Below are 113,202 nucleotides of genomic sequence, written 5' to 3'. Positions count from 1 at the left end.
CCTCGCCTCCAGGCCGCGCGACGCCGAGAACACCGCCATCGCCCAGCTCATCGCGCAGGCGGAGCGCCTCCACGCGCGCGTGCACGTGCTGCACCTCTCGTCCAGCGACGCGCTTCCTCTGATCGCCGCCGCCAAGCAGGAGGGCGTACGGCTGACTGTCGAGTCCTGTCCGCACTACCTCACGCTCACGGCCGAGGAAGTCCCGGACGGGGCAAGCGAGTTCAAGTGCTGCCCGCCGATCCGTGAGGCGGCCAACCAGGACGCGCTGTGGCAGGGCCTGATCGACGGCACGATCGACTGCATCGTGTCCGACCACTCGCCCTCCACCGCCGACCTCAAGACCGCCGACTTCGCCACCGCCTGGGGTGGCATCTCCTCGCTCCAGCTGGGCCTCTCGGCGATCTGGACGGAGGCGCGCAGACGGGGCCGGTCCCTCGAGGACGTCGTCCGCTGGATGTCCGCGCGCCCCGCCGAGCTGGCCGGACTCTCCCAGAAGGGCGCCATCGAGGCCGGCCGCGACGCCGACTTCGCGGTTCTCGCGCCCGACGAGACCTTCACCGTCGACCCCGCCGCGCTGCACCACCGCAACCGGGTCACGGCGTACGCGGGCCGGACCCTGCACGGCGTCGTCAAGTCCACCTGGCTGCGCGGCGAACGCATCGTGGCCGACGGCGAGTTCGGTGAACCCGCGGGCCGACTTCTCGAGAGGAACAACTGATTACCGTGACGGCGCAGCATCAATCCCCTCTGGCTCGTTTCACCGGCGACGCGAGCCCGTACGGGGGCGGCGACCCGTACGCGGACTACCGCACCGCCGACTTCCCCTTCACGCGGTATGCCAACCTCGCCGACCGCCGACTCGGTGCCGGTGTCATCGCCGCCAACGACGAGTTCTTCGCCCAGCGCGAGAATCTGCTCGTGCCCGAGCGCGCCGAGTTCGACCCCGAGCGCTTCGGGCACAAGGGCAAGATCATGGATGGCTGGGAGACACGGCGCCGCCGGGGCGCCTCCGCGGACCATCCCTGGCCCACGGCCGAGGACCACGACTGGGCGCTCGTACGCCTCGGCGCCCCCGGTGTCGTACGCGGCGTCGTCGTCGACACCGCGCACTTCCGCGGCAACTACCCGCAGGAGGTGTCGGTCGAGGGCGTGTCGGTGCCGGGGGCGCCGTCGCCGGAGGAGTTGCTGTCGGACGACGTGAAGTGGACGACTCTCGTGCCCCGTACGGCCGTTGGCGGCCACGCGGCCAATGGCTTCGACGTCGCCCTGGAGCAGCGGTTCACGCATCTGCGCGTCAACCAGCATCCCGACGGGGGCATCGCCCGACTCCGCGTGTACGGCGAGGTCGTGCCGGACCCTGAGTGGCTGTCCGTGCTCGGCACCTTCGACGTCGTGGCCCTGGAGAACGGCGGCCGGGCCGAGGACGCGTCCAACCTCTTCTACTCGCCCGCCACCAACACCATCCAGCCGGGCCGTTCCCGGAAGATGGACGACGGCTGGGAGACGCGTCGGCGTCGTGACACCGGCCACGACTGGATTCGCTACCGGCTTGTCGCTCGGTCCGAGATCCGGGCGATCGAGATCGATACGGCGTATCTGAAGGGCAATTCGGCCGGGTGGGCTTCGGTGTCGGTGAGGGACACCGAGAGCGGCGACTGGGTCGAGGTCCTGCCCCGGACCCGCCTACAGCCGGATACGAACCATCGCTTCGTCCTGTCCGTACCGGTCGTGGGTACGCACGCGCGCGTGGACATCTTCCCGGATGGAGGGATCTCGCGGCTGCGGCTGTTCGGGGCGCTGACGGAGGAGGGGGTCGCGGGGTTGCGGGGGCGGCTTCGGGAGGTGGGGGGCTGAGGCGGGGGCGATGAACCCCCTGTCGGCCCGACGCCGCGCACACGAGTCCACGGACCGATGAGTTGCGGGCGCAGGAGCGGTCTGAGCTGATGGCAGAGACAGCATCTCCCTCCAAGGAAGGCAGTCATCATGGGCAAGCTCAGTCTCACCAGCTTCGTCACCCTCGACGGCGTCATGCAGGCGCCAGGCGGTCCCAACGAGGACACGCGCGACGGGTTCGAGCACGGCGGCTGGAGCGTTCCGTACGGTGATGAGGACTTCGGACGGTTCATCGACGAGGTCTTCGGCCGGGCGGGCGCGTTCCTGCTCGGGCGTCGGACGTACGAGATCTTCGCCGCGCACTGGCCCAGGGTCACCGATCCGGACGACCCGGTCGCGGGCAAGCTCAACTCCCTGCCCAAGTACGTCGCCTCGTCGACCCTGACGCAGGCCGACTGGGCCGGTACCACGGTCGTCCGCGGCGACCTCGCCAAGGAAGTCACCGCGATCAAGGAGAACACCGACGGGGAGCTCCAGACCCACGGCAGCGGCGACCTCGCCCAGTCCCTGCTCGCACTCGACCTCGTCGACACCGTGCAGCTGCTGACCTTCCCGGTCGTGCTCGGCACGGGTCGCCGTCTCTTCGCCGAAGGCGCCGTACCGACCGCGTTCACTCACACCGAGGCGCGCATCACGAGCACGGGTGTCGCCATCCACACGTATGAGCTGGCAGGGCGCCCGGAGTACGGATCGTACGAGCTGCCGGCGGAGACTGCGTAGGGCCGAGGTGCCGGCGCGCGGACAGGTTAACTCCCGGAAAAATCATGCGACTTGCCGGGCGAAATTGTCGCCGTTGACATTGACATGCCAGCGTCTACGCGCGTCATGCTAGGAGCCATGAGATTCCCCCCACGCAGCACTCGCATCGGCGCTCTGGTCGCCCTCACATCCGCCCTGCTCATCGGCGGCGCCGCCACGGTCCCCGCGAACGCGGCGCCGGCCGCCGTCGGCAACGTCTGTTACAGCGCACTGCCGTCCCAGGCGCACGACACACTCGACCTGATCGAGTCGGGCGGCCCCTTCCCCTTCCCCCAGGACGGCACCGTCTTCCAGAACCGCGAAGGCATCCTTCCTGACCAGGACACCGGCTACTACCACGAGTACACGGTGATCACGCCCGGCTCCGACGACCGCGGTGCACGCCGCATCGTCACGGGTGAGGAGCAGCAGGAGGACTACTACACGGCGGACCACTACGAGTCGTTCCGGCTGGTCAACCACAGCTGTTGACCAGCAGCCGCCCCCCGTGCGGCTGCTGGCCGGCACTGCTGATCACCGCTGCCGGTCACCCGGGTTTCCGGCTCTCGGCGACTGCGAACAGCGCGAACGACAGAACCAGTAGTGCGACGCTCGCGTAGATCTCGTAGTCGTCGAGGAAGCCGACCCGTTGTACGAGGCCGATGTCCCAGTCGGTGAACTCGTGCACCAGGCCGGCCGCGCCCTGCAGGAAAGCGATCACGCCGAGAAACTCCAGAACCTGCTTCATGCCAGGATCCTCGCCCCGCGGACCCCCCACGCTCATCGGCCGCGGGGCGAGGTATGTCCGACGGAAGTCTGGAGTCCGGGCGGAGGGCGCGTCGAAAGTCTTCGGTGGTGCGACTTTGGTCGGCGATCGTGCACAGAGGGGCGATGCGGGTGGGTGCTGATGCGTAGATTTGTCGACCGTGAGCGGTAACGAGCGTGCGTCGGGGGCGGGACCGGGACCGGGAGCGGTAGCGGTAGGGACAGGAGCGGCGGGGCTGATACCGGAGCCGGGGGCCGCCCCGGTGCCGCTGCCCGGGCGGCGCTGGCTGCCCTCGGCGGTCGCCGTCGAGATAGACCCCGACCGGGTGGCGCGTGTCGGGCGGACGGGACGGCCCCGGCGTACCGTGCGGGACTGGGCCGTGGACTTCGCCGCCTTCCTGCTGGCCGTGATTGTCGGCCTGCTCGGTGCTGACACCCTGTCCCAGGCCCCCGACCTCCCGCACGCGCTGGAGGTCGCCGACCAGTGGGTCGGTGCGTTTGCCTGTGCCGCCGTCTGGCTGCGTCGCCGCTGGCCGGTCGGCCTCGCCGTAGCCATGGTTCCCATCAGCTTCGTCTCGACCACGGCGGGCGGGGTGGGCCTGGTGGCGCTGTTCACGCTGGCCGTGCACCGGCCCTTCAAGTACGTCGCCTGGGCCGGCGGTGTCAACGCCGCGCTGCTCCCGCTCTTCTACTATGTGCGGCCCGAGCCCGATCTCGACTACGTCGCGTCGGTGCTCCTCGGGTGGGTGCTCACCGCCGCGATCTTCGGCTGGGGCATGTTCGTCCGCTCCCGCCGCCAGCTCCTGCTGAGCCTGCGGGATCGCGCCCGGCGCGCCGAGACGGAGGCCGCGCTCCGTGCCGAACAGGCGCAGCGGCTGGCACGGGAGGGGATCGCTCGCGAGATGCACGACGTACTGGCCCATCGGCTGACGTTGCTGAGCGTGCATGCGGGGGCGTTGGAGTTCCGGCCCGACGCGCCTCGGGAGGAGGTGGCTCGGGCTGCCGGGGTCATCCGGGAGAGTGCGCACGAGGCGTTGCAGGACCTGCGGGAGATCATCGGGGTGTTGCGGGCCGGGCCCGGTGGCGCGGAGTCGGGGGAGCCCGGTCGGCCCCAGCCGACGCTCGGGGCGCTGGAGGCGCTGGTCTCCGAGTCGCGTGAAGCCGGGATGAAGGTGAGCCTCGACAACCGCGTTGACGATGCCGCCGCAGTGCCCGCCTCCGTGGGGCGTACCGCGTACCGCATCGCCCAGGAGGGGCTGACCAATGCGCGCAAGCATGCGCCCGGGGCGGAGGTGACGGTGTCCATTTCGGGGGCGGCGGGTTCGGGACTCACCGTGTCCGTACGCAATCCGGCTCCGCCGGGGGATGTGCCGCTGGTGCCCGGGTCCGGGCAGGGGCTGATCGGGTTGACGGAGCGGGCGATGTTGGCGGGGGGCCGGCTTTCGCATGGGCCGGTGGGGGACGGGGGTTTCGAGGTGTCGGCCTGGTTGCCCTGGGCGTCGGGCGGCTAGGCGAACGTATTTTGCTCGCTGAACGCACCCCGACCCAACACCCCCATGGGCGCCCCCACTTCATGATTACGTGAGGTCCATGACTCCGATCCGTCTGCTCCTCGTCGACGATGACCCGCTGGTTCGCGCCGGGCTGGCCTTCATGATGGGCGGTGCCGATGATCTGGAAATCGTGGGGGAGGCCTCCGACGGGAGCGAGGTGGAGGAACTCGTCGAGCGGACCCGCCCCGACGTGGTGCTCATGGACATCCGGATGCCGACCGTGGACGGACTCGCCGCCACGGAACGGCTCAGGGGGCGTGAGGATGCGCCGCAGGTCGTCGTGCTGACGACCTTTCACGCCGACGAGCAGGTCCTGAGGGCACTGCGAGCCGGTGCCGCCGGATTCGTCCTCAAGGACACACCACCGGCGGACATCCTCGAGGCCGTACGCCGTGTCGCGGCCGGCGACCCCGTGCTTTCCCCCACGGTCACCCGCCAGTTGATGGAGCACGCCGCCGGTGGTGGCCTGGACACCCGGCGCACGACGGCCCGTACCCGCATCGCCGCACTCAACGACCGCGAACGCGAGGTGGCCGTCGCCGTCGGACAGGGGCACTCGAACGCCGAGATCGCCCGCGAGCTGTTCATGAGCGTCGCCACCGTCAAGACACACGTGTCCCGCATCCTCGCCAAGCTCGACCTCAACAACCGAGTACAAATCGCGCTGTTGACGTATGACGCGGGCCTCCTGGAGGGCGACGAGCACTGAGCGCCGGTAGCGGGCCGGCACAGCGGACTTGCCGAAGTCCCGTGCCGTACCGCGCCCCTTCAGGGGCGGTGACGTCGTTGTCCGCCAGCAGCGGAGCGGGGATGTGACATATGCGGCTTCGCCGCGCGGGCGCCCCACCACAGACGGCCCGCAGCCTGCGCACCGCCTCTCCAGCCGAGCGTTCAGTCCCGGCCGCCCGGGATCTCCGCCAAGGACACCAACCGGCGCTCGTGCCGCGAGAGTTCGCAGGCCTCCGCGATGCGCAGCGCGTGCAGCGCCTCGCGCCCGTCGCACGGGTTGGCCCGCTCCCCGCGCACGACCTCGACGAAGGCGTGCAGCTCCGCCTCGTACGCGGGCGCGAAGCGCTCCAGGAAACCGGTCCACGGCTTGGTCGCGGGCGGCGGCCCGGTCGGCTCGGTGGAGCCGATCGGCGTGCGGTCGTCCAGGCCGACGCCGATCTGGTCCAGCTCACCGGCCAGTTCCATGCGTACGTCGTATCCGGCACCGTTCATCCGGGTCGCCGTCGCCGTGGCGAGCGTGCCGTCGTCCAGGGTCAGGACGGCCGCGGCGGTATCGATGTCGTGCGCCTCGCGGAACATCGCGGGCCCGGCGTCCGAGCCCATCGCGTACACCTGGGTGATCTCATGGCCGGTGACCCAGCGCAGGATGTCGAAGTCGTGCACCAGACAGTCCCGGTACAGGCCGCCCAACAGGGGGAGATGCGCGGCCGGGGGCGGCGTCTGGTCCGACGTCATCGCCCGCACGGTGTGCAGCCGCCCGAGGCTGCCCGAGCGCACCGCCTCGCGTGCGGCCGTGTAGCCCGCGTCGAAGCGGCGCTGGAAGCCCATCTGCAGGATCGTTCCGGCCGCCTCGACCTCGGCGAGTGCGTCGAGCGTGCCCGGCAGATCGACGGCGATGGGCTTCTCGCAGAACACCGGGAGCCCCGCGCGTGCTGCCCGACCGATCAGTTCGGCGTGTGCCGACGTGGCCGTGGTGATGACGACGGCGTCCACGCCCCAGGTGAAGATCTCGTCGACGCCGGGAGCGGCCGTGGCGCCCAGGCGGTCCGCGAGCGCACGGGCCCGGGCGGTGTCCGCGTCCGTGACGATGAGAGAGCCACCGACCTCACGATGGCGACTGAGAGCCGTCGCGTGGAATGTGCCGATACGACCCGTTCCGATAAGTCCGATGCGCATGGAATCAAACTGCGGCTGGAACCAGCTCGCTGTCAAGCTTTGTCCTGACAATCGAACTTCACAACTTCCCGTCATCATTCACCAGAGCTACGCTCGCCCCGTGCCCAAACCAGAAGTGGATCCGACCGTGACGCTCCAGCTCAGCGTCGACCGGAGCAGTCCGGTGCCGCTGTACTTCCAGCTGTCCCAACAGCTCGAGGCGGCGATCGAGCACGGCGCTCTCACGCCCGGCAGCCTCCTCGGCAACGAGATCGAGCTCGCCGCGCGGCTAGGCCTGTCCCGGCCGACGGTCCGCCAGGCCATCCAGTCTCTCGTCGACAAGGGCCTCCTCGTACGCCGCCGCGGCGTCGGCACCCAGGTCGTACACAGCCAGGTCAAGCGCCCCCTGGAACTCAGCAGCCTGTACGACGACCTGGAGGCGGCCGGCCAGCGCCCCGCTACCAGGGTCCTCGTCAACGTCGTCGTCCCGGCATCGGCCGAGATCGCCGCCGCCCTCGCGGTCGCCGAGGGCAGCGACGTACACCGGGTGGAACGGCTGCGCCTGGCCCACGGTGAGCCGATGGCGTACCTCTGCAACTTCCTGCCGCCCGGCCTCCTCGACCTGGACAGCTCCCAACTGGAGGCCACCGGCCTGTACCGCCTGATGCGAGCCGCGGGCATCACCCTGCACAGCGCCCGCCAGACGGTAGGAGCCCGAGCCGCCACCATCGTGGAAGCGGACCGCCTGGGCGAACCCGAAGGCGCCCCCCTCCTCACCATGCAACGCACGACGTTCGACGACACGGGCCGGGCGGTCGAATACGGCACCCACACGTACCGGGCATCGCGCTACTCGTTCGAGTTCCAGTTGCTGGTACGCCCGTGAGTTCCCCTTTTCCCGCGGGCGGTACGGGGAGCGCCCCCTGAGGGGGTGCGGGGCTGTGTCGATTTGCGGCTCCGCCGCGGGGGCGCGACCAACCGCGACGCACCTGTGACCTGGTATTCGACCTGCAGTTTCCAGGCGGCACCGAGCGAAGCGAAGGGCCTCCCTGTGCAAGCCGGCGCCGACGTGCGGCAGAATCGGCGCGATGAGCACCTACCGCGACCTCGCCCTCGCACACCGCGGCTCCGCAAGGGCCACCGTCCTGCGGACCGTCGGCACGCGTGAGCGCCGATCGCATCTGACGGCTCCCCGCGTTCCCACCGTCGGCATCGACATCGGCGGTACGAAGGTGATGGCGGGTGTCGTCGACGCGGACGGCAACATCCTCGAGAAGGTCCGCACCGAGACCCCCGACAAGTCCAAGAGCCCCAAGGTCGTCGAGGACACCATCGTCGAGCTGGTCCTGGACCTCTCCGACCGGCACGACGTGCACGCCGTCGGCATCGGCGCGGCCGGCTGGGTCGACGCCGACCGCAACCGCGTCCTGTTCGCGCCCCATCTGTCATGGCGCAACGAGCCTCTGAGGGACCGCATCTCCGGCCGCCTCGCCGTCCCCGTCCTCGTCGACAACGACGCCAACGCCGCCGCCTGGTCCGAGTGGCGCTTCGGAGCGGGCCGCGGCGAGGACCATCTGGTCATGATCACGCTGGGTACCGGTATCGGCGGCGCGATCCTGGAGGACGGTCAGGTCAAGCGCGGAAAGTTCGGTGTGGCGGGCGAGTTCGGCCATATGCAGGTCGTACCCGGCGGCCACCGATGCCCCTGTGGCAACCGCGGCTGCTGGGAGCAGTACAGCTCCGGCAACGCGCTGGTGCGCGAGGCCCGCGAACTCGCCGCCGCCGACTCCCCGGTGGCGTACGGCATCATCGAGCACGTCAAGGGCAACATCTCCGAGATCACGGGCCCGATGATCACCGAACTGGCCCGCGAGGGCGACGCGATGTGCGTCGAGCTGCTCCAGGACATCGGCCAGTGGCTCGGCGTCGGCATCGCGAACCTGGCTGCCGCGCTCGACCCCTCCTGCTTCGTGATCGGAGGCGGTGTCTCGGCGGCCGACGACCTGCTGATCGGCCCCGCGCGGGACGCCTTCCGACGTCATCTGACCGGTCGCGGCTACCGCCCCGAGGCCCGTATCGCCCGCGCCCAACTCGGCCCCGAGGCCGGCATGGTCGGCGCCGCCGATCTCGCCCGGCTCGTCGCCCGCCGCTTCCGGCGCGCCAACCGGCGCAGGGTGGAGCGCTATGAGCGATACGAGCGGTATGTGCAGTCGCGCCGTACGACGCAGGGGTCGCTGTGACGACTACCTCGCTGCCCCACCGGACGCCATCTCCCCACGAGCCTCGCCCGCCCGAGGGCCGGGGCCACATGATCCGCCGCCGTGCGCTGACGCTACTGATCATCGTGCTGCTGATCGGCATTCCGGCCGGCTATTTGGTGATCTCCGCCAACCAGAGTCGCGACAGCGGCAGGAGCAAGGAGGAGAAGTATTCCGCAACGGGCCTCACTCATGACTGGCCTTCGCGTGTCCAGCGCCGCCTCTACCATGTGCTGATCCCGCCCCGCTCGAAGAAGGTCGCGTACTACGAGACGAACAACTGGAGGACCAGCCGGCTGTACGTCCAGTTCCTCACCAGCGACGACGGCCTCGACACGTTCCTCAAGAAAATCGGTACCAGCCGCGCCGCCCTGGAGAAGGACGACTTCCCCATCAGCGCCCGCCATCGGAAGATCGTCGACTGGGACTTCACGGGACCCGGCCCCTGGTCGGGCCTCACCCGTGCGCGGAAGAACCCGACCCCCACGCTGGACGTGGTCGTGAACTGGTCGAAGCCAGGCCGTCCCATGGTGTTCGTGGTCTCCAGAACGACGCCCTGACCTTCCTGGCCTTGTGGTTCGGCCGCCGACCCATTGTCAGACCCGGCCCGTACAGTCGAAGACGAGTGATCCGACTGGTCCGGCGACGAGTGTTCTGACCGGGCCGGGTGGTCTGACTGGGGTGAGGGAGGTGGCCGGGAGTATGAGCGTGGAAGACGTCGAGGGGCGAGTGGGCGAAGCCGCGCGGACAGCGGTGCCGGTTCGGCTCGCGGCCGTCTTTCTGCCGGCCGGACTGCCGCGGGACGGGCGGATCGCCTTCTGGGACCCGGACGGTGGGGCGCTGCCGGAGGGTGAGCGGACCGAGCTGACGGTCGTACGGCGGCACGGCGCGCAAGTCAGGCGAGGACCGGCGCCCGCACTGAGCCTCACGGTCGGCGAGGCGCTGCCCTTGCTCGTACGGGCGAGGCGGGACCCCGCGGCACATCCCGCCACGGCGTGCTGGGGCGCCGCCGCACTGCACGCGCTGCGGCTCCTCGCCCGAGGGCGACTGCTGCCCGGACTGACGCGGGACGGCCACGACGCCTGGCGCGCGGGACCGCTGGACCCGGACGACATCGCCCACTTGAGGGCGATGGCCGCGGCCCTCCCGTACGAGGGACATGCCGTCCCCCTCCCTGGCCGCAGCCCCCTCCGGCTGCCCGACCCGGAAGCGCTGATGCGCGCCTTCCTCGACGCCGTCGCCGACACCCTGCCGCGCACCGAGGCCGCGCCGTACGCCGTCGGGAAACCCTTCGCCGCGCGCGAGCCGCAGCGGCTGCCGGGCGCCCGGGACTGGGCGGCGGAGGTCGCCGCGGGCATGGACGCGGGCGTACGCATCTCGCTGCGCCTGGACCTCTCCGCGTACGACCTGTTCGACGACAGCGACACCGACGACGGCGAGGCCGCGCGGCGGGCGGGCGCGGCCGTCGTCCAGGTGCACAGCCTCGCCGACCCCACCCTCGTCGTCGACGCCGCGGCCCTGTGGGCCGGCGAGGCCGACGAGACGTTCGGGCCACGCGCGCGCGTGGACGCCGCCCTGGCCGTGCGGCGCGCGGCCCGCGTCTGGCCGCCGCTGGACCGGCTGTCGGAACAGCACGTACCGGACGTACTCGCGCTGTCCGAGGACGAGTTGTCCGATCTGCTCGGCGTCGCGGCGACCCGCCTCGGCGCGGCCGGTGTGGCCGTGCACTGGCCTCGCGACCTCGCCCAGGACCTGAGCGCGGCGGCGGTGGTGCGTCCGGCGCCGGGTTCGGCGACGGACGGCACCGGGTTCTTCGAGAGCGAGGAACTGCTCCAGTTCCGCTGGCAGTTGGCGCTCGGCGGCGATCCGCTCAGCGAGGCCGAGATGGACGCGCTGGCCGAGGCACACCGGCCCGTCGTACGGCTGCGGGACCAGTGGGTGCTCGTCGATCCGGCCCTCGTCCGCAAGGCGCGTAAACGCGAACTGGGTCTGCTCGACCCGGTGGACGCGCTCTCCGCCGCGCTCACCGGCAGCGCGGAGGTCGACGGTGAGACGGTCGAGGCGGTGCCCGTCGGCGCGCTGGCCGCGTTGCGTGACCGGCTGACGGCGGGGGTGCGGCCCGCCGAGCCGCCCGCCGGTCTGACGGCGCGGCTGCGGGACTACCAGCTGCGCGGGCTGGCCTGGCTCGATCTGATGACCTCGCTCGGCCTCGGCGGCTGCCTCGCCGACGACATGGGGCTCGGCAAGACCGTCACCGTCATCGCCCTCCACCTGAAGCGGGCGCGCCGCGAGCCGACCCTCGTGGTCTGCCCGGCCTCGCTGCTCGGCAACTGGCAGCGGGAGATCAACAGGTTCGCCCCCGGCGTCCCCGTCCGCCGCTACCACGGAGCGGGCCGCACACTGGAGGACCTGGACGGCGGATTCGTCCTCACCACGTACGGGACGATGCGGTCGGGGGCGGCCCGGCTCGCCCAGCAGCGGTGGGGCATGGTCGTCGCGGACGAGGCGCAGCACGTCAAGAACCCGTACTCGGCGACCGCGAAGGCCCTGCGGACGATCCCCGCGCCGGCCCGGGTCGCCCTGAGCGGGACCCCCGTGGAGAACAACCTCTCCGAACTCTGGGCCCTGCTCGACTGGACGACCCCCGGACTGCTCGGCCCCCTGAAGTCCTTCCGCGCCCGGCACGCGCGCGCGGTGGAGAACGGCGAGTCCGACGAGAACGGGGCAGCCGTGGGCCGCCTCGCCCGACTGATCCGCCCATTCCTCCTCCGCCGCAAGAAGTCGGACCCGGGCATCGTCCCCGAGCTGCCGCCCAAGACGGAGACGGACCACCCGGTCCCACTCACCCGTGAACAGGCTGCGCTCTATGAGGCGGTGGTGCGCGAGTCGATGCTGGCGATCGAGACGACGGAGGGCATCGCCCGCCGTGGCTTGGTACTGAAGTTGTTGGGTGCGCTGAAGCAGATCTGCGACCATCCCGCGCTGTACCTGAAGGAGGACGTCCCGCCGAAGACCGGCGACCGGCTCGCCGCCCGGTCCGGCAAACTCACCCTGCTCGACGAGCTGTTGGACACGCTGCTCGCCGAGGACGGTTCGGCGCTCGTCTTCACGCAGTACGTCGGCATGGCGCGACTGATCACCTCCCACCTCGCGGCCAGAGCGGTACCGGTCGAGCTGTTGCACGGGGGTACGCCGGTGCCCGAGCGCGAACACATGGTGGACCGCTTCCAGAGCGGGGCGACGCCTGTCCTGGTCCTGTCTCTGAAGGCGGCCGGCACGGGCCTGAACCTCACGCGCGCGGGCCATGTCGTCCACTTCGACCGCTGGTGGAACCCTGCCGTCGAGGAACAGGCCACCGACCGCGCCTACCGCATCGGCCAGACCCAGCCCGTCCAGGTCCACCGCCTCATCACCGAGGGCACGGTAGAAGACCGCATCGCCGAAATGCTCGCTTCGAAGCGGGCGCTGGCCGACGCGATCCTGGGTTCCGGCGAGGCCTCCCTCACAGAACTGACCGACCGCGAGCTGTCGGACCTGGTCTCACTCCGGAGGTCGGCGTGATGTCAGCCGAGCCCAACGCGTCGGCAGGGCGCGACAGATCCGCCGAAAGCAGCACGGCCGCCGAGCCGGGCCGGTCCGCGCAGCCGCCGCACGGAGGTGTTCGGCCGGACACGTCGAGCTCATCCGGTGAGGCCCGGCCTGCCGATGTGGCCCGCCGTGCCCTGTGGGCCGCGCGGCGTGGCGAGGCCGGGAACGCCGGGGCCGCCCCGCAGGAGGACGATTCCGCCGCGCCTCAGACGCGAACGGCGGCACGGGGTACGGAGCAGGCAGCCGCCGGGACGACTGCTGACCGGCGGCGGACGGCACCGCGTGAACCCCGTCCGGGTGACGTGGCGCGTGAGGCTTTGCGAGGCGCGACCGGTCGGGGCGCGGGCGCTGCGGCTCACACGGAAGGCGGGGCAGCGACGTCCCCGCCGACCGGCGACGAGGTGCCCGGAGCGGCGGGGGCCGAGGGCACCGTGCGCTCCCAGGAGACGGAGGGCACTGTGCGCTCCCAGGAGACGTCCGAGCCGTCGGCCGTCGGCCGTCCCGACGCCGGTCGGCCCGGCAGCGGCAGGGCGTCCGGTACACCGCGTCCCGGTGACGTGGCCCGCGAGGCGCTGCGCGCCGCGCGATCCGCAGGGAGCCGCACCGGTCGCACGGCCGCCGGGGCCAAGGGAGTTGGTGGTCCGAGCCGCCCCGTTGACGCGAGGAGGACCCCTGCCTCCGAACCGTCGCCGAGCACCGCCGGCCGTCGCGCGGCGGCTCAGGCTCCGGAAATGGCCGACCGGTTGAGCGACGCCTCCGAAGCGCCGCCGTGGCCGGCCGGACAAGCCCGGACGACGAGGCCTGACGAATCACGCAGCACCACACCCTCGGCAACGACGCCGGAGGCCGCTCCCGCGCCCACCGAGCGACACTTCCCACCCAGGGCGGCACCCGCTTCCGCTGTCGGTTCCGTGCGCCGAGGCGCCCGTACGCGTCCCACCGGGACCCAGACCGACGCGGACGCTTCGTCGTCCCCTTCCACCTCCGTGCCCGGCGGAGCCCTCCAGCCGCACACGCCCCCATCCCGCCCCATGGGCTCCCCGGCCCACGGCACCGACCTGCGTCGTACCTTCCCCGCCCTGCCGTCGCGGCCCCCGGATCGGGACAGGTTCGCCGAGACATGGTGGGGCGACGCCTGGGTGCGGGCGTTGGAGGAGGCCGCGCTGGACCCGGCGCGGCTTGCGCGCGGGCGGGTGTATGCGGGGCAGGGACACGTGGACGCCGTGACCGTCACGCCGGGGCTCGTGCTCGCGTATGTGCACGGGAGCCGGCCGCGGCCGTACCGGGTGCAGATCCGTATGCGTACGCTCGCGGACGAGGACTGGGAGCGGTTCCTGGAAGCCGCCGCCGAACGGCCGGGGCACATCGCGGCGTTGCTCGACAAGGACATGCCCCAGTCGCTCGCCGAGTGCGGGGTCGAGCTGCTGCCCGGCCCCGGAGATCTCGAACCGCACTGCAGCTGCCCCGACTACGGCCACCCCTGCAAGCACGCGGCCGCCCTCTGCTATCAGACGGCACGGCTGCTGGACGAAGACCCCTTCGTGCTGCTCCTGCTGCGCGGCCGAGGCGAGCGCGAGCTGCTGGACGCGCTGTCGCGCCGCAACGCCGCCCTGGCCGCCCGCTCGGCCCACGCAGGCAAGGAAGGCAGAGAGGGCAAAGAACCCGAACTCCCCGGCGTACGAGCCCGTGACGCCTTGGCGTCCCGCCAACTCCCGCCCCTGCCCGAGCCGTTGCTCCCGCCCGCACACCCCGGGCAGCCGCCCTCCTATCCGGCGGCCCCCGGCGGCCCGGACCCGTTCGCCCTCGACCAGCTGGCCACCGACGCGGCCACCCGAGCGCACGCGCTGCTCACGACGGGACGCGACCCGGCAGCGGAGCTGACCCTCTGGCAGGACGCCGTCCGCCTCGCCGCCGCCCGCCCCGGCTCCGGCCTCACAGCCACGACCCGCGCCCTGTACGCGTCCCTCGCCTCCGCCGCCGGCCGCACCGCCGCCGACCTGGCACGCGCGGTCGCCGCCTGGCGCCAGGGCGGACTGGAAGGGCTCGCCGTCCTCGAGGAACCCTGGGACCCGCCGGCGGGTCGATTCGACCGCGCCCGCCCCCTCCTCCTGGCTGCGGACTTCCCGGCCTTCCGCCCCTGGCACAACCACCTCACCCACCCTCGCGGCCACATACAGCTCCGCCTCGGTCACGACGGCCTCTGGTACGCGTACGAATCGGAACCGGGCCACGACGACTGGTGGCCCCGAGGCACCCCCGACCTCGACCCGGTCGGTGCCCTCACCGGCCTGGGCTCACCGACTGACCCATGACGCCACCCGACCGACCCATGACGCCACCCGGGTGTTCGTCCTCTGGCATCCCAGGGCTTCGTGCTGTCAAATTTCACCGCATCGAGAATTTGCGCGGCCTGTCCGGTCTCTGCCTGCTTCCTGGCCCGTCGTCTCCCGTTCGCTCGCCATCTGCCGGGCGCGCGGCTTCCCAGCGCATGCGGATCACCGCGTACATCTCGCCGCTACTGGGCGGCCGGATTCCAGGAGTCCAGGGGCGATGAGTCCCGCCGCGGTTGCCGGTCTGTATCTCCAACACACGATCAACCGCACTCGAGGAGAGCATCATGACCGCTACCTACACGTTCGACGTCTTTTCCAGCCTCGACGGCTTCGGCGCCGCCGGTGGCAACTGGACCGGCTACTGGGGCAAGCAAGGTCCTGAGCTGCTCGACCACCGCCTCGCCCTGTACCGCGAGGAGCAGCGGATGGTCTTCGGGGCCAACACATATCGGGCGTTCGCGCGGATGCTGGCCTCGAGCACCGAGGAGTCCGACGTGCGTGATCCATGGGTCACCCGGATGAGGAGCCTGCCGGCAACGGTGGTGTCGACCACGCTGGAAGGACCTCTCGACTGGCCGGACGCGAACGTCGTGAGCGGTGACGCCGTCGACGTCGTCGCCCGGCTCAAGGAGGAGTCCGAGGTGCCGTTGCGCTCGCACGGAAGCCTGTCGATGAACCGGGCACTGATGGCCGCCGGTCTGGTCGACCGCGTCCAGGTGACGCTCTTCCCTGTGATCACCGGTCAGACCGGGGTGGACCCGGTCTTCCAGGGCGCGGCCGACTTCGATCTTGAGCTGATCGAGAGCCGGACGCTCGACGGTCACGTCCAAGAGCTCATCTACCGGCCCACCCTGCATGTCTGAGTCCGGCCGTGCACCCCACCGCGCCAAGCAGCCGGCTCGGTGATGACGCCTGCTTCCTGAGCCGCGAGCACGACCACATCGATCCCGGTCCCGGTCCGGCTGCGCCCGGCCGGATCATCGACCACGCCGGAACCGACCACGGCGGGAAGGCCTCCGTGCAGATCGGTCTCCGTGCAGATCGGTCTCCGTACAGATCGGTCTCCGTACAGATCGGCCTCCGCATCCGCTGGAACCGCGCATTACGCGGCGGAGACGCCGGTCACCACTGGCCGATGGCTGGCGCGTCGGGTTCCTGCTGCCGCCACATCCCGGTCAGGCGCGCGAGCCGTTCCGCGGCGCCGAAGCCGTGCAGCGCCGCCACCTTGCCGTCGCTGATCTCGAACGCCGCGGCGCCCACGATCCGCTCCTCGAGTACGAGGAGCACGGCGGGCCAGCCGTTGACCTGCCCGATGTGGATCGTGGGCGAGCCGCCAACCAGGCGCCGTTTCGCGGGAGTGGGTTTGAAGGCGGTCCGCATCACGGCGGCGACGCGCTCGGGGGTCTCGTAGCGCCACAGCGTCCTGGAGAGGCCCGCGCCGTCGGAGATCGCCGTCGCGTCGTCGGTGAGGAGCGCCACCAGACGTTCGGTACGACCCGAGGACGCGGCGGCGAGGAACTCCTCGAGGACCTTGCGCGCGGACGCCGGGTCGACCTCACCGCCGCCGCGGCGCGCGGCCGCGATCCGGCGCCGGGCCCGGTGGACGTGCTGCTGGCTCGCGGACTCCGAGATGTCGAGGATCCCGGCGATCTCGGAGTGGGGGTAGGAGAACGCCTCGCGCAGGACGTAGACGGCCCGTTCGACCGGTGAGAGCCGCTCCATCAGGGTCAGGACGGCGAGCGACACCGATTCGCGCTGCTCGAAGGTGTCGGCCGGGCCGAGCATCGGGTCGCCGTCGAGAAGCGGCTCGGGCATCCAGGCGCCGGCCGCGCGCTCGCGGCGCACCGGTGCCGAGCGGAGCCGGTCCAGGCACAGGTTGGTGACGACTTTGGTCAGCCACGCCTCCGGCACCTCGATCCGCTCCCGGTCGGCGGCGTGCCAGCGCAGGTACGCATCTTGCACGATGTCCTCGGCGTCGGCTGCCGAGCCGAGCAGACGGTACGCGAGCGAGGCCAGCCGGGCCCGGCCGGCCTCGAAGCGATCAGCGACGGTGCTCTCCATGCAGACGACCTTATGCGGCAGCATTTTCGGGCGCGGCGGCAACGGCCGTGGTGTCGGCAGCCGTCGTGGTGGTGGTCAGGCGGCGCTTGCGCTTCGGCATGCCGAAGGTCGGGTGCGAGACGCTCCACAGGCTGCCCCTGAGGATGCCCGCCTTCAACCGCGCGGCCTTCCGGCCGCCCACGAACCAGGACTTCGCCCGTACGTCGCCGTCGACCATCTGAAAGATCGCGTCGTACCGCCCGAGGCTGATGTGGTTGCCGATGTAGGTCTTCTTGACGTTCGGGACCCGGCGTCCGGTCAGCCGTGCCACGATCGCGTCCGTCGCCTGCATGTTGGTATGTCCTGCAGAGGCGCAGGACATCGGCAGTGGCCGGCCGTTCTCGCCGATCGCGTACGCGCTGTCGCCAGCGGCGTAGACGTCCGGGTGTGAGACCGAGCGCATGGTGTCGTCGACGATGATCCGGCCGTCCTCGGTGACCTCGAGACCGGCGGCGGCCGCGATGGGGTCGACGGCGAACCCGGCCGTCCACACGGTCGCGTCGGCAGGGAAGGAGGTGCCGTCCGCACCGACCGCGTACGTCGCCCCGACGGCTTCGATGCCGGTGTGCTCGTGGACGGTGATGCCCAGCCGGTCGAAGGCCTCCCGCAGGTGGAGCCGGGCCGCCGGGGAGAGCCAGGCTCCCAGCTCACCACGGGCGGCGAGCGCCACGGAAAGACCGGGACGCGACTCGGCGATCTCGGCGGCGGTCTCGATGCCGGTCAGGCCCTCGCCGACGACCAGCACGGTGCCGGCTCCGCCCAGACTGTCCAGGCGTGCGCGCAGCCGAAGCGCCGACGGCCGTCCCGCGACGTCGAAGGCGTGCTCAGCCACACCAGGGACACCGTGGTCGGCGACCCGGCTGCCGAGCGTGTACAGCAGCGTGTCGTACCCGACTTCGCCGTCACCGTCCTCGCCGGTCACGGTGACGGTCCTGCGCTCCGGGTCCACCGCGGTGACGCGCGCCACGCGCAGCCGTGCCCCGGTGCCCGCGAACACGTCGGCGAGCCGCCGGGTCGCGAGTTCCCGGCCCGCCGCGAGCTGGTGCATGCGCATCCGCTCGACGAAGACCGGCTCGGCGCTGACGACGGTGATCTCGGTGTCGGCGGGCGAGAGGCGGCGGGCCAGGCTCCCGGCGGCGAAGGCCCCGGCGTAACCGGCGCCGAGGACGAGGATGCGGTGCTTCATGGTGTGCCTCCTGTCTGAATCGCTTGCCCCTTGAGCGGGACAGCGCAGCGATTCCTGACAGGAGTCGGGTGTGAGGTGGGTCACCGGACCGGTGCGGGTGGCTGTCCGCGGGCGCGCCGGAGGCGTCCGAAACAGGGGGCGGCATCAACCACACAACGTTCGGCCGGCACAGGCGAACGCAGCACCCGGCACGCGACCTCGGCTGTGTCGAGAAATGCCGACACACCGGGGGCATGATCTGCCGGACAGGCCCTGATGCGGTGGTAGGGGCACCCGGTGTCGGGTGCCCCTACCTGTGGGGGTGGGGAAGGCGTCCTTCCTCAAGGGGGAGTGGAGGTTTCGGCCTTCCCGGGAGGGAGGAGGAGTCGGTCTCCCGGTGTGGAGGAAGGAGACGCGGTCCTCCTGGGGGAGTGACCGTGGGCCGACGGGGGCGGCGGGGTCACTCCGCCCGGTGGTTCGTGTGCCTGGGTCAGTCGTTCGAGCGGTCGGCGGTGACCTTGCCCGAGTCGGGGTTCACGCGCCAGTCGCTGCCGGTGCCGTCGGCGGCGGTGGTGTCGACCTCCCAAGCCTGGTCCGTGCTCTCCTCATCGAGGTCGACGGAGGTCACCGTGCCCTTGGCGGCGGCGGCCTCGGCGGCATCCGCGGCGGTCACGGAGCTCCCCTTCAGGGCGCCACGGATCTGCGCGGTCTCGGCGGCATCGTCACCGTCGTCGTCCTTCTCGGTGTGCGAGCCGCGAACCTTGCCGTTGGCCGGGTCGATCTGGATGCCGTGCCAGGCACCGCCGTCGGTCAGCACGTCGACCTCCCACACGTGGGCCGTGCCCTCGTCGTCCAGGTCGGCCGAGACCGCCGTACCGGTCGTGTGCTTCAGCGCCGCCCTGATCGCGTCGGCGGCCGTGATCTGTCCGGCCTTCGCGTCGGCGGCGTTCTCGGCCTTGTCCTCGGCGTCCTCGTCGGTGGCGCGGGCAGACTGGTCCGCGGCCCTGTCCTGGGCCGTGTTGTCGGTGTTGTCGGTGTTGTCGGTGTTGTCGCGGTTGGTGTCGTCGTTCGACACCGTCACGGTCTTCTTCGCCACCGCCTCGTCGTCACTCGTGACCGCGATGGCGGTCGCGGTGCCGCCGCCGATCAGGGCGACGGCCGCGATGGTGGCGATGACGACGTTGCGCTTCACGGGATTCCTCCAGAATGCGACTGGTTGCAGCCGGCAACGGATGTTGTTGACGGTTGCAGTCGGCTTGTCTGCCTCATCTGCTTTCGACGGGGACCAATCTGGCCGATCGACGCTGAAGCAAACCTGAAGCCACCTGAAAGCCACTTCAGGTTCGGTTTGCCAAGCTGAACGAATGCACCCGCCCGTCTCCCACCACCGCGCTACTCGAGGCTCCACCAGAGCTGAACGCCTGTGTGCGCCGCCCTGCGCGCCGCCGGCCGCGACGTGCCGATCTATGAGGGCCGGTGAGGTCGTGTCGAAGTCCGACATCCTGGAGCACGCCTGGGACTTCGCGTACGAGGGCGCCCCGGACATCGTCGAGGTCTACATCAGCACTCTCCGCCGCAAGGTCGGCTCCGCACTCATCAAGACCGTACGCGGGGACGGATACAGACTGGAGGCCCGCCCGTGAACCGTCGTCTCGGCTCCGTGCGGGCCCGCGCCACCCTCGCCACGACCGTCGTCGTCGCCATAGCCTTGGTCGCCGCCGGCACCGCCGTACTGCTCTCGCTGCGATTCACCCTCACCGACAAGGCGGATGCCGAGGCCGACTCCGTGGCCCGCAACGCCGCCTCGGCGCTGGCGAACGGGTTCGCGTACGACGAGCTGAAGCTGCCGGACGGCGACGAGAACCCCGTCGAGGTCCTGGACCGGAACGAGAAGCCCGTCGCGGCCGGCGAGGACGTCGAGGCCATGAACGTGACCGCCGTCGCCTCGGAGCGGCTGAACTCCGAGACCAACGACGACGCCGACGACAAGGCGGAGGGTGATCGCGAGGCGGAGGACGGGGGCACTCTCTCCGCCGGGGAGATCACCGACGAGACCTGGTACGGCGAGGGCACCGCGACCGTCGAGGGGGTGACCGCGGAGTACCGGTTCGCCGCGGTCGACCTGATCACGCCGGGAGGTGTCCTGCTCACCGTCTACGCGGGCGCCCCGCTCTCCACCGAAAAGGACGCCGTCAGCACCGCGTTGACGACGATGCTCATAGGGCTGCCCCTGCTGCTGTTGACGGTCAGCGGGGTGACGTACGTGGTCACCAAGCGGGCGCTGCGCCCCGTCGAAGGCATCCGCGCCGAGATGGGGGCCATCACCGCGTCCGAGGACCTCTCCCGCCGCGTCCCCGAGCCGGACACGCACGACGAGATCGCCCGCCTGGCCCGCACGACGAACGAGACCCTCGCCGCCCTGGAGACCTCGGTCGAGCGGCAGCGCGCGTTCGTCGCCGACGCCTCGCACGAGCTGCGCAGCCCCATAGCGTCCTTGCGCACCCAGCTCGAAGTGGGAGCCGCGCACCCGGAGTTGCTGGACCTGGACGGGGCCGTCGAGGACACCGTACGACTGCAGAGCCTCGCCGCCGACCTGCTGCTGCTCGCCCGGCTGGACGCGGGGGAGCGGCCCCCGCCGGACGCGCGCTTCGACCTGGCGAAGGTCGTGGCGGAGGAGGTGTCCTCCCGTGACGGAGTGACCCTCGACAGCGTCAAGTCCGTGGAGGTGCGCGGCTCCCGCAACCAGATCTGCCGTGTCCTCGGCAACCTCCTGGACAACGCCCGCCGCCACGCCCGCGACCGCGTCGCCGTCACCCTGCGCACAGACGCCGACCAGACGGTCCTCCAGGTCGCCGACGACGGCTCGGGCGTCTCCCTCGCCGACCGCGACCGTATCTTCGAACGCTTCGTCCGCCTCGACGAATCCCGAGCCCGAGACGACGGCGGCGCCGGCCTGGGCCTCGCCATCGCCAAGGACATCGCCGTACGCCACGGAGGCACATTGACAGTCACCGACGCCCCCGGCGGAGGCGCCTTGTTCGAACTGAGGTTGCCGCTCACCTAGTGCCGCATCAGGCAACCTTCGCCCTGGCAACCACGGTTGGCACGCAGTTGCCGGCCGTCGGGGTGGCCGTTTCGCCAGATGATGCAGCGGCCGATCATGAGGAGAACGGTGCTCGGACGTCGTTGGTCACCGGGATGGCTCGCGTCGGGATGCCGGCGCCTTTTCCCTGGAGGGGACGGCAGGCGGGAGTTCGCCTGAGGGGCGCCGGCATCCCTGTCAGGTCAGCTCGTCACACGGAAGGTGGCGTCGCTGCGCCCCGTCGCGGTGGTGATGGGGTCGAGCTTCAGTTGGTACGCGTAGTGGCGGATGTACCGGTCGGGGTGGTTGTACGACTGGAACGACGACCAGTTTGCGTCGGCGAGCCCGGCTACCTGGCGGAAGGTGGCGTCTGCGGCGAACTGGGTGGTGCCGTCGTTGTAGGCCAGCTGGAAGTCGTATCCGGCGTGCCGCAGGAAGTATCCGGGGAAGTTCACCGACTCGAACGAGACGGTGCCGGAGCCTGCCAGGCCGGTCCTCAGCCGGAACTGGGAGTCCTGGGCGGGGCTGACGTTGGGGTCGATGCGCACGTCGAAGTTGGCGTGCCGCACGTACCGGTCCTGGAAGTTGAACGACTGCAGCCGCTTGGCCGTCGTGTTGGGCCAGCGCGCCTGTACACGGCTCTCCTCGGCCGCCGTCAGGTTAAGGATCGAGCCGTGACGCTTCTTGGTCCCGCCCAGGTTGTAGGTTCCCGACGCCGGTAGCCGGTAGGTGCCCGAGGCGGACGGGTTGGTCGTCAGAACCGGCATGTAGCCGCGTCCCGAGGCGTACTGGTCGAGGTACAGGGTCCACTCGTTGCGGTCGCGGAACTTCATCCACATCGGGCCTTCGACCTGCGAGCCGGTCAGGCCGATGCCGGAGAGGTTGCCGAGGCTGGTCCACGTTCCCAGGATCGAGTTGCTGCCCTCGAGCGTGATCTGGCCGTCACCGGAGGCCCGTACGTAGCGGAAGTCGCCGACACCTGACGGCACCTCGACGATCTGGGTGTCGATGATGCCCTGCGTTCCGGGGCGGTCGATGTAGATCTGCGGAGTGGTGATGGTGCGGAAGTCCGTGGTCCGGGCGTAGTAGATGCGGTGCTTCAGCACGCCGTTGAGGGTCGCGTTGGTCGCCCAGTACAGGACGTAGTCGTTGGTGGCCGGGTTCCAGATCGCCTCCGGCGCCCACGCGTTGCGCCCGTCGGGGATCGCGCCGGCGACGTCGAGCAGCCGCGGCGCGGACCAGGTGACCAGGTCCGTCGACTCCCACACCACGAGGTTGCGGCTGCCGTTGGAGGTGGAGTCCCCCCAGGACTGTCCGCAGCCGATGCACAGGTCGGTCGCGATGATCCAGTACCGGCTGCCGTCCGGTGACCGCACGAGTGCGGGGTCGCGCACCCCGCGCGTGCCGACGGTGGACCGCAGGGCCATCCCGCCGCCGTTGAGGTCGGTCCAGTTCAGGCCGTCCGTGCTGTGCGAGAAGTAGATCTGCTGACCGGTCGCCCCCTCCCCGATGAAGTGCGTCATCAGGTAGCCCGGGTCCGCGGCGGCGGCCCGCTGAGGCGTGGTCACGACTTGGGCTGTGAAGAGCAGGCAGGCGGCGACCAACATCGCCGTCAGCCGAGCGAGAACCGCGGACATGCGCATTCCTGTCTTTCTGCAAGTGTCATGATCAGGTCATAGCCAGGGCCGAGTGGTGAGACTCGGCCTCCGTGCCGTTGGGGCAAGACCGCTCCCTCGTGACGTCGGACGTCGCGTAATGCCGGTCGGTGGCCGAGGAGCCGCGGTTCCCGCCTGAGCGTGGCAGCGACCGGAGGCTCCGCAGTGGCGGGCCGGGTGCCGAAGGCGGCGGAGGGGGCTAACAGAGCTGTCTCAGGAATGAGCCAGTGACGGGTGCGGAACACGGGCTGTCCCCTTTGACGGCCATGGTTCGAAAAGTCGAACGTTGTTCGCAACTTCGAGCAGAAAGTAGATGTCAGCCAAGAGCATGTCAATGGAACTTGCCAGTTTGATCGCCGATTTCGGCGCACCAAGCACTACAGCCCCGGGGAGGGAGGGGGCGGAAGCCTCGCAACACCAAGCAATTCCGTCGGCGGACCTACCGGATCATGGTGCTCCTGAAGCTTCGCCGGGTACGTCTGTGCGATGCACGCGCATCGTGTCTCACGTATCTGACCAACTATGAGGTGCCGGACCACATCCTCGCTCGGTGGGCGGACACACCCACGTGGCGACCACCAAGCGGTGCTATGTGAAGCCCGATCGGGTCGGAACAGGCGCCAGTCCTGATCTTGGGCCCCTCGCTCGGTACAACATGGCACAGGTCGTAAAGACCGTCCAGGGGCGTCCAGCCGATCGAGGGTAGGCCCACAATGCCAGGTCAGGTCCTTATTGTCCGAGGGAGTCCACGCAGTTGGTGAGAGCTGTGTGAGAGGGCGTGACACGCAGAAGCCCCGCCGGTATCCCGGCCGGGCTTCTGCGTGGGGAGGGCTACGACAGGCCGCTTCGAGCACCCGGAGCAAGGATGCAGTTCCGGGGTCGTAGCCCTTCGCCCGCGAGAACCCCAACGCCCGGGAGGCGTCCTCGACGCTCCCCGTGCCGTCCCAGGTGGCGCGGATGCCGTGGCGGCCTGCCTACCTCAGAACGGTCATCGGCGCGGACCCTTCGGAGCTGCCGTCCGGGCGAGTTCGCCCAAGGACCTTTGCCCGACGCCGCTGGATGGGACGAGCGCGGTCAGGCTCACTGTAGGACCGTCGCCGCCATCGTCCCGATGACCGCGTTGCCGGTCACGCGGACCAGTCAGGAGATCAGGATGCCGTCGTTGCGCAGGCGCTCACGCTCCGCCCCCGGGCACCGGCCGCACGGCAGGGCGGGTACGGCCCGAACCACGGCGAGCTCCACTGCCGGGATCTTCGTGGGGGGCGGGCTGCTCCCTCATGACGGATCGGTCGGCACGGTGCGCGGCTTGATGGTGGGTGGGCCGAAGGGTGATCGTCGCGGATCGGGACCCGATAGCGTCGGCACGCCAGGGAGCCGGGGCAGGCGGGGAAATGGGTGGAGGCCGCGAGCGGGCACGGGGCGGCCACCTTGTCGGTGCGGCGGCCGAGCGTCGTTGGCCGCCGCATCCGCCGGACCGTGCTCGGTGCCCGCATCGGGCCTGTCACGCATGCCGTGCTGCGTCACGCGGCGGCGCCGGCCGCGGTGATTCCGCACAACTGACTGAGGGGCGCGGGCGGCCGCCGAGTGGTGAAGGGGACGGTCGGCCCCGGAAGCAGCCCAGTCGGCCCTGGGCCGGCATGGCGCTCGTGCGCAGGCTGGGGATGTGCCGTCCGCAGCGGGCGGATGGCTTGCCTCTCCTCAGGCCACGCCATGGTTACCGTTGCCGTTCTGCTCCAACTGCTCATTCTCGTAGGCGCGTTGTACGACACTGCCCGTCTGCTGACGCCCACCGAAGGCCGCCGCCTGTCGAGAGTTCGGATCCGGCGGCGCCGTGCCGCGCTGGAGACGGCCGAACGGCGGGTCGTGGCACGGCGGTTGTACGGCCGGATCGACGCGGCCACCTACCGGGCGCGGATGCACGCTCTCGCCGACGGGCGGCGCACACCGCGACCGGGACGCCGTGCCTGACTGCGGCGAAAGGCGGTCGGCTGCCCATGCAGGAAGGGGCGCCCGTGTCGAGGCGGATCGAGGATTCGTCTCCGCGTACCGAGATGCGATCCTGCCGATCGGAGGTCACGCCCCGGGGCTCGTGGTCAGCCGGTGGCGCAGGGCCAGGGACGCCAGGGTGACCAGAGTGATGGCGAAGGCGGCGAGGACCGTCAGGTCGCGCAGGATCGCGGACAGGTCCCCGTTCCGGGACAGCAGCGTGGTCCACGCGTCGACGGCCCAGGCCTGCGGCACCGCGTGGCCCGCGGTGCGCAGCCAGTCTGGCACGAGAGCCAGCGGCCACATACAGCCGCCCAGCATGCCGAGGCCGATGCCGAGCGCCGGGCCGACCGCGTGCACCTGCTCCGGCGTACGGAACAGGGCCCCGGCCAGCACACCGGCTCCGGTGCCGACCAGCGCCCAGACGGTGACGAGGACGCCCGCGCCGAGCGGATCGCCCCAGGCGACGTCGAAGGCCAGCGCGCCGATGCCGACGATGAGCAGGGACTGCAGCAGGGCCAGCAGGAGGTAGGCGATGGTCTCGCCGAGTACCACGGTGCGGGCGGAGACGGGCGCCGCGAGGGCGCGGGCGTACACGCCCGTCCTGCGGGTCTCGACGATGGCCGCGCCGCCCGCCAGGGCGTTGATGAACACGAACAGCACCAGCATGGTGGGTGTGCTGTAGCTGTAGCCGAGCGGCAGGAAGTCGCTCTCGCCGTTGACGGTCACGGTGCGTACGGCGATGGGAGCCGCGGCCTGTTCGGTGCCGCGGGCGAGCGCGAGGTTGGCGTCGAAGTCGCCGCCGGCCTGGTCACCGGCGAAGCGGGCGGCCTGCAGGCGTGCCGCGTGCTCGGCCACGACGGCCGACACCGAGGTCACGGCCGAGTGCCCGGCGCTGCCCGAAGGCTCCACCAGGACCCCTACGGTGACGGAACGCCCCGCCCGTACGTCCGCGTCGAGACCGGACGGCACCAGCACCACCGCGTCCAGCTCCGCGCGGCGCAGTGCGGTCTGCGCGTCCGCCGCGGTGTCGTACGTGCGGGTACGCAGCCCGGGTGCGTCCTTGAGGTCCGAGGTCAACTCCCGTGCCACGGGGCCCGCCTGGGCCGCAGGGACGAGTCCGATCCGGAACTGGTCGAAGCCGCTGACGGTCACGCCGATGACGACGATGATGGCGACAGGGAGCAACACCATGAAGAACAGCGCCGTGCGGTCGCGCAGCACGCGTGTGAGGGTGGCCCGGGTCACGGCGAGCGCGGTCATGACGTCCTCCTCAGTCGAAGGAGCAGTGCCGTCACCGCGACGACGACGGCCGAGAACGCGGCGATGCCGAGCAGTGGAGCACCTACGGCGTCCCAGCCGCGCACCCCGGTGCCCAGATCGGTGAAGCCGCGCAGGGCCCAGCCGTTGGGCGTGAACAGGGCGAGGCTGCGGATCGCCGGTGTGGTGCCGGAGGCGAAGACGAAGTTGCCGCCGAGCAGGACGAGCGCGAAGACGAGGATCGAGGCGAGTCCCTGGGCCTGCTGTTCGGTCCGTACGAGCGCGATGACCAGCGCGGTCAAGCACACCACGCACACAGCCATGGCCACGCTGAGGGCCGCGACCCCGAGCGGGTCCGCCCAGCTGGCGTCGAAGGCCAGCCACGACACCAGGGTCACAGTCGCCAGCCCGGCCAGGCTGTACACGAACGTCGACACCGACTTGCCGATCAGCAGAGCACTGCGCCCGACCGGTGCTGCCGCGATCCGGTCGAGGGTGCCCTGTTGCTGTTCGATGAAGTAGCCGCGCGCCCCGAAGCCGACGGTGAACAGCACGAAGAACATGCCCATGCTGGGTCCGAAATAGCTGATCACCTTCAGCGGGTCGTCGGGCAGCCCCTCCGCCCGGACCTGCTCGGGCAGGCGCAACAGGGCTGCCTTGGCGGCGAGTTCGGGGATGTCCGTCTGCGAGGCGCCCGCCGCGACGGCCGTGGCGACCGACAGCCGGCCGGCGTTCACCTGGGCCACGTACGACTCGGTGACGGCCCGCGCGAGCTGCGCCTGCAGGCCGTAGTCGACGCTGTCCAGGACCAGAACAGGCGTCGCCGTGCCGCCCCGCAGCGACTCGGTGAACCCGTCGGGTACGACGATCGCGGCATGCACGCCGCCCGCGTCCACGGCCCGCCGAGCGGCACTCGCGTCGTCGTACGACCGCACGTGCACTGTGTCCTCGAGCTCTGGGCTCTTCAACACCTGGGTGAGGCCGGCGGCGGCCGGACCCTCGTCGAGGTCCACGACGCCGATGTTCGCGCGGAAGTCGGAGTTGTTGTTGAACGCCATGGCCATCAACGCGGAGATGAGCACCGGCGCCAGGAACACGATCACCCAGGCAGAACGGTCGCGCAGCCGCTGGCGCAGATCCTTGGCCGCGATGGCGAGTACGACACCCACGACGGCTCACTCCCTCAGCGCCGTGCCGGTCAGGTGGAGGAAGACGGCCTCCAGGTCGGGTTCGTCGATCTCCACGCTGCTGATGTCGACGTCCTGTTCGTGGGCGAGGTCGAGCAGGTCCGGCAGCAGGCTGCGCGCGTCCTTGACGACCAGCTCGACCACGTCGCCGTTCCCGGTGGCCCGCGCCGCGCCTTCGACCCGGGCGAGGCGGCTGCAGGCGTCCGCGTACGCGACCAGGTTGCCGACGGCGGTCAGCCGCACACGGTCCCGCTCGGCCACCAGCGCCACCAGCTCGCGCTGGGTGCCCTCGGCGACCAGGCGGCCCCGGTCGATGATGCCGACGCGGTCGCAGAGCCGTTCGGCCTCCTCCATGTAGTGCGTGGTGTAGAGGACGGCCATGCCCTCCTCGCCGAACCGGGTGACGCTCTCGAGGATCGCGTGGCGGCTCTGCGGATCGACGCCGACCGTCGGCTCGTCCAGCACCAGCAGAGTCGGTGAATGCACGAGCCCGGCACCGATGTTGAGGCGTCGGCGCATGCCGCCCGACAGGGAGTCGACGCGGTCGCGGGCCCGCGCGCCGAGATCGATGAGGTCCAGCACCTCGTCGACGCGGCGCTCCAACTGACGGCGCGGCAGCCGGTAGAGGCGGCCGAAGAAGCGCAGGTTCTCGCGGACAGTGAGGTCCGGATAGAGGGCCACGTCCTGCGGGACGAAGCCGATGAGCTGCTTGGCCGGCCCGGCATTGGTGCTCACCGGGCGGCCGGCCACGTGCACGGTGCCGGAGTCGGGGTGCAGCAGGCCGCAGACCATCCGGATCGTCGTCGTCTTGCCCGCACCGTTCGGCCCGAGCAGGCCGTACGTCTCACCCGGTGCGATGCTCAGACTCACGTCGTCTACGGCGGTGCGCTCGCCGAACCGCCGGACGAGGTGCGCGCATGCGAGCACCGGTGCGGCATCGGGGTTCCCCGTGGGGTCGTTCATGGCGTCACCTCATGGCGCTAGGGAGAAGTAGTTCTCTTCTTCTTGCGTGAAGTGCAGGCGCAGCACGGTGTGCAGCCCGTACAGGCAGCCGCGCAGGTCGTCGATCTGCTCGGGGGCCAGAACCCCGTCGGGGCCCGCCAGCGTGAGGTGGGTGGCGATGCGGCGGGCGAGCCGGTCGATCTCGGCATGGGCGCGGCTCATCGTGGCCGTGGCCTCCGGGCCACCGAGCGTGGGCGCGAGCGCCGGGTAGAGTTCGTGCTCCTCGGCGTGCTCGTGCGGCAGCAGGCGCTCGGTGAGCAGCCGGTGGACGTAGGCCACCGCCGCCAGGGGTTCCGCTCCGGTGCCGTCCGAAAGCCGGTCGGCGGCTCCGCGTACCGCCTCCACCACGTCCTGCAGATCGTCGTGCTCCGCCGCGAAGCGGTGAATGAGCGCCTCCGTGGACGGCTGGAGCGGCGGACGCGCCGTCCGGTCGCCGCCCAGCGCGCGCAGGGCGTTGAGGATCACGGCGACGTCGATGCCCTCCTGGAGCAGGGCGCCGACGGCGGGTGGGAGCAGCCCGAAGGCGGCCGCGGCCATCGCGGCGAGCGACATCACCATGCCGCCGAGCGCGCTCTGCACGGCGATGCGCCGGGACCGTACGGCGATGGCGACGGCGTCGGCCAGCCGGTCCACCCGGTCGGTGGTCAGGACGATGTCGGCGGCCTCCGAGGACGCCGTGGAGCCGCGGGCGCCCATCGCCACGCCGATGTCCGCGGCGGCCAGCGCGGGGGCGTCGTTCACGCCGTCGCCGACCATCACGGTGACCGCGCGGTCGCGTTCGACGCGCACCGCGGCAACCTTGTCGATGGGAGCGAGTTCCGCTCGTACGTCGTCCAGGCCGAGTACGGCGCCGACCTCGCGGGCGGGTTCGGCGCGGTCGCCGGTGAGCATCACGAGCCGCTCGATGCCCGCCACCCGCAGTCGGCGCAGGGTGCGTGGCGCGTCGTGGCGCAGCGGGTCACGCAGCAGCACGGCACCGACGGGGTGCCCGTCGACGCTGAGCCAGACGACGCTCGCGCCGTCCAGAAGGGCCCGGTTGTCCACCGCGCGGGCCCAGGCGGGCTTCTCGGTCCGGGCGTCGAGGCGGCCGACGCCCATCCGACGTCCGGCGACGGAGCCGACGGCACCTCGGCCGGGTTCCTCGGACACGTCTGAGGGCACCGACAGACGCAGCCCCCGCTCGCGGGCCGCGTCTACGAGGGCCCGCGCGAGCACGTGCGGCGAATACTGGTCGAGCGAGGCGGCCACCCGCAGCACCTGCGACGGCTGCCAGTCAGGGGAGGCGATCACGTCGAGCACGCGGGGCCGGCCGCCGGTGAGGGTGCCGGTCTTGTCCAGCAGCAGCGTGCGGGCCCGGCCCAGGTTCTCCAGCGCACCGCCGTCCCGGATCACCACGCCGAGCCGCGAGGCCCGCGACAGCCCGGAGACCACCGCGACCGGCGCCGCCAGCAGCAGCGGACACGGCGTGGCGACCACCAACACCGCCACTGCCCGCACCGCGGAACCGCTGACCAGCCAGGCCAGCCCGGCAGCCGCCGCGGACAGAGGCAGGAACCAGGCCGCGTACCGGTCGGCCAGCCTGACCACGGGTGCGGACTCGGCACCGGCCTGCCGCGCCAGCCGTACGATCTCGGCGTACGTGCTGTCCTGCTCGGTCGCCGTTGCACGCAGCTCGAAGGCGCCACCCGCGTTCACCACGCCGCTGCGCACCGGCTCGCCCGCCGGCCGTCGCACGTTCAGGGGCTCGCCGGTGAGGACCGATTCATCGAGTTCGGCCGTGCCGTCGACGACGCGGCCGTCGACCGGGACGACCTCGCCGGGACCCACGACGAGCAGGTCGTCGACGGCGACCTCGCCCAGTGGCACCGTCCGCACCTCGGTGCCGGCGCGCCGCCGGGCGGTGCGGGGCGCGTGTTCCAGCAGGGCGCGCAGGTCGCGGGAGGCCCGTTGCTGTGCCGCGGCCTCCAGGGTGCGGCCGGTGGCGAGCATCAAAGCGATCAGGGCGCCGGCGAGGTACTCGCCCACGGCCAGCGTGCCGCCGAGCGCCAGTACGGCTATCAGGTCCACGCCCGCGTGACCGCGCCGGAGCGCACCCAGCACCCAGCCCACGGCCGGGGCGACGGCCACGACGGTGCCCAGGGCCCAGAACAGGTCGGCGCGGTCGGTGGCGCCCGCCAGCCAGAAGACGCCACCGACCGTGAGGGCGAGGGCGGTGGCGGCCAGCAGGAGCGATTCGAGCGTCGGCATGCGGGACAGAACCGCCGGCAGCCGGTGCGGCGGCCTCGTCGGAAGTCTGCTGTCCATGACGGTTCTCGCTCCGGTGCACGGCTCAGTCGTGCGGGACGACGGTGACGGGGCACGGCACGTGGTGCAGGGCCGCGTGCGCGACCGGCCCGAACTTCCACGTGAGGTGCGACGGATGGCGCCCGCGTCCCACCACGGTGAGGCAGGCGCGTACGAAGGCGGACAGCAGCGCCTGCGCGGCGGGGCCCGTGGCCACGTGCGCGGCGACGGCGACGGCGGGGAACTTCTCCCGCCACGGGGCGAGGGCGGCGGTCAGCCGTGTCCGCTGGTCGGCTTCGAGGCCCTCTCCGGGCAGAGTGCCGAGCGAGGACGGCGGCAGCGCTCGTACCGCCCGCACCCGCGCTGCCCTGGACTGCGCGGTGGCGAAGGCGAACTCCAGCAGCGGGTCCGAGGCCGGGCCGGGCTCCTGCACGCCCACCACGATCTCGTCCCGGGCGGCTGCCGCCGGGTGCCCCCAGCCGCCCTCGACGGCCGGGTCGTGGGCCCGGACGGTGACGGCGGGACGTTGCGTGAGGCCAAGGACGTGCAGGCTGATGGAACGGAGCAGGAAAGTCGCCACCGACCCGTGTCCGCGCGAGCCGAGCACGAGCAGGGCCGCGCTGTCGCTCAGGTCCACGAGCGCCTGCGAGGCGGGAGCCGAAACCAGTTCCGTGGTCAGGGACAGGTCTGGGTGCCGATGCAGCAGCTCGGACTCCATCCCATGCAGCACCTGGTCTCCGTACCGCTGCTTGCTGAGGGCTTCCTGGGGGATCGGCACGTTGAGCGGCTGGCTGGTCCAGGAATGGACCTGCAGGACGGGTAGGCGGATGCTCACAGCTTCGCGGGCAGCCCACCACGCGGCCGTCACGCTCGCGGCGGAGCCGTCGAGTCCGACAACGACAGGGCCGGTCATGTCTCACCTCCGAGGTCGGCGCGACAGACGAGGCCGGCCGCGCAAGCGCCTCCGACTCCAGGGTGGCCGCGCCCGGGCCCATCGGGGAGGGCCGGACGGTGCGCCGTTGGGGCCCGTATGGCCCAGTGCTGGTCGATCTCGGTGGGCCGACGCCGAGAGCCGTGGAAGCGAGGCGGGCCCGCCCGCCCGACGGCGCCGGACACGGCCCGGCCGCGTTGTGCTGCCGTCGTCTCGCCGGGAACGGGTGGTGGAGGCGGACGGCCTCGTCCCCGGGACGTCGTCCTGCTGGAGGCCGACGACCGTGTACCGGCCGACGGGCGGCTGACCGTCGCGGAGTCGGTGGAGGTCGCAGAGGCCGCCCTCACCGGCGAGTCCCAGCCGGTTGCCAAGCGCCCTGTCCGGTGCCGTGAACATCCTGCTCGACCACATCCGTCGTGCCCTGCCTTGTCCGTCGCCGTCACCGGCCGCCGCATCACCGCGTGACAGAGCTGTTGTCCGGCACAGCCGGGACTCATGGCCCATCGTGCGCAGCCCCGCCCGGCGAAGGATGGACGCAGAGCACATGTCGCTGCATCAGGCGAAAGACGGACTGTCTCATGTACCGCAACGACGGGTTCCGCGAACTCGACCGGCAGGAATGCCGTCTGCGTCTGCCGGCGAAGGCGCGTCCGTCGGCCGCATCGACCACACACGCCAGGCCCTGCCCGCCGTACTGCCGGTGAACTTCCGCCTGGACGCCGACGGCGCGGTGCCTGGTCGTGGTGGGGCTGCCCGCCGACAACGCGGCGATCAACCCACCGATCTTCGAGACCGTGCTCGGCGGCTCTCCGTCATCGGCTCCATTCGTCGGCCCCCGCCAGGATCTGTCCCGGGTGTTCACGCTGCACGCCGCAGGACGTACCCACGTCATCGCCGAACCGGCGCCTGGACCAGGCCGACGACTCCTTCGACGAGGGGTCGGCGGACGGGCCGAGGCGGGAGTCCGTCGCCACCCCCGTGCCCGGTTCGCTACTCCTCCGGCACCATGTCGATCGCCCCGGACGGGCACTCGGCGGCGCACAGCCCGCACCCCTTGCAGTAGTCCAGGTCGATCGCGAAGCCCTTGCCGGGGCCCAGCTTGGTGATCGCGTTGTCCGGGCAGACGCCGTAGCAGTTGTCGCACTCGAAGCAGTTGCCGCACGACATGCAGCGCCGGGCCTCGAACAGTGCCGTGGACTCGTCGAGGCCCTGCACCACCTCGTCGAACGTCGAGACCCGCCGGGCCATTTCGAGCCGTGGCTGTACGGAGGCGGGCGCGTCCGCGTAGTACCAGGTGTTGAGCCGGTCGAAGTCCGCGGGGGCGTGCTTGGCACCGGGGTCGTAGGAGGCCCCGCGCACATACGCGTCGATGTGCCGGGCTGCCTTCTTGCCGTGCCCGACGGCCACGGTGACCGTGCGGTCGGCGGGCACCATGTCGCCGCCGGCGAAGATGCCCTGATGGCCCGTCATCAGCCCGTCCGCGACCTGGACCATGCCGTGGTCCAGTGACAGATCGGGGACGTCTTTCAGCAGGGACAGGTCGGATTCCTGGCCGAGGGCGAGGACCACGGTGTCGGCCTGCAGTTCCTCGAACTCGCCGGTGGGCTGCGGGAATCCGCTCTCGTCGAGCCGCATCCGCTCGATGGTCAGATGGCCTTCGTCGGCGTGCTTGATGGTGGAGAGCCACTTCATCCGCACACCCTCCTCCAGCGCCTCCTCGACCTCGATGTCGTGTGCGGGCATACGATCGCGCGTACGCCGGTAGACCACCACGGCGTCCGTCGCGCCCAGCCTGCGGGCGGTCCGGGCCGCGTCCATGGCGGTGTTGCCGCCGCCGTAGACCGCGACCCGCCGGCCCAGCATGGGCGGGTCCTCGCCCTCCATGCCGGCCAGCAGGGCCACCGCGTCCAGGATGCGGGCGCTGTCCCCCGCCGGGATGTAGGTGCGCCGGCCGACGCCCGCGCCCACGGCCAGGAACACGGCGTCGAAGGCGCCGTCCCGCTGCGAGGCGAGCACGTCGTCGACCCGGGTGTTCAGCTCCAGTGTGACGCCCATCGCGACGATGCGGTCGATCTCCGCGTCCAGCACCTCGCGGGGCAGCCGGTAACGGGGGATGCCGTAACGCATCATCCCGCCGGGCTGTTCCTGTGCCTCACGCAGCGTCACCTCGTGGCCGAGCAGCCGCAGATGGTAAGCGGCCGACAGCCCTGCCGGACCGGAGCCGACGACCAGGACACGCTTGCCGGACGTCACCGAAGGGCCCGCAACGGTCCAGCCGCGCTTGATCGCCTCGTCGCCGAGGAACCGCTCGATGGAGTTGATTCCGACGGCGTTGTCGACCTGGGCGCGGTTGCAGGCCGTCTCGCAGGGGTGGTAGCAGACCCGGCCCATCACGGCGGGCAGCGGGTTGTCCCGCATCAACTGCCGCCAGGCGGACTCGTAGTCGCCGCTCTCCGCGTGGAACAGCCACTGCTGGATGTTCTCGCCGGCCGGGCACGCCTGGTTGCACGGCGGCATCCGGTCGACGTACTGGGGACGTTCGGTCCGCCAGGCGCCGGTGTGGTTGGCCAGGCTGGAGCCGACGTCCAGGGTGATCGCGAACGGTTTCTCCTTCACGGTACGGCCTCCTGGGCGAGCAGCCCGAAGCGGGCGATGTTGCGGTCGGCGGTCCGCTGCAGGCGGGCGATGACGTCCGTGCGGAGCTCCGGCTGGAAGAGGTGCGCGTACCGCTTCTGCGGGCGCAGATACTCCTCGACCGGCACCCTCCGCCGGATCGACGTGACGTCGGTGACCTCGCCGTCCACCGCCTCGAACACCGGGAAAAGGCCACTCTGTTCGGCGAGCCGCGCGATGTGCACCGTGTCGTGGGACACCGTGCCCCAGCCCAGCGGGCAGGGCACCAGCACATGCAGATAGCGGGCGCCGCGCATCCCCATCGCCCGGTGCACCTTGGCCTCCAGGTCGCGCAGTCCGGCCACGGTCGCGGTGGCGACGTACGGGATCTCGTGCGCCATCGCGATCAGCGGCAGATTCTTGCCCTGCCCGAAGGGGGCGCCCGGCTCCTCGCCCACCGCCTGTGTGGTCGCCGTGCGCGCGGTCGGGGGAGTGGCGCCGGAGCGCTGCACGCCGGTGTTCATGTACGCCTCGTTGTCGTAACAGACATACAGGACGTCGTCGTTGCGCTCGAACATGCCCGACAGACAGCCGAGCCCGATGTCGACCGTGCCGCCGTCGCCGCCCTGCCCGACCACACGGATGTCCGTGCGGCCCTTGGCGCGCAGTGCGGCGGCGACCCCGGCGGCGACGGCGGGCGCGTTCCCGAACAGGGAGTGCAGCCACGGCAGTTGCCACGACGTCTCCGGGTACGGCGTGGAGAACACCTCCAGGCAGCCCGTCGCGTTGACCGCGATCACCCTGCCGCAGGCCACGCGTTGCGCCGCGTCCAGGATGTAACGGGCGCCGAGTGCCTCGCCGCAGCCCTGGCAGGCGCGGTGGCCGCAGGTCAGCGCGTTGGCGCGGGCCGGGTCGGCCTGGTCGGACTGGAGTTCGGGCCCCAGCAGCCGGTTCCCGGCGGCGAAGCTGCCGACCTGGTAGAACTTCACCTGCTGCGCGGCACTCATCGGTTGCTCCCCACATCGCGCAGAATGTTCTCCGCCGACGGCCCCGACCTCCGGGTCCGTGCCATCCGCGCCAACTCCCGCTCCACCAGTTCGGTGTTGAGGTCGAGGAAGGTCAACTCCTCCAGCCGTCCAGCGATCGCGTCGTCGAACAGCCGGTGCAGCGACACCTTCGTGATCGGCCGCCCGCCGAGCCCGGCGATGACGGTGTGGCCGTCGAGCTGGATCCCGGACAGTGCGGTGCGCACGTTCGCCGACACGATCCCGCCGATACCGACCGCCAACGCCCGCTCCAGCACCACCACTTGACGGGCCCCGCCGAGCACGGCCCGCACCGCGTCCAGCGGGAACGGCCGGAACGACGTGATCGCCAGCGCCCCGATCCGCACCCCGCGCTCACGCATCTCGTCCATGACGTCGCAGACCGTGCCGAACACCGAGCCCAGCGCCACGACGATTGTCTCGGCGTCCTCGCAGCGGTACGGATGGATCAGCCCGCCGGAGGAGCGGCCGAAGACCCGCCGGAACTCCCCGGCGACCCGTGGGATCGCCTCCAGCGCCTGCATCTGCTTGGCGTGTGCCAGATAGCGCACCTCGGTGAAGGCCTCCGGGCCGACCATCGCGCCGATCGACACCGGCTCGTCCGGGTCCAGGACCTGACGCGGCTCGTACGGCGGCAGGAACGCGTCGACCTGTGCCTGCTCGGGCACGTCGATGCGCTCCCAGGCATGCGTGAGCACAAAGCCGTCCATGCACACCATCACGGGCAGCGACAGCTCCTCGGCCAGCCGGAAGGCCTGCGGATGCAGGTCGGCGGCCTCCTGGTTGTCGCGCGCGTACAGCTGGATCCAGCCGCAGTCGCGCTGCGACATGCTGTCGCTGTGGTCGTTCCAGATGTTGATCGGCGCGCCGATCGCCCGGTTGGCGACCGTCATCACGATGGGCAGGCCGAGACCGGAGGCGTTATAGAGGGCCTCCACCATGTACAGCAGGCCCTGGCTGGCGGTCGCCGTGTAGGCGCGGGCGCCCGCCGCCGAGGCCCCGATGCACATGGACATCGCGGCGAACTCCGACTCGACGTTGACGTACTCGCACGGCTTCAGCGCACCGGACTTCACCAGGCGGCTGAGCTCCTCGACGATGTGCGTCTGCGGCGAGATCGGGTAGGCCGCGATCACCTCGGGACGGCAGTGCGCGACGGTCGCGGCGACCCCGCGCGAGCCCTCAGTCTGTTTGAGCATGGGCGTGTTCCTCCCGCTGGGCGCGCTGGGTGCGGACGTGGTCGTACGCCTCCCGGGCCGCGGCCGCGTTGGCGGCCCCCAGCTCGCCGGGGAAACGTTCCCGGACGGCGGCGGCGAGCGAGTCGATCGCCACGCAGCCGGTGAGGGCGGCGAGGCCGCCGAGCAGGACGATGTTCGGGACCGGACGGCCGAAGTGACGCAGGGCAAGCGCGGTGGCCGGGACCGTGAGGGCACGGTTGGCGAGATCCCCGAGGCCCAGTTCGGCGACGGGGCGCGGCGAGTTGATCAGCACGGCACCGCCGGGACGCAGCCCTTCGAAGACATTCACCTGGTGCAGCAGTGTGGCGTCCTGGATCACCAGCGCTTCGGGCTGGGTGACCGGCTCTCGGACCCGGATCGGCCGGTCGTCGATCCGGCAGAACGCCATCACCGGCGCCCCCGTCCGCTCCGAGCCGAAGCTCGGGAACGCCTGTGCGTGCCGGCCCTCCAGAAAAGCCGCCACCGACAACAACTCCGCGGCCGTGACGGCGCCCTGGCCACCACGGCCGTGGAGACGAACCTGGAACACGGCACCCTCCTCCCTACGGGACCCTGATGCAGTCGTACCGCGTGCGACGCCGGACTCCTCAGGGGCCGAACGTCCCGTGTGAAGGGCCGAGGGGACCCGGCCCCTGCCAGACGGACCGGGAGGCACGACTTGTTCCGCAGGGCTCACTCGTGCGGCACGATCGCGATCGGGCAACGCGCGTGGTGCATCACCGCGTGCGCGATCGGCCCGGTGTGCATGCCGAGCCTGGCCGGACGGATCCTGCGGCCGACGGCCAGCAGACCGGCGTCCTGCGTGGCGTGCAGCAGCTGCTGCGCCGGACGCCCCTCCTGGACCAGCTCGATGACCTCCACCGTGGGGTACTTGTCCCGCCACGGCCCGAGCACGGCCGCCAGCGCCTTCTCGGCACGTGCGTGGACAGCCTTGCGTGCCTTGGCCTCCGCGGCACTCTGGACGTACGGCAGCTGCCATGCGTACACGACCCGCAGTGGCGCGGAACGCAGCGCCGCGTTCTCGAAGGCGAACGCGAGGAGTTCCTCGCACGGATGCGCCGGGTCCACGCCGACCACGACATCGCGGTACGGGGTGTGCGCCGAGGGGCGGCCGTCCGCGTCCGGCACGTGCTCGTCCTTGAGGGTCAGGTCGGCACGGACGAGGACGACGGGCCGCGTCACATGGGCCACCGTCGCCAGCGCCACCGAACCGGCCATGAACCCGCCGAAGCCGCTGAAGGCCCGGCTGCCCAGGACCAGCAGCTCGGCCTCGGCGCCCGCCGAGATGAGGGCGTCGGCCGCGGGCCGGGAGATCTGATCGGCGCTCAAGTACACCTGCGGATAGCGTTCGTTGAGCCGGTCCATGGCGCTGCGCAGGATCCGCCGCGCCCAGTAGCGCGGCGCCTTCAGCTCGGGCAGCTCCGACTCGTCGGGTGGCATACCGGCCTCCCAGGCGTGCACCAGGCGCAGCGGCAGGCCGCGCCGCAGGGCTTCTCGGGCCGCCCAGTCGGCGGCGGCGAGGCTCTCACGTGAACCGTCCAGGCCTACGACAATGGGGCGAAGCATGGCCAACACCTCCCCGGATCGATGCCCGCGCACCTCTTCTTCTGCGGACCCCTGCACTACTAGCGTCCTCGTGAAAGCCCAGGCTCGGGCAGGGGCTGCCCGGCCTCGACCCCGGGCCGAACGGCCCTTTGTCCCTGCTCAAGCCCCAGGCGGGGAAGGGGGAAGTGGGGAGCCGGGGCCGTCGGCGGTGCGGCGCGGGTGCGGGCCGGTCGGACGCTCGGCTGCCGGACGGCGCCTGCCAGGCTCTCCGACAGCAGGAGAATCCCCTTCGTCCGTGGCCGTGGCGCAGTCCCAGAAACCGAGCGCCTGGTGGAGGAAGGCGCGCGCCCTCGGGCACGGACTACGGCGCGGCGGGGATGCCTTTGGCGAGGACGCCAGTTGGTGAGGCTGGGAGCTGGGCGGCAGCAGGTGACGTCTTGGTTGTGGCTGCCTGCGCCGGGCAGCGGGCTCGCCGGGCCCTCGACGTCGCGGGCGGACGTCTCGATCGGGCCGTTGGTGGAGAGGAGGGGGGTGCCCGGATGGATGGCTGCGCGGTGCTGCTGACAAAGGGCGCTTCGCGGTGACTCAGGGCATCCCAGTGCACGCGCGTCTGTCACCCCATGTCGCTTACTGTCCGTCCCTGCCCGAACCTGGCCGTCTTCGACCTCCGGAGGCGCGCGACTCCCGTCCGGGCCCGGAGCCGTGGGCCGTTCGGTGTCTTGTCCGCACGTCCAGCGAGAGCCCATCGGAACCCGGCACGGGGCCACTCGGCCCATGTCGCCGCCGGGTGCATGCCCGACGCTGAAGGTGTCGCCCGTTACGAGCACAGGGAGGACGCCATGCAGCACGGCACTCCGCACATCGTGAGCGATGTGATGACCCGCACCGTCGTCGCCCTCGGGCGCGGGGCGACGTTCAAGGACATCGTGGAGACCATGCAGCAGTGGCAGGTAAGCGCCATGCCCGTGGTGGAGGGCGAGAACCGGGTCGTCGGCGTCGTCTCCGAGGCCGATCTGCTGCACAAGGAGGAGTTCCGCGACGGCGATCCGGACCGGTACACCCAGCTGCGGCGCCTGTCCGACATGGTCAAGGCCGGTGCGCTGACCGCCGAGGAACTCATGACCGCTCCGCCCATCACGATCCCGGCGTACGCCTCCCTCGCGCAGGCCGCGCGGATCATGGCTCGCCGCAAGGTGAAGCGGCTGCCCGTGGTCGACGACGAGGGCGTGCTGCAGGGCATCGTGAGCCGTTCCGACCTGCTCAAGGTCTTCCTGCGGGGCGATGAGGACATCGCCGGGGAGGTGCGGCGCGAGGTCGTCGCCCATCTGTTCCCCGAATCGCCTGAACCGATCCGCGTGGAGGTGCGCGACGGAGTCGTGAAGCTCACCGGGCGGATCGACGACACGATGCTCGTGCCGATCGCGGCGCGTCTGGTACGGGCCGTCGAGGGCGTTGTGGACGTCGAATGCGCGCTCACGGGGCCGCGCCGCCACCCGGACCTCGACCCGGATCTCCCGGACGACGTGGCGGTCAACCCGCCGTCCGGAGCCGGCGGCGTCGCATGAGGCGGCGCCGCCACCGGTGAGTACGGGCAGACCGTACGGCCGCCAGGGCCCCGCCGGTCCTGGCACGGTGCCGGTCGGCCCACGCGCGGCCTTGCCACCGGCGCGGACCGGGGGACATCCCAGGCCGTGCGCCACACGCGTGAGCGGCGACCAGGATGCGCTGACCGAGCTCCCAGACCCTGACGTGACCGCTCAACCAGAGCCGCGGGCGCGTTCACGGCTGTCCTCCGCTGCCGTACGGGCCGTACAGGTCCAGCAGCCGGGTACGGGCCGCGCGCAGCCGGTGGGCCACGACCTCGCCCACCCAATGGGCGACGGCCTGGCCGAACGCCGGGTCCTCCTGGCCCATCGAGCGGACGGCCGTGGCGTCGAACTCGTACGCCCGCAGCGGGGTCACCGCCTCGGCGCCCAGGTGCCAGGTGTGCGGGGTGAACAGCCAGGACCAGCCGAGGAGTTCGTTGTGCCCGAGCGACTCGATGACGGCCGCCCGGCGGCCGGGGACGCGCATGTCGAGGTCGACCGTGCCGGTGCGGATGATCCAGAACCGGTCGGCGCGGCCGCCTTCCTCGAAGAGCCTGGTGCCCTGGGGGTACGACACCTCCCGGGCGGCCCGCATCAGCCGCCGGCGGTGCTCGGCGGACAGCGCCCGCGGCAAGCTCGTCGTTGCGGGAGCGTTCATGGCGTGCCTCCCAGAAAGGCGTACGGACCTGGCACTGCCAGCGTGTGTGCGTGCCGGGTGACGGGCCATGGGCCACTCGGCCTCACAAACGGGCCGTCCGGCAGCCACCTCCAGCCCTGCGGCACCCTGTGCCACCCCGCGGACCGCAGTTCGATGGTGGTGAGAGAGCCATTCGGCAGAGCGGAAAGGAGTGGAACACCATGGGTACGAGCCTGACTCCGGAATTCTGGCGGCAGTTCGCCGTCCTCCTGGTGATCGCGATGGCCGTCACCTTCGTACTCAGCGCCGCGGTCGACGCGCTGTACCTGCGGTCGCGGCAGCGCCGCGCCGCGCGGCGGGCGTCGGCCACCGGCACGTCCGGGATGGCCGGGACGGCGCGTCGGCCCGAGATGCCTGTCGTGCGCACGCCCGTGAAGCGCTGAGAAGCGCTAACCCGTCGTCGACCACGTGCGCGGTCCTGCCGGGCGTCGGCACACGGCCGACGCCGCCCGCACATGACCGCCGCCCGCACCCGCCACCACGCCTGGATCGCGAGCACGGCATCGATCGGCTGGAGGCGGACCTGGACCGGTCGAAGCCCGGCACCCAGAGAGGGCCGACCGGCCCACGTTCTGCCCCGGACAGCCCATGGGAGCGCCGCCCGATCCGTTGGACGCTCGAAGTGTCAGGACATCAGGAGGAGAGCCGCGATGACGAATGACGCGCACCGCCAACCCACGGTTCACGCCTTGCTCTCGGACGGCACCACCGTGTGCATCCGGCCGGTGGTGCGGGCCGATCACGAGCAGCTGGAGGGGTTCTACGAGGAGATGTCCCCGGAGAACCTGAGGCTGCGGTTCTTCGCCGCGAGCCGCCGGTCGGCGGGCCTGGCCGCCGACCGGGCCTGTGCCCCGGTACATCCGGGCCACCGGGCCCTGCTGGCCGAGACCGCGGGCCGGGTCATCGGCCTCGCCGAGTACGACAGCGGCGGCACCGGGGATACGGCCGACATGTCCATCGCGGTCGCTGACGGACTGCACCACCGGGGCGTCGGCACCCTGCTCGTCGAGCACCTCGTGTCGGCCGCCCGGGCGGAGGGCATCACGACCTTCACGGCCGACGCGCTCAGCGAGAACCACGAGGTACTGAAGCTCTTCGCCGACCTCGGCCTGCGCACGGCCCGCCACTTCGAGGGCCCGGAGGTGCGCTGCACCATCGAACTCGACCAGAGCGACACCTACCTCACGGCCGTGGAGGAACGTGGCCGTGCCGCCGACGTCGCCAGCCTGGAGCCGCTGCTGCGGCCAAAGGTGGTCGCCGTCGTCGGTGCCGGGCGCAAGCCGGGCTCGGTGGGTCGGGCGGTCTTGCACCAGCTGCACGCGGGCGGCTACACCGGGCGCCTGTTCGCGGTGAACCCCGCCGCGCACTCGATCCTCGGCGTGCCGTGCCACCCGTCCGTCAGCGCCCTGCCCAAGACCCCCGACCTCGCGGTGCTCGCCGTGCCCGCCGCCGCGGTGCCGGAGACCGCCGAGGAATGCGGCAAGGCGGGCGTCCGCGCCCTGCTCGTCGTCACTGCCGGACTGGACGTCGACCAGGCACACGACCTGCTGGCCACCTGCCGCGCGTACGGCATGCGGCTGGTCGGCCCCAACTGCCTCGGCATCTCCAACACCGACCCGCGACTGCGCCTGGACGCCACCTTCGCCGCCGGCCATCCGCGCCCCGGCACAGCAGGCGTGGCGGTGCAGTCAGGGGGAGTCGGCATCGCCCTGCTCGACGGGCTGTCCCGGCTGGGCATCGGCATCTCCTCCTTCGCCTCCCTCGGCGACAAGTACGACGTCAGCGGCAACGACATGCTCCAGTGGTGGGAGAGCGACGGGCGCACCGAGCTGGCCCTGCTGCACCTGGAGTCCTTCGGCAGCCCGCGGGCGTTCTCCCACACCGCCCGTCGCGTCACCCGGCGGATGCCGGTGCTGACCGTCGACGCCGGCCGCACCGAAGCCGGCCGGCGCGCCGCTTCCTCGCACACCGCGGCCGCCGCCACCCGCACCATGACCCGCGGCGCCCTGTTCACCCAGGCCGGCATCACCGCCACCCGCTCGGTCGGCGAACTCCTGGAAGCCGCCGCCCTGATGCACTCCCAGCCGCTGCCCGCCGGGCTCCGCGTCGCGATCGTCACCAACGCGGGCGGAGCCGGTGTGCTCGCGGCCGACGCCTGTGCCGAGGCCGGGCTCCAGCTCCCGGCGCCCACCCCGGAGCTGATCGACGACCTGCTCGCCGTTCTGCCCGACGGCGCCGCAGTAGGCAACCCGGTTGACGCCACCGCCGCCGTCACGGAGGAGCAGCTGGCGAACTGTGTGGAGCGGATCATGCGGCACGGCGGTGTCGACGCCGTCCTCGTGGCCCTCGTCCCCACGGCGGTCGCCGCGGCGACCGGCGACGACCTCGTCCGGGCCCTCACCCGCGCCCCCGGACGGGGGCCCAAGCCGATCGCCGCGGTACGACTCGAACAGGCCCTGCCCGTCGAGCTGTTGCCCGCCGCCGACGGTGGCACCGTCCCCGCCTACGCCGAACCCCAGGCCGCGGCAAGGGCGTTGGCCCACGCGGCTCACCGCGCGGCCTGGCTCGCCCGGCCCGCCGGTACCGTTCCCGACCTCGACGGTGTCGAGACGGCACGCGCCCACGCGGTCGTCGAGGCGTACCTCGACGCGCACCCGGACGGCGGCTGGCTTGAGCCGCGCGAATGCGCCGAGCTCCTCGACTGCTATGGCATTCCGCAACTGCCGTGGGCCTGGGCCGAGACCGAGGACGGCGCCGTCCTGGCCGCCGACCGGCTGCGCGGCGCTGACGGCCGGGTGGTCATGAAGGGCCACTGGCCGGGCCTGCTGCACAAGACCGTCGAGCACGCCGTCCACCTCGACCTCCGCGGCGACTCCCAAGTCCGTGCCGCCTTCCGGGACCTGGAGACCCGGTTCGCGGGCCTGCTGACGGGCGTGGTGATCCAGCCGCTCGCCGACCGTGGCACCGAGTTGTTCGCGGGCGTGGTCCAGGACCAGGTCTTCGGCCCGCTCGTCCTGTTCGGACTCGGCGGCACCGCCACCGAGGTACTGGCCGACCACGCAGCCCGCCTCGCTCCGCTCACCGACCACGACGTGCACGACCTGATCACGGCCCCGCGCTGCGCCCCGCTCCTGTTCGGCGCGAACGGCGCGAAGCCCGTGGACCTCGAGGGCCTCGAACAGCTCCTGCTGCGGCTGTCCCGCTTGGCGAGCGACCTGCCGCAGCTGGCCGAGGCCGACTTCAACCCCGTTCTCGCGACCCCGGGCGCAGTCACCGTGCTCGACGCGCGCATACGCCTGCTGCCCCGCAGGCCCCACGACCCGTATCTGCGCCGACTCCGCTGAAGAGGAATGAGCCATGAAGCACAACAAGGTCGGCTCCGTGATGACCACAGAGGTCGTCCGCGCCGAGTACGGCACCCCGTTCAAGGAAGTCGCCCGGCTGCTCGGCCAGCACCGCATCAGCGGGCTGCCGGTGGTCGACGACGACGAGAAGGTCATCGGCGTCATCTCCGAGACGGACCTGATGGTTCACCAGGCGGAGAGCCCCGACCCCTACGAGCCGAAGAAGCGCTTCCGGTTCGCCGGGCTGACGCCCGCCGCCAAGAGGCGCGCCGCGAAGGCCCGGGCGCGCACCGCCGGCCAGCTGATGACCGAGCCGCCCGTCACGGTCCACGCCGACAACACCATCGTCGAGGCCGCCCGGGCCATGGCGCGGCACCACATCGAACGGCTGCCCGTCCTGGACGAGGAGCAACGGCTCGTCGGCATCGTCACCCGCCGCGACCTGCTCCAGGTCTTCCTTCGGCCCGACGCCGAGATCCGCACCGAGGTCATCGACGAGGTGCTGGTGCGCGCGCTGTGGCTGGCGCCCCACAGCGTCGACGTCTCCGTGGTGGAGGGCGTGGTCACGCTCTCCGGCCACATGGAGCGCAAGAGCGAGTCGGAGATCGCCGTCTCCATGACCCGTCAGATCGACGGCGTGGTCGCCGTCGTCGACGAACTCACCTACCGGCTGGACGACTCCCACATCCAGCCCGACGAGCAGGCACTCCACGGCGTCGCCGACGACTGGCTGCGCAAGCTGTGAATTGAGAGTGAGAGGAGGCGGACCGTCATGACCGGCAACTTGCTGGTCGCCTACAGGACGACACCAGCGGATCGACCGCGCAGATCGCCGAGGCCGTGGCCGACATCCTGCGCAAGGAAGGGTTCACAGCCGTGACGTCGCCGGCCGCATCGGTGGCGGACGTGACTCCGTACGACGCCGTCGTGGTCGGCGGCGGACTGTACGCCGGACGCTGGCACAAGGACGCCCGCCGCTTCGTGCGCCGCAACCGCCGCGCCCTGGCAGAACGCCCACTGTGGCTGTTCAGCGGTCCGGCGCCCCAGACACTGCGCGACCGCGAGCGTCACCTGATGTCGCTGGTGCCGGTGGTCTCGGTCAGGCCGGCCCGTCCGGCTCCAGGCGGGCGGCCGGGATGCGGAACGGTGAGCAGGAGACGTAGTCCAGGCCGGCCCGGTGGAAGCAGTGGATGGACTCCGGATCACCACCGTGCTCGCCGCACACTCCGGTCTGCAGCCGGGGATTGACGACACGGCCGGCCTCGACGGCCGTCTCCACGAGCTGGCCGACGCCCTCCTGGTCGATGGTCTCGAACGGCGACACGGCGACACGGCGAAGATCCCCTTCTCCATGTACAGGGGGAAAAGGACGCTTCCGCGTCGTCGCGGGACAGTCCCCAGCTGGTCTGGGTCAGGTCGTCTCCTGGGAGATGCTCGTCCTGGGCATCCTCTCCCGCCCGGACGAGGACGACGGGACGGGTCGCCTTGGCGACCACGCCCAGGGCGACCGACCCCACCACGAAGCCGGTGAAGCCGCTCACCCCGGCGAAGAAGCAGAGCCCAGTCGCGACGTCCCCACCCGACGCCGGCCCATCATGATCACAGCCCGCCTCTGAGTGGCTCCGCTCCCCTCGGCCACCGTCCTGAACTCACGGTCGCGACCATGCGTGGCGTCGGCTGTCGAGTCCAAGTGGCCTCCGCATCATTGCCGTTCGACCCTTCCGGTAGGACCTGACGGCCCATGCACGGAGATCGTCACCCGGGACAGCATGGACCTGTGGCTCCGGCCGACCCGGCCGACCCGGCCGGACGCCGGTCGGCGGGCCTGGGAGGGCGCTGCCTTTCTTCTCGTCTGCTTTTCAAACAGCGATCGATATATCGAACACAGGAAGGGTGGCCGGTTCATGAACGCCGAGCACGGTGAGCGGAAGGACCTCGATCCCTGCGTCGTGGGAGTCGACTTCGGCACGCTGTCCGGGCGGGCTGTGGTGGTCCGGGTCCGTGATGGTGCGGAGTTGGGGAGTGCGGAGCACGGGTACGCGCACGCCGTCCTCGACCGGCAGTTGCCCGACGGCACCCTGCTGCCGCCCGACTGGGCCTTGCAGCTGCCCGCCGACTACATCGACGTCCTGCGCCACGCCGTGCCCGAGGCGTTGGCGGGGGCCGGCGTGCGGGCGGAGCAGGTGATCGGTATCGGTACGGACTTCACCGCCTGTACGGTCCTGCCGGTGCTCGCCGACGGCACGCCCCTGTGCGAACTGCCCGAGTACACCGCCCGTCCGCACGCCTACGTCAAGCTGTGGAAGCACCATGCCGCCCAGGCCCAGGCCGACCGGATCACGGCGCTGGCCGCCGAGCGCAAGGAGCAGTGGCTGGAGCGGTATGGCGGGAAGATCTCCTCGGAGTGGGAGTTCGCCAAGGCGCTCCAGGTCCTGGAGGAGGACCCGGAGATCTACCACCGCACCGAGCGGTGGCTGGAGGCGGCCGACTGGATCGTGTGGCGGCTGTGCGGGACGTACGTCCGCAATGCCTGCACCGCCGGGTACAAGGGCCAGTACCAGGATGGCGCCTACCCCTCCCGCGACTATCTCGCCGCCCTGCACCCGGACCTCGCCGACTTCGTCACCGAAAAGCTGGATCAGCCGATCGGTCAACTGGGTGACTCCGCCGGGCGGTTGACGGCCGAGGCGGCAGCTTGGACCGGGCTGCCCGAGGGCATCACGGTCTGTGTCGGCAACGTCGACGCCCACGTCACCGCCCCGGCGGCAGCGGCCGTGGAGCCCGGCCAGATGGTCGCCATCATGGGCACCTCCACCTGTCACGTCATGAGCTCCGACAAGCACGGCACCGTGCCCGGCATGTGCGGCGTCGTCGACGGCGGCATCCTGCCGGGGCTGTGGGGCTATGAGGCCGGTCAGAGTGGCGTCGGCGACATCTTCGCCTGGTTCGTACGGACGGGCCTGCCCGCCGATTACGCGCAGCGGGCCGCGGCGGCGGGCCAGACCCCGCACGAGTACCTGACGGCCCTCGCGGCCGCACAGAGGGTCGGCGAACACGGTCTCCTCGCCCTCGACTGGCACAGCGGCAACCGCTCGGTACTGGTCGACCACGATCTCAGCGGCCTGCTGATCGGCCAGACGCTCTCCACCCGTCCCGAGGACATCTACCGCGCGCTGCTCGAGGCCACCGCCTTCGGCACCCGCACCATCATCGACGCCTTCGAGTCCGCCGCCGTACCGGTACGGGAACTGATCATCGCGGGCGGCCTGACGAAGAACGCCCTTCTCATGCAGATCTACGCCGACGTCACCCGCCGCCCGCTGGGCGTCATCGGCTCCGCCCAGGGGCCGGCCCTCGGCGCCGCGATGCACGCCGCCGTCGCCGCGGGTGCGTACCCCGACATCCGTGCCGCGGCCCACGCCATGGGCAACGTCCACCGGGGCGTCTATCTGCCCGACCCGGAGCGGGCCGCATCCTACGACCGCCTGTACGCCGAATACCGGCTGCTGCACGACTACTTCGGCCGCGGAGGCAACGAGGTCATGCACCGCCTGCGCCGGATCCGGGCCGAGGCGTCCGCCTGAACCAGATCTCACCAGATCTCATACGAAAGGTATGGAACCGCCATGACCGCACCGAACGAGACCTACCAGGCACAGGAGATCTGGTTCCTCACCGGCAGCCAGGGCCTGTACGGCGAGGACACCCTGCGCCAGGTCGCCGAGCAGTCCCGCCACATCGCCGACATCCTCGGCTCCCACGCGGAGATCCGCGCGCGGATCGTGTGGAAGCCGGTCCTCACCGACGCCGAGTCGATCCGGCGGTTGTGCCTGGAGGCCAACGCCTCCGACACCTGCACCGGTCTGATCGTGTGGATGCACACCTTCTCCCCGGCCAAGATGTGGATCGCCGGGCTCAGCGCCCTGGACCGGCCCGTGCTGCATCTGCACACCCAGTTCAACCTGTCGCTGCCCTGGCCGAGCATCGACATGGACTTCATGAACCTCAACCAGGCGGCCCACGGCGACCGTGAGTTCGCCCACATCGAGGCCAGGCTCGGTGTGACCCGCAAGATCGTCGCCGGTCACGCCACCGACCCCAGGGTCGTCAAGCGCATCGCGGCCTGGTCGCGTGCCGCGGCGGGCCGGCAGGCCTCGCGCAACCTGCGCCTCGCGCGGTTCGGCGACAACATGCGTGATGTCGCGGTGACCGAGGGGGACAAGGTCGAGGCGGAGCTGCGTTTCGGGTTCTCGGTGAACACCTACCCGGTCAATGACCTGGTCGCCGTCGTGGACAGCGTCGCGGACAAGGAGGCCGCCGAACTCGCCGCCGAATACGAGGAGTTGTACGACGTCGTACCCATTCTGCGTGCGGGCGGCCCCCGCCATGACTCGCTGCTGTACGCGGCGCGGCTCGAACTCGGGCTGCGTGCCTTCCTCATGGACGGCAGTTTCACGTCCTTCACCACCAACTTCGAGGACCTGGGCGGCCTGCGGCAGCTGCCGGGAATCGCCGTGCAGCGGCTGATGGCCGACGGCTACGGGTTCGGCGCCGAGGGCGACTGGAAGACTTCCGCGCTGCTGCGCGCGATGAAGGTCATGGGCCTCGGGCAGAACGGCGGCACCACCTTCATGGAGGACTACACCTACCACCTCGGCCCCGGCATCCCCCGCATCCTGGGAGCGCACATGCTGGAGGTCTGCCCCTCCGTCGCCGCGCAACGCCCCCGCTGCGAGATCCACCCGCTGTCGATCGGCGGACGGGAGGACCCCGTCCGGCTGGTCTTCGACGCGGCACCCGCCCCCGCCATGGTCGTAGGCCTCTGTGACCTGGGCGACCGGTTCCGGCTGACCGCCAACGCCGTCGACGTCATCCCCAGCGAACCGCTGCCCAACCTTCCCGTGGCCAGGGCCGTATGGAAGCCGCGTCCCTCGCTGGCCGAATCGGCCGAGAGCTGGCTGCTGGCCGGCGCCCCCCACCACACGGTGCTCAGCTCGGCAGTCGACCTGGAGACCCTGAGCGACTACGCCGCCATGACCGACGTCGAACTGCTCACCATCGACGACAACACATCGGTGGAGAAACTCGCCAAGGAAATCAGGTGGAACGCCGCCTACTACCGCCTCGCCCAGGCCCTGTGACACACGAGAAGCGCACGAGAAGAGGAGACACCCGATGACCGCACGTGTCCGGGACGCCCTGCGGCAGGAGGTGCTGGAGGCGAACCTGGCCATCCCCCGGGCCGGCCTCGCCACCCTCACCTGGGGCAATGTGAGCGGGGTCGACCGGGAGGAAGGCGTCTTCGTCATCAAGCCCTCCGGAGTCCCGTACGAGGACCTGAAGGCGGACGACCTGGTGACGGTGCGCCTGGCAGACGGAGCCGTCGTCGACGGCGACCTGAGGCCCTCCACCGACACCGAGACCCACCGCTGCCTGTATCTGGCGTTCGCGTCCATCGGCGGCGTGACCCACACCCACTCCACCCACGCGGTGGCCTTCGCCCAGGCACGCCGGGAGATTCCGGTGCTGGGCACCACGCACGCGGACACCTTCAATGGGCCCATCCCGTGCACCCCCGACCTCACCGCGGACCAGTGCGCGAAGGACTACGAGTACAACACCGGCCGGGTCATAGTCGACATGCTCGACGGCGACGACGACCAAGCGGCCGGGGTGCCCGGCGCGCTGGTGGCCAACCACGGGCCCTTCACCTGGGGTGCCACCGCCCGCAAGTCCCTGGAACACGCCATCATCTGCGAAGCCGTCGCCGACATGGCGATCCACACCCTGGCGCTGGCCTCCACCGTCCCGCCCCCTCGCCACCTCCTGTATCGGCACTACACCCGCAAACACGGCCCCGACGCCTACTACGGCAACCCGGAGGTGACGAGCCGCTGATCACGGGGCCCCTGCTCCGGACGTACGAGGGCGGCTCGCGCGAAGGGAGCGCGGGTTGCCCAGGACGTGTGCCGTGCGTCAGCAGCCGAACGAGTGGATCGCCGTCCGGCTGTCTGCCGCGGCCGCAGCACCGTCGACGGGAACGACGGGTGGTTCGGCGAGGGACTGCACTGGTCGGGCGGCGCTCGGGCCGCACCGCGCTCGCCCTCCTGCACGCATGGTGCCCCGTCGCCGTTGTGCCCTCGTAGCCCCGGCCGGGCGGGTCGGCCCGGGCGGATGGGCCGTTCGGCCCCTGCGGGACCGGGCAGCGGCAGTGCATCGTAAGAGGCATGAGGACGCGTGCGCGGATCGCCGTCATCGGTGTCGGGAACGAGTTCCGGCGCGACGACGGCGTGGGCTGGGCCGTGGTCGCCCGGCTGCGGGAGCGGGCCGCGGACCGGCCGCTGCCGCCGGGCACCGTGCTCGCCCTCTGCGACGGCGACCCCGCCCGGCTGATCGGTCTGTGGGAGGGCGCCCACCTCGCGGTGGTCGTGGACGCGGCCCACGCGCACCCCGGCAGCCCCGGCCGCGTGCACCGCCTCGAAATCGACGGCGGACACCTCGCGCAGACGTCGACCACCAGCTCGCACGGGCTGGGCCTCGGCGAGGCCGTCGAACTCGCCCGGGTCCTGGGCCTGCTGCCGGACCACCTGGTCGTGTACGCCGTGGAGGGCGCCGACGGTGAGCTCGGCACCGGTCTCTCGCCCGCCGTAGAGGCCTCCGTGGATCCGCTCGTGGACGCGGTCGAGAACGAGGTCGCCCGTTACCGGGATGCGGTGGCCAGGGGGCAGACATGACCGTGCGCCGCTTCCACGTGGAGGGCATCGTCCAGGGCGTCGGCTTCCGGCCGTTCGTGTACCGCACGGCCGCCGCCCTCGGTTTGGACGGCTGGGTGGCCAACGTGAACGGTCACGTCGAGGGCGAGGTCGCCGGGCCGCCACGCGCCATCGAGGAGTTCGCGGCCCGCCTGCGTACCGGCGCCCCCGCCCTCGCCCGGGTACGCCGAGTCCAACTGACCGGGGGCGTCCAGCAGTCGGCGTACGGACATGGCTTCCAGGTACGGCTCAGCGGACCCGGGCGCGCCGGAACGGCATCGCGCGAGATCCCGCCCGACGCGGCGATCTGCGACGCCTGCCTGCGCGAACTCCGGGATCCTCGCGACCGGCGGCACCGCTATCCGTTCATCAACTGCACGGACTGCGGTCCGCGTGCCACGATCATCGAGGACCTGCCCTACGACCGGGTCCGCACCACCATGCGCCGCTTCCCGCTGTGTCGGCAGTGCGCGGCCGAGTACGCCGCCCCGGCCAACCGGCGCTTCCATGCCGAACCCGTCGCCTGTCCCGCCTGCGGACCACAACTGACCTGGCAGGAGCTGCGCGGCGAGGAGGCGCTGCGGGCGGCCGTGAAGACCGTCGAGGCGGGCGGGATCGTCGCGCTGAAGGGCATGGGCGGTTACCAACTGGTGTGCGACGCGGGGGACCCGCAGGCCGTGGCGGAGCTGCGGCGCCGAAAGGGGCGCCCGGCCAAACCGTTCGCCGTGATGGTCCGCGACACCGGGACGGCGGCCCGGCTGGCGCGGATCAGCGCCGGCGAGCGCCAGGCTCTGACGTCTCCGGAGCGGCCCGTCGTCCTGCTCGCCCGCCGCCGGTGGCACGGTCCGGCCCCGCTCGCGCGCGAGGTGCATCCCGGCCTGACCCATGTCGGCCTGTTCCTGCCCACCACGGGCCTGCACCACCTGCTCATCGACGAGTTGGCACGGCCGCTCGTGGTCACCAGCGGCAACCTCAGCGACGAGCCCATCGCCGTCGACGACGCCGAGGCCCGGCGCACTCTGGCCGGTGTCGCGGACGGCTTCCTCACTCATGACCGGCCGATCCGGTCCCGCTACGACGACTCCGTGGTGCAGTTCACCGGGCGGACCCGGATCACCGTCCGCCGGGCCCGCGGACTGGCCCCCGCCCCGCTGCCGCTCGCCGTACGGGAACCCGTCGCGGGGGTCGGCGCCCAGCTCAAGCACACGTTCACCCTGGCCGCCGACGGCCGGGCGCACATCGGCCCCCACACCGGCGACCTGGCCGACCTGGCGACCCACGACGCGTTCGTGGCGTCGTACGACCATCTCAAGCAGCTCACCGCCATCGAGCCGAAGGTTCTCGCCCATGATCTGCACCCCGGGTACCTGTCCACGCAGTGGGCCGAGGTGCAGGCGCTGCGCCGGATCCCGGTGCAGCACCACCACGCGCACGTGGCGGCCTGCGCGGCCGAGCACGGGGTGCGGGGCCGGTTCGTCGGCGTGGCCTACGACGGGCTGGGCCTCGGCGACGACGGCACGCTGTGGGGCGGCGAGATCCTCGTCGCCGATCTGAGCGGCTACCGCCGCGTGGGCAGGTTCGCGACCGCGCCCCTGCCCGGCGGAGACGCGGCGGTACGCCATCCCTCCCGCACCGCCCTCGGCCAGCTGCTCGGCGGCGAGATGCTGGGTTCCCCACGGCCGTACCCGTGGCTCAGTCAGCACTTCACCGAACGGCTCGATCCGGCCGAGACCGCCGCGGTACGCGCCATGGTCACCCGGGACGTGAACTGCCCGCGCGCGTCGAGCGCCGGGCGGCTGTTCGACACGGTTGCCGCCCTGCTCGGCCTCGCCGACCGGGTCAGTTACGAGGGCGAGGCGGCCGTCCTGCTCGAGGCAGCGGCAGGTGGCGAGCACGCCGTGCCGCTCCCTCACCGGATCGTGCGGGTGCACGGCCTGTGGGTGTACGACCCCGCACCGACACTGGTCGGCCTGCTGGAACGGCAGCTGGGCGGGGAGCCGGTGGCCCGGCTGGCGGCGGCGTTCCATCTGACGCTCGCGATCGTCACCGCGGACCTCGTCTCCAGGGCCGTGGCCGAGGGCGCGCCACGGACGGTGTGTCTCGGCGGCGGCTGCTTCGTCAACCGCCGGCTGCTCACCGAGGTGAAGCGCCGGCTGCACGCGCAGGGGATGCGGGTGCTGGTCGGCGGTCACGTCCCGGTCGGGGACGGCGGCATCAGCTACGGCCAGGCGGCGGTCGCCGCCGCACGGCTGGCCGGGGAGGAGTGAACGCGTATGTGCCTGGGCATCCCGGGCCGGGTCGTGGAGATCCATGACGACGCCGGACTGCGCATGGCCACCGTCGACTTCGGCGGGATCCGGCGCGAGGCGTGCCTGAGCTGCACACCCGAGGCGGACGTCGGGTCGTACGTCATCGTGCATGTCGGCTTCGCGATCAGCCAGGTCGACGAGGCGGAGGCGCATCGCACGCTCGACGTGCTGCGGGCGATGGCGGACGCGGTCGAGGGCGAGCTGGGTGAGCCGCTGCCGTAGCGCTCCGCCGGGAGTGCCGTTCAAAGGCCGTCCGGACGGTGCAGGTCGCCGGTGGCTGGTCGCGCCCACGCGGCGGAGCCGCATATCGACACAGCCCCGCGCCCCTACGGGGCGCGGCTGATCCGGTCGGCCCGTCAAGAGGGCCGGTCGGCCCCTGCCGCTGGCACCCTCCGGGCGCGAACCTGACTGTGGAGAAGCACGGAGCCGCCCCTGACAAGGAGGACCGTCATGACCGCCACCGCAGCCCCGGACGTACTCGACCGAGAGGGTCTGAACGCGCTGGTCGCGGCTCTGGTGGCGCAGGGACGGACGGTCGTCGGGCCGACCGTCCGTGATGGCGCGATCGTGCTGGCGGAGCTGACCTCGGCGGACGCGCTCCCCTACGGCTGGGGCGTCGAGCTGGAAGCCGGACGCTACCGGCTCGTCCGCCGCGAGGACGGGGCCGCCTTCGCGCACAGCGCGGGCCCGCAGTCCTGGAAGAACTTCCTGCACCCCGCACGGGAGCGGCTGTGGAGCGCCGACCGGACACCCGAGGGTGACGTGTCCTTCACCCCGGACGAGCCAGAGGCGCCGTCGTACGCCTTCCTCGGCGTCCGCCCCTGTGACCTGCGGGCCATCGCGATCCAGGACCGCGTCCTGACCGGCGGAGGGTACGCGGACACCGGCTACGGGAAGCGCCGGTCCGGGGCGCTGCTGATCGCCGCCGAATGCACCGAGCCGGGTGCGACCTGCTTCTGTATCTCCACGGGCGGCGGGCCCGCGGCCGATCCGGGGTACGACCTGGCGCTCACCGAGGTGGTGGACGGCGACGGGCACCGTTTCCTCGTGCGCGTCGGCAGCGAAGAGGGCGCCGAGCTGCTGGACCAGGTGCCGCACCGAACCGCCGACACGGGCACCGAGGGCATCGCCCGCGCCGCCGTGGAGGGAGCCCGCGACCGAATGGGGCGTGCGCTGCCTCCGGTCGACCTCCGTGACCTCATGGGTGCGAGCCTGCATGCCGAGCGCTGGGACGACGTCGCCGCCCGCTGTCTGACGTGCGGCAACTGCACGATGGTCTGCCCGACCTGCTTCTGCACCACCACGGAGGAGGTCACCGACCTGACCGGTGACCATACCGAGCGCTGGCGGCGCTGGGATTCCTGCTTCGACCTGGACTTCTCGTATCTGCACGGCGGCCCGGTCCGCTCCTCGCCGCGTGGCCGTTACCGGCAGTGGCTCACCCACAAGCTCTCCACCTGGCACGACCAGTTCGACACCTCCGGCTGTGTGGGCTGCGGACGCTGCATCACCTGGTGCCCGGCTGCCATCGACATCACCGAGGAGGTCGCCGCCCTGGACGCCGAACGCGCCGAACGCGCCGAACGCGCCGAACACGCGGCCCACGGAACGGAGACGGACTGATGCCTCCCTCGATCGCCCTGCGCATGAACCACGCCCTGCCCCCCGAGCACCGCGAGCGGCTGCTGCGCGTCGGCCGTGAGGTCACGTTCCCGCAGGGCGCCCGCCTCTTCGAAGAGGGCGGACATGCCAACCGCTTCTGGATCATCCGGGACGGCACGGCCGCCCTCGACATGCACATCCCCGGCAGCCGGCCCCCGGTCATCGAGACCCTGGGCGTCGGTGACCTCGTCGGCTGGTCCTGGCTGTACGAGCCCTACGTGTGGCAGCTGGGCGCCGAGGCCGTGACCGCTCTGCGGGCCTACGAGTTCGACGCCGTCGCCGTCCGTCTGATGAGCCTGGACGATCCCGAGTTCGGCCGCGCCGTCGAGCACTGGGTCGGCAGGGTGCTGGCCCACCGCCTGAACGCCGCCCGCGCCCGGCTGGTCGACCTGTACGGGACCTACGAGACGAAGGAACCGCGATGACCGCCGTACCGGTCCCCCATCGCGTGGTCGCCCGCCGGCCGGAGACCGCGGACACCGTCACGCTGCGACTCGAACCGGTCGGCGCGGCGCTGCCCGCCTTCCTGCCGGGCCAGTTCGCGATGGTGCACTGCTTCGGCCGCGGCGAGATCCCCGTCTCGGTGAGCTCCGTGCAGGCCACGGGCGGTCTCGCGCACACGATTCGCTCGGTGGGCGCGGTGTCCGACGGGCTTTGCGCGGCCCAGGCCGGCGACGTCGTCGGCCTTCGCGGGCCGTACGGCACGAGCTGGGAGCTGGAACGGGCCCGTGGCCGCGACGTGCTGATCGTGGCCGGCGGTATCGGTCTCGCCCCGCTGCGGCCGCTGATCCTGAGCGCGCTGGCCGAGCCGGAGGCGTATCGCCGCGTCAACGTCCTGGTCGGGGCGCGCACCCCGGGCGACGTCATCGCCCGGAAAGAGGCGGAGAGCTGGGCCACGGCGTACACCGGAGTGATCGTCGACATGCCCGACGCGGGCTGGCACGGGGACGTCGGCGTGGTCACCCAGCTGCTGGGGCGGGCGCACTTCGATCCGGACGGCACCTGCGCGTTCGTCTGCGGGCCCGAGCCGATGATCCGTGCCACCAGCCGCGAACTCGCCCACCGCGGTGTGCCCCGCGACCGCATCCGGGTCTCGCTGGAACGGAACATGCGCTGCGCGACAGGGCACTGCGGGCACTGCCAGCTCGGCCCTCTGCTGGTGTGCCGGGACGGGCCCGTCGTCGACTGGAAGCAGGCCGAACCCCTGCTGTCGGTAAGGGAGTTGTGAGATGGCGGCCGCTGAGACAACACCCACGAAGACGGCGCCCAGGCTCGCGGTGTTCAAGCTGGCCTCCTGCGACGGCTGCCAGCTCACCCTCCTGGACTGCGAGGACGAACTCCTGGCTCTGGCGGGCGAGGTGGAGATCGCCCACTTCCTGGAGGCGTCCAGCGCGGTGGCGCCCGGACCGTACGACCTGTCCCTCGTCGAGGGCTCGATCACCACGGCCGAGGACGCTGAGCGCATCCGCGCGATCCGCGCCGCCTCCCGCCACCTGGTGACCATCGGGGCCTGCGCGACCGCCGGAGGCATCCAGGCGCTGCGCAACTTCGCGGACGTCGACGAGTACCGGCGCGTGGTCTACGCCCACCCCGAGTACATCTCCACGCTCGCCACCTCCACGCCCGTGTCAGCCCATGTCGACGTCGACTTCGAGCTGCGCGGCTGCCCGATCGACAAGCGACAGCTCATCGAGGTCATCACCGCGTTCCTGGCCGACCGCAAGCCTGACGTGCCGGACCACAGCGTGTGCTTCGAGTGCAAGCGGCGCGGCACGGTCTGCGTCACCGTCGCCCACGGGACCCCCTGCCTCGGCCCGGTCACGCACGCCGGATGCGGGGCGCTGTGCCCGGCGTACCACCGGGGCTGCTTCGGCTGCTTCGGCCCGTCCGGGTCGGTGAACCTGCCCGCGTTGATCCCGTTGCTGCGTCGCGACGGTCTAGACGAGGACGCCGTGGACAGGTTCCTGCACACCTTCAACACCGCCGCATTCGACAAGGAGTTGTCGCCGTGACGCACCGCGGATCCCGTCTGCTGCACGTCGGCTCGCTGTCCCGGGTCGAGGGCGAGGGCGCGCTGCGCCTGCATGTGCACGACGGTACGGTCACCGAGGCGCGGCTGGAGATCTATGAACCGCCGCGGTTCTTCGAGGCGTTCCTGCGCGGTCGCTCGTACACCGAGCCGCCGGACATCACGGCCCGGGTGTGCGGAATCTGCCCAGTCGCCTACCAGATGAGCGCGTGCTTGGCGATCGAGGACGCATGCGGGGTGACGGTCGACCCGGCCGTCCGAGATCTGCGTCGGCTGCTGTACTGCGGCGAGTGGATCGAGAGCCAGGCCCTGCACATCTACCTGCTGCACGCCCCGGACTTCCTGGGCCGCACGAGCGCGATCGAGCTGGCGCGCACGCACCGGACGGAGGTTGAGCGGGGGCTGAGGCTGAAGAAGGCGGGCAACTCCCTGATGGAACTGCTCGGCGGGCGGGCCGTGCACCCCGTGAACGTCCGCCTCGGCGGTTTCCACCGGGCGCCGACCCGCGCCGAACTGCGGCCGGTCGAGGAGGAGTTGAAGCGAGGACTCGACGACGCTTGGGACACCGTACGTTGGGTCGCAGGCTTCGACTTCCCGGACGGGCACACCGACGCCGACCTGCTCGCGCTGGCCGCCTCGGACACGTACGCCATCGAGGGCGGGACGCCGACCGTGCTGCGGGCCGACGGCACCACCTTTTCCTTCCCGGTCCGGGACTTCACCCAGCACGTCGCCGAAACGCACCTTGCGCACTCCACCGCGCTGCACTCCCGTCTCGATGGGCGGCTGCATCTCACCGGCTCGCTCGCCCGGTTCGCGATCGGCGGCGCACGGCTGTCGCCGGTGGCGCTGGAGGCCGCCGTGGAGGCGGGGCTCGGGGATCCGCGCGAAGGCGCCGTGTGCCGCAATCCGTTCCGGTCGATCCTGGTGCGGGCGGTGGAGACGGTGTACGCCGTCGCCGAGGCGTTGCGGATCATCGAGGCGTACGAGCCTCCCGCGCGCCCGTACACCGAGGTGCCGCCGGTCGCCGGCACCGGGCACGGTGCCACCGAGGCGCCGCGCGGGGTGCTGTACCACCGTTACGAGATCGACGCCGACGGGATTGTCACGAGCGCGCTGCTGGTGCCGCCCACTGCTCAGAACCAGGGTGCGATCGAGGACGACCTGCGTCGGCTGGCCCAGGAGGCGATCGGCGAACACGACCCCGACGACGCCGAGTTGACGGCCCTGTGCGAGCGAGCGATCCGCAACCACGACCCGTGCATCTCGTGCTCCACCCACTTCCTCGACCTGACGGTCGTCCGCACCCAAGGGGATACACCGGGAGGCTGCGATGCCTGAATCTCCGTACACCGTGAGCGATGTGATGACGCACACCGTCATCGCCGTCGGGCGCGACGCGCCCTTCAAGGAGATCGTCGGCCTGATCGACCAGTGGAAGGTGAGCGCCCTGCCGGTCCTGGAGGGCGAGGGGCGGGTCATCGGCGTGGTCTCCGAGGCCGATCTGCTGCCCAAGGAGGAGTTCCGCGACCGCGAGGGCGGCGAGGACGAGCAGGCCGACCGCTCGGAGCGGCGGAAAGCGGCGGCGCTGACCGCGGGTGAGCTGATGAGCAGCCCTGCCGTGACCGTGCACGCGGTCGCCCCGGTCACCGAAGCCGCGCGCATCATGGCCCGACGACATGTCAAGCGGCTGCCCGTGGTGGACGCGGTCGGCATGCTGCAGGGCGTGGTCAGCCGCAGTGATCTGCTCAAGGGCTTCCTCCGCGACGACGAGGAGATCGCCGAGGAGATCCGGCACAGCATCCTGGGCCACCTCCCCGTCACCACTCCCCTCACCATCAGCGTGACCGACGGCGTGGTCACCCTGGGCGGATCCATGCCAGACCGCACGCTCGTCCCGATGGTGGCCCGGGCGGTCCGGGCCGTGGAGGGGGTCGTGGACATCCGGCTCGACCTCACGCACCGATGAAGTACTTGGACGAATACCGTGATCCCGTCCTCGCCCGGCGGCTGCTGGACGAGCTGCGGCAGACCGCCACGCACCCCTGGCGGATCATGGAGGTGTGCGGCGGCCAGACCCACACCCTGGTCCGCCAGGGCATCGACGAGCTGCTGCCCGCCGGCATGCGGATGATCCACGGGCCGGGCTGCCCGGTCTGCGTCACCCCCCTGGAGACCCTGGACCGGGCCATGGCCGTCGCCACCCGGCCCGGCGTGATCCTCACCAGCTTCGGCGACATGCTGCGCGTACCCGGCACCGACACCGACCTGCTGTCGCTGCGGGCCCGGGGCGCGGACGTACGGGTGGTCTACGCCCCGATGGACGCCGTACGCCTGGCCGCCGAACGCCCTGACCGGCAGGTCGTCTTCCTCGCTGTCGGCTTCGAGACGACGGCGCCCGCCAACGCGATGGCCGTACTGCACGCGGCCCGCCTCGGGCTGACGAACTTCTCGATGCTGGTCAGCCACGTCCTGGTGCCGCCCGCCATGACCGCGCTGCTGGACGACCCGGACTGCGAGGTGCAGGCCTTCCTGGCGGCGGGGCATGTGTGCGCGGTGATGGGCTGGCGCGAGTACGAGCCGATCGCCGCCCGCTACCGGGTGCCGATCGTGGTCACGGGTTTCGAGCCGCTGGACCTGCTGGAGGGCATCCTCATGGCGCTACGGCAGCTGGAGTCGGGACGGTACGAGGTGGAGAACCAGTACGTACGGGCAGTGCGCCGCTCGGGCAACACCGACGCGCAGGACGCGGTCCGCACGGTGTTCCGGGTCACCGACCGGGCCTGGCGCGGCATCGGGTCGCTGCCCGACAGCGGGCTCGAACTCGCTGAGGAATACCGGGAGTTCGACGCAACCCGCCGGTTCGACGTGGGGGGCCTCAGCCCCGTCGAGGACGCCGAGTGCATCGCCGGCGCCATCCTGACCGGGGCCAAGCTGCCCACCGACTGCGCCGCGTACGGCGCCCGCTGCACACCCCGCCATCCCCTCGGCGCGCCGATGGTGTCGTCCGAAGGCACCTGCGCCGCCTTCCACGCGGCCGGACGTACTTCTGCGAGGAGCACGGCATGACCATCGACTGCCCCACCCCGAAGCATGAAGAAGAGGTCGTGCTGCTGGGCCACGGTGCCGGCGGACGCCTCACCGCGGAACTCCTCGACCGGCTGATCCTGCCCGCCCTGGACGGCTCACCCGGCCCGCTGGAGGACGCGGCGCTGCTGCCGGGCTACCGGGAACTCGTGATCAGCACCGACAGCTTCGTGGTGAGCCCGCTGTTCTTCCCCGGCGGGGACATCGGCTCCCTCGCCGTGCACGGCACCGTCAACGACCTCGCCATGCGGGGCGCGTGGCCGCTCGCCCTGTCCGTCTCGCTGATCGTCGAGGAGGGGCTGCCGCTGTCCGAACTCCGTGCCGTCATGGCCTCGTTGGGCAAGGCGGCGCAGGACGTCGGCGTGCCCGTGGTCACCGGGGACACCAAGGTCGTGGGCCGCGGCGCCGCCGACAAACTGTTCATCAACACCACCGGCATCGGGCAACGGCACGGCTCACTGCACCCCTCCGCCGGGCTGGCCCGCCCCGGGGACGCGGTCCTGCTGTCCGGGCCGATCGGACTGCACGGCACGACCGTCCTCAGCACCCGTGAGGGCCTAGGCTTCGAGAGCGACATCGTCTCCGACAGCCGACCGTTGCACCGGCTGGTGCGCAACCTGGGCCCGCTCGGGCCCGCCGTCCACGTGCTGCGCGACCCGACCCGGGGCGGGCTCGCCGCCGCCCTGAACGAGATCGCCCACGACTCGTCCGTCGCCGTCGAGATCGAGGAGAGCGCCGTCCCCGTGCCCGAGCCGGTGGCTTCCGCCTGCGACCTGCTCGGCCTGGACCCGCTGATCGTCGCCAACGAGGGCTGTCTGGTCGCCTTCGTCGCCGATGACGCGGCCGAGGAGACGCTGGCCGCGATGCGGTCGGTGCCCGAGGGTGGGCAGGCAGTGCGGATCGGCGAGGTGCTACCGGACGGACCGCAGGGGCGCGTCACCCTGCGGACCCTGGTGGGCGCCCGGCGCATCGTGGACATGCCGCTCGGGGAGCAACTGCCCCGTATCTGCTGAGCGTCGGCACGCGGCAGCGTCCGGGCACCGAGCCTCCCAGGGTTCCCGGACGCGTCACGTCGGCGGATCGTGCCGAGCGGTCAGCCGGCCTTGCGGCCCCACTCCCGCCACTGCACCGGCCCGGATCAGCGGCCCGACCAGCTGTCCGCCGGCGTGCGCATGGGGCTGCGGGAAGCGGCCCGCGACCGGGTGCTGTGGGCGCTGCTCATCGCCGTACCCGTCGTCTTCGTCCTCCTCGCGGTGGCCACCACCCCAGAGGAGTCCACCGCGCTGACCGTGCGCGAAAGCGGCCGCACCCTCTCCCAGCAGGCATGGCCGCCCGACATCACGGCGGCACCATGGCCCCGATCGCCATCGCGTCCCTGGCCACACTGGCCGGGCTGTTCACCGTCCTGGACGCCCGCTCCGGCGACCGGCGCCTGGCCCTCGCAGGCTTCCGCCCCCCCGACACTGCTCGCCTCCCGCCTGGCCGTCATCGCCCTCGGCGCGCTGCTGGCAACCGCCGCGTCCCTCGCCGTCGCCGCCACCGTCGTCGCAGCCGAGTGCACGGCCGAGCCCCGACCCACGGCTACTGCCCCGTCCCAGGAGGCCGAGGACCACGGCGAAACAGGACACAGCCACTGAAGGGCGGCGCTCACGGGCGGGGACGTGCCGGGAGCCGAGGGCGTCGGTCCCTCTGCGGCGACGCCGTACCAAAGCACCGCTACGGCACGATGTCGAGCACGTCTTCCACTGGACGACGTGGCGTCCCCGGACCCTGCTTGCCGTATCCCAGGCGCAGCACCATCTGCACGAACCCCATCGCCGACCCAGGGTCGCGGACGGCCCAGCGGAGTTCCGGCCATTCGAGGGCGTGGGACGTGAGCGAGGTTGCCAGCCCGTCCAGGGTCGCTTCGAGCAGGACGCGCTCCATTGCCTGCCCCGCTTTGAGCCAGTCCCCGGGCCGGTCGCCGGTCGTGCCCAGCAAGGCAAGGTGTGGCTTCCTCTCGAATGTGGCCACCTCGCGGCCGGGCACGGCGCGTCGGCCCGCGAAGTCGCGTACCGGCGCCTCTCCGTCTCGCTTGCGTGGGCCGAAGGCGTAGTCGGGGATGCCGTCGGCCGACGTGGCGGTGTCGGGGCCGATATGGGTCCAGCGGACGAGGTCCTCGAGCTGGCTGGGGTCCAGCGAGTCGCGTCCCTCGGCATCGTGGACCAGGTCCAGCACGGATTCCGCGTGCCATTCGGAGGGAAAGAGCAGCCGCGCTCCTTCCCGCAGGGCAGCTCCACAGAGGGCGTCCTGTAGGGCCGGGGGGATGTCCTCGTCCGAGAACGGATAGCGGCTGGTGTGCCGGCGGCGGATGGCGGGGTACAGCACGGCGAGGTCGGTCTCCGGGCGTACGGGACCGGCCAGCTCCACGAGCGCGAGCAGTTCCGGGTCCGCCGGGTCGGGCAGCAGTCGGGTGGCCGGCTCCCAACCCGCGTGAGCGGCGCTGACGCGCAGGTTGAACAGGGCCGCGCCGCATCCGATGTGAAGGGCGCGGTGGGTGGGGTCGGCATTGGGCATGGCCCGCTCGGGGTCCGAGCGGACGTGGAAGGTGCGGGCCCCACGCAGGTAGCGGAACTTCCACGGCTGAGCGTTGTGCATGGACGGTGCGGCCGCGGCGTCGCTGACGAGAGCAGCCACGGCTTCGACGTCGAACGGTTGTGCTGACACCGGGGGCCTCCCTCCGGGAGTCGGCTGGCCCTGGCGCAACGGTGGCCCGCCTCTCCTCACGCTCTCCTCACGGTAGTCGCGGCGCGCCCGCGCAGCTGTGCAGAACCCTGGCGATAAGGTCACCACTGATCCCTTTCCGGATCAAATTGCCAATTTTCTATCAGCGTCGAAACGGAGAGGCACACCGACGGCAGTGTCGGCTCCGAGGGCGAACGGGAGACGGGCTGTGAACTTCACCGAGCGCGAGTGGTGGACCCTCATCCACGGCATGATCCTCGGAGCCGCCTTCCTGCTCGCCTTCGCCGGTGGTCTCGCCGAGCTGTACAGCCTCAAGCCCGCCCTGATGACGCGCGTGGGAGTGGTGGAGCGGATGCGGCGGGTACGGATCGGTGTCGCCGCCATGGCGGTGGCGGCATGGGCGACCGTGATCACCGGCACCTGGGTCGTCTACCCGTGGTACCGGGAGATGACCCCGGACAGCCCAAGATCACAGCTGCTCGCCGACCCGGACACGGCGGACTGGCACGAGTTCGGCATGGAGTGGAAGGAACACATCGCCTGGCTCAGTCCGATCCTCGCGACCGCCGTCGTCTTCATCGTCTGGTACTACGGCCCCGGCCTGATCCGGCACAACCGGGTCCGCCGTACCACCATCACCCTGTTCGTCCTCGCCTTCGTCTTCGCGGCGGTGGCAGGGGCGTTCGGCGCCTTCATCACCAAGGTGGAGCCTGTCCAGTGACCAGGCTCTGAAAGGAGGTTGCGGCGTGGAATCCAAGAACGCGGCAACGCCGTCCGGAGGCGGACGGGAAGAGGACTTCCCCCTCAGCGACAAGGTGGAGGGGCCAATCTCGGCAGCGATCATCGCCGCGGGTGTCGGAGCCACCGCACTGGGCCTTCTCACCACACTCGCCGAGGCCAGTACGACGGTGCACGACGGCCTGGAGTGGAGCGACTCGGTTGGTCCACTGTCCGGCAAGACCATCCTGGCTGTGGTCGTTTGGCTGTTCGCCTGGGCCATCCTGTACGCCGTGCTGCGCAACAAGCCGTTCGAAACGGTGCGAGCCTTCGTCATCAGCCTTGCGCTCATCGCCCTCGGGATCCTCGGAACCTTCCCCCCGTTCTTCCAGCTCTTCGCATAGGCCCTGCACGTCTTCCCATGGTTCATCGTCTACCCCTCCTACGGATGGGGAGCCATGGGGCTGCGACACGGCGGCAACAGGATCGCGGCGTTCGCGCTGCTCAATCACCTCGCCTACGGCCTCGGCCCGGGCCTCACGCTGGCCCGCCCCGCACAGCCGCAATAGTCGACCGGCGTTCTACGTTCCCGCGCGAGCGCCCCGGGTGTGGGGCTGCAAGGTCATCACGGTATGGGACCCGGCCGCCCGGTTCGGCGTATCGCGGGGAGCCCACGGGACCCGACGCGCCACGACGCATGGGGGGCGGCGCAAGAGACTGCCGCAGAAGAGGCCGGATCCGGCCGTCGAGGGTGTGTGCGTGCGGCCTGCGCCGGAGGTAAGTACTCGTGACCGCGGGCGGCATTCTTCTGCCCTGCAGGCGCCCGCATCCCAGAGCGGGTTGTGCCGACTGCGCCCGCCGCTGTCCCTCGCTGACTGTTGGAGACCCCGGCTGTGGCACCCGATGTGGCACGCCTGGCCCCTGCTGGATGGCATAGATGCCTTACGCCACATATCTATGGAGACAGGACTGCCTCTGAGCGTAAAGGTCGTTTAGTGATGCTCTCTACCGATCCATGCCATGTGGCGTGCATCCTGGATGGGAACGGCAGATGGGCTGAAGCGCGCGGCCTGGTGCGCCGTGACGGTCACCACCACGGGGCCGACCCCGCTCGGCGGATCGTCGAGACAGCCGACGACATGGGTCTTGAATGGCTGTCCATGTATGTGTTCTCCACGGAGAACTGGGCGCGGCCGACAGCCGAGGTCGCCCTGATCATGCGGGCGATCGAGAAGTTCATCGAGGCCAACCTCGAAAGCTGGCACCGCCGGGGGATCCGCATCCGCTACCTGGGACAGTCGCACCACCAGGTGCCGCTGTCCCTGCGCTCCGCGATGGCCCGTTCCGCCGCGATGACGGCCTCGAACACGGGCATGACGGTCACTGTGGCCCTGAATCACGGCGGCCACAGCGATCTCGTGCACGCGGTCCGCTCCATCGTCGCCGCCGGCGTTCCGGCCGACCAGATCAGCGAGCGGACCCTTGCCGCGCACCTGCCCCATCCCGACATGCCTCCGGTGGATCTGCTGATCCGCACGTCCGGGGAAATGCGCCTGTCAGGGTTCCTGCTGTGGCACATGGCCTACGCAGAGTTGGTGTTCCTTCCCGATCTGTGGCCCGACATGACACCGGAGAAGTTCCGCGACGCCATCGAAACCTACCGCCACCGCTCGCGCCGCTTCGGAAAGGTGGCCACGCGGTGATCAAGCTCGCCACCTGGCGTACGGCCCTGGAGGCCGCTGACATTCGCGGCGAGCGGCTGCGCCAGGACTACACCCAGTGCGCGCGGTTCATCCGTGACCGCGACACCGGACCCTACGCAGGAGTCCGGGTGCTGGCCCCGCCGGCTCTGCAGCCGCACCTGCTGGCCGGGCTCGCATTCGCCAACCGCACCGACGACCTCGCCGACGGAGGTAACACCGAGCTCGCCCAAGCACGGCGCGCAGACTGGCTCGCCCAAGCACGGCGCGAGGTGTCGGACGGCTCGTGCCCTTATCCGATCGTGCGGGCCTTCGTGAACTCCATGACGGTGCGGGGATTGTGCCCGTCGTGGATGCGGCGCCTGCTGGATGCCGCCGAGCTGGAGCCGGACTTCACAGGCTTCGCCGACGAGGCGGAGTTCGGCCAGTATGTGGATCGCTATACCTGGCCCCTGCTGATGTGCTCGGCAGGTCTCCAATACCGGGGCGGCCCCGACGACGCAGCGGCCCGAACGTGGCGGGCCTATGCCGAGTTCGCTCAACGCCTGGACTTCATCAACGATCTGAGGGCGGATCTGGCGGCCGGACGCCTGTGTATGCCCGCCGACGCCCTGGCCCTGCACGCCGTGGCCCGCTCCGAACTCGAACAGGGCCGGGACACCGCCAACGTGCGCGCTCTGCTACAGGACATGTGCACCCGCGCTCACACAGCGCTGGAGAGCGCGCGCGGAGTCCTGGAGGTATGCGATCCAGAGCAGTTGGTCGCCGCTCGCACTCTGCTGACGCTGCAGGAACGGCAGCTGAACGACATCGGCAGCTCCCGTGCACGTATCCTCCGCCGGCCAGTTGGCTTCCACGTCCCAACGATGGTTCGCATCATGCTGGGCGCACTGCGGACGCGGCCCGACGTTCGGTGTCCAACGGGGCCCCTTCAGTGAAATTCGACGCCGCCGTAAGGAGCACGGCACAAGGAGGCGACCAACGAAACGACGGTCGGTGTCACGGGCAGCCAGGCGTCCGCACAGCGGCCTGGCCGGCACTCCGTTTGCCGGGAACCAACGCCCTACGGAAGGAGCAGTGCCCGTGTCCCCCGCCAACACCGAAAACCCGGCATGGATCACCGTGCCGTCGGCAGACAGCCTGCCCGAGAAGGTCGCCACCGAGATCGATCCGATCGTGCAGAAGATTGGGTTCGTGCCCAACGTGGCGCGACTGCTGGCGATCACTCCCGACCATTTCGTCGGCTGGTGGCGCTACTTCGATGAGCTGATGCGCGGGCCGTCGGGCCTGAGTAAGACCCAACGAGAGATGATCGCCGTGGTTGTCTCGGCCGAGGCCCGCTGCCCCTATTGTGTGGCCGCGCACGCCGCCGCGCTGCGGTTGCGCACCAAGGACGCCGCCTTGGTCGACCGCCTGGCTGCCAACTACCGTCACGTCGAGCTTGCGCGCCAGGACCGGGTGATGCTGGACTTCGCCGTCAAGCTGACCCAGACGCCCGAGGCGTGCGATGAAGACGACAGCGTCCGCCTGCTGGAGGCAGGGTTCACCGACGCGGACATCCTGCACATCGTGGAAGTCACAGCGATCTTCAACTACAACGTGCGCCTTGCCACCGCCACCGGGCTGTTCCCCAACGCCGGGTACCACCAACTCGGCCGGGCCGCGATCACGGAAGGCTGAGACATGGCCTGGGGACACAGCCCCCTGCATCTCTCCTTCATCCGGCACTGTCGTGGGTGATTGTGCGCCAGGGAGGCCGCCGAGGCCTCAACGGAGCTGAGGATCATCCCGCCGCCCTGTTCTCGTACGGCCTCCAGGCAAGCTGCCCTACGAGGCAGTTTCGGCATGGCCGGCCACGGGAGCGGGCCGCCGTACGAGTCCCGGTGACTCCTGGCTGCTCGCCTGGCAGGTCGAGCGAACCGGTGAGATCATTTCCATGACCCTGCAGAGGGGGCCAAGAATGTCCGCGATCAAGGAAACTGTCGACATCGATCGCCGCCCCGAGGAGGTCTTCTCGTATGTCACCGACCCCTCCCACCTGCCGGAATGGCAGGAGAGCGCCGCATCCGCGCATCGGGTGGGCGATGCCCCGATAGGTGTGGGTTCCCGAATCAGGGCGACTTGGCGGCTGGGCCGCCGCGAGTTCCCGATGCTCATGGAGGTGACCGAATTCGATCCGCCGAGATGCTGGCGTATGCGCGGCATCGAGGGCCCCGCCAGAGGACAGGTCCACGGAACGATCGAGCCGCTCGATAACGGAGCGCGCTCACGCCTGACGGTCGCCCTGGACTTCGACTCCCGTGGGGTGGGCAAGGTTCTCGTGCCCCTGGTGCTCCGTCCGCAGGCTCGCAAGGAGCTGCCCCGCGACGAGGAAACGCTCAAGAAGCTACTGGAGCAGGGTGCCACCTGATGGGTGTCCATGAGTGCTGCCGCTTGGAAAGTGGAAACGCGTGGCAGCGCGGTACCTTGCCCGGATGGTCAGACGACCGAGGAGCTGAGGGCTGCCCCAGATCAGAGGCATGAACGCATTGGCATGCCCCCGCCGGAGAACCAGGCCGACGGGGTGCTGCACGTTCCGTCCGTGCCGCTGCCGCTGATGTCCATTCCGCCCATGTCCCCCATGTCGTGGCCGTGGCCGGAGGAACTCGACGAGTCTGAGGAGCAGCCGCCCATGTGCACGCTTCGCCGGTGGGCTCGCCGAGCTGTACAGCCTCAAGACCGCCCTGATGACGAGGTGCGCCAGCTTCAGCGCCAGCGTCCCGCACGACCTGGTCGCGGTCTTCGCCGCCTCGCTCGCTTCCCCGGTCCCGTATCCCGGCGCACCCAACGACATCTCCCCACGCGGCCGGTGGCTTGTAGCTCGGGCGGTCGCTCCCCATGGAAAGGACATCGACCTGTCGGTTTCACCCCTGCCTCGGGCCGACTTGTGCTCGCCTACGCCATCACGGCGGCTGGGCCGGGACGGCACTACTTGCACGTCGTCCGGCCGCTGGTCGCGCGGGAAGCGCTCGCGGAAGTCCTTTGTCTGGGCGGCAACCGGCTCGCCCTCGGTCCGGTGAGCGCGGAGCGCCTCGACCGCCTGACCCGCCTGGCGGATCAGGCCGTGACGGATGCGAGCAATCGGTGCGGACCGTCGGTCCTGTGAAGACCACCAAGAGGTGGTACGTGAAGCCGGACGTAGAAGATCTCCGCGGAGCCGCCACAACGTGGCACGGCCTGCACGGTGCTGCGACGGAAGGGCAAGCGTGAGTCAGGCGGCCCACCGACCGAGCGACCTGCCCAGCCGTATGGCAGCCAAGACCGAGGTGGACCCGGAGACCGGCTGCCGACTGTGGACCGGTGGCTAAAACGGGGGAGGGGCCGTCAGGCTACGGCCAAGTTTCCTACGAGGGAAAGACACAGCTTGTCCACCGTGTGGTGTTCAGGCTGCTGGTCGGGGAGATCCCGGAAGGCTTCCAGGTGCGTCATGCCGATCCTGGGGACGGCATTACACACTTTGCTGCAACCCGGACCACCTGGAAGCCGTGCCAAAGCAGGTAGCTCTGCGGCGCAGGGACTGGGAAAGCGCGCGAGCCAGGAGGACGCACTGTCCTCACGGCCACGCGTACACGCCGGAGAACTCGTATCCGGAACCCCGAGGGTTCCGGCGGTGCCGGACGTGTCGCGCCGAGAGGGTCAAGGGTCGCCGGCTTCCCCCGGGCCGTGTGAGATTTCGTGATACGTGAGAGGGTCTGGGGCGTGAGTGATACACCGTCGAACACCCTGCAATACCGCTTTGACGGGCCAGAAGAGGCTCCCGTCCTGATCTTGGGTCCCTCCCTGGGTACCACTTGGCACAGGTAGTCAGAACCGTCTTCTGGCGTCCACGTGGTGCGAAACGGTGCGGTTTGCGTGGGCGGAATCCTTGAGATCCGGGAGAGTCTACGGGGTTGGTGACACCGGCGTGACACCTGAGGTGCTTCTGCCGCCGTGCACCGACGGGGAGTCTGCGTGGACGGGGACTTGATGCGACGGGCATCGCGGGGCTGCTCCGGCGATGCCCGTCGTGCAGTTGGACAAGGTGCCCCGGCAGGACCCGTCTGTGCAGCTCGTGCCGATCGATGCCGTTTCCTGGCTCGCATTCCCTGATGTGCTCTTGGGGCCCGCTCACCAGAGGGCGCCCTGCTCGGCTGACGGGCTGGGCGTCGGAGGTGTCGCGGCCAGGTGCACGCGCGTCTTGGTGTTGATGGCACGAGGTTCCGTCGTTACGGCACCCGCGTTGCGTAGCTGTCGGACGGCATCGATCACCTTGCCGGGCTGGTAGACGGTTTCCAAGAGGGCGTATCGCTTGAGTTCTGGGATGGTTCGCCCGTCGGGAGCTTCGAAGATGAAGTCGCGCAGGATGCGTCGCAGCGGACCCGTATCGGGTTCGAATACGAGATTCAGCATCTGCTGTTGGGTGTCCCTGGGGGCGCGGTAGCGGACGCCGTAGGAAGGGTCCACCTTCCACATGGCGTCTTTCCACTTCTCCAGTCCCAGCTCGTGCTGGGCTGGTCACTCCTCGCGGCGGGCGATCACCCGGAAGGCGTTGGAGAAGCGGCTGCGGCGGATCAGCGGGGCGAGGAGCCGGTCCAGGGCGTACATCGGGAAGCAGAACGGTATGCCCGCCCAGAAGACCGTCTTGGTGACCGCGGTGCCGAGACGGCCCGGGGGCCCGGGCAGCCAGGGCTCGTCGCGGAACGGCAGCAGCCGCAGCACGTACAGCCCTACGAACGCGGTGAAGTCCACGGGGATATGGGACTCCTCGCGGTCCGTCGCCACCACCGTGAAGCCCAGCTCGGTGAGGGCCCGGCGCAGGTTCCTCATGGTCACGAAGTGCTGGTGCTGAGGCTGGAACCACGGCAGCCAGTACCGGCCGAAGAGGCGGCCGAAGGGCGACTCCGGGTTGGGTACCTCGATGATCAGGTGGCCGCCGGGGCGGAGCACGGTGTGAACCGCGGCCAGTTGGGCCTGCGGGTCCGTGGTGTGCTCCAGGCAGTGGAACATGCTCACCGCGTCGTACTGGCCGGCGAGTTCGTCCGCGAGGTCGGGCAGAAAGCCCTGGTACGCCCGCTCGATGCGCCCCGACTGCTGCGCCCCGAGCACATGGGCGCCGATGTCGAGCCCGTCGAAGGTGGTGCCGGGCAGTGCTTCCTTGGCCGCCAGGCAGAAGTCACCGCCCGCCGTGCCGACGTCCAGCCAGCGCTTCGGCCGGGAGTGCCGCCGCATGGCCACGGCCCGGTCGCGGTTGCGTTCCCTCGCGGCGTCGCTGTCCAGGGCGCCGCCGATCTTCTCGGCGTACAGGCCGTCGTAGAAGTCCCGGTAGTAGAAGTCCAGTCCGGCCGCGCTGAGCTGCGGGTTCTGGAAGGTGTGTCCGCAGTCGCGGCACTGGTCCAGGGTGAAGGTGCCGGGCTTTCGCTGCAGGTGGTCCTTGGTGCGCAGGCGGCGACGCAGTTGCCGCGCGCCGCACCAGGGGCAGTCGGTGCGGCGCGGCTCGAAGAACCGGGCGATGCCGTCGGCCAGCTCTGCCTGGTACGCGGGGCGCAGGCGGGCGACGCGTTCGGCGTCGGAAGCAGGGGGCGGTGGGGCGGGTGTGTCGGGGGTGTCAGGGGGCTGGTTCGTGGTGGCCATGTCCGTGGTCTCCTCTCGTTCCACTCTTCGGCACGGCGGTCGCCCTGCCGGTCGGTCGCTCACCGCTCCCGTGACTCCTGCGGCTCCCGTGGCTTCTGTGCCGCGAACTTCTCCAGGTACGCCGCCGCAGCAGCCGCCCCGCCCGCCGCACGGAAGGAGTCCCCGACGCGCCGGGCCGCCGCGCGGTAGGCGGGCCCGTCGAGTACGGCGTCGAGGGCGGCACCGATCCGTCGGCGGTCGGCGCGACCGAAGCGCACCCGCACTCCGGCGCCGGCGCCGGTGACCTGGCCGGCGATCAGTGGCTGGTCGTCCCGGATGGGCGCGACCACCAGCGGTACGCCGTGCCACAGGCTCTCGGCGACGGTGTTCTGCCCGGCGTGGCTGACCATCGCGGACGCCCGGCGCAGGAGCGGCAGTTGAGGGATCCGGGGCAGCACCAGGAGGTCGGCGTCGGACTCTTGGTCGAGTACCCCCCCGGGGTCGGCGAGTACCGCCTGCAGCCGCCGCCCGCGCTCCCGCGCGGCGGCCGCGCACTCGGCGAGGAAACGCGCCCCCAGGCCGGTGTTGGCAGTGCCGAGTGAGACCAGGACGGTGGCCCGGTGCTCGTCGAGCCACTCCCAGGGGAAGTCGGCGGCCGGGCGCCGGGTGAACGCCGGACCGACGTACCGCAGCTGCGGCAGCTGAGGGCCCGGGCCCGCGAGTTCGGGGGTGGTGAAGGAGAGCACCAGGTCGGGGGAGAAGCGCGGATCGTGGGTGCACCCCGGGTCGCCGAGGCGGGCGCGCAGCTCCGCGACGAGCCCGGCGGTCCACTGAGCCACCTTCGGCATGCCGTCCAGGGCGTCGCTGAACTCCGCCGGGGTGGTCGACGCGGTGGCGTACGGCACCCCGAGGCGCTCGGCGACGAGGGCACCGGCGAGGGTCTGCTGGTCGGCGACGACGACATCGGGCCGGAACCCTTCGACCGCGCGGCGCACACCGGGCGCCATCGCCCCGGCGAGCGGCACGAGGAACTCCTCCCACAGGAAGCGCAAGGCTGCGGCACCGCGCAGGGCAGCCGGACGTTCCGGGAGCGTGGGCACGTCGCACGGGTACACCTCGGCGTCGGGCCCGGCCAGTTCCCCGACGAACCGGGGCAGTCCGGCCCAGGCGGCCCGGTGCCCGCACCTGGTCAGCTCGGCGGCCACGCTGACCGCCGGGTTGACGTGTCCGACCAGGGGCGGCACGACGAACAGAAAGCGGCTCACGGCGCGACCAGCTCCCGGTGGCCGTCCCGTAGCCAGTCGAGCAGCAGCGGGACGACCGTCTCGGGGGTGCCGACGAGCACGGAGTGCCCGTGCCCGGGCACCGTCAGGGTGCGGCAGCGGGGCAGCAGCGATTCCAGCCAGGGCGCCGTGTCGGCCAGGTCGGAGGTAGCGCCGTACACCGCGCAGACCGGCACGTGCAGGCTCTGCCAGGACTCCTCGGCGGGGACGGGGCAGGACCCGATGTCCTCGGCGATGGAGGTGCCGTGCAGCAGCCGGGTGGCCCAGCGCACCAGGCGGGCCTCGTGGCGGCCGTAGGTCTCCTCGATCCACGGCAGGGTGCGCTCGTCGTGGAGCTGGTGGGCGGAGCCGGCCAGGATGCCGCTCATCTTCTTGGCCCAGGCGGCGGTCGGCGGCTCGGACTCGAGCATCAGGATGCCGGCGACCCGCTCCGGGCGGCGCAGCGCGTAGGCGAGGGCGACGGTGCCGCCGAAGGAGTTGCCGATCAGGTGGACGGGCCCTTCCAGGGCGAGGGCGTCGAGGAGTGCGTCCAGGTCGCCGCTGAAGTCCTCGATGCCGTAGCCGCGCGGCGGGCGGGAGCTGCGGCCGTGGCCGCGCTGGTCGTACATCACGACGTCGTGTCCGGCTGCGGCGAGCGCGGGCGCGATGGTGAAGTAGTAGCTGGTCAGGTTGTCGGTGGCGATGCCGTGCACGAGGACGACCGTCTGGGGCGGGCCCGGTGCCGGGGTGGGTGCGCCGCTCAGCCGCTCCACGTTCAGCCGGATCCCGCTCGCCTCGATCATGGTCACCGCAGGCACCCCGCGATGTACTGGACGAGTTGTCCGACGGTCAGACCGATGATGTCGGAGAGTTCGAGCGAGGCGAACCAGGCGGGGAAGTCGACCCGGTCGCCGTAGCGCCCGCCCAGCTCGGCGGTGAGCGTGACCAGGTCGATGGACTCCAGGTCGAGGTCCTCCACGAAGCGGGTGTCGGAGGTGATCGGGGTGTCGTCCAGTTCGAGGTCGTCGAGGACCGTGTGCAGAGCGTCGGTGATCTCGGCGAGGACGGCGGCGTACGCGGGGTCGGTGGTGGCGGGGCTGGTCACGATGGGCTCTCCTCGGTCCAAGCGACGGTGTAGGTACGGGTGGGCAGCCCCGGCGGGTTGGTCACATCGGCGAGCCGGATGCGCCGCAGCCGGCCGGAGGGTGCCCGGACCGTGAGGGCGCGGGCGCCGTCTTCGACCTCGACCGCCGTGAAGTCCCGCGGTCGGCCGCCCAGTCCGGTGCCCTCGGCCTTGGCCGCGGCTTCCTTGGCGGCCCAGAACCGGGTCAGCCGGCCGGGGCCGCCGCCGAGCGCGGTGAAGAGCGCCCGCTCGTCCGGGGCGAGGATGGCGTCGTAGGCCGTTTCGGGGCGCTCGACGATCTCCTCGATGTCGATGCCGGTGCCGGTGCCAGGGCTGTCGGCGGCGGGGTGGACGAGTGCGACGGCGGCCTCCCGGCAGTGCGCCAGCGACAGTTCCAGAGGCGGGAGTTCTCTGCCGTGTACGCCCTCGGGGCGCGGTCTGCCGCCGGGGTCGTTGGCGACCCGTATCTCGGCGGGGAAGACGGGGCCCGCGCCGTGCGCCCACAGGTGGCGGCGTACGGCGTCCTTGGCGGCGATCCGGCCGAGCAGCCACTGGCGCCGGCCGCGCGGGGGGTGCCCGGCGTACTGCTCGCGCTCAGGGCCCGCGAGCTGGCTGCGCATGTATATCTCGCGGGATGCGGGGTCGGGCCAGCGTTCGAAGACCAGCTGCCAGCCGCCCTCCTGGGTGACCGACAGCGTGTTGTGCTCGGGCCATCGTTTGACCGGATCGACCTCGGGCGGCGAGTCGAAGCGCCGGTCCCGCCAGCCGCGGATCTCGGCCCAGACCTCGCCGTCGCGGGCGAGCTGCGCGTCAGCCACCAGGGCGGTGTCCGTCAGGGTGGTGACCTTGATGTGGCAGTCGAGTGCGGTGCCCTGTTCCGGGGGCGGGCCGTGGAAACGGATCTCCTCGACGCCCGTCGGGAAGACGATGGTGCGGTCGGGGTGCGTGGCCATCAGCCAGTAGCCGAGCAGCTGACCGACGTTGTCGAGGAGCGCGCCGGGCGCGGACGGGGTGGTCAGGACACCGCGGACGTGCCGCTCGCCGAGCGCGCCGATCTCGGTGACGCCGCGGAACCGCGGCCCGTGGAACATCCAGTGGTCGTCGTACATCTGCCGCGCGGACACAGCCGGACGGCTCTCCGGGGCGTCCGTCCGCCACGGCCGTGGGCGGGGCGCGGTGTCGTGCCCGTGGGCGGTCTCGACCGTGGCGCGGGCGTGGCGCCCGAACTCCACGGCGTACCGCCCCTGTCCCTCGGGCCGGACCGTGACCGTGGCCTCGGTGGGTGGGGCGGCGACGGTCCACTGCAGGAACCGGGCGTCGTGCACGGCCACGGCCCTCCCTGGGCCGGGCACGGCGTCGATCATGTGCTGCACCAGGGTGGTGGCGGGCACCACGGGCCAGCGGTCGGCGATCTCGGGCCAGTGCGCGGGCTGCCGGAAGAAACAGTGGTCGGCGAGGTACGGCATGGTGTCGAGTGCGATGCGCAGGGTGGTGGCGCGGGGGGTGACGGCAGGCGGCGGCACCCCGGTCGCCGAGGGCTCGGGGGGCCGCGCCGCGGGCGCGGTGCGGCGCGGGGCCGCTGCCGCGGCGAACAGTTCCGCCAGTTCCGCTGCCGTGTCCGCCGTCTCGCCGAGCAGCGAGCGCAGTTCGGCCGCCACGGGGCTCCGCGCGGCCACGGCCGCGAGCCGGTCCAGCCCGGGTGCGGGTGCCTCGCGCAGGGTGCGGCGGAGCCGGTCCCGGGTGGCGGCGTCGAGCGAGACGAGCCCGGAGCCGAGGGTGAGGGGGACGGTGACGGGGGCGGGGACGGCTCGCGGGCTCTCCGTGGCCGTACGGACGGTCTCCGCCGTAGGGTCGGTCTCCGCCGTACGGGCAGGCGCCGCCGTCGATCGAGGCGTGGTCCCCGCCCGCAGCGCCGCGAAGTCCGGCTCGGCACCGTGCGACCAGAGTCCGGCGGCCACCCGGTACAGCTGCGAAAGCCCGCTGTGCCGGGGCGTGCTGGCGCTGAGCGTCAGGCACGCGCGGCTGGTGAGGGTGTCGTCCACGAGAGCCGGCAGCTGCCCCTGGCCCAGCTGTACGAAGGCCCGGAACCCGGCGTCGTACAGGGCCGTGGTGAGCTGCCGGAAGCGGACCGGTTCGAGCAGGTGGCGCAGGAAGAGTGCGCGCGCCGCGGCCTCGTCGGCCGGGAAGGGCGCGGCGGTCGTGGCGGACCAGACGGGCACCCGGGGCGGGTGCAGCGTGAAGCCGCGCGCGGCCTTCTCGATGGAGGTGAGGTACGGGGCGAGCATCGGCGTGTGGAAGCCGGACTCGAAGGGCAGCAGCCGACCGAGCACTCCCGCGCCGCGCAGCCGCCCGGTGAGCGCCTCGACCTGGTCGTGAGGCCCGCAGACGACGGTCTGGTGGGGCGCGTTGTCGTGCGAGACGACGACGTCCGGGTACGCCGCGAGCTCGGCGTCCACCTGGTCCGCACCGGTGCCGAACGCGGCGAAGGCGAGCCCTGGGACGCGCAGCGTGGCCGGGTCGAAGTCCCGCAGGAAGGCGTCGACCTCGGCGTCCGCGTACATCCCGCCGACCGCCATCGCCGTCCACTCACCCACACTGTGCCCGGCCAGCGCGTCCGGCCGGACGCCGATCCGGGCGAGCGCTCCGGCGAGCAGCCGGCCGAGGCCGACGACGGCCGCGCCGTGCCGGGCGACGTCGCCCACGCGGGCGTCCGGCCAGTGCGGCGCCGGCAGGCCGAAGTGGCGGGCGACGTCATTTGCCCGCGGCTCGAACTCGGCCTCCAGCCCTGGGCAGAGGAAGGCGATCTTCCCGCCGCCCGTGCCGAGCACCGGCCGCGGCGCGCACCAGACGTCGCTCCGGCCGCCCCATGTCCGGGCGCGGGCGACTGCCTTGCGGGCCAGGGCGAGGCGGCGGTCGGTGGGGTCCAGGACGGCGACGCGGGCGCCCCCGGCTCCCCTCGCTCCGCCCTCGGCGGCGGCCGCGCGCAGCTCGGTGTCGTCGGCGTCGAGCAGTTCGGCGAGGTCCTGCGGGGTCGCGGCGGCGAGCCGCAACAGCCGGGGCGGCTCGGTCACTTCGGCACGGTCCGCGCAGGCAGCAGGCCCAGCGCCCGGGCCGCCGGGTGCCGGGGCCGCAGGCGCGACGGCCGGGGCCGATGCCGGTGCGGGAGCCGACGCCGGGGCAGGCGCCCATGCGGGTGCAGGTACGGGCTCCGGTACCGACTCCAGGACGACGTGGGCGTTGATCCCGCCGAAGCCGAAGGCGCTGACCGCGGCACGTCGGACGTCCCCGTCCCAGGGCCGGGCCTGCTGGGCCGGAGCGAAGCGGGTGACGCGGAGCGCCGGGTGCGGGTCGTCGCAGTGCAGGGTCGGCAGGAGCGTGCCGTGGTGCACCGCCAGGGCCGCCTTGACGAGGCCCGCCACACCCGCCGCCGGCATCGTGTGGCCGATCATCGACTTCACGGAGCCGATCACGGCGTCGGGCCCGGCGTCCGGGTCCGGCGGCCCGAACACCTCGGCAAGCGCGGCCAGTTCGGCCCGGTCGCCGCCGGGGGTTCCGGTGCCGTGCGCCTCCAGGAGGCCGAGCGACCCCGGTGCCGCCGGGTCGAGCCCCGCCGCCGCCCAGGCGAGCCGGACGGCGCGGGCCTGGCCGCCGGGGTCCGGGTTGACCAGGGAGCCGGCCCGGCCGTCGCCGGCCACGCCGACGCCGCGGACGACGGCGTAGATCCGGTCGCCGTCGCGCCGCGCGTCCGCGAGCCGTTTGAGTACGACCACGCCGGTGCCCTCGCCCATCAGCACGCCGTCCGCGTCCCGGTGGAACGGGCGGATCCGCTGGGACGGCGACAGCGCCCGCAGCCGGCTGAAGACGGACCAGAGCGTGATGTCGTGGCAGTGGTGTACGCCGCCCGCGAGCATCACGTCGCAGCTGCCCGCGGCGAGCGCGCCGACGGCCTGGTCGAGTGCGACGAGCGAGGAGGCGCAGGCCGCGTCCACGGTGTAGGCGGGGCCACGCAGATCGAGCCGGTTGGCGACCCGGGACGCCGCGAAGTTGGGCACGAGGCCGATCACCGACTCGGGGCTCTGCTCCCCGCCGAGCGCGGCCGTGAACGCCATCCGTACCGCGTCGAGCCGCTCGCCGTCCAGCTCGGGCAGTAACTCGTGCAGGGTGCGCGCCAGTTGGGCGGACGTACGCATCCGCTGGTCGAGTCGGGCGAGCCCGTCGCTCAGATAACCGCCGCGGCCGAGCACGACACCGACCCGGGAGCGGTCTTCGGGCAGTGCGGCCTCCCCCGCGTCGGCGAGCGCGGCCGCGGCGGTGCGCAGTGCGATCAGCTGGTCGGGTTCGGTGCCGGGCACGGAGTCCGGCATGAGTCCGAAGACGGTCGGGTCGAAGGCGGCGAGCGCGTCGAGCCCGTCGACGAAGCCGCCGCGGCGGCAGTAGACGCCATCGAGGCCGCGCCGTCCGTCCGGGTCGTAGTAGGTGTCCGCGTCCCAGCGGGCCTTGGGCACCTCGGAGATGGCGTCTGCGCCGGTGACGAGGTTGTGCCAGAACGCGGCCAGGTCACAGGCGCCGGGCAGGGTCACCGCCATGCCGACGATGGCGACGGGCTGCCGGCGCTGAGGGGCGGTCGGTCGCATCGTGGGGCTCACCGGCCCGACGCCGTCAGGACGACCTCGTCGGTCTCCGGCTCGCCCCAGGCCAGCTCCCGCAGCAGCGCGAGCACGCCCTCCTCCGGGTCGATCAGCTCGATGCCGCGGCGCGCGTACTCCCGGCCCAGCTCAGGGCCGACCATGCCGCCGTGCGCCCCGTCCGGTGCCCACGGGCCCCAGTGCACGGTGACGGTACGGCTGCCGGTGTCGGCGCGCCAGAGGCGGCCGAGGCGGGCGAGTGCGTCGTTGGCGGCGGCGTAGTCGGCCTGGCCGCGGTTGCCGTACACCGCCGCGACGGAGCCGAACATGACGGTGAAGGCGGGCAGTTGGGGAAGTCGCCGGAGAGCCGAGAGCAGTGCGCGGGCGCCGTCCACCTTGGTGCCGTAGACCCGTTCGAAGGAGACGGGGTCCTTCTCGGCGAGCAGTCGGTCCTCGATCACTCCGGCGGCGTGTACGACCCCGTCGATCCGGCCGTACGTCGCGTACGTCTCCTTGACCGCCTGCTGCACGGCCTCCGCGTCCCGCAGGTCGAGTGCCCGGTATCTGGCCCGGCCGCCCGCGTCGTGTACCTCGGCCAGGGTCGCGGCGATCTCGCGGCGGGCCAGGACGCGGCCCGCTTCGCGGTCGATCTCGGCGGTGCTCAGACCGCCCCGGGCGGCGAGCGCTGCACGCAGCGCGGGCCGGTCGGTGGCGTGGGCCGGCTCGTGATGCCCGCCCGTGCCGTCGTCGAGCGGCGTACGCCCGAGCAGTTCGACCCGGCAGCGTGCGGCGGCGGCAAGGGCGAGGGTGAACCGGGCTGTGATGCCGCGTGCGCCGCCCGCGAGGACGACGACCGACTCCGGGCCGAGCCCGAGTGCCGCGGCTGCGGCGGCGCCGGAGGAGGCGGGCCCGGCGCCGGAGGAGACGGGCGGGCCCAGAGGGCTCTCGTACGGTACCGGGGCGCGGCGGACGCCGCAGGTGCGCAGCACGACGGGCTCCCGGTCGGGCGCCAGCAGTTCCCCGACGAGTGCCTCGGCCTGCTCGGTGGCGGGCTCGTCGGGGTCGAGCTCCACGGTGCGGACCACGGTGTCGGGGTATTCGCGGGCCGCGGTGCGCACGAAGCCGTCGAGGCCGCTGGTGTCGTCGGGGAGGCGGGGGCAGAGCAGCCGGCGCGGGCCGCGCAGCAGCAGTTCCTGGAGCACGGTGAGCTTGGCGGGCAGCAGTTGCTGTTCCGTACCAGCGAGAGCGCCCAGGTGCAGCACTCCGTCGACCGGGCCGGTGTGCCCGGCGAGCTGTGCGGTGTCCGGGCCGCCACGGGCGGCGAGCGCGCCGAGTGTGGTGAGCCGGGTGACAAGTGCCCGTGCGAGTGGCGTGTCGTCCGCGACGATCAGGAACCGCTTCCCGCGCAGCTGTGCCGTGCCTTCGGCGCCGGGCACGGGCGCCGGGTCGAGCGGGGCGGGCCGCAGCAGATAGCGGCGGGGAGCCCGGCCGGTGAGCGGGGCGGGGGACTCCTCGGCGACGGGGGCCGAGGTGGCGAGGGCGGGTGCCGGGTCCGGGTCGGCGAGCGCCTTCGCGCGGGCCCGCAGCCAGTCGGCGATCCCGGCGGCGGTGCGCTCCCGGGTCAGCTCCTCCAGGTCCGCGTCCGGCAACGACCGCAGATCCGCACCCGAGCCCAGCAGCCGCCGTCCCAGCTCCCCGGCGATCTCCGTCCGCTTGATCGAATCCACACTCAGATCCGCCTCCAGATCCGACTCCGCCCCCACCATCTCCACCGGATATCCCGTACGTTCCGCGATCACCGCCAGCACCTCGGCCAGCACATCCACCCCCACCGGAGCGGGAGCGGGGGCCGGAGCCGCAGCGAGAGCGGCCGGAGCCGGGGCCGGAAGGGGTTCGGGGGCCGGCGGAGCCGCCTGCGGCGCGGGCGGAGCCCCGAAGTAGCCGAGGAGCACGTCCCGTTGTGCGGCCAGCATCTCCCGGCTGTTGCGCAGGAACTCCCGGAGCAGTTCTTCCCGTTCGCCCATCGTCGTCGCCTCACTGGTCCGCTCTCCGGCCCGCGGGATGCCCGAGATGCGCCGGGCCGGGCGCAGCGCTCCCGGCACCGGCCGGCCGTCCGCCGTGCGTACGAGGTGGCCGTCGACCGTCCAGCCGGGCCGCTCCGGCACGGCGGCCGGGTCGGCGAGTGCCGTGTCGCGTCCGCTGAAGAGCCGTGCGGGCGCCACCGGGACACCGGCCGCGGCGAGCCGGGCCAGGGCCTCGAGGTGGCCGCGCAGGCCCGCGTCGGGCCGGGGTTCGAACGGGACGGCGACATGCGGCCGGTCGCCGAGGATCTGGCCGACCAGACCGGTGAGCACGGTGCCGGGCCCGCACTCGACGAAGATCCGCGCCCCGGCGTCGTACATCGCCTCGATCTGCTCGGCGAAACGGACGGGGGCGGCGATCTGCTCGGCGAGGTCGGCCCGTACCTGGGCGGGGTCCCCGGCATAGCGGGTGCCGGTGAGATTGGCCCAGACCGGGAACTCGGGGCCGCGCACGGCGTACGCCGTCAGGATCTCGGCGAAGCGGGACACGGCCCCGGCGACGAGCGGGCTGTGGAAGGCGCAGGCGACGGGCAGCGGGCGGACGGCGAACCCGGCGTCGGCGAGCGCGTCGACGGTTTCGGCGACGGCGTCCCTCGGGCCCGAGAGCACGCTCTGCGCGGGCGCGTTGTGGTTGGCGACGACGACCCGCTCGGCCAGGCCTGCCCCGGCGAGCACCCGGGTCACCTGCTCGGCGGAGGCCACGGCGGCGGCCATGGTGCCGGGATCGGGCCCCTGTGCGCCGGTCGCGGCGAGGATCGCCTCGGCCCGCTCCCGGCTGAGGTCACCGAGCGTGTCGGGGTCGAGGGCGCCCGCGGCGCAGAGTGCGACGAGTTCGCCGTAGGAGTGCCCTGCGGCCATGTCGGGGCGGACACCGACCGCGGTGAGGGTGTCGTACGCGGCGAGGCCGACCGCCCCGAGCGCGGGCTGGGCGTGGCGGGTGTCGGTGAGCCGGGCGGCCTGTGCGGCGCGTTCGGCGGCGTCGAAGGCGGCGGGCGGGAAGAGGACGGCGGCCGGGGCGTGGTACAGGTGGCGGCCGAGTTCGGGGAAGGCGGTGAACAGCTCGGCGAACATGCCGGGGCGCTGGCTGCCCTGGCCGGGGAAGAGGAACGCCACCTTGCCACCGTCGTTGCTTTCGCTGTCGGCCGCCCCGGCGGGGGCGCCTGTGGCCGGGAACACTCCGCTTCTCCCGGGCGTGCCGTCGAGGAGGTCCCCTATCAGGTGCGGGAGTTCGGTGACGGACTCGGCGACCACGGCACCGAGGAGCGGGCCCGGGCCGGTCTCCGCGCGCTGTGCGGCGGTACGCGCCAGGTCCCGCAGCCGCCAGTGGCCGCTCGCCGCGAGGCCGGCGAGTTCCTCGGCCGCTGCGCGGGTGCGGAAGACGAACAGCTCGGCGGGCCAGACGTCGTGGCTCTGGCGCGGCGGCGCTCCGGCGTCGGCGTGGGCCCGCAGCACCACGTGGAAGTTGGTGCCACCGAATCCGAAGGCGCTCACCCCGGCGACGCGGCGGGCGGCGGGCTCGGCCCAGGGCCGGGCCTCGCTGTGGAAGACGAATGGGCTGTCGGGGCCGGACCAGACGGGGTTGGGCACGTCGATATGCAGGGTGGGCGGGCGCACCCCGGTATGCAGGGCAAGCGCGGTCTTGATCAGTCCGGCGAGACCGGCGGCGCACTTGGTGTGCCCGATCTGGGACTTGACGGAGCCCACGACGCAGCTGCCGGGCGCGGCCCCGGCCTCCTCGAACAGCCGGGTGAGCGTGCCGAGTTCGGTGCGGTCGCCGACGACGGTGCCGGTGCCGTGGGCCTCGATCAGGCCGACCTCGGCGGGCGAGACGCGGGCCTGCGCGTAGGCGCGTTCCAGGGCGGCGCGCTGGCCCTCGGGGCGGGGCGCGGTCAGGCCGAGGGAGCGGCCGTCGCTGGCGCTGCCGACGCCCTCGATGACGGCGTAGATCCGGTCGCCGTCCCGCTCGGCGTCGGCGCGGCGCTTGAGTACGAGACAGGCGACGCCCTCGCCGAGTGCGATGCCGTCGGCGGCCGCGTCGAACGTGCGGCAGCGACCGGTGGGCGACAGCGCGTGCGCGGAGGAGAAGAGCAGGTAGTCGTTGATGCCGTTGTGCAGGTCGGCGCCGCCGCACAGGGCCACGTCGGCGGCACCGCAGGCCAGTTCCTTGCAGGCGGCGTCGACGGCGGCCAGGGAGGAGGCGCAGGCGGCGTCGACGGTGTAGTTGGCGCCGCCGAGGTCGAGCCGGTTGGCGATCCGGCCGGCGATGACGTTGGCGAGCATGCCGGGGAAGGAGTCCTCGGTGAACTTCGGGAGCTGCTCCTCCAGGTCCTCGGGAAGACGGCCGATGTACGAGGGCAGGACGCTGCGCAGCGTCGCGGCGCCGGAGATGTCGCTGCCCGCCTCGGCACCGAAGACGACGCAGGTGCGCTCGCGCGGGAAGGCCCGGCGGTCGAGCCCGGCGTCGGCGAGCGCCCGCCTGGCCGCCTCCAGGGCGAGGAGCTGGACGGGTTCGATGGCGGCCAGGGAGGCGGGCGGGATTCCGTAGGCCAGCGGGTCGAAGGGGATCGGAGGCAGGAAACCGCCCCACTTGGACGCGGACACGTCGTCCGCCTCGGCGTCCGCGCCGAAGTGCAGCGCGGGATCCCAGCGGGTGTCCGGGACCTCGGTGATCGCGTCGGCCCCGGCGAGCACCTGGGCCCAGTAGGCGGGCAGGTCGGCGGCGCCGGGGAACATGCCGGCCATGCCGACGACGGCGATGTCGAGCGGTTCGGGAGCGGGGGCCGGGTTCCGCGCGGGTACCGTACCGCCCGCGTCGCGGACGTCAGCGGCGAGTTCGGCGGTGCGGCGCCCGTAGAAGTCGGCGGCCCCGTCGGTGACCGCGTGGTGCAGGGCGGCGACGGTGGTGACGGCGGAGCGGAGCACGGCGACCTCGCCGGCCATGAACATGCCCGCTTCGCGCTGGCGCTCCTCGTCGACGTCGAGTAGCTCGTCGCCGACCCGCTCGACGCCCTTGCTGGCGATGCGCAGGCGGCCGACGTTGAGCCGCTCCAGCTCCTGCCAGACCTGCCGCTCGGGTATCCCCTGAGTCCGCAGCTCGTCCTTGACCTCCTGGTACGTGTCGCTGAACGCGCTGGGCAGGCAGCGGGTGGTGTGGCCGGGCGCGGTGTGCAGGAGCGCGGTCGACCTGGCGTCCAAGACCGCGCGCTGGAACAGCGGCCGGATGGCGCCGCACTCGACGGCCTCCTCGGTGAAGAGGTAGCCGGTGCCCATCAGAACGCCGACGACGGCACCGCGGGTGGTGAGCGGGGCGGCGAGCGCGGCGACCATGGCGGCGGAGCGCTCGTCGTGGATGCCGCCCGCGAACAGCACCTGTACGTCCTGTGGGTTGGCGGTGTCACCGCCATCGGTGTGACCGTCGTCGGCCGCCGCGTCGAGGAAGTCCTCCAGGACGGCCAGTTGCGCCTCCCAGAGCGGGAAGCTGTTGCGCGGCCCGATGTGCCCGCCGCACTCGGCGCCCTCGAAGACGAAGCGCCGGACGCCGGCCGCCAGGAACTGGCCGAGCAGCCCGGGCGACGGCACGTGCAGAAAGGTACGGATGCCCTCGGCCTCCAGAGCGGCCGCATGGGAGGGACGGCCGCCCGCGATGACGGCGTGGCTGGGGCGCAGCTCACGGATGGCCTCCAGTTGGGCGGTGCGTATCTCTTCCGGAACGAAGCCGAGGATGCCGACGCCCCAGGAGCGGTCGCCGAGCGCGGACTTGGTCTGCTCGAGCAGGGTGCGGGTCTGCTCGGGCCCGGCCAGGGCGAGCGCGACGAACGGCAGTCCGCCGCCGTCCGCGACGGCCGCCGCGAACCGCGCCTGGTCGCTGACCCGGGTCATCGGGCCCTGGACGACCGGCAGCGCGGTGCCGAGCGCCCGGCACATCGGCGAGCCGCCGCGCAGCACGGCGCCGTCGTCCGCCACGGCGGCGTCGATGCCCTCCGTGACGGCGGCGAGGGCGCGGTCCACTGTGCCGTACCGCTCGGCGAACCGGGCGGCGAGAAAGGCATCCTGGCCCAGCGGCAGGGGCCGGTCGCGCAGGACGGCCGGGAGGCCGGGGCGGCTCCGGTCGAGCACCCGGCAGCCGTCGACGACGACGGTCTCGGTGCCGTCGGCGGCGCGCAGCAGACCGGCGGCCGCGGGGGCCGTACCGGCCTCGTCGAGCAGTGCGAGCTGGATGTCCAGTACGACTCCGCGGGCGCCCGCGAGCACGGCGGCGGCCGCGGTGTGCGGCCCGATGCCGCCGCAGGCCCACACCGGCAGGTCGGCCGGTACGGCGCCGAGGACGCGCTGGAGCAGCACGAAGGTGGAGTGTTCGCCGCAGGGGCCGCCGGACTCCTCGCCGCGCACGACGAGCCCGGTGACACCGTCGGCCACGGCCCGGACGGCCTCGTCGGTGCTGCGGACCTCGGCGAGCACGGCGGGGTCCGCGGCGGCGGCGCGGGCGGCGGCCCGGACCCCGGCGACGGTCCAGGGCGCGTCGGGGGCGAGGAGCACGGTGCACGGTCCGGCTGCGGCCGGGTCCGCGGTGCGACGCGTTCCGGCGGGCGCCGGGGCCCACAGCTCTCCGGGGCGCAGCGCACAGTCGGCGGGGACCCGCACGCCGTGGCGGCCGGGGGCCCACTGCCGCACGAGGGTCAGGGCCTCGCGGGCGGCGCGGGCGCCCGGGCCGAGGTCGAGGACACCGGACCCACCGGCCCGGCAGACGGCGGCGACGAGGCGGGCGTCCGGTGCACCCAACGGGCTGACGCCGATAACGGTGTGCGTCATGGGGGGAGGCTCCTCTGTGCGATCGAGGGGGGTGTGCGATCGGGGCCGAGCGGATTCGGCGCACGCCGCGCGCTTTGGAGCTGATGACCCGTCAGATACTAATGGGTAGTCAGTTATCTGGCTGCACCCCCGACACCGATCGGGTGAGCAGGAACCGCAACGAGCCGGACCCGGTCGCCGCAGAGCTCGGCCATGTCGTTGATGTCGGAAATCGGCATGACCACCGGCCGTGACCGCACGCCTGTCCGCGCGGCCTCTTGGCCTTGATCCACCGATCAATAGCCGGTCCAGAGCCTGGATATGAGGGTGCGGATGCCCTCTGACGCGTACATACGAACCGGTGTGGGCAAACCGCAGGTAGCTGACCTCGCCTCCTGCATTGCCTCCCCGTGGCGCGGTGTTGATCAAGGGCTACGGGGCGTTCGCCCTGCCCCTTTACCCGCCCTACCGCGGGCGGTGAAGCCGCTCTGGGGCCGCTGACCTGGGATGATTGGACTTCTTCAACGTTCCATGTCACAGATCGAGAGAACACCCGCGAGAGACCACGGACCCCTGCCGGGGCCGTGTCCGATTCGCCCCTGCCCGCCGCCGTCCTGGTCGCGTTCGCGGCAGGCACGGATGACCGTGAGGGCCCGTGCCTGCGGCGCTTTCGCTGGGTTGCATCCGCTGGAGTTACAGCGGGCAGGTGATCTGGAGGACGACCGTGTTGGGGTCGTTGGGGGTGGGGCAGAGGAACTGGTCGTAGCGGGTGTCGTTGTCGACGAAGCGCTTCAGCCAGGAAACGCTGTACTGGGCGATCGTGGTGTTCGGGTCGGTGAAGGTGAAGTGGTCGGTGTCCTTGAGCACGATGAGTGACTTGTCGGGGGCGTTGGCCAGCCCGTTGTAGAAGGGCAGGGCGAAGTCGTCGACGGAGGCGACGGTGTCACCGTCGGCGCCGAAGATCATGGTGGGGACCGTGATCCGGCTGGAGACGTCGCTGAGGTCCCAGGGTGCCAGCGGGATGGCCGCCTTGAGCGACGGGGTGCTCGCCGCGCTCTGCAGCGAGCCGCCGCCGCCCATCGACCAGCCCATCACGGCCAGCCGGTCGGGGTCGATCCGGTTCTTCACCGTGCTCTGGGCCGTCAGATAGGTGAGTGCGGCGAGTTGCTGGTTACTGCGGTCTGTGGGGAAGTCCCACAGCGCATTGGTGTTCAGGGTCATCACCACGAAGCCCTGGGAAGCCAGCCGGGGTCCGTACCAGGCGATGTCCGACTGCGAGGCGAGGAAGCCGGGCATGATGGCGATGGCACCGAAGGTGCCCTCGCTGGTGTCGGTGGGGTAGTAGATGGTGCCGCTGTTGAAGCCTTGGCCGCTGGCTGCCGGCACGGTGACCGAGGCGATGGCGAAGGGACCGGTTTCGGCGGTGATGCTCTCCAGGGTCGGGACCGGGCCGCGCTCGTAGGGGTTGTGGGAATCAGCCTGGGCGGGGGTGGCGAGGGCGGTCGCCATGACGACCGCGACGATCGCCATGAGCGCTCGGAACGGGAGCGGTTTCACGGGGGTCCTCTCGGACAGGCTGTCAGTTGGTGTAGACGGCGGGAGAGCCGCTGACGCTGCTGTCGACCACGGGGGCGTAGGTGGCGGTGAAGTAGCCGTTGGCCGTGCACAGCGCCGAGCCGGCGACCTTGGTGAACTCCTGGTTGGTGAAGGTCAGACTGTTGTCGCTGTTGGAGCTCACCGCGGAGAGGCTGGGCGCCTGGTAGACGCAGGTGATGGGGCCCAGCAGAGTGGAGAGCGCCACCGTGGTCTGGATCGCCCTGCCCGGGGCCGCGGTCACCGTGACTGCGCCGTCGGAGGAGACGGCTGTGTTGTAGGGCAGGTCATCGACGGTGATGCTCTGCACCCCGAGGACGCCGAAGGTGTTGCTGGTGCAGCCTTTGAAGGTCTGGGAGGTCGCGGACTCGGTGGCGGTGCCCGGGGCGGCGGGGTTCGCCGTCACCGTGGCGGAGAGTGTCGATTCGGTGCAGGTGATGCCGGAGGTGCCGTTGCTGCTGGTGGCGAGGGTGGCGTTGGTGCCGCTCGCCAACGACGCGGTGAGTACGTCGCCGACGGAGACGGCGTTGCCGTCGGCACTGCCGTAGGTGAGCACGGCAGTGTCCGCCGAGGCGGCGGTGGCCGGGAGGATGGCCAGGGCCGTCGAGGCGGCCGTGGCGACCAGGGTGGAAAGGGCGTATCTGCGCATGCGGGTTCCTCTTCTACTTGTATGGGTGACGAGCAGGGCCGGGCCGCTGCCCTCCGAGGGAGTGGGGCAGGGGCCCGCGCATGGCCGTTCCCGGACGAGATGGAACGGCCGGACCGGCGCGATCTCTGACTTGGCGTCAGAGACATCGGTGCACTTGTTGCGGCCTTGCAGGGTGCGTGACACTGACGGCCCCGGCTGTTCCACGACCGCGGGCCGCACGAGAAGAAAACCTGCGAGAGTTGTAAACCTGACGGGTATTCAAGTCAAGGCACGTGCACAAGAAGGCGCGCGCAAGTTCGAGGAAGGATGCGGAATGGCAGCAGGCTCGTCGGCGCGGCCTCCGCTGGTGCTGCCCGGTACCCGCACGGGACGCGATCCGGAGCGCTCCCTGCGGCGTGGACCGCGCCGCACCCCGCCCGAGGTGGTCGCCGCCAACCAGCGCGACCGGCTCCTGGACGGCTTCGTCCGCACCGTCGCCCAGGTCGGCTACGCCCGCACCCGGGTCAGCGACATCTGCCAGGCGGCAGGCGTGACCAGGCCGGTCTTCTACGAGCTGTTCAAGGGCAAGGAGGACGCCTTCCTCGCTGCCCACCAGTACGGCACCTCCCTGGTCTTCAGCGCCATGGAGGAGGCCCACGCCCAGGCCTCCGACTGGCCGGGCCGGGTGCGCGCCGGGCTCGGCGCGCTGCTCGACATCCTCGCCAAAGCGCCCGAATTCGCCGCCATGGCCATCGTGGAGATCGACGCGGTCGGGCCGGCCGGGCGGGAGGCACGCGAGGAGCTGCTGGCCCGCTTCCGGGACTTCTTCACCGACCTGCCCGAGGTCGAACTTCCCGTCCCGACCGAAGAGTTGGTCGACATGGTGGTCGGCGGGGTGTACTCCGCGATCTACCGGCGGATCGCCGCCGGCCGAACCGCCGAGCTGCCCGGCCTGCTACCCGGCCTGGCCTTCTCCGTACTGGCCCCCTTCCTCGGCCCGGAACGCGCCGCCGCCGACCTCGCCGACCTCGCCGACCCGGCGCCCTCCGCCAACCCCGTCCCAGCCTGCCTGGCCCCGGAGACCTGATTCCGAATACAGCGGAAGATCGCGTCATCGCCCCGGAACGGTCCACGCCCGTCGCACGTGCAAGCTGTGACACGCGTCCACCGGAGCGATGACGTACCAGCCATCCCAAGGCCCGCACCCAATGAGCGACTCCTCACCGCATGTTGGATGGCCACGTCGGCCTGGTACAAGGCCCGATTGCGTGCGAACTGATCGCCGTGCAGCAAGACGGCCTGCTCAGCCCCGGCCGCGGCCCTCTCGTGCCGGTCGAGGTCTGCCCGCGCGAGGGCTTCGAGCCCGGCCAGTTCGGCGGGCGTGCAGAACTCCAGCCAGTCAGGATCGGCGTCGCTCGGCCCCTTGGCGTACAGGCGGTGAGCACGCACGATCGCTTGATCTGTGGCGCTCGCGTCGCCCATCAGCGCCCAGCCACCGGCCTCCCGCATCGCGAACAACGAGAGCATCCGCGCCGAGCCGTACGACTTCACCGCTGTCTGCGCGCCCTGGGCTGCGGAGATCACCTCACGGGGACGGCCTGATGCCTTGGCCAGGAGCGAGAGGCAGCCGAAGGCGTGCCCCTCAAGGGGCCCGGGTCGTGGGCGATCCGGGCGGCGGCCAACGCCTCGTTGTAGAGGCTGCGGGCGTCGGCGGGGCGGCCGGAATCGTAGGACAGCCACCCGGCCGCGATCGTCAGATGGCCCGTCGCCGACCGCAGCCGCCTGCCGGTCCTCTCCGTGAACACCCGCGTGTTCAACCACTGATAGGCGGTGTGCAGTGCCTGGGAGGCACTGCGGCGAAGAACGACGGAGCCGTAGTCATGGTCGTGCGTGTAGATCTTGCTGACGGCTTGGTCGACGGCGCGGACGTCGCTGACTCCGATCCGGCGCGGTGGCTTGTCCGCGGCAGGCTCGATCAGGATGAGGGACAGAGAAGCGCCCGCGTCGTCCGTCACGAAGGCTCGGCGGTCCACCGCTTGCTCCTGTTCCGGCCCGTTCGCCACGGCTGCCGACGCGACCTGCCGCGCCGGGCTGCTGAGGTGGAATCCCAACTCATCCATGGTGCGCCCGGTCAGCCGCGTGAGGATACGCCGGTACACCGGGCGCGGAAGGGAGACGTCCCCGTCCTCCCACGCCGCCACCAGGCGCGGAGCGCAGGCAACCGCCTCGCCCATCTCCTCGCTCGTCTTCACGATGAGCTTCGCGAACTCCTGGCGGGACATCTGCAACTCGTTCTCGCGCACCGCGCGCAACGAGGCGTTGGGGTCCTTGCGGCGGTCAGCCATATCGGCTCCGGGCAGCATCCGACGTGACGGGAGAGGTTACGGGGGACCGTACCGCCCCACCTTGTTCGTGCCCCGGCCTTGGCAGAGAGCACCCACCAACGCCCGGTTCTTTCATCGCTCTTACATCGCTCCGGCGTCGCAGCCGCCCCCGCGATGCTGCTTGCGTGGACCGTGACGTGACGACTCACCAGCTCGACGCAGCCTTCGGGCACGTCAGCCGACCCGCGGAGGCCATCGCATGACCCCGGACACCACACCCGCTCTCCGGCTCGTCCAGCCACAGACCGACTTCCTCGTCGAGCCCAGACCGGATCTGGGGCTGACGGCCGTACCGTGGCTCCTGGCCGCTGCTGACGATCCGCAACGGGCCCGCAGGGAGTGGGACAGGGGCGGGGTCGCGCTGCTCCGGTGTGGCGTCCGCTTCACCGCGGTCCGCTTCACCGCTGGCCTCGTTCAGGCCGCCGCCGACAGCGACGACCTGCGGGGCATCGACGCCTACCTCGGTCAGGTACTGCCCGGCGGGCCGGCGTTCGCCGATACCCGGTGGGGCCTGTACTACGCCCTCGTACCGGCAGGCACCGACCGCCTCCCGCCTTGGAGCTACCACAGTGAGGACGCGGAATGCCTCGGCCCGAACGCCTACCTCGGCGTACCCGACCCCACGCACACCGACCCTGGCGTCGGCTTCTCGTATTGGTGCGTGCCGCCGCACGAGGCCAAGACACTGTGCAGCCCCGACGCGGTCGCCCAGCTCCTGAAGGACGGCCGGTGCCGGCTCACGGCGGCGGAGGCGAACACCGGTGCCTGAGAACACGCTGCTCCCACTCGACGCAGACACGATCCGAAAGGCCTACGACTCAGTGCTGTGGGCTCCCCGCCTGCCGACCGGCGAGGAGCTGGACACCCTGAAGCAGCAGCTCCAAGGGCATGTGCAGCTCCTGGTCCCGGACGTGCAGGACTTCGCAGCCCGCATGCGGGGCGAGATGCGACAGCTGGCGGTCCGCATCCTCGTGCTGGCGTCCCAGCTCCTGGAGGAATACACCGACGGCTCCCCGGCATGTGACGCGTACGACCTCGCCACCATGACCCGCGCCCTCCTGACACTGCACCAGCACCCTGGCCCGCTCGGCGAACCGACCGGCGCGCACGAGATTGCCGAGGAGATCCGCCAGCGCCTGTGCGGCGCCTGCTCGGAACCCATCGCCGACGAGAAGTTGTACGAGCGGCGCACGTTCGACAGCGACCCCAGCGACGCAATCCACGGCTCCGTGCACACCGAGCTGTGCGTCGAGCAGCTGCCTCTCCCGGCTCCTGTGCCACCGCCGAGCTTGCGCGCGTAGAAGGGCGCGGACAGAGATCTCCTGCGAAACGGCTTCCTGGGATCTGCGCCGCGAGTCGCCACCACTCGCACCGCGCGGCACCTCTTGCCCCTCCGCCTGATGTTGGAGGCCGAAGTGTCCGGCACCGGGCGGCACATGGTCCCGCTCCACCCCGTCAGTACAGGCTCCCCACGGGGGCGGAGCGGGCTCGCAAGACCCTCGTCCTCCGGCGCGGTCAGGCTGTCCTCCTTACTGCTGACCGCCCCTGCGGGCGGGCGGCGATCTTCGCCATCACCATCAGCTCGGCCTCCGTGAGCTGCTCGCGCTTCACTTCGCTCAGGCGCCGTCGGCATCCGGTGTCCAGGGGCGGCCCAGCGAGGAGCCGGAGCGGCGGCTGTCACAGAATCGCGCGGGCGACGTTCCACCAGGCATGACGACTCCGATGCCGCCGCTCACCCTCGTCCGTCACTACTTCGAGACCCGCCGAGAGCTCCTGGACGCCGCCGGACTCCGGATGAAGCCCTGGTTCCGGCTCATCAACGGCGAGCCGACCGCGGCCGTGGCGGAGGCTTCCTTGATCACTGAGGCGCTGCACCGCGCCGACTGCCGCCGGACCGGTCTACTGCTGGGCGATGGCCGTGCGAATCCGGTGATCAACGCGGAGGTCGTGCGCCAGGCGGCCGAAGTACGTCACGCACTCCGGATGCTGTCGCAGCATCGCAGCCACCGAGCTGGCGGCGTCCCCGCTCAGGGTCGTCCACCAGGAGAAGCCCTCGGCCTGGCCGCTCTGGTCGTCCAGGAGGGGGATCCATTCGAACGCGCCACCGCAGCATGCTTCCAGGAGATCGAGCTCCCTCGCCCGGGCCGCCGCCTCGGCGATACCGGCCAGCCATCTGACGGTGGCTCCGAGTTCCTCGGAACCGTGGGAGACGTCCGAACCGAAGAGTGTCGCCATCGCGGACACGACCTCAACCGCACGAGCGGCGTCGGCCAGCAGATCCGCCATGATCGAGGCAACGGGAACCTTGATCAGCACGTCGAAGTAGAGAGCCGCGTCGTCGGGATGCGTAGCGGCCAGCGTCAGGAGGTCCGACCCCGCACCCGTCGACCCGGCGAACAGCTCCCGCCAGAGGTGCTCGCCGCGCAGCGCAACGGGCTCCGCCGGCTCGTCCAGCTCTAGCGCGACGAAATCGAGGAAGGCGGACACCGTGGCCGGGCGTCGCTCCGGGTCCCTCTGGGTCGCCTCCCGGACGATCGCACGCCAGGGGCCTGACTTGGGGAGCAACGGGACGTTCACGAGGGGCATCTCGCCCGTGACGGCCCATCCGATGAGCTGCCCCAGGCTGTAGATGTCGGCGGTGGGGCCCACGCGGTGGGCGTCGCTGTAGTGCTCAGGGGCCGCGAAACCCTCGGAGCCGAGGAAGACCCCCACGCGGGTCCGCTGCGGATCGGTCGTCTGTCCCAGGGGCCGCCGCACGATCCCCCAGTCCGCCAGGACCCAGCGGCCCTTCAGACGCAGGACGTTGGCCGGCTTGATGTCCCGGTGGATCCATCCCGTACGGTGCGCCACCGCTAGGACCGAGCAGAGGGATTCCAGCAGCTCCCGCAGGGCCGCATTATCGGAGAACTCCTCCCGGCAGCCCTCGGCGGTGGCCTCCGCGTACGGCATGACGAACCAGGTGTGCTTGGGATCGAAGTCCAGGACCGGCATCGCGTGCGGGTTCCCGATCAGGCTGAGCCCGAATTCGATCTCCCGCTTCATGCGTCGAACTTGACGTTCGGGCGGGTACTTGTCCTTCAGCTTCTTGAGGATGACGACCTCGCCGCTGCGCTTGTGCACCGCCTTGAAGACGTCCGCCTGGCCGCCGTCGGCGAGGGGCAGCCGTTCACACCGGTAGTCCTTGCGCTCGCCCCGTCCGGAGTGGCTAATCAGCTCTCCCGTTCGTGGCGCTACCAGCGGCTTGCCAGCGATCTCCTCCAGCTCCCCGGTTTCTGAGAAAAGGGTGATCCGGTCGCTCGTGTGGGCGATGGCATCCGCGAGGCTTGCCGAAGCCGGCGAGTTCGCGTCCGCCGGCCGCCGGGGAGCGACGACGTTCCGGTAGACCTCCGTGGGATCGAACCCCTCGGCGAGGTACTGGAGCACCTCGCCCTGGTCCTCGGGAAGCAGTGGCTGGAAGGCGTCGAACTGCGCCCTGTCCGTAATGGTGCGGATGGCCTCCAGGGTCTGGTCGTCGATGCCCAGCTCTGTGAGGTCGGCGGCGGAGAACCGAGCGAAGAGAGTCGTCGGAGCGTGGGAGGCGGGCCGCGAAGTGATCAGCCGCTCCATGGCCTCGACGTCCCGCACCTCCAGGCTTCCCATCGCGGAGTTCACGGAGAAGAGCCGGGTGGAGGCCCACTGCAGGGCCTCGTCGTGCGGCAGCACCTTGAGGAGGAGAAAGGTCTCACTTCCGTCGTCGGGCGCGAGGAGCACGCCCCTCCAAAAGGCCGTGATGCGTATCGTCCTCATCCGCGGATCACGGGCCATACGCGCAACGGACAACCCCAGCCCCTTGTCCGTGTACAGCTCGGCCACCGTCAGCGACTGGAACTTGGTCATCGCCTTGCGAACCCCGGCCCGGACGGGCTTGTCCAGCTGCTCGTAGTCGGTCCAGAAGGTGTGCACGAAGGCGAGCTGCGGCAAGGGTAAGTCTCCTACCCGAGAGGCTGGTTGTCCGGCCTTCCAGCGTATCGCCCGGGCGTCGAACGGAAGTCGGGCCGTTCACCGGTTCGGCGCCTCCGGACGGCCGTACGTCCGGCCCTTCCGCGCCCCGCCCCGGTGGTGCCGCACCACCGAGTCCACCGTCATCAGGAGATAGAGGAACACGGTGAACGGCGGCAGCGGAGCGAGCCACAGCGGCTCACGGTAGTAGCGGAGCATCGGCACGTACGTCCCCGCCATCACCGCCCACGCGGCACCGCCCGCCCACGCCGCCACCCCTTCCCGATCCGGACGCCGGCTACCAGGGCCATGTTGTTCCGTCCACGTTCTCCCGCTTTCTTCCGGCACCGGAGACCGTTTTGAGGCAGTGGCCGACAGTACGTGGTCGCCGGCCTTGTCCGTGCTCAGGCAGAGGGAGCAGACGACGGCGTCGTGGGGTCGGGGTGCTCGTAAGGCTGGCGGCAGACGTGGCAGTCCAGGGTGACGGTGCTGGGGTTCCCGTCCGTTTCACGGAGCGGCTCGCCGATGCCGTCGTCGGTGCGGCGGAAGGTAGTAGCGGCCCTTGGTGGCGATCGCCATCAGTGGCGTGAGTGCGAAGGCAATGACGGCGGCGGCGACAGGAGAGTACGGCTGGAGGGTGTCGCCGAGGGCGTGGAAGTGCATGGCGGTGGACAGGCCGGAGGCGGCCACGAAGGCGACCACGCCGACCGGGTTGACGGCGTGGAGCATGCCGCGGCGGAACTCCGGCCGGAGCGGGGAGATCTTGAGTACGTACTTGTTCATGCGCCGCACTTGCTGCTGGCGACCCCTGATCGCGCAGTTCCCCTTCGTGCGCTGTTGTGCTCGGTCGGGATCAGGTTCGGGGTGTGCGTGAAGGGGATTGAGAATGTCCTGCGGTTCGTGAGCGGTAGCGAGATGAGGGGCGGGAGGATGGGCGGGTGCTGTCCCGGGTCCGTGGTCTGACTCATGATTTCTCTGACCGAAGAGTCTCGATCACACGGTGTCGGCCTTTGGCCGGGGACGGTGCGTTGTCGGTGCCGGGCCGGCGGGGTGTGTCCCGATAGGGGCCTGCCGATTGTTGTGGCGTCCTCACGATTCTGACCGTCTGGCGCGGCCCGGTACCGGCAACGCGACACGTCATCGGACCGGAAGGGAGGAACGGGGCGGGCATGTCCAGTTCGACCGTGCCCAGTACGTCGTCTGCTCGGCGGACCCGCCGTCCTGCGGGCGAGGTGGTGCTGGGAGTGGATACGCACCGGGATGTTCACATGGCTGCGGTGCTCTCCGTGTCGGGGGCGGTCCTCGCTACCGATGAGTTTCCGGCCACCGCGGCCGGCTACCGCGATCTGCTGAAGCGCGCCAGGAAGTGGGGAACCCTGAGACGGGCCGGGGTGGAGGGGACCGGCTCCTACGGAGTGTCGTTGTCCCGCTATCTACTGGCCCAGGGCATAGACGTGTTTGACGTGAATCGGATGGACCGGGCGGATCGTCGGCGGCGCGGCAAGTCGGATCCGCTCGATGCCCAGAACGCGGCGCGAGCCGTGCTGAGCGGGCGGGCCCGTGCCCGGGCGAAAGCGGGCGACGGGCCGGTGCAGATCGCGAGAATGTACTAACTCACGAAGGCGTCGGCCGTCAAAGCCCGCACGCAGGCCATCAACCAGCTCAAGGCCGTCCTCGTCACTGCGGACCCCGTCTTGCGGGAGGAACTGGCCGGACTGGGCAATGCCGAACTCTTCAGTACCTGCGCACAGTTCACCGATGCGCATGGTCGCGAGGAGGTCGGCGCGGAGTCGGTGGTGCAGGCCACCCGGATCACGCTGGGCCTGCTGGCTTACCGGATCGGCTTCTGACCAGGCTTGTGGAACGGCATGCGCCGCAGTTGCTCGACGTGGTGGGGATCGGTCCGGACACGGCGGTCGCTCTGCTGATCACGGTGGGGGACAACCCGGAACGGCTGGACAGCGAGGCGTCGTTCGCCGCGCTGTGCGGTGTCAGCCCGGTTGAGCGTTCCTCGGGTCGTCGGCAGTTCCGCCGTCTCAACCGTGGTGGCGACCGTCAGGCCAACGCCGCGCTCCACCGCATCGTGTTCACCCGTCTGCGGGTCGACCCGCGCACCCAGGACTACTACGAGCGCCGCATCAAGCAGGGCAAGACCCGGCGCGAAATCGTCCGTTGCCTCAAACGCTACGCGGCCCGCGAGGTCTTCCACCTGGTCAAACAGCTACAACCAGCACCCCGCTTATAGGGGCTGTGTGATACGGCGAGGCCCCGCCGGTGACCATCCTGACGGGACCTCCGCGCGGAGCCGTGAGACGACGAAGCCGCACCGGAGCGCTCCGGCGCGGCTTGTCGTGAGATTGGCTGCGCTGGTGCGCACGATGCGTACGGCGCCTCATGCGGTTCCGTGTTCCTGTGATGCTTCCGGAGGTGCGCCTGATTTGCGATCGCACCCGCCTGCCCGTCCCGGTCACCTAGGAGGCCGTGATGCCGACGGTGATCCGCAGGGGCCTGGGAACCGGGGCCCGTACGTCGAATTTTATCGTCCATCTCGTCGGAGGCGGCAGCGATACGAGGGTTGAGGAGCACGATCGGGTCGGCGCCGGGCGGCTTGACGACGGCTGCGGCCCGGCCGATGCCGATCTGGAACATCTCGACCTTGTCGAACTGGTAGCCCCGCAGCGTGCCGCGTTCCGCCATGCGGTACCCGCCGATCGGGGGAGTTCCCGCTCCCGTCACCACCGCCCTGGTCCTTCCCACCGTCGCGGCCGGTGCCGCGGTGCACTTGTCGGTCGCTCTCAGCAGGGGCGTCGGGAACGAGGGCCGGGCAAGCCGTGGCCGGGGTGCGCAGTGCGTTGTACGGCGTGTCCACAGCGGCGGCGAGGCATGACGGCGCGCAGCGGGCCGACTTGCGCCGGGGGTTGTACGGGTCAGGGGAGGAGCAACCCGGCTTGCCGGTCCGCCACGGCTGCGTGAGCGTAGATGATCGGAGAGTGACGAGGAACGGGGAGGCGGAATGGTCGGTGTGCTCCGGCACTTGGCGCCGCCCGTCTGGCAGGGCGTCGGGCGGCTGACCACCCCGTTGCTGCCTGACGACTTTCTGACGGTCGTCGATCCCCTGTGGTCGGCCAGGTGGCCGGCGGGCCGGGTGGAGGGGGTCTGGACGGAGACGGCGGACGCGACGACGCTCGTGGTGCGGGCGGGGCGCGGCTGGTCGGGTCATCGCGTGGCCGGGCAGTACGTGCCGGTGGGAGTGGGCATCGACGGCGTGCTGCACTGGCGGACGTACTCGATCACGACCCCACCGGATGGCTCCGGGCGTTTCGCGATCACTGTACGGGCGGTCCCGGACGGGCGGGTGTCGCAGCACCTGGCCCACCGGGTGCGGCCCGGGGAAATGCTGCGACTCGGTCCCGTCCAGGGGGATTTCGTGCTGACTGGCCCGCTGCCCGCGCGGCTGATGTTCCTGACCGGCGGTATCGGCATCACTCCCGTGGCGGCCATGCTGCGCGCGCTCGCCGGGCGCACGGGCCGCCGCCCGGACACCGTGCTGGTGCACAGCGCGCCGGACGCCGACCGGGTCGTCTTCGGCGGTGAGCTGCGTGCCATGGCCGCCCGCGAGAGCTGGTTCACGCTGTACGAACACCACACCCGCCGGGAAGGGCGGCTGGACCGGGTGCGCCTGGGCGCTCTGTGCCCTGACTGGGAGAAGCGCGAGACCTGGGCCTGCGGCCCGGAAGGGCTGCTCGCGTTCGCCGAACGGGCCTGGCGCGGCGCGGACGCCCGGCGCCGGCTGCATCTGGAGCGGTTCCGGCCGCCGTCACCGGCCGCGCCTGGCAGTGGATCGGGCGGGCGCGGCGGACGGGTGCGCTTCACCCGCAGCGGTGTCGAGACGGACGCCGACTCCGCCACGCCCCTGCTGGACGTGGGCGAGGCGGCGGGTGTCGTCATGCCCAGCGGCTGCCGTATGGGCATCTGCCACAGCTGCGTCAGCCCGCTGTCCGCCGGCCGGGTCCGCGATCTGCGGACCGGCGACGTACACGGCGAGCCGGGAGATCTGATCCAGACCTGCGTGTCGGCCGCCTGCGGACCCGTCCACATCGACCTGTAGAGCCAAACTGACGAGCCTTTGAGGAATTGGAATTCAAGAAAGGGGAGAATCAGTGGCCGCTGCGCTTGCTCTTGCGCCGCCTGAAGCCGACGCCTTCGGGCAGGAACTGGACCGTATCCGCGCCGAGGTGCTGGCCGAGCGCGGCGCCGAGGACGCCCGTTACATCCGTACCCTCATCACGGTGCACCGCGCCCTGGAAGCCGGTGGCCGGGCCGCCCTGGCCGTGTCCCTGCTGCCGCCCGCCTGGCTGGCCGGGACGGCGATGCTCACCACCGCCAAGATCCTGGAGAACATGGAGCTGGGCCACAACATCCTGCACGGCCAGTGGGACTGGATGCGGGACCCTGCCATCCACTCCACCACCTGGGAGTGGGACTTCCCCACCCCGGCCGCCGCCTGGAAGCACACCCACAACGACCTGCACCACACCTGGACCAACGTGGTGGGCCGGGACCGGGACCTGGGCTATGTGGCCATGCGGATGAGCGCGGAGCAGCCCTGGCACCCCGTCCATCTCCTCCAGCCGCTGTACGGCGGGCCGCTTCTGGCGCCGGTCTTCGAGTGGGCCATCGCGCTGTACGACCTGGAGCCCGAGGCCGTCGTTCAGGGCCGCAAGTCCGTGCGTGCGTTCCTGGAGGATCTTGCAGGTGTGGCCCGCAAGGCGGCACGGCAGTTCACCAAGGATTACGTCCTCTTCCCGCTGCTGGCCGGCCCGTCCGCCCTGCCCTGCCTGCTCGGCAACCTCACCGCCAACACCGCCCGCAACATCTGGGCGCACACCGTGATCTTCTGCGGGCACTTCCCCGCCGGCGCGGAATCCTTCACCGAGGACGAGATCGAGGGCGAGTCGCGCGGCGAGTGGTATGTACGGCAGGCACTCGGCTCGGCCAACATCGACGGCGGCCCTCTCCTGCACATCCTCACCGGCAACCTCAGCCATCAGATCGAGCACCACCTCTTCCCCGACCTGCCCAGCAACCGCTATGCCGAGATCGCTCCCCAGGTGCGCAAGCTGTGCGAAAAGTACGGCATCCCGTACACCACCGGCCTGCTGCCGCGCCAGTACGCCTCCACCTGGGCCCGCATCTGGCGCATGGCGATCCCGTAACACCCCCCGTACGGGCCGGTTCGCCGACGCATGAATAGCCCAGGTGACGGCTGGGCGAGGATGCGGCAGCGTGCCGTCGGCCACCTCCGCAGCAGTGGCAAGCACTGCGGTGACGCCGCGGCGAGCCGCCGCAACTCCCCACATCTCGTCGTGTGCGGCCACGCTTCCGATGCCCCGGACGGTGCCAACGGTTCACTCCCTGGTGCGACGTCGCTGCAGACATCGGGGCGGCCACTGTGCTCGGCAGTGTCCGAAGGGAACGAGAGGCAGTTGGCTCGGCGCGGCCTTGGGAACTGCTGAGACCGGGCCGCAGGTGGGGATGCGCTTGGAGACGTCTGCTTCGTCTGCCAGCGGCAGGCTCTTTGTCTGAATGCGGGTTCCCTGCCAGGCAGGTCTCACGCCGTGACAGGACAGGCTTGTGGAGCGATCCGCGCGCTTCCACGGCAGATCCGAGGCCGGCCCGTGAATGGGCCGGACCCCAGTAGGCGGGCACTGCCGGAGGAAGGGCATTGGTAGATTTGTCCGGACATATTTGCGATGGAGGGTCGGAAAGGGCCAGAGTCGGAGGGGGGACAGGAGGCGACCGTGACCGTTCTCGCGATGTTTCTTCTCATCATCGGGGCGCTTCTGATCCTGCTTGGGACGGTCCTGGTCGTCGTCGGGGTCCTCGTGATCCTCATGGGGATTGCCCTGATCGCCGTTGCGGCCTTCCTGCTGATCCGGAGAGTGCTTGGGCGCCGACAGTAGAAATGGCAAGGCCGAGGGGGGTCTCTGTGCGTTCGGGCCAGGCGGTGGCCGTGGTGTGGCCTGCGCACGAGGGCGAGGCCGGAGAAGCGGGACCGGATCAGGCCCAACGTGTCGAGCTGCCGTTGACGCCTGGCTAGGCCGCGGCTTCTGTGATGAGGACGGCGGTGGTGGCCGGGCCGGATTCGTCGGTGGTGCCTGCGTCGGCTACGGCGGCCCGGACGGCGCGGGCGACTTCCAGCGGATGATGGCCGCGGGAGACCGCGAGCTGGACCTCGATGTGCCGGCCGGGGGGATCGTCATGGTCCTCCACCTTGACCGGGCGGCTTCCCAGTGCGGCGGTGAGGCGGGCGACGCCCGGAACACCCGCCGCGACGTCGGCCAGTTCCCGGACGGGCCCCCGCATGGATCCTGTTCCGGTCACCGTGGGCGAGCTTCGAGTGGCTGCGGTGTCCGGCGCGGGCCTCACCGCCCTTGCTGCGGTCCGCGACTTCACGCCCGTCTCCGGGCCGTCGTGGAGTTCCGTGACGCGCAGGTCAGCTGTCACGGTGGCCAGGCCGAGACGTTCAATGGCCGCGTTGAGCAGTGCGCTCCTCAACTGTTCGGCGGTCTCAGGCAGCGGCTGCCCGACGCGTGCCGTGAATGCGGCCTCGATCCTGAGCGGGCCAGGCGGTAGCGCGCTGGCCGGTGGACGGACGGCCGGCTCGGACACGGGCTCGAGCGGTGCCGACCCGATGCGCAGAGACTCCAGCCGGATACCGGGGATCTCGGAGGCCGGGAGCCCGAGGACCCGGACAGCCGCTTGTTCGGTGATCCATGTCCCGTCGCCGGGCCCGCCGAGCGGGAGCAGTCGGCCCAGGTCGAGCTTTTGCCGTACTGCCTGCGTCCATCCCTCGGTTCTCACGGGCCTCTCACCCTCTTTCTGCCATGGCCGCGGTCCTCTTCCTGCCGCAACTGCGCCTGGAGTGTCCGCGAGGGCTCTGGGCAGGGACGCTCGTACCACTCGTTGGATCATCCAGCCTCATACACCGCATCTCAGGCAAACCTACTAATGAGAATATAGTCTGAACAAAGGTGTGAGATGCCCTCCTCTGGAGGGAGGAATGTCCTGATGACTGAGAACACCGGCGCAAGGTATGGCGGTGCGCCCGGTTCTCGTGGCCGGACGACCATCGCCGATGTGGTGGTGGAGAAGATCGCCGGAATGGCGGCACGGGACGTACGCGGCGTCTATGCCCTGGGCAGCGGATTCGCGCGCTCGATGGGATCCATGCGGGAGCGGATGCCCGGTGCCGGCAGTGGCAAGTCCGCCACGCGCGGGGTCAGTGTCGAGGTCGGAGAGAAGCAGGCGGCCATTGATCTGGAGATCGTCGTCGGCTACGGCGTCTCGATCACGGACGTGGCCGGTGACGTGCGGGAGAACGTTATCTCCGCGGTGGAGCGGATGGCGGGGCGGGAAGTCGTGGAAGTCAACATCATGGTCAGCGATGTGAAGCTCCCCGAGGAGGAGGACGAAGGGGAAGAGCGGCAGCGGATCCAGTAGCCGGGACGGAGCAGCCCGCTTGAGTGAAGGAGCGCGGGATGAGCAGGGCCGTGGTGGGCTTGATGGCTGGAATGGCGCTGGGTTTCGCCGCGTACTTCGGTGACTTCTGGGCCTTCCTGCTGGTGCTGGGGCTGGGCGTCGTCGGACTCGTGGTCGGGCGGTTTATGGAAGGCGATCTCGAACCGGGCGACTTCGTCCGCCGCCGGGACCGGCAGGAGCGGATCCGCGATGACCGGCGACGGGCACGGGGAGACTGGCGGCAGTGACCAGTGAAGCGGATCGGCGTACGGGCATTCCACGTGAGGAGCGCGGTGCGATCACCGTCGCCGACCGGGTCGTTACGAAGATCGCTTCCCATGTGGCGCGCGAGGTGCTGAGCCGGTTCACCGAGTCGGTCGGCCACGTACCACCAGGCCGTCGGACGCCACGCGTGACCACATCCGTGCGGCGGGCACCGGAGCGGAATACCGCAGGACGAGACGCCGAGTCTGCCGCCGGACGACAGGCGGTGCTCGGCGAGGCACGGCTGCGCATCACCGTCGAGCTCGGCTATCCGTCCGACATCGGGGCGCAGTGCGCCGCGGTGCGCCGGGAGGTTACCGAACGGCTCAGGACATGGGCCGGCATGGAGGTGCCCGACCTCGCGGTGTCGGTCGAGAGGCTGCACTCGGTGCACTCGCGGCACACGGACCAGGAGAGGGTGAGATGAGCGCGAACACCTGGCGGCAGCCGACCGGTGACAGCGACCTTCCCCCCGAACCCGGACAGGCGGACCCGTCCGCGGATGGCACCCCGGGCACGGACTCTCTATCAGCGGTCGAGGCATCAGGCCGGTCGGCGCGCCGTTTCTGGTCAACGCGGCGGATTCCCGCGGCCGTGGTGGCCCTGCTGTCCGCCGCGGCGATCGGATTGCTCCTGTACGACGTGGTCTCGGTCCGGGCAGGCCGGTCTGCGATGCGCTGGCGGCGGCGGCTCGCCGAGGAACTGGCCACACGGCCACTGGATGACGTCTGGGTGATCGTCGGGGCCGCAGTGGCGATGGCCCTCGGGCTGTGGCTTTTCCTGCTGGCGGTGACGCCGGGACTGCGCAGGCTGCTACCCATGCGACAGCCCACCGGTATCCCCGGGACAGGGGAGGTCCGCGCCGGGCTCGACCGTCGCGCGGCCGCCCTGGTTCTGCGCGACCGGGCCGTGCAGGTCCCCGGTGTCCAGTCGGCAGGGGTCGCTGTCGGCCGCCGGAAGGTCAAAGCCCGGGCGCGCGCCCATTTCCGCGATCTCGAGGAGGTCCGCGCGGACCTGGACGCCACGCTGGGCGAAGCCGTGACGTCCTTGGGTCTCGCCCGGCAACCCACGCTGACCGTGCGCGTCCGGCGCCCGAAGAAGGGCTGAGGTGATCCCCATGCTCAAGACGGTGGACCGGGTGCTGCTGGGGCTTCTCGGCCTCGGACTGTTCGCCCTGGGCGGCGGCGTGCTGCTGGGCGGGCTCGATCTGCAGCGCCGCTGGGACTTCGGCATGCCGGGCTGGTGGCCCTTCCGCGGGCCGGACGATGTGGTGCTGGGCACCGAGGGACGCACCCGGTGGCGGGAGGAAGGCTGGTGGTGGCCGACCGTCATCGCGGTGCTCGCCGTGCTGCTGGCCCTGCTGCTGTGGTGGCTCCTCGCGCAACGCCGACACCGCCTGGGCCAGGTCCTCGTCGACAGCGAGGACGGCACGGCGGCCCGACTCGACGGCCGCACACTGGAGGACGTGATCGAGGAAGAGGCGCAGGCCCTGGACGGGGTCTCGCGCGCTCATGTACGCCTGACGGGCCGACGTACCGCTCCCACCGCCCGTATACGGCTGTTGCTGGAGCCTCACGCGGATCCAGCGCGGACCCTGGGGCAACTGAGCCGGGAAACGCTCACGCACGCGCGGGACTCGGCCGGCCTGGACCGCCTCCCCTCGAAGGTCCGACTCAAGGAAGTCCGCCACCGCTCCCAACGCGTCGCCTAAGATCTCCTGGGCCGAGCTCCCACGGGCGTACCGGCGGTGAGACATCCCGGATTCCTGGAACCCGAGCGTTTCGGCATGCAGAGGATCGGACGAACTGCATGTTGCCTGGCGCACCCGCTTCGCTGTCGGCAAGCTCGCAGACACCGGCCGCGCCGATGACGAGTGCGGCGAGCAGGATCATGAGCCCGAGGATGACGATATGGCGCGCTCCAGGTACCTGGTTCCGCCTGGCCGGTAGAACCGTCCGGCCTGCGACGCCACCGCACAGGATCGGTCCGACCTATTCTGGCGTGAGGGGGAACCTGGCTCGCGTCGGAGGCCCTCACGACTGCCTCGGAGTCATCCTCCTCGTCGCCGACCTCTCCATCCTGGAGATCATCGGGATCACCTGGTCGTCGTTGGCATCATCCTGCGGACCCTGGGATCGGCGGGGTACGCCGTCGGCGGACGCCGCCACTACTGGTAGCGGCCTGCGTGCCGGGGCCGTCACGTACCACTCCTCGGCCGACGCGACACCGCGGAGAGTCACAGCGTGTCCCGCCGTACTCAAGAGGCCACGCAGATCCCGCGCGGTTCCTTCCCAGGGAGGCATCCCGTCATGGTCCTCTTCCTGACCCTGCTCATCGTCGGCATCGCGCTGATCGTCATCGGCGCGGCCGTCGACGGCATGCTCTATCTGTTGTCCGCCGGCGTACTACTCCTCATCGCCGATCTGCTCTACCTGGCGGCCCGCTCCATGTGGCGCTCCTCTCGGCGCCCGGCCCGCTGAAATCGCCCGGCCACGGCGGCGGCGGACCCTTGGTGGTGCGGTGGTCGGCTCACTCCAGGAGGGCGAGGTGTTCGGCGGCGCCGCCGCGCCATTCGATCAGGAAGAGGGTCGCGTCGTCGGTGGTGCGGCCGCCCCGTTGCTGCTTGAGGGCGTGGGAGAGTGAGCGCACCACCGCTCGTACTCCCTTCTCTGTGTGTTCGATGCGGTTGACCCAGTGGATGAGTTGTTCATCGCCGAATTGTTCTTCGCCGGCTTCGTGCTCCTCAATCAGGCCGTCGGTGAAGCACAGCACTCGGTCGCCGCGTTGGAGCATCTGCCGGCTGATCCGGGGCTCTTCACCGCCGAAGCCGACGGGCAAGGTGGTCGGGCCTCCCAGCTGCCGGACGACCTGGTGGTCGCGGATCAGCAGCGGTGCGGGGTGGCCCGCGTTGACCCACTGCAGGTGGCCCGTCGCGATGTTCAGACGCATCATCTGGGCCGTGACGAAGTGGTCGGGCCCGAACTGCTCGGCGATGGCCCGGTCCATGAACGCGTAGATCTCGGACAGGCCGATGTCGGCACGTCTGGCGTGCCGGTAGGCCCCGACGGCGACGGTCGCCATCGTGGCGGCGTCCAGGCCGTGGCCCATCGCATCGACCATGGCCACGTGCAGGGTGTCCTCGTTGAGGGCGTAGTCGAAGCTGTCGCCCGCGACGTCGTAGGCGGGCTCCAGGATTCCGGCCACCGCGACCTGCGGGACGGACATCGCCAGCGGCGGCAGCAGGGACCACTGGATCTCCGCGGCCACGCTCATCGGTTCACGGCGCCGGGTGCGGAAGAACTGATCGGTGTAGCTGTGCTTGGTGACCAGCATGTCGGCGACCAGGCCGGCGAGCCTGCACAGCAGCCGCCGGTCGTCGTCATCGACGCTGTCCAGGGTGAGAGCCATCACGCCCACCTGGTCGCTGCCGTCCAACAACGGCAGGTACATCCGGACGCCGTCGGCCCTCGGCACCTCGACAGTGGTCGCGTGCAGAAAGGCTGTACCCGCGGGAGAGTCACCGATCGGCTCGGGCTCGCCGACCATCAGCCGCCGACCCGGCAACGGCACCAACACCAACTGGCCATAGTCCTGCAGCAGGATCGAGACGTCACGGCCACCGACCCTGGCCACCTCTTCCGCGATCAGCGGGGCGATCAGCTGCGGCGGCATCTCGTGTGCCCGGTCCAACAGCACCCCCAGCAGTCGCTCACCGAACCCTTCCGACCGGTCCAGCATGCTCTCGTCAGGTCGGCGCTCACCTTCCGTCGTCTCCGCACCCCCGCACCGGCGTCGTCAAAGCTTCGGCCGCCGTGTCCATGCTCACCTCGGGCCGCAAATCCAGCGCCCGCACCGACAGCGCCCGCACCGACACGCTCGGTCCGTCCTGCGGTTACGGCGCATGCGCTCGACCCGCTCACGGGATCCGTACACACGGGTCATGACACAACCGCGATCAACCCGCACAGAGTGGCGCGCCCGGCCCCCCGAACAGCCCATTACGCCAGAAAACGGCATGTCGCACATGATCAGAACACACAGCTCTCCGTTCCGCTGTGCACCACCTCTCTCCCGGCGTCATCACGAGAGCAGAAGATCGGAGCCCATGTTCGCGAGCAGCCGTGCGGTCTGCGGGGACGGGTAGTGCAGCCGCAGGGACGCGTGGGTCTCGGCGGCGTGCCGCGACGCGTCGAGGAAGACGCGCAGGCCGCTGCTGTCGCAGCGGTCGACGGTGGTCAGATCGACGTCGATGGTGGTGATGCCGTCACGCAGACACCGCTCCAGAGCGGCGTGCACCTGGGGCGCGGTGGCCGGGTCGATCTCACCGGCCAGGGTGATCAGTGCCGGCCTGCCCCGGTCGTGCCGGTAGATGTTCAGCTGCGGAAGAGTCATGACGCCTCGGTTCAGGGCCTCGGTTCATGGGTCCCGGCGGCTCCTCGCGCGGTCCACGGCCCGGGTGTCCGCGCCCCGGCACACGCGTCGGTGTACGGGCCGGGTCGACGGTCCCTGCGCGCGCGGCCGGTGGGGGAAACCGGCTGGTCACCTGTGGTGAGTGGTACGGCTACGGCGGCGGCGCGGCGGGAAGCGGCCTCCGTCGCGGTGGTCCCGTCGTTCGCCGGCGGTCGGCGACTCGGACCGGTCCGGCCCCACCGGGGGCTGCGGCGTGCCGCGGCCGCGGCGGCCGGGCAGGGGGGCGCTGTACCGGTACACGGAGATTCTGTCGGAGTGCTGGATGTTGAGCCGGTGGATCACGTACGCCCCCGCTGCGATGAGGACCACGAAGGCGACGGCTGTCAGGAAGACGTTCATGGTGGCCACCTCACATACCGATGATCAGTCGGCTGGCCCGGCCGGGCCGACCGGTCTGTCGGGGAACGGCCGCTGACACCGCGGAGGCGCCGCCCTCGTACTCCCATGCCTCGTCCGGGTCCAGTGGCTGGTCGGCCGCCAAGACGCCGTGCCGGGCCTCGTCCGCGGCGATGAGCGCGCTCGCGGTCAGTGGCGGGCCGTCGTAGTCGGACGCGGCAGCCATCAGCCGGGCCGCCGACTCCGCCCCGGTCTCGGGCGGGATGACCAGGAGATCCCAGCGGCTGGTGCCGTAGGAGAGCAGCAGCAGCTTGTGCGGGTCGATCTCGGGGGTGAACCAGCCGACCTTGACGATGTGGCCGTCCACGGGAACCTTGCGGGGGATGACCGGCCAGTGCTTCGGGTTGACGGCGATGCGGGTGATGCGGCCCCACAAGGGGTCCAACACGTCGGTGAGTGCCGGCAGTTCGCTCAGCAGGTCCCGGGATCGGGGCCACCAGGCCCCGTCCAGGAGTCCGCGGGAGGTGCCGTCGGTCTTCAGTGCGAGACGCGCGGCCGGGGCTGCGACGGGCTCGGGGTGCGGCAGGGCCGGGTGCAAGGTCGCCGACATGGTGCGGACCCGTCTCCGGGCCGCCTCTGCGGCGGCCCGGGTTTCATCTTTCGCCGAGAGCGACCCGGCGTGGAAGCCGGTGTGCGAAATGCCCTCGGTACTGTCCACACTACTCCGCGCTCCGCCACAGCGCGGAGTATGCGGCCGCCTAGAGCTGGAGCAGCCGCTGGGTGATCTCCCGGTACTGCCTCAGCGCGTGCCGGAGTTCGTCGGACTGTGTTCCGGGGGCCTGGTCCTGCCACCCGGCGCGCAGGAGACGCCGCCGTTCCGCGAGGGCGTTCACGAGCTGGGCGGTGGCTTCGTCGTAGGAGCTCTCGGCCTCTTCCAGCGCCTCGCGCGGAGTGTCGGCGAAGGTGTTGAAGGCGTGCCGGAGGCGCAGGACGATCTTGTCCCTTTCGGTCGACGGGAGCAGCGGCTCCGGGCCCGGGGCACGGCGTTCGGCGGGGCCCCGGGTTTGGCCCGCGGGCTGCTGCGCGCGTTTCTGGTCGTACATCATCGGGTGCCGCTTCCGTTCCGCCCGAAGGCGCTCTTGGTCTTCTCGACGGCCTGTTTCAGGCTTCCGGAGACCCGGTCGGTCCTGCCTCGGCGTTTCAGTCGCCTGTTGCGGGTGACCCGGCCGAGTCCTGCCGTGATCCTGCCCTTCATCGGCTGCGACTGGTTCCTGATGGTCCGTGAAAGCGCCATGGCCAGCCTCGCTGTTGTCCGGTGGATGGTTCTCGCGGGGGCTGGGCGAGGCGGGAAGGCGGAATGCTTCGCCGTGTGTTCCGGAGTGGCATGGCCCTGCACCGTGCTGCCAGTCAACGTCCGGCAACGGTCCGTGTCAACGAGGCGGCCACGCGCTCCGGCCAGCCTCGTCCCGGAGCGTGGGGGAGTACGGTGGAGGAAACGAGGGCTCTTCGTATGCCGGTGTCCCAACCGGCCCCGTCCTCGCGACTTCCCTTACATGGGCAGCCCGTGACCCCGGCCGCGCCATCCGCATCCAGGCCGAGGAGCCGCGTATGCCACTCAGTCCCACCACGTCCACGACGGTCACATCGTCGGACCCCGCCCCGCCGCCCCAGGGCTACGACGGGACGTCCCCCTTCCCGCCGGACGGCCCGGCGCCCGCGCGCGACGGCGGTGAGCGGTTGTACGTCACGGTGACGGCGCTGATCGTCGTCCTGCCGTTCGTGGCGATCGGTCTCGCCGGCTGGCTGCTGTGGGGCAGTCTCATCCATCCGGCCGACATCGTCCTCGCGCTCGTCCTGTACACGATCACGGGTCTCGGCGTCACGGTCGGCTTCCACCGCGGCCTCACCCACGGCGGGTACCGGGCCGTCCGTCCCGTGCGGATCGCGCTCGCGGTGGCCGGTTCGATGAGCTTCCAGGGCGACGTCATCGGCTGGGTCGCCACTCACCGCCGCCATCACGCCTTCACCGACCGGCCCGGCGATCCGCACTCCCCGTACCGCTACGGCACGCATCTGCGCGGCCAGTTGCGTGGGCTGCTGCACGCGCACGTCGGCTGGCTGTTCCGCAACGACCGCACACCCGCCGACCGGTACGCTCCCGACCTGCTGGCCGACCGCGACATCCTCCCCCACTCTCGACTTCGCTCGAGCGGGAGGTACCCCCACCGTCGCCCGTGCCTTCCCGGCGCTGTGCGTCCTCACGCTCGCCCTGCCGTTCGCGGTGGGCTGGGCCATCGGCGGTACGTTGCTGTATGGCGTAACCGCCCTGCTGTGGGCGGGACTTGTGCGTATCGCGCTGCTCCACCACGTCACCTGGAGCGTGAACTCTCTCTGTCACATGATCGGTGAGCGCCCGTTCCGCACCCGGCGCCACGACCGGGCCACGAACCTGTGGCCCCTCGCCCTGCTGTCGTTCGGCGAGAGCTGGCACAACCCTCACCACGCCGACCCCACCAGCGCCCGTCATGGCGTCGACCGCGGCCAGTTCGACCCCTCCGCCGCCGTCATCCGCCTCCTGGAACGCCTCGGCTGGGTGTACAACGTGCGCTGGCCCACTCCGGACCGCGTGGCCGCCCGCCGCGCCTGACACCGGTCACTCACCTCCTCCGCCGCACAGCAGTTGACAGGAGCTTTCATGACCACCGCGCTGCAACCCCCTCCTCCCTCCCATCCCCTCCTCCGCCTGCGCCTGGCTCCCCACGGCGGTCTGCCCCGGCCCATGGACGGAGCGTGGTGGCCCCGTTCGTACGACCTGCTCGCCGAACTCCCCCGGTTGCTTGCCGGGTTGCCGCCCGCGTGGGGCCACATCACGAGCGTCACCGTCAACGGGGTGACATGGTCCGCGGTGCCCGGCCGGATGCTCGTCTTCAACCAGGTCGTACGACTGAGCAGGACCGTGGCGGCATCCGCCCCGCACACCATCGTCCTGCTCGCCCCCGGCCGGGGGCGCTGGGACCTGCTGGTCGTCCCTCCGGATACGACCGAGGAGGCTGCGGAACCGCTCATGGCCGCGGCAAGTGGTCACGTCTGATCCGGCGCACCACGGACTGCCCGGCGAATCATCAGGCACCCACGGCCAGGGCGGCGACGACGACTGTCACACCCCCACCACTTCCCGGCCGGGCCGGCCGGTGGTGGCCTCGTACGACGAGGAAGTTTCGCGGGCCTGTTCCGCCGTCACGAGGGCGGTCGCGGTCATCGGCGGGCCGGTGTTCGCGCTCGCTGCGGCCATCAGCCGGGCGGCCGAGGGAGCGCTGGTCTCCGGGGGTATCACCAGGAGATCCCAGCGGCCCGCCGTATAGGACAGCAGCAGGATCTTGTGCGGATCCTGCTCCGACGTGAACCAACCGACCTTCACCACATGGCCGTTGACAAAGATCTTGACTGGGATGATCGGCCAGTAGCGCGGGTTGACGGCGATACGGGTGATCCGTCCCCACAGCGGATCCAGCACGTCCGCCAGAGCGGAGAGTTCGCGTGTCAGGTCACGTGAACGCGGCCACCAGGCGCCGTCCAGCTCGACATGCCCTGATGAAGGGCTCACGGGTTTCAGCGCGAGTCGCGTGGTCGGGGCCCTGAAGGGAACGGCCCGTAGCGGGGGATGAGAGGTGGTTGCGGACATCGCGCGAAACCCGTCTCCGGACCTCTGCACCTCTGCGCGAGGGCAGCCGCCCGGTGTCGTTGCTCACCGGGAACGAAACCGGCATCGGAGCCGGTGTGCGAAGTGCTCCCGATGAGTTCACGCTACTCCCCGAAGAGGCCGAACGGACCGCTCCTGGACGTCGGTTCACTTCCGTCGGCGGTCGTCCTCCGAGGAGCGGCTCGTCTCGAGCCAGGACCGTGCCGGTTCTGCCGGGCGGGTGGTGTCCACGGTGAGCTGGAGGCGGGTCCCTCCCTCGCTGTCCGCGGGATAGCCGTGCTGCTCGGTGGCGGCGAAGCACTGGTGGAGAACTTCCGCGACGCGACGGGCGGCCTCCGGAGAGGCGGCGACGATGCGGACCTCGGCGTGCCCGTCCGGGGGTGTCTCCGTGGCCTGCATGGCGACCTCATTGTTCGGGCACAGATCAGCGGACCGAATGGCTCACTCTACTCCGGCGTGCTCCGTGGTCCTCGGGTGTGACCGGCGAGCTTCCCGGCCGGTGTGGGCCGCGGAGTACCGTGAAGCAAGGAAGTCACTCCGTTTTCCTTACAGGCAGGCAGGCAGGCAGACAGGCAGACAGGCGAGTGCGATGTCCGACTCCGGCTCCCCGCGTGTGACCAGGCTCCTGCCGGACGCCGTCCAGCAGGCCGTGAAACCCGGGACGGCTGTCGTACGGCTGGAGACGACGCACGACCGCCGGGGTGTTCTCGACGGAGCGTGGTGGCCGCGGTCCCGGGACATCGCCGCGGAGCTCCCCGCCCTGATCGGGGCCCTGGCCGAGTACCTCGGGCCGGTCACCCGTGTCGGCCTGGACGCCGGTGCCTGGGAAGCACTGCCGACGAGGCTGGTCATCGATGACCGAGTCGTGCACATCGACTCCTTCCCGGTCGGCGACGACACCGTCCTCATCACCCGTGGCGAGCAGGATCTCTTCTCCCTGCTCGTGGTCCCGCCGCACGCGACGCCCGACGCTGCGCGCGCCGCGATGGCCGAGGCCGTCCGCGCCGGCAACGTCACGCAGGCCGAACAGATCCTCATCGACACCGGCTCGGGCCGGGCAGCGCCGGAGATGTGAGAGCGATCAGCCGCCGCGGTTGACATGCGAGACGATGTCGGGCCTTGCGCCAGGCCCCGGTGGCACCCCACGCAGAGGGGCGGGTTGGGTGGCCGGTCGGACCGCCTTACCGGACGCGGGGCCTGCGGCGGCGCCCCATCCGCGTTCTGAGAAGGACAAGGTCGGCGATGAGCACCGTCACCCCGATGATCAGCAGGTAGAGCGTGTCCCTGCCGAGCGCCCCGATGACGCCGAGCGCAACCGCCACGATGAGCAGCAGAAGAAACAGCACCACGTCAGCCTCCCGGCATCAGCGGCGGGCCAGTCACTGTCCGCCGTCCACGTAGACGGCGCATGTCTCTGTCCTTCGGTTCGACAACGTCGCAGTTGCGTCACTCATGGAGGTCGGCCGAGTGGATCACACCTTTTCCCTGTGGCATGCCGGTGACGCAACGGCCCCGGTGTATACACACCGGGGCCGCCCTTCCGGGTCATTGCACGTGAGCGTGCGCCGACCCACTCACCAGCGTAGGCCCGGCACGCCATTTCAGTCATATGGGAGGACATGGCCGTCATGTGACCGGCCGGAGCCCTGCGGGCGGCCTGGGCCGTGTCAGCTACTGTCCTTCTCTTCGGTCTCCATGAGCTGGATCCCCTTGTGCGTCAGTGTGACCATCGCGGGTGTGTTTCCTCGCGCCCAGTCGACCTGGATCAGCCCCTCGGCCGCCAGGTAGGTGCAGGCGGCGGCCAGGTCCTCCTCGGGCATGGCGAGATCCTCGCGCAGCTGCGCCCCGGTGAGGCCGAGGAGGCGATTGCCTTCCATGGCCTCGTACAGGGTCTTCATGATCGCCTCGCGGTAGTGCTGCCGCGCGTGCAGTGTCGCCATGGTCGCCTGCCTCTCGTGTCGGCACCGACGGAAGCCCGTACGTCTGGGGCGGTATCCTCCTTCCCCCGCTGACGGTCATCTCCTCAGATTTCGTCCGGCTGTGTGTGATCGTCCCGGGAGGACTGGCTGGTCAACAGCCAGGAGCGCACCGGCTCTGGTCTTCCCGGCCCCGAGTCTCCGCCGCGTCGTGGCTCATGGCCTCGTCTGCCATCAGACCGCTGGCCGTACGGATACCTCCCGGAACGGTTGCTGCTGCCATCAGCCGGGCGGCGGCGGCCGGCTCCGTCTCCGGAGGGATCACCAGCAGGTCCAGGCGGCCCACCGTGTAGGAGAGGAGGATCACTTTGTTGGGGTCCTGCTCGTCGGCGAACCAGCCGACATGCACCGTGTGCCCCGTGACGGGGACCTTGCGCGGGATGACGGGCCAGTGGGCCGGGTTCACGGTGACGTGGGTGATCCGGCCCCAGCACGCGTCCAGGGCGTGCGTCAGAGTGGGTATCTCCCGGAGGAGATCACGGGAGCTGGGCCACCAGGCACCGTCCAGGAGACCTGGACCTGAGCCGGTCGGGGCCAGGGACAGCCGGGCCGACGCCGAGGGCAGGCGCTCTTTGATGATCGTAGCGCCGTTCGTGTTCGTCCCCGGCACCAGCACCACGGTCGGTGACACGGCCTCCGGCTCCGGGCCCGCGACGAGGACACTGGTGACCCCGGCAGCTGTCCGGATCTCCCGACGGCGGTGCGGCACGCCCCACTCGCCGAGCCGCTCGAGACACCAATCCCGCACCTGCTGACGGCACTTGGGGCCGCGATAGATGGAGGACACGTCGGCAGGGTAGCCCCACAGGCCGGTTTGAGAACCGTGCGGAAACGTCGGCGAGTGAGCGGCAGGGGCGAAACGGTGACGACGGCCGCGGGGCGATGACCGATACTGCTTCGGCAGGGGCAGTCCGATTCAGCAGCGGATAGGGTGTCACGCGTCCCGCCTTTGATCATCCTGGTTGCTACGGCCCACCGCGGGCGCCCTGGCCGCGACCGGCTGCACGTACGCAGCCGTCGCCCCCACACCGAGCTCGGAGAGGCGCCCGTGACCGGCAAGCCGCACCTACGGCGCCTCGCCTTCTCACTCACCGTCTGGTGGATGCTGCTCGGCCTACTCCTCTGGCTCCTGGGCAATATGCTCAACCAGTCCGCCTCGCTCGCGCAGTGCGCCGCCTCGTCCGCCCTCTTGGTCGGCATCGGGGAGGCCGGCGACTGGCTACGACGACGCTGGATGGCCAACCGGGTCTCCAGGCGGCCCCGTCACAGCAGCACCCGCCCGAAGTCCAAACGCCGACCGGGTGTTGAGGTGCTGTCGAAGGGACGGGGGATCCGTCGGTCGGCTGTGGTCCGCCAGTTGGGTGAGTCGGTCGAGGGCGTCGGTGATGTGACTGATCCAGGGCCAGTGCCAGGCCAGGCTGGACGACCAGCTCGAGGCCATCGGTGAGGTAGCCGACGAGGTCGGCGCCCAGCTTGCCGCCCTTGCTGCTGGCGACCCCCGATCGCGCAGCTTGCCTTCGTGTGCTGTTGTGCTCGGCCGGGATCAGGTTCGGGGTGTTGCGTGAAGGGGATTGAGCATGTCCTGCGGTTCCTGGTGTCCCAGCCCCAAGGTGTCTCAGGCGGCGCACCTCCATAAACGAGACGGGACGGGCGTCGCGGCCACGTGCCGCAGCGGCCGCTCAGAGGTGGCCGTCCAGGAACTTCCGTACCTCGGCGATGGTCATAGGCCCTGTGCCGTGCGCCACCGCCGCTCCCTTCTTCAGCAGGACGTGGGACGGGGCTCCGGTGATCCCGTATCGCTCGGTTGCGGCCGGACAACGCGTGATGTCGGCGCGGACGGACGTCAGGCGGCCCGTGTAGTCGTCGGCGATGCCACCGACGACGAGGTCCATCACCCGGCAGGGCTCGATTGCCTTGGGCCATGTCCCGGTGCGAACATCCCGGTACCAGTCGCTCAGGTGATGCTCGGTGACGTGCTTCAGGTACTCGGCATCGGGTTTCGTTGCGTGCCGGAGCAGCGTCTCCGTGTAGGGCACTTAGTGAGCGTTTGGTTCTCGGTTGTCCGTTTCATTTGGCTTAGCTGTCACGCCAGTTGGTGGTGTTTTCGTGGGTGAGGCGGCGGGTCATGAGGTT

The 113,202-nt window shown here is 71.2% G+C and carries 100 protein-coding genes and 9 pseudogenes (1 of these 109 only partly in view); 65 read left to right on the top strand and 44 right to left on the bottom strand.

Annotated features, from left to right (window positions below; translation table 11 throughout):
* From allB to ACFYO0_RS42620, 4 genes are all read left to right on the top strand, one after another.
* A protein-coding gene (gene allB, locus ACFYO0_RS42635) for an allantoinase AllB (RefSeq protein WP_388687087.1) crosses the window boundary here: on the top strand, window positions 1-718 show its 3' portion. 653 nt of this gene lie to the left of the window's left edge; the window shows 718 of its 1,371 coding nt (coding positions 654-1,371); the start codon falls outside the window, past its left edge; the stop codon is at window positions 716-718.
* A 5-nt stretch (window positions 719-723) separates the two neighbouring features.
* Window positions 724-1,854 (top strand): allantoicase, encoded by a 1,131-nt coding sequence (gene alc, locus ACFYO0_RS42630; protein WP_388687085.1) that lies wholly within the window; start codon window positions 724-726, stop codon window positions 1,852-1,854.
* A 129-nt stretch (window positions 1,855-1,983) separates the two neighbouring features.
* Window positions 1,984-2,613 (top strand): dihydrofolate reductase family protein, encoded by a 630-nt coding sequence (locus tag ACFYO0_RS42625; RefSeq protein ID WP_388687084.1) that lies wholly within the window; start codon window positions 1,984-1,986, stop codon window positions 2,611-2,613.
* Window positions 2,614-2,730: 117 nt separating this feature from the next.
* Window positions 2,731-3,123, top strand: coding sequence for a ribonuclease domain-containing protein (locus ACFYO0_RS42620; protein WP_388687082.1), 393 nt, complete (start codon window positions 2,731-2,733; stop codon window positions 3,121-3,123).
* Window positions 3,124-3,178: 55 nt separating this feature from the next.
* On the opposite strand, the gene ACFYO0_RS42615 is transcribed toward ACFYO0_RS42620, so the two are convergent.
* The gene (locus ACFYO0_RS42615; protein WP_388687081.1) at window positions 3,179-3,379 is read right to left on the bottom strand and encodes a hypothetical protein; all 201 of its coding nucleotides are present in this window, start codon (window positions 3,377-3,379) and stop codon (window positions 3,179-3,181) included.
* A gap of 253 nt (window positions 3,380-3,632) precedes the next feature.
* On the opposite strand from ACFYO0_RS42615, the gene ACFYO0_RS42610 reads away from it, so the two are divergent.
* Both ACFYO0_RS42610 and ACFYO0_RS42605 read left to right on the top strand, forming a co-directional pair.
* Complete coding sequence (locus tag ACFYO0_RS42610) at window positions 3,633-4,907, top strand: sensor histidine kinase (RefSeq protein WP_388687109.1); 1,275 nt, start codon at window positions 3,633-3,635, stop codon at window positions 4,905-4,907.
* Between the two features lie 79 nt (window positions 4,908-4,986).
* Complete coding sequence (locus ACFYO0_RS42605; protein WP_388687079.1) at window positions 4,987-5,658, top strand: response regulator; 672 nt, start codon at window positions 4,987-4,989, stop codon at window positions 5,656-5,658.
* A gap of 182 nt (window positions 5,659-5,840) precedes the next feature.
* On the opposite strand, the gene ACFYO0_RS42600 is transcribed toward ACFYO0_RS42605, so the two are convergent.
* Window positions 5,841-6,854, bottom strand: coding sequence for a Gfo/Idh/MocA family oxidoreductase (locus ACFYO0_RS42600; protein WP_388687077.1), 1,014 nt, complete (start codon window positions 6,852-6,854; stop codon window positions 5,841-5,843).
* A gap of 127 nt (window positions 6,855-6,981) precedes the next feature.
* Between ACFYO0_RS42600 and ACFYO0_RS42595 the strand changes: the two genes are divergently transcribed.
* The 6 genes from ACFYO0_RS42595 (at window position 6,982) to ACFYO0_RS42570 (ending at window position 15,875) form a co-directional block, all read left to right on the top strand.
* On the top strand, window positions 6,982-7,719 hold the full coding sequence (locus ACFYO0_RS42595) for a GntR family transcriptional regulator (protein WP_388687107.1): 738 nt from the start codon (window positions 6,982-6,984) through the stop codon (window positions 7,717-7,719).
* Between the two features lie 202 nt (window positions 7,720-7,921).
* Entirely contained in the window at window positions 7,922-9,073 is a 1,152-nt protein-coding gene (locus ACFYO0_RS42590) for an ROK family glucokinase (protein WP_386344997.1), read from the top strand.
* Between the two features lie 68 nt (window positions 9,074-9,141).
* The gene (locus ACFYO0_RS42585) at window positions 9,142-9,651 is read left to right on the top strand and encodes a sugar kinase (RefSeq protein ID WP_388687075.1); all 510 of its coding nucleotides are present in this window, start codon (window positions 9,142-9,144) and stop codon (window positions 9,649-9,651) included.
* A 142-nt stretch (window positions 9,652-9,793) separates the two neighbouring features.
* Window positions 9,794-12,652 carry a DEAD/DEAH box helicase gene (locus tag ACFYO0_RS42580; RefSeq protein WP_388687073.1) on the top strand — a complete coding sequence of 953 codons (2,859 nt, stop codon included), beginning with the start codon at window positions 9,794-9,796 and terminating at the stop codon, window positions 12,650-12,652.
* A complete protein-coding gene (locus tag ACFYO0_RS42575; RefSeq protein WP_388687071.1) occupies window positions 12,652-14,991 on the top strand; it encodes an SWIM zinc finger family protein in 2,340 nt (779 codons plus the stop codon). The genes ACFYO0_RS42580 and ACFYO0_RS42575 overlap by 1 nt, the downstream gene beginning before the upstream one ends.
* Window positions 14,992-15,296: 305 nt before the next feature.
* Window positions 15,297-15,875 carry a dihydrofolate reductase family protein gene (locus ACFYO0_RS42570; RefSeq protein WP_388687069.1) on the top strand — a complete coding sequence of 193 codons (579 nt, stop codon included), beginning with the start codon at window positions 15,297-15,299 and terminating at the stop codon, window positions 15,873-15,875.
* Between the two features lie 259 nt (window positions 15,876-16,134).
* Here the strand turns inward: ACFYO0_RS42570 and ACFYO0_RS42565 are convergent, their stop codons facing one another.
* The 3 genes from ACFYO0_RS42565 to ACFYO0_RS42555 form a co-directional block, all read right to left on the bottom strand.
* Complete coding sequence (locus tag ACFYO0_RS42565; RefSeq protein ID WP_388687068.1) at window positions 16,135-17,073, bottom strand: sigma-70 family RNA polymerase sigma factor; 939 nt, start codon at window positions 17,071-17,073, stop codon at window positions 16,135-16,137.
* A 10-nt stretch (window positions 17,074-17,083) separates the two neighbouring features.
* Window positions 17,084-18,298, bottom strand: coding sequence for an NAD(P)/FAD-dependent oxidoreductase (locus ACFYO0_RS42560; RefSeq protein ID WP_388687066.1), 1,215 nt, complete (start codon window positions 18,296-18,298; stop codon window positions 17,084-17,086).
* A 469-nt stretch (window positions 18,299-18,767) separates the two neighbouring features.
* Entirely contained in the window at window positions 18,768-19,469 is a 702-nt protein-coding gene (locus tag ACFYO0_RS42555) for a PepSY domain-containing protein (RefSeq protein WP_388687064.1), read from the bottom strand.
* A 274-nt stretch (window positions 19,470-19,743) separates the two neighbouring features.
* Between ACFYO0_RS42555 and ACFYO0_RS42550 the strand changes: the two are divergent.
* Window positions 19,744-19,920 (top strand): annotated as a pseudogene (locus tag ACFYO0_RS42550) (winged helix-turn-helix domain-containing protein); the annotation flags it as partial.
* Window positions 19,917-21,341, top strand: coding sequence for an ATP-binding protein (locus ACFYO0_RS42545; RefSeq protein WP_388687062.1), 1,425 nt, complete (start codon window positions 19,917-19,919; stop codon window positions 21,339-21,341). The pseudogene ACFYO0_RS42550 and the gene ACFYO0_RS42545, both read left to right, overlap by 4 nt.
* A 221-nt stretch (window positions 21,342-21,562) precedes the next feature.
* Here the strand turns inward: ACFYO0_RS42545 and ACFYO0_RS42540 are convergent, their stop codons facing one another.
* Window positions 21,563-22,996 (bottom strand): glycoside hydrolase family 43 protein, encoded by a 1,434-nt coding sequence (locus tag ACFYO0_RS42540; protein ID WP_388687060.1) that lies wholly within the window; start codon window positions 22,994-22,996, stop codon window positions 21,563-21,565.
* Window positions 22,997-24,463: 1,467 nt separating this feature from the next.
* Here ACFYO0_RS42540 and ACFYO0_RS42535 point away from each other — a divergent pair.
* Window positions 24,464-24,574: pseudogene (locus ACFYO0_RS42535) on the top strand (universal stress protein); the annotation flags it as partial.
* A gap of 150 nt (window positions 24,575-24,724) precedes the next feature.
* Window positions 24,725-24,982: a hypothetical protein gene (locus ACFYO0_RS42530; protein ID WP_388687058.1), complete on the top strand. Its 258-nt coding sequence runs from the start codon at window positions 24,725-24,727 to the stop codon at window positions 24,980-24,982.
* 105 nt (window positions 24,983-25,087) lie between these two features.
* On the opposite strand, the gene ACFYO0_RS42525 is transcribed toward ACFYO0_RS42530, so the two are convergent.
* Genes ACFYO0_RS42525 through ACFYO0_RS42505 form a run of 5 tightly spaced genes read right to left on the bottom strand, consistent with a single transcriptional unit; the run spans window position 25,088 to window position 31,645 of the window.
* On the bottom strand, window positions 25,088-26,263 hold the full coding sequence (locus ACFYO0_RS42525) for an ABC transporter permease (protein ID WP_388687056.1): 1,176 nt from the start codon (window positions 26,261-26,263) through the stop codon (window positions 25,088-25,090).
* Complete coding sequence (locus ACFYO0_RS42520; RefSeq protein WP_388687054.1) at window positions 26,260-27,429, bottom strand: ABC transporter permease; 1,170 nt, start codon at window positions 27,427-27,429, stop codon at window positions 26,260-26,262. The genes ACFYO0_RS42525 and ACFYO0_RS42520 overlap by 4 nt, the downstream gene beginning before the upstream one ends.
* Before the next feature lie 6 nt (window positions 27,430-27,435).
* Window positions 27,436-28,410: an ABC transporter ATP-binding protein gene (locus tag ACFYO0_RS42515; protein WP_388687052.1), complete on the bottom strand. Its 975-nt coding sequence runs from the start codon at window positions 28,408-28,410 to the stop codon at window positions 27,436-27,438.
* 9 nt (window positions 28,411-28,419) lie between these two features.
* On the bottom strand, window positions 28,420-30,753 hold the full coding sequence (locus tag ACFYO0_RS42510; RefSeq protein ID WP_388687050.1) for a heavy metal translocating P-type ATPase: 2,334 nt from the start codon (window positions 30,751-30,753) through the stop codon (window positions 28,420-28,422).
* 25 nt (window positions 30,754-30,778) lie between these two features.
* On the bottom strand, window positions 30,779-31,645 hold the full coding sequence (locus ACFYO0_RS42505) for a universal stress protein (RefSeq protein WP_388687048.1): 867 nt from the start codon (window positions 31,643-31,645) through the stop codon (window positions 30,779-30,781).
* A gap of 117 nt (window positions 31,646-31,762) precedes the next feature.
* Between ACFYO0_RS42505 and ACFYO0_RS42500 the strand changes: the two genes are divergently transcribed.
* Window positions 31,763-32,128 (top strand): hypothetical protein, encoded by a 366-nt coding sequence (locus tag ACFYO0_RS42500; protein ID WP_388687046.1) that lies wholly within the window; start codon window positions 31,763-31,765, stop codon window positions 32,126-32,128.
* A 113-nt stretch (window positions 32,129-32,241) separates the two neighbouring features.
* Window positions 32,242-32,396, top strand: a pseudogene (locus ACFYO0_RS42495) (pyridoxamine 5'-phosphate oxidase family protein); the annotation flags it as partial.
* Between the two features lie 257 nt (window positions 32,397-32,653).
* Here ACFYO0_RS42495 and ACFYO0_RS42490 read toward each other — a convergent pair.
* The 5 genes from ACFYO0_RS42490 to ACFYO0_RS42470 form a co-directional block, all read right to left on the bottom strand.
* On the bottom strand, window positions 32,654-34,279 hold the full coding sequence (locus ACFYO0_RS42490) for an NAD(P)-binding protein (RefSeq protein ID WP_388687045.1): 1,626 nt from the start codon (window positions 34,277-34,279) through the stop codon (window positions 32,654-32,656).
* Window positions 34,276-35,283 (bottom strand): thiamine pyrophosphate-dependent enzyme, encoded by a 1,008-nt coding sequence (locus ACFYO0_RS42485; protein WP_388687043.1) that lies wholly within the window; start codon window positions 35,281-35,283, stop codon window positions 34,276-34,278. Before ACFYO0_RS42485 ends, ACFYO0_RS42490 begins: the two co-directional genes overlap by 4 nt.
* A complete protein-coding gene (porA, locus tag ACFYO0_RS42480; protein WP_388687042.1) occupies window positions 35,280-36,521 on the bottom strand; it encodes a pyruvate ferredoxin oxidoreductase in 1,242 nt (413 codons plus the stop codon). Before porA ends, ACFYO0_RS42485 begins: the two co-directional genes overlap by 4 nt.
* Complete coding sequence (locus ACFYO0_RS42475) at window positions 36,505-37,089, bottom strand: 2-oxoacid:acceptor oxidoreductase family protein (RefSeq protein WP_388687041.1); 585 nt, start codon at window positions 37,087-37,089, stop codon at window positions 36,505-36,507. The genes porA and ACFYO0_RS42475 overlap by 17 nt, the downstream gene beginning before the upstream one ends.
* A 143-nt stretch (window positions 37,090-37,232) precedes the next feature.
* The gene (locus ACFYO0_RS42470) at window positions 37,233-38,126 is read right to left on the bottom strand and encodes a universal stress protein (protein ID WP_388687040.1); all 894 of its coding nucleotides are present in this window, start codon (window positions 38,124-38,126) and stop codon (window positions 37,233-37,235) included.
* Between the two features lie 770 nt (window positions 38,127-38,896).
* Here ACFYO0_RS42470 and ACFYO0_RS42465 point away from each other — a divergent pair.
* Entirely contained in the window at window positions 38,897-39,670 is a 774-nt protein-coding gene (locus tag ACFYO0_RS42465) for a CBS domain-containing protein (protein WP_388687038.1), read from the top strand.
* Window positions 39,671-39,884: 214 nt separating this feature from the next.
* Here the strand turns inward: ACFYO0_RS42465 and ACFYO0_RS42460 are convergent, their stop codons facing one another.
* Window positions 39,885-40,349, bottom strand: coding sequence for a cyclic nucleotide-binding domain-containing protein (locus tag ACFYO0_RS42460; RefSeq protein WP_388687037.1), 465 nt, complete (start codon window positions 40,347-40,349; stop codon window positions 39,885-39,887).
* A gap of 200 nt (window positions 40,350-40,549) precedes the next feature.
* Between ACFYO0_RS42460 and ACFYO0_RS42455 the strand changes: the two genes are divergently transcribed.
* The 4 genes and pseudogenes from ACFYO0_RS42455 to ACFYO0_RS42440 all read left to right on the top strand — a co-directional run.
* Window positions 40,550-40,771 (top strand): hypothetical protein, encoded by a 222-nt coding sequence (locus ACFYO0_RS42455; protein WP_388687036.1) that lies wholly within the window; start codon window positions 40,550-40,552, stop codon window positions 40,769-40,771.
* 267 nt (window positions 40,772-41,038) lie between these two features.
* Complete coding sequence (locus ACFYO0_RS42450) at window positions 41,039-43,732, top strand: GNAT family N-acetyltransferase (RefSeq protein ID WP_388687034.1); 2,694 nt, start codon at window positions 41,039-41,041, stop codon at window positions 43,730-43,732.
* 13 nt (window positions 43,733-43,745) lie between these two features.
* A complete protein-coding gene (locus tag ACFYO0_RS42445; RefSeq protein ID WP_388687032.1) occupies window positions 43,746-44,477 on the top strand; it encodes a CBS domain-containing protein in 732 nt (243 codons plus the stop codon).
* A gap of 95 nt (window positions 44,478-44,572) precedes the next feature.
* Window positions 44,573-44,704, top strand: a pseudogene (locus tag ACFYO0_RS42440) (flavodoxin); the annotation flags it as partial.
* 95 nt (window positions 44,705-44,799) lie between these two features.
* On the opposite strand, the pseudogene ACFYO0_RS42435 reads toward ACFYO0_RS42440, so the two are convergent.
* Window positions 44,800-45,183, bottom strand: a pseudogene (locus tag ACFYO0_RS42435) (putative PEP-binding protein); the annotation flags it as partial.
* Between the two features lie 453 nt (window positions 45,184-45,636).
* On the opposite strand from ACFYO0_RS42435, the gene araB reads away from it, so the two are divergent.
* From araB to ACFYO0_RS42360, 15 genes are all read left to right on the top strand, one after another.
* Window positions 45,637-47,316 carry a ribulokinase gene (araB, locus tag ACFYO0_RS42430; protein WP_388687030.1) on the top strand — a complete coding sequence of 560 codons (1,680 nt, stop codon included), beginning with the start codon at window positions 45,637-45,639 and terminating at the stop codon, window positions 47,314-47,316.
* 42 nt (window positions 47,317-47,358) lie between these two features.
* Window positions 47,359-48,873 carry an L-arabinose isomerase gene (araA, locus tag ACFYO0_RS42425; RefSeq protein WP_388687029.1) on the top strand — a complete coding sequence of 505 codons (1,515 nt, stop codon included), beginning with the start codon at window positions 47,359-47,361 and terminating at the stop codon, window positions 48,871-48,873.
* 34 nt (window positions 48,874-48,907) lie between these two features.
* Entirely contained in the window at window positions 48,908-49,630 is a 723-nt protein-coding gene (gene araD / locus ACFYO0_RS42420) for an L-ribulose-5-phosphate 4-epimerase AraD (protein WP_388687027.1), read from the top strand.
* A 329-nt stretch (window positions 49,631-49,959) separates the two neighbouring features.
* Window positions 49,960-50,466 (top strand): hydrogenase maturation protease, encoded by a 507-nt coding sequence (locus ACFYO0_RS42415; RefSeq protein ID WP_388687026.1) that lies wholly within the window; start codon window positions 49,960-49,962, stop codon window positions 50,464-50,466.
* Window positions 50,463-52,751 carry a carbamoyltransferase HypF gene (gene hypF, locus ACFYO0_RS42410; RefSeq protein WP_388687025.1) on the top strand — a complete coding sequence of 763 codons (2,289 nt, stop codon included), beginning with the start codon at window positions 50,463-50,465 and terminating at the stop codon, window positions 52,749-52,751. Before ACFYO0_RS42415 ends, hypF begins: the two co-directional genes overlap by 4 nt.
* Window positions 52,752-52,757: 6 nt before the next feature.
* Window positions 52,758-53,015: a HypC/HybG/HupF family hydrogenase formation chaperone gene (locus tag ACFYO0_RS42405; RefSeq protein ID WP_388687024.1), complete on the top strand. Its 258-nt coding sequence runs from the start codon at window positions 52,758-52,760 to the stop codon at window positions 53,013-53,015.
* Between the two features lie 228 nt (window positions 53,016-53,243).
* Entirely contained in the window at window positions 53,244-54,416 is a 1,173-nt protein-coding gene (locus ACFYO0_RS42400) for a 4Fe-4S dicluster domain-containing protein (RefSeq protein WP_388687023.1), read from the top strand.
* Window positions 54,416-54,880 (top strand): Crp/Fnr family transcriptional regulator, encoded by a 465-nt coding sequence (locus tag ACFYO0_RS42395; RefSeq protein WP_388687021.1) that lies wholly within the window; start codon window positions 54,416-54,418, stop codon window positions 54,878-54,880. The genes ACFYO0_RS42400 and ACFYO0_RS42395 overlap by 1 nt, the downstream gene beginning before the upstream one ends.
* On the top strand, window positions 54,877-55,683 hold the full coding sequence (locus ACFYO0_RS42390; protein WP_388687020.1) for an FAD/NAD(P)-binding protein: 807 nt from the start codon (window positions 54,877-54,879) through the stop codon (window positions 55,681-55,683). Before ACFYO0_RS42395 ends, ACFYO0_RS42390 begins: the two co-directional genes overlap by 4 nt.
* Window position 55,684: 1 nt before the next feature.
* A complete protein-coding gene (locus ACFYO0_RS42385; protein WP_388687019.1) occupies window positions 55,685-56,467 on the top strand; it encodes an oxidoreductase in 783 nt (260 codons plus the stop codon).
* Window positions 56,464-57,825 carry a Ni/Fe hydrogenase subunit alpha gene (locus ACFYO0_RS42380; RefSeq protein WP_388687017.1) on the top strand — a complete coding sequence of 454 codons (1,362 nt, stop codon included), beginning with the start codon at window positions 56,464-56,466 and terminating at the stop codon, window positions 57,823-57,825. The genes ACFYO0_RS42385 and ACFYO0_RS42380 overlap by 4 nt, the downstream gene beginning before the upstream one ends.
* The gene (locus tag ACFYO0_RS42375) at window positions 57,818-58,453 is read left to right on the top strand and encodes a CBS domain-containing protein (RefSeq protein ID WP_388687016.1); all 636 of its coding nucleotides are present in this window, start codon (window positions 57,818-57,820) and stop codon (window positions 58,451-58,453) included. Before ACFYO0_RS42380 ends, ACFYO0_RS42375 begins: the two co-directional genes overlap by 8 nt.
* On the top strand, window positions 58,450-59,553 hold the full coding sequence (hypD, locus tag ACFYO0_RS42370; protein WP_388687014.1) for a hydrogenase formation protein HypD: 1,104 nt from the start codon (window positions 58,450-58,452) through the stop codon (window positions 59,551-59,553). Before ACFYO0_RS42375 ends, hypD begins: the two co-directional genes overlap by 4 nt.
* A complete protein-coding gene (gene hypE, locus ACFYO0_RS42365; protein WP_388687013.1) occupies window positions 59,550-60,584 on the top strand; it encodes a hydrogenase expression/formation protein HypE in 1,035 nt (344 codons plus the stop codon). Before hypD ends, hypE begins: the two co-directional genes overlap by 4 nt.
* A gap of 69 nt (window positions 60,585-60,653) precedes the next feature.
* On the top strand, window positions 60,654-61,208 hold the full coding sequence (locus tag ACFYO0_RS42360; RefSeq protein ID WP_388687011.1) for a hypothetical protein: 555 nt from the start codon (window positions 60,654-60,656) through the stop codon (window positions 61,206-61,208).
* A gap of 79 nt (window positions 61,209-61,287) precedes the next feature.
* Here ACFYO0_RS42360 and ACFYO0_RS42355 read toward each other — a convergent pair whose 3' ends face one another.
* Complete coding sequence (locus ACFYO0_RS42355; protein ID WP_388687009.1) at window positions 61,288-62,277, bottom strand: Acg family FMN-binding oxidoreductase; 990 nt, start codon at window positions 62,275-62,277, stop codon at window positions 61,288-61,290.
* A gap of 226 nt (window positions 62,278-62,503) precedes the next feature.
* On the opposite strand from ACFYO0_RS42355, the gene ACFYO0_RS42350 reads away from it, so the two are divergent.
* The 9 genes and pseudogenes from ACFYO0_RS42350 to ACFYO0_RS42310 form a co-directional block, all read left to right on the top strand.
* Window positions 62,504-63,016: a hypothetical protein gene (locus ACFYO0_RS42350; RefSeq protein ID WP_388687008.1), complete on the top strand. Its 513-nt coding sequence runs from the start codon at window positions 62,504-62,506 to the stop codon at window positions 63,014-63,016.
* A gap of 25 nt (window positions 63,017-63,041) precedes the next feature.
* Window positions 63,042-63,416, top strand: a complete 375-nt coding sequence (locus ACFYO0_RS42345; protein ID WP_388687006.1) for a hypothetical protein — start codon at window positions 63,042-63,044, stop codon at window positions 63,414-63,416.
* A 594-nt stretch (window positions 63,417-64,010) separates the two neighbouring features.
* Window positions 64,011-64,715 (top strand): polyprenyl diphosphate synthase, encoded by a 705-nt coding sequence (gene uppS / locus ACFYO0_RS42340; protein WP_388687004.1) that lies wholly within the window; start codon window positions 64,011-64,013, stop codon window positions 64,713-64,715.
* Complete coding sequence (locus ACFYO0_RS42335; protein WP_388687002.1) at window positions 64,712-65,650, top strand: phytoene/squalene synthase family protein; 939 nt, start codon at window positions 64,712-64,714, stop codon at window positions 65,648-65,650. The genes uppS and ACFYO0_RS42335 overlap by 4 nt, the downstream gene beginning before the upstream one ends.
* Window positions 65,651-65,795: 145 nt before the next feature.
* Window positions 65,796-66,392, top strand: a complete 597-nt coding sequence (locus ACFYO0_RS42330) for a peroxidase-related enzyme (RefSeq protein ID WP_388687000.1) — start codon at window positions 65,796-65,798, stop codon at window positions 66,390-66,392.
* A gap of 280 nt (window positions 66,393-66,672) precedes the next feature.
* Window positions 66,673-67,122 carry an SRPBCC family protein gene (locus ACFYO0_RS42325; protein WP_388686998.1) on the top strand — a complete coding sequence of 150 codons (450 nt, stop codon included), beginning with the start codon at window positions 66,673-66,675 and terminating at the stop codon, window positions 67,120-67,122.
* Between the two features lie 516 nt (window positions 67,123-67,638).
* The gene (locus ACFYO0_RS42320; RefSeq protein WP_388686996.1) at window positions 67,639-67,857 is read left to right on the top strand and encodes a hypothetical protein; all 219 of its coding nucleotides are present in this window, start codon (window positions 67,639-67,641) and stop codon (window positions 67,855-67,857) included.
* A 194-nt stretch (window positions 67,858-68,051) separates the two neighbouring features.
* Entirely contained in the window at window positions 68,052-68,252 is a 201-nt protein-coding gene (locus ACFYO0_RS42315; RefSeq protein ID WP_388686994.1) for an HNH endonuclease, read from the top strand.
* 198 nt (window positions 68,253-68,450) lie between these two features.
* Window positions 68,451-68,549, top strand: a pseudogene (locus tag ACFYO0_RS42310) (3-oxoadipate enol-lactone hydrolase); the annotation flags it as partial.
* A gap of 309 nt (window positions 68,550-68,858) precedes the next feature.
* Here the strand turns inward: ACFYO0_RS42310 and ACFYO0_RS42305 are convergent.
* The 9 genes from ACFYO0_RS42305 to ACFYO0_RS42265 form a co-directional block, all read right to left on the bottom strand.
* The gene (locus ACFYO0_RS42305; protein ID WP_388686992.1) at window positions 68,859-69,203 is read right to left on the bottom strand and encodes a hypothetical protein; all 345 of its coding nucleotides are present in this window, start codon (window positions 69,201-69,203) and stop codon (window positions 68,859-68,861) included.
* Between the two features lie 42 nt (window positions 69,204-69,245).
* The gene (locus ACFYO0_RS42300; protein ID WP_388686991.1) at window positions 69,246-70,361 is read right to left on the bottom strand and encodes a class I SAM-dependent methyltransferase; all 1,116 of its coding nucleotides are present in this window, start codon (window positions 70,359-70,361) and stop codon (window positions 69,246-69,248) included.
* 59 nt (window positions 70,362-70,420) lie between these two features.
* On the bottom strand, window positions 70,421-71,605 hold the full coding sequence (locus ACFYO0_RS42295; protein WP_388686989.1) for a glycosyltransferase: 1,185 nt from the start codon (window positions 71,603-71,605) through the stop codon (window positions 70,421-70,423).
* Entirely contained in the window at window positions 71,602-72,405 is an 804-nt protein-coding gene (locus tag ACFYO0_RS42290; protein WP_388687106.1) for an alpha/beta fold hydrolase, read from the bottom strand. Before ACFYO0_RS42290 ends, ACFYO0_RS42295 begins: the two co-directional genes overlap by 4 nt.
* Window positions 72,406-72,407: 2 nt before the next feature.
* On the bottom strand, window positions 72,408-72,707 hold the full coding sequence (locus tag ACFYO0_RS42285; RefSeq protein ID WP_344466045.1) for a phosphopantetheine-binding protein: 300 nt from the start codon (window positions 72,705-72,707) through the stop codon (window positions 72,408-72,410).
* On the bottom strand, window positions 72,704-77,359 hold the full coding sequence (locus ACFYO0_RS42280; RefSeq protein ID WP_388686987.1) for a beta-ketoacyl synthase N-terminal-like domain-containing protein: 4,656 nt from the start codon (window positions 77,357-77,359) through the stop codon (window positions 72,704-72,706). Before ACFYO0_RS42280 ends, ACFYO0_RS42285 begins: the two co-directional genes overlap by 4 nt.
* An 8-nt stretch (window positions 77,360-77,367) precedes the next feature.
* Window positions 77,368-84,240, bottom strand: a complete 6,873-nt coding sequence (locus ACFYO0_RS42275; protein ID WP_388686985.1) for an SDR family NAD(P)-dependent oxidoreductase — start codon at window positions 84,238-84,240, stop codon at window positions 77,368-77,370.
* Between the two features lie 672 nt (window positions 84,241-84,912).
* Complete coding sequence (locus ACFYO0_RS42270; RefSeq protein ID WP_388686983.1) at window positions 84,913-85,749, bottom strand: dienelactone hydrolase family protein; 837 nt, start codon at window positions 85,747-85,749, stop codon at window positions 84,913-84,915.
* Window positions 85,750-85,798: 49 nt separating this feature from the next.
* A complete protein-coding gene (locus tag ACFYO0_RS42265) occupies window positions 85,799-86,461 on the bottom strand; it encodes a Tat pathway signal sequence domain protein (protein WP_388686982.1) in 663 nt (220 codons plus the stop codon).
* Between the two features lie 313 nt (window positions 86,462-86,774).
* Here ACFYO0_RS42265 and ACFYO0_RS42260 point away from each other — a divergent pair, with 313 nt between their 5' ends.
* Window positions 86,775-87,527, top strand: coding sequence for a TetR/AcrR family transcriptional regulator (locus tag ACFYO0_RS42260; protein WP_388686980.1), 753 nt, complete (start codon window positions 86,775-86,777; stop codon window positions 87,525-87,527).
* A 493-nt stretch (window positions 87,528-88,020) separates the two neighbouring features.
* On the opposite strand, the gene ACFYO0_RS42255 is transcribed toward ACFYO0_RS42260, so the two are convergent.
* A complete protein-coding gene (locus ACFYO0_RS42255; protein ID WP_388686979.1) occupies window positions 88,021-88,785 on the bottom strand; it encodes a hypothetical protein in 765 nt (254 codons plus the stop codon).
* 238 nt (window positions 88,786-89,023) lie between these two features.
* Here ACFYO0_RS42255 and ACFYO0_RS42250 point away from each other — a divergent pair, with 238 nt between their 5' ends.
* A complete protein-coding gene (locus ACFYO0_RS42250; RefSeq protein WP_388686977.1) occupies window positions 89,024-89,593 on the top strand; it encodes a hypothetical protein in 570 nt (189 codons plus the stop codon).
* Window positions 89,586-90,125 carry a DUF6415 family natural product biosynthesis protein gene (locus ACFYO0_RS42245; protein WP_388686975.1) on the top strand — a complete coding sequence of 180 codons (540 nt, stop codon included), beginning with the start codon at window positions 89,586-89,588 and terminating at the stop codon, window positions 90,123-90,125. The genes ACFYO0_RS42250 and ACFYO0_RS42245 overlap by 8 nt, the downstream gene beginning before the upstream one ends.
* A gap of 598 nt (window positions 90,126-90,723) precedes the next feature.
* On the opposite strand, the gene ACFYO0_RS42240 is transcribed toward ACFYO0_RS42245, so the two are convergent.
* The 3 genes and pseudogenes from ACFYO0_RS42240 to ACFYO0_RS42230 form a co-directional block, all read right to left on the bottom strand.
* The gene (locus tag ACFYO0_RS42240; RefSeq protein WP_388686974.1) at window positions 90,724-92,784 is read right to left on the bottom strand and encodes a serine/threonine-protein kinase; all 2,061 of its coding nucleotides are present in this window, start codon (window positions 92,782-92,784) and stop codon (window positions 90,724-90,726) included.
* 78 nt (window positions 92,785-92,862) lie between these two features.
* Window positions 92,863-93,078: pseudogene (locus ACFYO0_RS42235) on the bottom strand (glycosyl transferase family 2); the annotation flags it as partial.
* 93 nt (window positions 93,079-93,171) lie between these two features.
* Window positions 93,172-93,585, bottom strand: a pseudogene (locus tag ACFYO0_RS42230) (allantoin permease); the annotation flags it as partial.
* A 485-nt stretch (window positions 93,586-94,070) separates the two neighbouring features.
* Here ACFYO0_RS42230 and ACFYO0_RS42225 point away from each other — a divergent pair.
* The 6 genes from ACFYO0_RS42225 (at window position 94,071) to ACFYO0_RS42200 (ending at window position 98,765) form a co-directional block, all read left to right on the top strand.
* Complete coding sequence (locus tag ACFYO0_RS42225) at window positions 94,071-94,415, top strand: transposase (RefSeq protein ID WP_388686972.1); 345 nt, start codon at window positions 94,071-94,073, stop codon at window positions 94,413-94,415.
* Window positions 94,416-94,496: 81 nt separating this feature from the next.
* Window positions 94,497-94,652: a hypothetical protein gene (locus ACFYO0_RS42220; protein ID WP_388686971.1), complete on the top strand. Its 156-nt coding sequence runs from the start codon at window positions 94,497-94,499 to the stop codon at window positions 94,650-94,652.
* An 8-nt stretch (window positions 94,653-94,660) separates the two neighbouring features.
* A complete protein-coding gene (locus ACFYO0_RS42215; RefSeq protein WP_388686969.1) occupies window positions 94,661-95,047 on the top strand; it encodes a transposase in 387 nt (128 codons plus the stop codon).
* A gap of 768 nt (window positions 95,048-95,815) precedes the next feature.
* On the top strand, window positions 95,816-96,910 hold the full coding sequence (locus ACFYO0_RS42210) for a ferredoxin reductase (protein WP_388686967.1): 1,095 nt from the start codon (window positions 95,816-95,818) through the stop codon (window positions 96,908-96,910).
* Window positions 96,911-96,962: 52 nt separating this feature from the next.
* Complete coding sequence (locus ACFYO0_RS42205; protein ID WP_388686965.1) at window positions 96,963-98,018, top strand: fatty acid desaturase family protein; 1,056 nt, start codon at window positions 96,963-96,965, stop codon at window positions 98,016-98,018.
* A 585-nt stretch (window positions 98,019-98,603) separates the two neighbouring features.
* A complete protein-coding gene (locus ACFYO0_RS42200) occupies window positions 98,604-98,765 on the top strand; it encodes a hypothetical protein (RefSeq protein WP_365605633.1) in 162 nt (53 codons plus the stop codon).
* Between the two features lie 133 nt (window positions 98,766-98,898).
* Here ACFYO0_RS42200 and ACFYO0_RS42195 read toward each other — a convergent pair whose 3' ends face one another.
* Entirely contained in the window at window positions 98,899-99,666 is a 768-nt protein-coding gene (locus tag ACFYO0_RS42195; RefSeq protein WP_388686964.1) for a hypothetical protein, read from the bottom strand.
* A gap of 207 nt (window positions 99,667-99,873) precedes the next feature.
* Here ACFYO0_RS42195 and ACFYO0_RS42190 point away from each other — a divergent pair, with 207 nt between their 5' ends.
* From ACFYO0_RS42190 to ACFYO0_RS42165, 6 genes are all read left to right on the top strand, one after another.
* A complete protein-coding gene (locus ACFYO0_RS42190; protein ID WP_388686962.1) occupies window positions 99,874-100,305 on the top strand; it encodes an Asp23/Gls24 family envelope stress response protein in 432 nt (143 codons plus the stop codon).
* 38 nt (window positions 100,306-100,343) lie between these two features.
* Window positions 100,344-100,571 (top strand): hypothetical protein, encoded by a 228-nt coding sequence (locus ACFYO0_RS42185; RefSeq protein WP_055539113.1) that lies wholly within the window; start codon window positions 100,344-100,346, stop codon window positions 100,569-100,571.
* A complete protein-coding gene (locus ACFYO0_RS42180; protein ID WP_388686960.1) occupies window positions 100,568-101,014 on the top strand; it encodes an Asp23/Gls24 family envelope stress response protein in 447 nt (148 codons plus the stop codon). Before ACFYO0_RS42185 ends, ACFYO0_RS42180 begins: the two co-directional genes overlap by 4 nt.
* On the top strand, window positions 101,011-101,694 hold the full coding sequence (locus ACFYO0_RS42175) for a DUF6286 domain-containing protein (protein ID WP_388686959.1): 684 nt from the start codon (window positions 101,011-101,013) through the stop codon (window positions 101,692-101,694). The genes ACFYO0_RS42180 and ACFYO0_RS42175 overlap by 4 nt, the downstream gene beginning before the upstream one ends.
* Window positions 101,695-101,704: 10 nt before the next feature.
* Entirely contained in the window at window positions 101,705-102,298 is a 594-nt protein-coding gene (amaP, locus tag ACFYO0_RS42170; protein WP_388686957.1) for an alkaline shock response membrane anchor protein AmaP, read from the top strand.
* 598 nt (window positions 102,299-102,896) lie between these two features.
* Window positions 102,897-103,067, top strand: a complete 171-nt coding sequence (locus tag ACFYO0_RS42165; RefSeq protein ID WP_388686955.1) for a hypothetical protein — start codon at window positions 102,897-102,899, stop codon at window positions 103,065-103,067.
* Between the two features lie 49 nt (window positions 103,068-103,116).
* On the opposite strand, the gene ACFYO0_RS42160 is transcribed toward ACFYO0_RS42165, so the two are convergent.
* The 5 genes from ACFYO0_RS42160 to ACFYO0_RS42140 form a co-directional block, all read right to left on the bottom strand.
* Window positions 103,117-104,325 (bottom strand): PP2C family protein-serine/threonine phosphatase, encoded by a 1,209-nt coding sequence (locus ACFYO0_RS42160; protein ID WP_388686953.1) that lies wholly within the window; start codon window positions 104,323-104,325, stop codon window positions 103,117-103,119.
* A gap of 342 nt (window positions 104,326-104,667) precedes the next feature.
* A complete protein-coding gene (locus ACFYO0_RS42155) occupies window positions 104,668-104,979 on the bottom strand; it encodes an STAS domain-containing protein (RefSeq protein WP_388686952.1) in 312 nt (103 codons plus the stop codon).
* A 147-nt stretch (window positions 104,980-105,126) separates the two neighbouring features.
* Entirely contained in the window at window positions 105,127-105,396 is a 270-nt protein-coding gene (locus tag ACFYO0_RS42150) for a hypothetical protein (protein ID WP_388686950.1), read from the bottom strand.
* Between the two features lie 10 nt (window positions 105,397-105,406).
* Entirely contained in the window at window positions 105,407-106,111 is a 705-nt protein-coding gene (locus ACFYO0_RS42145) for a DUF5994 family protein (protein WP_388686949.1), read from the bottom strand.
* 40 nt (window positions 106,112-106,151) lie between these two features.
* Complete coding sequence (locus tag ACFYO0_RS42140; RefSeq protein ID WP_388686947.1) at window positions 106,152-106,499, bottom strand: hypothetical protein; 348 nt, start codon at window positions 106,497-106,499, stop codon at window positions 106,152-106,154.
* Between the two features lie 502 nt (window positions 106,500-107,001).
* Between ACFYO0_RS42140 and ACFYO0_RS42135 the strand changes: the two are divergent.
* Both ACFYO0_RS42135 and ACFYO0_RS42130 read left to right on the top strand, forming a co-directional pair.
* Window positions 107,002-108,040 (top strand): annotated as a pseudogene (locus ACFYO0_RS42135) (acyl-CoA desaturase).
* Window positions 108,041-108,088: 48 nt separating this feature from the next.
* On the top strand, window positions 108,089-108,484 hold the full coding sequence (locus tag ACFYO0_RS42130) for a DUF5994 family protein (RefSeq protein ID WP_388686945.1): 396 nt from the start codon (window positions 108,089-108,091) through the stop codon (window positions 108,482-108,484).
* A gap of 66 nt (window positions 108,485-108,550) precedes the next feature.
* On the opposite strand, the gene ACFYO0_RS42125 is transcribed toward ACFYO0_RS42130, so the two are convergent.
* Together ACFYO0_RS42125 and ACFYO0_RS42120 are read right to left on the bottom strand one after the other, a co-directional pair.
* A complete protein-coding gene (locus tag ACFYO0_RS42125) occupies window positions 108,551-108,997 on the bottom strand; it encodes a DUF5994 family protein (protein WP_388686943.1) in 447 nt (148 codons plus the stop codon).
* 243 nt (window positions 108,998-109,240) lie between these two features.
* On the bottom strand, window positions 109,241-109,492 hold the full coding sequence (locus tag ACFYO0_RS42120; RefSeq protein WP_388686941.1) for a hypothetical protein: 252 nt from the start codon (window positions 109,490-109,492) through the stop codon (window positions 109,241-109,243).
* Between the two features lie 190 nt (window positions 109,493-109,682).
* On the opposite strand from ACFYO0_RS42120, the gene ACFYO0_RS42115 reads away from it, so the two are divergent.
* Window positions 109,683-110,168 (top strand): DUF5994 family protein, encoded by a 486-nt coding sequence (locus tag ACFYO0_RS42115; RefSeq protein ID WP_388686939.1) that lies wholly within the window; start codon window positions 109,683-109,685, stop codon window positions 110,166-110,168.
* A gap of 106 nt (window positions 110,169-110,274) precedes the next feature.
* Here ACFYO0_RS42115 and ACFYO0_RS42110 read toward each other — a convergent pair whose 3' ends face one another.
* From ACFYO0_RS42110 to ACFYO0_RS42095, 4 genes are all read right to left on the bottom strand, one after another.
* Window positions 110,275-110,442 (bottom strand): hypothetical protein, encoded by a 168-nt coding sequence (locus tag ACFYO0_RS42110; RefSeq protein ID WP_388686937.1) that lies wholly within the window; start codon window positions 110,440-110,442, stop codon window positions 110,275-110,277.
* A 318-nt stretch (window positions 110,443-110,760) separates the two neighbouring features.
* Window positions 110,761-111,033 (bottom strand): hypothetical protein, encoded by a 273-nt coding sequence (locus ACFYO0_RS42105; protein ID WP_388686935.1) that lies wholly within the window; start codon window positions 111,031-111,033, stop codon window positions 110,761-110,763.
* 130 nt (window positions 111,034-111,163) lie between these two features.
* Window positions 111,164-111,679 (bottom strand): DUF5994 family protein, encoded by a 516-nt coding sequence (locus ACFYO0_RS42100; RefSeq protein ID WP_388687105.1) that lies wholly within the window; start codon window positions 111,677-111,679, stop codon window positions 111,164-111,166.
* Window positions 111,680-112,748: 1,069 nt separating this feature from the next.
* A complete protein-coding gene (locus tag ACFYO0_RS42095) occupies window positions 112,749-113,051 on the bottom strand; it encodes a thioredoxin family protein (RefSeq protein ID WP_388687103.1) in 303 nt (100 codons plus the stop codon).
* Window positions 113,052-113,202 lie beyond the last annotated feature (151 nt).

Source organism: Streptomyces sp. NPDC006365 (genome assembly GCF_042870755.1).
GTDB classification, from domain to species: Bacteria; Actinomycetota; Actinomycetes; order Streptomycetales; family Streptomycetaceae; genus Streptomyces; species Streptomyces xiangluensis.
This window is presented reverse-complemented; position numbering and strand designations above follow the sequence as displayed.

Bases quoted from the DNA above. Each gene is read 5' to 3' on its own strand.
- porA (WP_388687042.1), bottom strand. From the start codon at position 36,521: ATGCTCAAACAGACTGAGGGCTCGCGCGGGGTCGCCGCGACCGTCGCG.
- ACFYO0_RS42155 (WP_388686952.1), bottom strand. From the start codon at position 104,979: ATGACTCTTCCGCAGCTGAACATCTACCGGCACGACCGGGGCAGGCCG.
- hypD (WP_388687014.1), top strand. From the start codon at position 58,450: ATGAAGTACTTGGACGAATACCGTGATCCCGTCCTCGCCCGGCGGCTG.
- ACFYO0_RS42505 (WP_388687048.1), bottom strand. From the start codon at position 31,645: ATGACCGGCCCTGTCGTTGTCGGACTCGACGGCTCCGCCGCGAGCGTG.
- ACFYO0_RS42325 (WP_388686998.1), top strand. From the start codon at position 66,673: ATGTCCGCGATCAAGGAAACTGTCGACATCGATCGCCGCCCCGAGGAG.
- ACFYO0_RS42190 (WP_388686962.1), top strand. From the start codon at position 99,874: ATGACTGAGAACACCGGCGCAAGGTATGGCGGTGCGCCCGGTTCTCGT.
- ACFYO0_RS42585 (WP_388687075.1), top strand. From the start codon at position 9,142: ATGATCCGCCGCCGTGCGCTGACGCTACTGATCATCGTGCTGCTGATC.
- ACFYO0_RS42185 (WP_055539113.1), top strand. From the start codon at position 100,344: ATGAGCAGGGCCGTGGTGGGCTTGATGGCTGGAATGGCGCTGGGTTTC.
- ACFYO0_RS42300 (WP_388686991.1), bottom strand. From the start codon at position 70,361: ATGGCCACCACGAACCAGCCCCCTGACACCCCCGACACACCCGCCCCA.
- ACFYO0_RS42120 (WP_388686941.1), bottom strand. From the start codon at position 109,492: ATGCAGGCCACGGAGACACCCCCGGACGGGCACGCCGAGGTCCGCATC.
- ACFYO0_RS42405 (WP_388687024.1), top strand. From the start codon at position 52,758: ATGTGCCTGGGCATCCCGGGCCGGGTCGTGGAGATCCATGACGACGCC.
- ACFYO0_RS42450 (WP_388687034.1), top strand. From the start codon at position 41,039: ATGACGAATGACGCGCACCGCCAACCCACGGTTCACGCCTTGCTCTCG.
- ACFYO0_RS42130 (WP_388686945.1), top strand. From the start codon at position 108,089: ATGACCACCGCGCTGCAACCCCCTCCTCCCTCCCATCCCCTCCTCCGC.
- ACFYO0_RS42500 (WP_388687046.1), top strand. From the start codon at position 31,763: ATGGCCCAGTGCTGGTCGATCTCGGTGGGCCGACGCCGAGAGCCGTGG.
- ACFYO0_RS42395 (WP_388687021.1), top strand. From the start codon at position 54,416: ATGCCTCCCTCGATCGCCCTGCGCATGAACCACGCCCTGCCCCCCGAG.
- ACFYO0_RS42455 (WP_388687036.1), top strand. From the start codon at position 40,550: ATGGGTACGAGCCTGACTCCGGAATTCTGGCGGCAGTTCGCCGTCCTC.
- ACFYO0_RS42540 (WP_388687060.1), bottom strand. From the start codon at position 22,996: ATGTCCGCGGTTCTCGCTCGGCTGACGGCGATGTTGGTCGCCGCCTGC.
- ACFYO0_RS42445 (WP_388687032.1), top strand. From the start codon at position 43,746: ATGAAGCACAACAAGGTCGGCTCCGTGATGACCACAGAGGTCGTCCGC.
- ACFYO0_RS42390 (WP_388687020.1), top strand. From the start codon at position 54,877: ATGACCGCCGTACCGGTCCCCCATCGCGTGGTCGCCCGCCGGCCGGAG.
- ACFYO0_RS42460 (WP_388687037.1), bottom strand. From the start codon at position 40,349: ATGAACGCTCCCGCAACGACGAGCTTGCCGCGGGCGCTGTCCGCCGAG.
- ACFYO0_RS42105 (WP_388686935.1), bottom strand. From the start codon at position 111,033: ATGGCGACACTGCACGCGCGGCAGCACTACCGCGAGGCGATCATGAAG.
- ACFYO0_RS42270 (WP_388686983.1), bottom strand. From the start codon at position 85,749: ATGGCGATCGTCGCGGTCGTCATGGCGACCGCCCTCGCCACCCCCGCC.
- ACFYO0_RS42250 (WP_388686977.1), top strand. From the start codon at position 89,024: ATGACCCCGGACACCACACCCGCTCTCCGGCTCGTCCAGCCACAGACC.
- ACFYO0_RS42150 (WP_388686950.1), bottom strand. From the start codon at position 105,396: ATGAACGTCTTCCTGACAGCCGTCGCCTTCGTGGTCCTCATCGCAGCG.
- araB (WP_388687030.1), top strand. From the start codon at position 45,637: ATGAACGCCGAGCACGGTGAGCGGAAGGACCTCGATCCCTGCGTCGTG.
- araD (WP_388687027.1), top strand. From the start codon at position 48,908: ATGACCGCACGTGTCCGGGACGCCCTGCGGCAGGAGGTGCTGGAGGCG.
- ACFYO0_RS42565 (WP_388687068.1), bottom strand. From the start codon at position 17,073: ATGGAGAGCACCGTCGCTGATCGCTTCGAGGCCGGCCGGGCCCGGCTG.
- ACFYO0_RS42275 (WP_388686985.1), bottom strand. From the start codon at position 84,240: ATGACGCACACCGTTATCGGCGTCAGCCCGTTGGGTGCACCGGACGCC.
- ACFYO0_RS42620 (WP_388687082.1), top strand. From the start codon at position 2,731: ATGAGATTCCCCCCACGCAGCACTCGCATCGGCGCTCTGGTCGCCCTC.
- ACFYO0_RS42290 (WP_388687106.1), bottom strand. From the start codon at position 72,405: ATGATCGAGGCGAGCGGGATCCGGCTGAACGTGGAGCGGCTGAGCGGC.
- ACFYO0_RS42115 (WP_388686939.1), top strand. From the start codon at position 109,683: ATGTCCGACTCCGGCTCCCCGCGTGTGACCAGGCTCCTGCCGGACGCC.
- uppS (WP_388687004.1), top strand. From the start codon at position 64,011: ATGCTCTCTACCGATCCATGCCATGTGGCGTGCATCCTGGATGGGAAC.
- ACFYO0_RS42625 (WP_388687084.1), top strand. From the start codon at position 1,984: ATGGGCAAGCTCAGTCTCACCAGCTTCGTCACCCTCGACGGCGTCATG.
- ACFYO0_RS42560 (WP_388687066.1), bottom strand. From the start codon at position 18,298: ATGAAGCACCGCATCCTCGTCCTCGGCGCCGGTTACGCCGGGGCCTTC.
- ACFYO0_RS42510 (WP_388687050.1), bottom strand. From the start codon at position 30,753: ATGGACAGCAGACTTCCGACGAGGCCGCCGCACCGGCTGCCGGCGGTT.
- ACFYO0_RS42580 (WP_388687073.1), top strand. From the start codon at position 9,794: ATGAGCGTGGAAGACGTCGAGGGGCGAGTGGGCGAAGCCGCGCGGACA.
- ACFYO0_RS42175 (WP_388686959.1), top strand. From the start codon at position 101,011: ATGAGCGCGAACACCTGGCGGCAGCCGACCGGTGACAGCGACCTTCCC.
- ACFYO0_RS42485 (WP_388687043.1), bottom strand. From the start codon at position 35,283: ATGAGTGCCGCGCAGCAGGTGAAGTTCTACCAGGTCGGCAGCTTCGCC.
- ACFYO0_RS42260 (WP_388686980.1), top strand. From the start codon at position 86,775: ATGGCAGCAGGCTCGTCGGCGCGGCCTCCGCTGGTGCTGCCCGGTACC.
- ACFYO0_RS42400 (WP_388687023.1), top strand. From the start codon at position 53,244: ATGACCGCCACCGCAGCCCCGGACGTACTCGACCGAGAGGGTCTGAAC.
- ACFYO0_RS42165 (WP_388686955.1), top strand. From the start codon at position 102,897: ATGGTCCTCTTCCTGACCCTGCTCATCGTCGGCATCGCGCTGATCGTC.
- ACFYO0_RS42570 (WP_388687069.1), top strand. From the start codon at position 15,297: ATGACCGCTACCTACACGTTCGACGTCTTTTCCAGCCTCGACGGCTTC.
- ACFYO0_RS42415 (WP_388687026.1), top strand. From the start codon at position 49,960: ATGAGGACGCGTGCGCGGATCGCCGTCATCGGTGTCGGGAACGAGTTC.
- ACFYO0_RS42265 (WP_388686982.1), bottom strand. From the start codon at position 86,461: ATGCGCAGATACGCCCTTTCCACCCTGGTCGCCACGGCCGCCTCGACG.
- ACFYO0_RS42530 (WP_388687058.1), top strand. From the start codon at position 24,725: ATGGTTACCGTTGCCGTTCTGCTCCAACTGCTCATTCTCGTAGGCGCG.
- ACFYO0_RS42140 (WP_388686947.1), bottom strand. From the start codon at position 106,499: ATGATGTACGACCAGAAACGCGCGCAGCAGCCCGCGGGCCAAACCCGG.
- ACFYO0_RS42375 (WP_388687016.1), top strand. From the start codon at position 57,818: ATGCCTGAATCTCCGTACACCGTGAGCGATGTGATGACGCACACCGTC.
- ACFYO0_RS42465 (WP_388687038.1), top strand. From the start codon at position 38,897: ATGCCCGACGCTGAAGGTGTCGCCCGTTACGAGCACAGGGAGGACGCC.
- ACFYO0_RS42525 (WP_388687056.1), bottom strand. From the start codon at position 26,263: ATGACCGCGCTCGCCGTGACCCGGGCCACCCTCACACGCGTGCTGCGC.
- ACFYO0_RS42255 (WP_388686979.1), bottom strand. From the start codon at position 88,785: ATGGCTGACCGCCGCAAGGACCCCAACGCCTCGTTGCGCGCGGTGCGC.
- ACFYO0_RS42590 (WP_386344997.1), top strand. From the start codon at position 7,922: ATGAGCACCTACCGCGACCTCGCCCTCGCACACCGCGGCTCCGCAAGG.
- ACFYO0_RS42600 (WP_388687077.1), bottom strand. From the start codon at position 6,854: ATGCGCATCGGACTTATCGGAACGGGTCGTATCGGCACATTCCACGCG.
- ACFYO0_RS42160 (WP_388686953.1), bottom strand. From the start codon at position 104,325: ATGCTGGACCGGTCGGAAGGGTTCGGTGAGCGACTGCTGGGGGTGCTG.
- ACFYO0_RS42575 (WP_388687071.1), top strand. From the start codon at position 12,652: ATGTCAGCCGAGCCCAACGCGTCGGCAGGGCGCGACAGATCCGCCGAA.
- ACFYO0_RS42305 (WP_388686992.1), bottom strand. From the start codon at position 69,203: ATGTGGAAGGTGGACCCTTCCTACGGCGTCCGCTACCGCGCCCCCAGG.
- ACFYO0_RS42605 (WP_388687079.1), top strand. From the start codon at position 4,987: ATGACTCCGATCCGTCTGCTCCTCGTCGACGATGACCCGCTGGTTCGC.
- araA (WP_388687029.1), top strand. From the start codon at position 47,359: ATGACCGCACCGAACGAGACCTACCAGGCACAGGAGATCTGGTTCCTC.
- hypE (WP_388687013.1), top strand. From the start codon at position 59,550: ATGACCATCGACTGCCCCACCCCGAAGCATGAAGAAGAGGTCGTGCTG.
- ACFYO0_RS42615 (WP_388687081.1), bottom strand. From the start codon at position 3,379: ATGAAGCAGGTTCTGGAGTTTCTCGGCGTGATCGCTTTCCTGCAGGGC.
- ACFYO0_RS42470 (WP_388687040.1), bottom strand. From the start codon at position 38,126: ATGCTTCGCCCCATTGTCGTAGGCCTGGACGGTTCACGTGAGAGCCTC.
- hypF (WP_388687025.1), top strand. From the start codon at position 50,463: ATGACCGTGCGCCGCTTCCACGTGGAGGGCATCGTCCAGGGCGTCGGC.
- ACFYO0_RS42385 (WP_388687019.1), top strand. From the start codon at position 55,685: ATGGCGGCCGCTGAGACAACACCCACGAAGACGGCGCCCAGGCTCGCG.
- ACFYO0_RS42210 (WP_388686967.1), top strand. From the start codon at position 95,816: ATGGTCGGTGTGCTCCGGCACTTGGCGCCGCCCGTCTGGCAGGGCGTC.
- ACFYO0_RS42280 (WP_388686987.1), bottom strand. From the start codon at position 77,359: ATGCGACCGACCGCCCCTCAGCGCCGGCAGCCCGTCGCCATCGTCGGC.
- amaP (WP_388686957.1), top strand. From the start codon at position 101,705: ATGCTCAAGACGGTGGACCGGGTGCTGCTGGGGCTTCTCGGCCTCGGA.
- ACFYO0_RS42515 (WP_388687052.1), bottom strand. From the start codon at position 28,410: ATGAACGACCCCACGGGGAACCCCGATGCCGCACCGGTGCTCGCATGC.
- ACFYO0_RS42225 (WP_388686972.1), top strand. From the start codon at position 94,071: ATGGCTGCGGTGCTCTCCGTGTCGGGGGCGGTCCTCGCTACCGATGAG.